This window comes from Halomonas maura, assembly GCF_030409305.1.
GTDB classification, from domain to species: Bacteria; Pseudomonadota; Gammaproteobacteria; order Pseudomonadales; family Halomonadaceae; genus Halomonas; species Halomonas maura.
The window spans coordinates 322578-422355 of record NZ_JAUFPQ010000009.1 but is presented as its reverse complement, the minus strand read 5'-3'; the positions used below and the strand labels follow the sequence as shown (position 1 = coordinate 422355).

100 protein-coding genes and 1 tRNA gene (1 of these 101 running past the window's edge) are annotated in these 99778 nt (G+C 69.1%); 61 read left to right on the top strand and 40 right to left on the bottom strand.

Going from position 1 to position 99778, the window contains the following annotated elements:
• Positions 1 to 62: 62 nt before the first annotated feature.
• Positions 63 to 1481: a cardiolipin synthase gene (gene cls, locus QWY76_RS04045; RefSeq protein WP_290309900.1), complete on the top strand. Its 1419-nt coding sequence runs from the start codon at positions 63 to 65 to the stop codon at positions 1479 to 1481.
• Between the two features lie 94 nt (positions 1482 to 1575).
• Positions 1576 to 2493: a LysR substrate-binding domain-containing protein gene (locus QWY76_RS04040; protein ID WP_290309823.1), complete on the top strand. Its 918-nt coding sequence runs from the start codon at positions 1576 to 1578 to the stop codon at positions 2491 to 2493.
• A 217-nt stretch (positions 2494 to 2710) separates the two neighbouring features.
• Here the strand turns inward: QWY76_RS04040 and QWY76_RS04035 are convergent, their stop codons facing one another.
• Positions 2711 to 3805: a bifunctional nicotinamide-nucleotide adenylyltransferase/Nudix hydroxylase gene (locus QWY76_RS04035; RefSeq protein WP_290309822.1), complete on the bottom strand. Its 1095-nt coding sequence runs from the start codon at positions 3803 to 3805 to the stop codon at positions 2711 to 2713.
• Between the two features lie 199 nt (positions 3806 to 4004).
• Between QWY76_RS04035 and QWY76_RS04030 the strand changes: the two genes are divergently transcribed.
• Positions 4005 to 5111, top strand: a complete 1107-nt coding sequence (locus QWY76_RS04030; protein ID WP_353960387.1) for a YihY/virulence factor BrkB family protein — start codon at positions 4005 to 4007, stop codon at positions 5109 to 5111.
• Between the two features lie 18 nt (positions 5112 to 5129).
• Here QWY76_RS04030 and QWY76_RS04025 read toward each other — a convergent pair whose 3' ends face one another.
• Positions 5130 to 6170, bottom strand: coding sequence for a Glu/Leu/Phe/Val family dehydrogenase (locus QWY76_RS04025; protein WP_290309821.1), 1041 nt, complete (start codon positions 6168 to 6170; stop codon positions 5130 to 5132).
• Between the two features lie 408 nt (positions 6171 to 6578).
• Between QWY76_RS04025 and QWY76_RS04020 the strand changes: the two genes are divergently transcribed.
• On the top strand, positions 6579 to 6851 hold the full coding sequence (locus tag QWY76_RS04020; protein ID WP_290309820.1) for an acylphosphatase: 273 nt from the start codon (positions 6579 to 6581) through the stop codon (positions 6849 to 6851).
• A gap of 3 nt (positions 6852 to 6854) precedes the next feature.
• Here the strand turns inward: QWY76_RS04020 and QWY76_RS04015 are convergent, their stop codons facing one another.
• The 3 genes from QWY76_RS04015 to QWY76_RS04005 all read right to left on the bottom strand — a co-directional run bounded on the left by QWY76_RS04015 (position 6855) and on the right by QWY76_RS04005 (position 9891).
• Positions 6855 to 7796, bottom strand: coding sequence for a nucleoside hydrolase (locus QWY76_RS04015; RefSeq protein WP_290309819.1), 942 nt, complete (start codon positions 7794 to 7796; stop codon positions 6855 to 6857).
• Between the two features lie 21 nt (positions 7797 to 7817).
• Positions 7818 to 8726 (bottom strand): ribokinase, encoded by a 909-nt coding sequence (locus tag QWY76_RS04010; protein ID WP_290309818.1) that lies wholly within the window; start codon positions 8724 to 8726, stop codon positions 7818 to 7820.
• Positions 8727 to 8952: 226 nt separating this feature from the next.
• Positions 8953 to 9891, bottom strand: coding sequence for a D-2-hydroxyacid dehydrogenase (locus QWY76_RS04005; RefSeq protein WP_290309817.1), 939 nt, complete (start codon positions 9889 to 9891; stop codon positions 8953 to 8955).
• Between the two features lie 205 nt (positions 9892 to 10096).
• Between QWY76_RS04005 and QWY76_RS04000 the strand changes: the two genes are divergently transcribed.
• From QWY76_RS04000 to QWY76_RS03940, 13 genes are all read left to right on the top strand, one after another.
• On the top strand, positions 10097 to 10348 hold the full coding sequence (locus QWY76_RS04000; RefSeq protein WP_290309816.1) for an FmdB family zinc ribbon protein: 252 nt from the start codon (positions 10097 to 10099) through the stop codon (positions 10346 to 10348).
• 48 nt (positions 10349 to 10396) lie between these two features.
• Positions 10397 to 12178 (top strand): aspartate--tRNA ligase, encoded by a 1782-nt coding sequence (gene aspS, locus QWY76_RS03995; protein WP_290309815.1) that lies wholly within the window; start codon positions 10397 to 10399, stop codon positions 12176 to 12178.
• A 140-nt stretch (positions 12179 to 12318) separates the two neighbouring features.
• Positions 12319 to 13071 carry a YebC/PmpR family DNA-binding transcriptional regulator gene (locus tag QWY76_RS03990; RefSeq protein WP_290309814.1) on the top strand — a complete coding sequence of 251 codons (753 nt, stop codon included), beginning with the start codon at positions 12319 to 12321 and terminating at the stop codon, positions 13069 to 13071.
• Between the two features lie 233 nt (positions 13072 to 13304).
• Entirely contained in the window at positions 13305 to 13847 is a 543-nt protein-coding gene (gene ruvC, locus QWY76_RS03985; protein WP_290309813.1) for a crossover junction endodeoxyribonuclease RuvC, read from the top strand.
• Positions 13848 to 13980: 133 nt separating this feature from the next.
• Positions 13981 to 14595: a Holliday junction branch migration protein RuvA gene (gene ruvA / locus QWY76_RS03980; protein WP_290309812.1), complete on the top strand. Its 615-nt coding sequence runs from the start codon at positions 13981 to 13983 to the stop codon at positions 14593 to 14595.
• A 49-nt stretch (positions 14596 to 14644) separates the two neighbouring features.
• Positions 14645 to 15664 (top strand): Holliday junction branch migration DNA helicase RuvB, encoded by a 1020-nt coding sequence (gene ruvB / locus QWY76_RS03975; protein ID WP_290309811.1) that lies wholly within the window; start codon positions 14645 to 14647, stop codon positions 15662 to 15664.
• Positions 15665 to 15714: 50 nt separating this feature from the next.
• Positions 15715 to 16392: a protein TolQ gene (tolQ, locus tag QWY76_RS03970; RefSeq protein WP_183382504.1), complete on the top strand. Its 678-nt coding sequence runs from the start codon at positions 15715 to 15717 to the stop codon at positions 16390 to 16392.
• Between the two features lie 12 nt (positions 16393 to 16404).
• Complete coding sequence (gene tolR, locus QWY76_RS03965) at positions 16405 to 16845, top strand: protein TolR (protein WP_290309809.1); 441 nt, start codon at positions 16405 to 16407, stop codon at positions 16843 to 16845.
• 9 nt (positions 16846 to 16854) lie between these two features.
• A complete protein-coding gene (gene tolA / locus QWY76_RS03960) occupies positions 16855 to 18102 on the top strand; it encodes a cell envelope integrity protein TolA (RefSeq protein WP_290309808.1) in 1248 nt (415 codons plus the stop codon).
• A complete protein-coding gene (tolB, locus tag QWY76_RS03955; protein WP_290309807.1) occupies positions 18102 to 19391 on the top strand; it encodes a Tol-Pal system beta propeller repeat protein TolB in 1290 nt (429 codons plus the stop codon). Before tolA ends, tolB begins: the two co-directional genes overlap by 1 nt.
• Before the next feature lie 23 nt (positions 19392 to 19414).
• A complete protein-coding gene (pal, locus tag QWY76_RS03950) occupies positions 19415 to 19963 on the top strand; it encodes a peptidoglycan-associated lipoprotein Pal (RefSeq protein ID WP_290309806.1) in 549 nt (182 codons plus the stop codon).
• Positions 19964 to 20000: 37 nt separating this feature from the next.
• Positions 20001 to 20855: a tol-pal system protein YbgF gene (gene ybgF / locus QWY76_RS03945; RefSeq protein ID WP_290309805.1), complete on the top strand. Its 855-nt coding sequence runs from the start codon at positions 20001 to 20003 to the stop codon at positions 20853 to 20855.
• A gap of 10 nt (positions 20856 to 20865) precedes the next feature.
• Positions 20866 to 21627: a YciK family oxidoreductase gene (locus tag QWY76_RS03940; protein WP_290309804.1), complete on the top strand. Its 762-nt coding sequence runs from the start codon at positions 20866 to 20868 to the stop codon at positions 21625 to 21627.
• 54 nt (positions 21628 to 21681) lie between these two features.
• On the opposite strand, the gene QWY76_RS03935 is transcribed toward QWY76_RS03940, so the two are convergent.
• From QWY76_RS03935 to ubiG, 3 genes are all read right to left on the bottom strand, one after another.
• A complete protein-coding gene (locus QWY76_RS03935; RefSeq protein ID WP_290309803.1) occupies positions 21682 to 22539 on the bottom strand; it encodes a hypothetical protein in 858 nt (285 codons plus the stop codon).
• 138 nt (positions 22540 to 22677) lie between these two features.
• A complete protein-coding gene (locus QWY76_RS03930; protein WP_290309802.1) occupies positions 22678 to 23361 on the bottom strand; it encodes an HAD family hydrolase in 684 nt (227 codons plus the stop codon).
• Entirely contained in the window at positions 23358 to 24083 is a 726-nt protein-coding gene (ubiG, locus tag QWY76_RS03925; protein WP_290309801.1) for a bifunctional 2-polyprenyl-6-hydroxyphenol methylase/3-demethylubiquinol 3-O-methyltransferase UbiG, read from the bottom strand. Before ubiG ends, QWY76_RS03930 begins: the two co-directional genes overlap by 4 nt.
• A 148-nt stretch (positions 24084 to 24231) precedes the next feature.
• Between ubiG and galU the strand changes: the two genes are divergently transcribed.
• Positions 24232 to 25122 carry a UTP--glucose-1-phosphate uridylyltransferase GalU gene (galU, locus tag QWY76_RS03920; protein ID WP_290309800.1) on the top strand — a complete coding sequence of 297 codons (891 nt, stop codon included), beginning with the start codon at positions 24232 to 24234 and terminating at the stop codon, positions 25120 to 25122.
• A gap of 3 nt (positions 25123 to 25125) precedes the next feature.
• Positions 25126 to 26415, top strand: a complete 1290-nt coding sequence (locus tag QWY76_RS03915) for a UDP binding domain-containing protein (protein ID WP_290309799.1) — start codon at positions 25126 to 25128, stop codon at positions 26413 to 26415.
• 110 nt (positions 26416 to 26525) lie between these two features.
• Here QWY76_RS03915 and QWY76_RS03910 read toward each other — a convergent pair whose 3' ends face one another.
• Complete coding sequence (locus QWY76_RS03910) at positions 26526 to 27104, bottom strand: superoxide dismutase (protein WP_290309798.1); 579 nt, start codon at positions 27102 to 27104, stop codon at positions 26526 to 26528.
• 272 nt (positions 27105 to 27376) lie between these two features.
• Between QWY76_RS03910 and QWY76_RS03905 the strand changes: the two genes are divergently transcribed.
• From QWY76_RS03905 to msrA, 4 genes are read left to right on the top strand one after another with little or no spacing between them, the layout of a single operon-like run.
• Complete coding sequence (locus QWY76_RS03905; protein WP_290309797.1) at positions 27377 to 28231, top strand: hypothetical protein; 855 nt, start codon at positions 27377 to 27379, stop codon at positions 28229 to 28231.
• Positions 28232 to 28260: 29 nt separating this feature from the next.
• Positions 28261 to 30123, top strand: coding sequence for an autotransporter assembly complex protein TamA (gene tamA, locus QWY76_RS03900; RefSeq protein WP_290309796.1), 1863 nt, complete (start codon positions 28261 to 28263; stop codon positions 30121 to 30123).
• An 11-nt stretch (positions 30124 to 30134) separates the two neighbouring features.
• Positions 30135 to 34136: an autotransporter assembly complex protein TamB gene (gene tamB, locus QWY76_RS03895; RefSeq protein WP_290309795.1), complete on the top strand. Its 4002-nt coding sequence runs from the start codon at positions 30135 to 30137 to the stop codon at positions 34134 to 34136.
• Positions 34137 to 34154: 18 nt separating this feature from the next.
• The gene (msrA, locus tag QWY76_RS03890) at positions 34155 to 34769 is read left to right on the top strand and encodes a peptide-methionine (S)-S-oxide reductase MsrA (RefSeq protein WP_290309794.1); all 615 of its coding nucleotides are present in this window, start codon (positions 34155 to 34157) and stop codon (positions 34767 to 34769) included.
• On the opposite strand, the gene QWY76_RS03885 is transcribed toward msrA, so the two are convergent.
• The 10 genes from QWY76_RS03885 to can all read right to left on the bottom strand — a co-directional run bounded on the left by QWY76_RS03885 (position 34750) and on the right by can (position 45325).
• Positions 34750 to 35529 carry a Crp/Fnr family transcriptional regulator gene (locus QWY76_RS03885; RefSeq protein WP_290309793.1) on the bottom strand — a complete coding sequence of 260 codons (780 nt, stop codon included), beginning with the start codon at positions 35527 to 35529 and terminating at the stop codon, positions 34750 to 34752. The two genes, msrA and QWY76_RS03885, sit on opposite strands and share 20 nt — an antisense overlap.
• A gap of 184 nt (positions 35530 to 35713) precedes the next feature.
• On the bottom strand, positions 35714 to 36268 hold the full coding sequence (locus tag QWY76_RS03880; RefSeq protein WP_290309792.1) for a hypothetical protein: 555 nt from the start codon (positions 36266 to 36268) through the stop codon (positions 35714 to 35716).
• 235 nt (positions 36269 to 36503) lie between these two features.
• Positions 36504 to 37541 carry a hydrolase gene (locus tag QWY76_RS03875; protein WP_290309791.1) on the bottom strand — a complete coding sequence of 346 codons (1038 nt, stop codon included), beginning with the start codon at positions 37539 to 37541 and terminating at the stop codon, positions 36504 to 36506.
• Complete coding sequence (locus tag QWY76_RS03870) at positions 37538 to 38479, bottom strand: LysR family transcriptional regulator (protein ID WP_290309790.1); 942 nt, start codon at positions 38477 to 38479, stop codon at positions 37538 to 37540. The genes QWY76_RS03875 and QWY76_RS03870 overlap by 4 nt, the downstream gene beginning before the upstream one ends.
• A gap of 149 nt (positions 38480 to 38628) precedes the next feature.
• A complete protein-coding gene (locus QWY76_RS03865) occupies positions 38629 to 39675 on the bottom strand; it encodes an ABC transporter ATP-binding protein (RefSeq protein WP_290309789.1) in 1047 nt (348 codons plus the stop codon).
• A complete protein-coding gene (locus QWY76_RS03860; RefSeq protein WP_290309788.1) occupies positions 39675 to 40694 on the bottom strand; it encodes an ABC transporter ATP-binding protein in 1020 nt (339 codons plus the stop codon). Before QWY76_RS03860 ends, QWY76_RS03865 begins: the two co-directional genes overlap by 1 nt.
• A gap of 106 nt (positions 40695 to 40800) precedes the next feature.
• Complete coding sequence (locus tag QWY76_RS03855) at positions 40801 to 41757, bottom strand: ABC transporter permease (protein ID WP_290309787.1); 957 nt, start codon at positions 41755 to 41757, stop codon at positions 40801 to 40803.
• Positions 41754 to 42800, bottom strand: a complete 1047-nt coding sequence (locus QWY76_RS03850) for an ABC transporter permease (RefSeq protein WP_290309786.1) — start codon at positions 42798 to 42800, stop codon at positions 41754 to 41756. Before QWY76_RS03850 ends, QWY76_RS03855 begins: the two co-directional genes overlap by 4 nt.
• 97 nt (positions 42801 to 42897) lie before the next feature.
• Positions 42898 to 44475 (bottom strand): ABC transporter substrate-binding protein, encoded by a 1578-nt coding sequence (locus tag QWY76_RS03845; RefSeq protein ID WP_290309785.1) that lies wholly within the window; start codon positions 44473 to 44475, stop codon positions 42898 to 42900.
• Between the two features lie 196 nt (positions 44476 to 44671).
• Positions 44672 to 45325 carry a carbonate dehydratase gene (gene can, locus QWY76_RS03840; protein WP_290309784.1) on the bottom strand — a complete coding sequence of 218 codons (654 nt, stop codon included), beginning with the start codon at positions 45323 to 45325 and terminating at the stop codon, positions 44672 to 44674.
• A 149-nt stretch (positions 45326 to 45474) separates the two neighbouring features.
• Between can and gorA the strand changes: the two genes are divergently transcribed.
• The 4 genes from gorA (at position 45475) to QWY76_RS03820 (ending at position 49540) form a co-directional block, all read left to right on the top strand.
• Positions 45475 to 46836, top strand: coding sequence for a glutathione-disulfide reductase (gene gorA / locus QWY76_RS03835; protein ID WP_290309783.1), 1362 nt, complete (start codon positions 45475 to 45477; stop codon positions 46834 to 46836).
• A 258-nt stretch (positions 46837 to 47094) separates the two neighbouring features.
• Positions 47095 to 47673, top strand: a complete 579-nt coding sequence (gene ectA, locus QWY76_RS03830) for a diaminobutyrate acetyltransferase (RefSeq protein WP_290309782.1) — start codon at positions 47095 to 47097, stop codon at positions 47671 to 47673.
• An 81-nt stretch (positions 47674 to 47754) separates the two neighbouring features.
• Complete coding sequence (ectB, locus tag QWY76_RS03825; protein ID WP_290309781.1) at positions 47755 to 49020, top strand: diaminobutyrate--2-oxoglutarate transaminase; 1266 nt, start codon at positions 47755 to 47757, stop codon at positions 49018 to 49020.
• Between the two features lie 106 nt (positions 49021 to 49126).
• Positions 49127 to 49540, top strand: coding sequence for an ectoine synthase (locus QWY76_RS03820; RefSeq protein ID WP_290309780.1), 414 nt, complete (start codon positions 49127 to 49129; stop codon positions 49538 to 49540).
• A gap of 69 nt (positions 49541 to 49609) precedes the next feature.
• Here QWY76_RS03820 and QWY76_RS03815 read toward each other — a convergent pair whose 3' ends face one another.
• Positions 49610 to 50728: a tyrosine-type recombinase/integrase gene (locus QWY76_RS03815; RefSeq protein WP_290309779.1), complete on the bottom strand. Its 1119-nt coding sequence runs from the start codon at positions 50726 to 50728 to the stop codon at positions 49610 to 49612.
• Positions 50729 to 51355: 627 nt separating this feature from the next.
• The gene (locus tag QWY76_RS03810; RefSeq protein ID WP_290309778.1) at positions 51356 to 51907 is read right to left on the bottom strand and encodes a DUF3833 domain-containing protein; all 552 of its coding nucleotides are present in this window, start codon (positions 51905 to 51907) and stop codon (positions 51356 to 51358) included.
• 395 nt (positions 51908 to 52302) lie between these two features.
• Between QWY76_RS03810 and QWY76_RS03805 the strand changes: the two genes are divergently transcribed.
• From QWY76_RS03805 to QWY76_RS03765, 9 genes are all read left to right on the top strand, one after another.
• The gene (locus tag QWY76_RS03805; protein WP_435388941.1) at positions 52303 to 53091 is read left to right on the top strand and encodes an ATP-dependent zinc protease family protein; all 789 of its coding nucleotides are present in this window, start codon (positions 52303 to 52305) and stop codon (positions 53089 to 53091) included.
• Between the two features lie 17 nt (positions 53092 to 53108).
• On the top strand, positions 53109 to 54620 hold the full coding sequence (locus QWY76_RS03800) for an inactive transglutaminase family protein (RefSeq protein ID WP_290309776.1): 1512 nt from the start codon (positions 53109 to 53111) through the stop codon (positions 54618 to 54620).
• Between the two features lie 4 nt (positions 54621 to 54624).
• The gene (locus tag QWY76_RS03795; RefSeq protein WP_290309775.1) at positions 54625 to 55614 is read left to right on the top strand and encodes an alpha-L-glutamate ligase-like protein; all 990 of its coding nucleotides are present in this window, start codon (positions 54625 to 54627) and stop codon (positions 55612 to 55614) included.
• Positions 55615 to 55778: 164 nt separating this feature from the next.
• On the top strand, positions 55779 to 56348 hold the full coding sequence (locus QWY76_RS03790) for a hypothetical protein (RefSeq protein WP_290309774.1): 570 nt from the start codon (positions 55779 to 55781) through the stop codon (positions 56346 to 56348).
• Positions 56349 to 56427: 79 nt separating this feature from the next.
• Complete coding sequence (locus tag QWY76_RS03785; RefSeq protein WP_290309773.1) at positions 56428 to 56880, top strand: Fur family transcriptional regulator; 453 nt, start codon at positions 56428 to 56430, stop codon at positions 56878 to 56880.
• 20 nt (positions 56881 to 56900) lie between these two features.
• Positions 56901 to 57350 carry a phosphoribosyl-AMP cyclohydrolase gene (hisI, locus tag QWY76_RS03780; protein WP_290309772.1) on the top strand — a complete coding sequence of 150 codons (450 nt, stop codon included), beginning with the start codon at positions 56901 to 56903 and terminating at the stop codon, positions 57348 to 57350.
• Positions 57351 to 57354: 4 nt separating this feature from the next.
• The gene (gene yidD, locus QWY76_RS03775; protein WP_290309771.1) at positions 57355 to 57675 is read left to right on the top strand and encodes a membrane protein insertion efficiency factor YidD; all 321 of its coding nucleotides are present in this window, start codon (positions 57355 to 57357) and stop codon (positions 57673 to 57675) included.
• 87 nt (positions 57676 to 57762) lie between these two features.
• Entirely contained in the window at positions 57763 to 58347 is a 585-nt protein-coding gene (locus tag QWY76_RS03770; protein WP_290309770.1) for a DJ-1/PfpI family protein, read from the top strand.
• 93 nt (positions 58348 to 58440) lie between these two features.
• Complete coding sequence (locus tag QWY76_RS03765; RefSeq protein ID WP_290309769.1) at positions 58441 to 58842, top strand: ribbon-helix-helix domain-containing protein; 402 nt, start codon at positions 58441 to 58443, stop codon at positions 58840 to 58842.
• On the opposite strand, the gene QWY76_RS03760 is transcribed toward QWY76_RS03765, so the two are convergent.
• Positions 58806 to 59237, bottom strand: coding sequence for a SufE family protein (locus QWY76_RS03760; RefSeq protein ID WP_290309768.1), 432 nt, complete (start codon positions 59235 to 59237; stop codon positions 58806 to 58808). The two genes, QWY76_RS03765 and QWY76_RS03760, sit on opposite strands and share 37 nt — an antisense overlap.
• 27 nt (positions 59238 to 59264) lie before the next feature.
• Positions 59265 to 60476 carry a tyrosine-type recombinase/integrase gene (locus QWY76_RS03755; RefSeq protein ID WP_290309767.1) on the bottom strand — a complete coding sequence of 404 codons (1212 nt, stop codon included), beginning with the start codon at positions 60474 to 60476 and terminating at the stop codon, positions 59265 to 59267.
• 226 nt (positions 60477 to 60702) lie between these two features.
• Between QWY76_RS03755 and QWY76_RS03750 the strand changes: the two genes are divergently transcribed.
• Positions 60703 to 61761: a DNA-binding protein gene (locus tag QWY76_RS03750; RefSeq protein ID WP_290309766.1), complete on the top strand. Its 1059-nt coding sequence runs from the start codon at positions 60703 to 60705 to the stop codon at positions 61759 to 61761.
• Positions 61762 to 61776: 15 nt separating this feature from the next.
• Here the strand turns inward: QWY76_RS03750 and nfuA are convergent, their stop codons facing one another.
• Positions 61777 to 62367: a Fe-S biogenesis protein NfuA gene (gene nfuA / locus QWY76_RS03745; protein ID WP_290309765.1), complete on the bottom strand. Its 591-nt coding sequence runs from the start codon at positions 62365 to 62367 to the stop codon at positions 61777 to 61779.
• Between the two features lie 306 nt (positions 62368 to 62673).
• Between nfuA and metH the strand changes: the two genes are divergently transcribed.
• The 4 genes from metH to QWY76_RS03725 all read left to right on the top strand — a co-directional run bounded on the left by metH (position 62674) and on the right by QWY76_RS03725 (position 70109).
• Positions 62674 to 66375: a methionine synthase gene (gene metH / locus QWY76_RS03740; protein WP_290309764.1), complete on the top strand. Its 3702-nt coding sequence runs from the start codon at positions 62674 to 62676 to the stop codon at positions 66373 to 66375.
• Between the two features lie 63 nt (positions 66376 to 66438).
• Positions 66439 to 67767: an MATE family efflux transporter gene (locus tag QWY76_RS03735; RefSeq protein WP_290309763.1), complete on the top strand. Its 1329-nt coding sequence runs from the start codon at positions 66439 to 66441 to the stop codon at positions 67765 to 67767.
• A 163-nt stretch (positions 67768 to 67930) separates the two neighbouring features.
• Positions 67931 to 69583 carry a nitrite/sulfite reductase gene (locus QWY76_RS03730; protein WP_290309762.1) on the top strand — a complete coding sequence of 551 codons (1653 nt, stop codon included), beginning with the start codon at positions 67931 to 67933 and terminating at the stop codon, positions 69581 to 69583.
• Entirely contained in the window at positions 69576 to 70109 is a 534-nt protein-coding gene (locus QWY76_RS03725) for a DUF934 domain-containing protein (protein ID WP_290309761.1), read from the top strand. The genes QWY76_RS03730 and QWY76_RS03725 overlap by 8 nt, the downstream gene beginning before the upstream one ends.
• 69 nt (positions 70110 to 70178) lie before the next feature.
• Here QWY76_RS03725 and smrA read toward each other — a convergent pair whose 3' ends face one another.
• Positions 70179 to 70772, bottom strand: a complete 594-nt coding sequence (gene smrA, locus QWY76_RS03720; protein ID WP_290309760.1) for a DNA endonuclease SmrA — start codon at positions 70770 to 70772, stop codon at positions 70179 to 70181.
• Positions 70773 to 70881: 109 nt separating this feature from the next.
• Here smrA and QWY76_RS03715 point away from each other — a divergent pair, with 109 nt between their 5' ends.
• The 6 genes from QWY76_RS03715 to pdxH all read left to right on the top strand — a co-directional run bounded on the left by QWY76_RS03715 (position 70882) and on the right by pdxH (position 74224).
• Positions 70882 to 71307, top strand: coding sequence for a gamma-glutamylcyclotransferase family protein (locus tag QWY76_RS03715; protein WP_290309759.1), 426 nt, complete (start codon positions 70882 to 70884; stop codon positions 71305 to 71307).
• A gap of 111 nt (positions 71308 to 71418) precedes the next feature.
• Positions 71419 to 71880: an MgtC/SapB family protein gene (locus QWY76_RS03710; protein ID WP_290309758.1), complete on the top strand. Its 462-nt coding sequence runs from the start codon at positions 71419 to 71421 to the stop codon at positions 71878 to 71880.
• A 90-nt stretch (positions 71881 to 71970) separates the two neighbouring features.
• Complete coding sequence (arsC, locus tag QWY76_RS03705) at positions 71971 to 72312, top strand: arsenate reductase (glutaredoxin) (RefSeq protein ID WP_290309757.1); 342 nt, start codon at positions 71971 to 71973, stop codon at positions 72310 to 72312.
• A 28-nt stretch (positions 72313 to 72340) separates the two neighbouring features.
• Entirely contained in the window at positions 72341 to 72964 is a 624-nt protein-coding gene (gene wrbA / locus QWY76_RS03700; RefSeq protein ID WP_290309756.1) for an NAD(P)H:quinone oxidoreductase, read from the top strand.
• Positions 72961 to 73350, top strand: coding sequence for a DUF2069 domain-containing protein (locus QWY76_RS03695; RefSeq protein WP_290309755.1), 390 nt, complete (start codon positions 72961 to 72963; stop codon positions 73348 to 73350). Before wrbA ends, QWY76_RS03695 begins: the two co-directional genes overlap by 4 nt.
• A 232-nt stretch (positions 73351 to 73582) precedes the next feature.
• On the top strand, positions 73583 to 74224 hold the full coding sequence (gene pdxH, locus QWY76_RS03690; protein ID WP_290309754.1) for a pyridoxamine 5'-phosphate oxidase: 642 nt from the start codon (positions 73583 to 73585) through the stop codon (positions 74222 to 74224).
• A 34-nt stretch (positions 74225 to 74258) separates the two neighbouring features.
• Here pdxH and QWY76_RS03685 read toward each other — a convergent pair whose 3' ends face one another.
• Entirely contained in the window at positions 74259 to 77006 is a 2748-nt protein-coding gene (locus QWY76_RS03685; RefSeq protein WP_290309753.1) for a bifunctional acetate--CoA ligase family protein/GNAT family N-acetyltransferase, read from the bottom strand.
• A gap of 106 nt (positions 77007 to 77112) precedes the next feature.
• Between QWY76_RS03685 and QWY76_RS03680 the strand changes: the two genes are divergently transcribed.
• On the top strand, positions 77113 to 78045 hold the full coding sequence (locus QWY76_RS03680) for a histone deacetylase family protein (RefSeq protein WP_290309752.1): 933 nt from the start codon (positions 77113 to 77115) through the stop codon (positions 78043 to 78045).
• A gap of 158 nt (positions 78046 to 78203) precedes the next feature.
• Positions 78204 to 78836: a helix-turn-helix domain-containing protein gene (locus QWY76_RS03675; RefSeq protein ID WP_290309751.1), complete on the top strand. Its 633-nt coding sequence runs from the start codon at positions 78204 to 78206 to the stop codon at positions 78834 to 78836.
• 9 nt (positions 78837 to 78845) lie between these two features.
• On the opposite strand, the gene QWY76_RS03670 is transcribed toward QWY76_RS03675, so the two are convergent.
• Positions 78846 to 79697, bottom strand: coding sequence for a formate dehydrogenase accessory sulfurtransferase FdhD (locus QWY76_RS03670; RefSeq protein WP_290309750.1), 852 nt, complete (start codon positions 79695 to 79697; stop codon positions 78846 to 78848).
• Positions 79698 to 79787: 90 nt separating this feature from the next.
• On the opposite strand from QWY76_RS03670, the gene QWY76_RS03665 reads away from it, so the two are divergent.
• The 11 genes from QWY76_RS03665 to QWY76_RS03615 all read left to right on the top strand — a co-directional run bounded on the left by QWY76_RS03665 (position 79788) and on the right by QWY76_RS03615 (position 90789).
• Positions 79788 to 80216 carry a DUF3305 domain-containing protein gene (locus tag QWY76_RS03665; protein ID WP_290309749.1) on the top strand — a complete coding sequence of 143 codons (429 nt, stop codon included), beginning with the start codon at positions 79788 to 79790 and terminating at the stop codon, positions 80214 to 80216.
• Complete coding sequence (locus QWY76_RS03660; RefSeq protein WP_290309748.1) at positions 80213 to 80830, top strand: DUF3306 domain-containing protein; 618 nt, start codon at positions 80213 to 80215, stop codon at positions 80828 to 80830. The genes QWY76_RS03665 and QWY76_RS03660 overlap by 4 nt, the downstream gene beginning before the upstream one ends.
• Positions 80831 to 81085: 255 nt before the next feature.
• Positions 81086 to 82804 (top strand): 4Fe-4S dicluster domain-containing protein, encoded by a 1719-nt coding sequence (locus tag QWY76_RS03655; protein ID WP_290309747.1) that lies wholly within the window; start codon positions 81086 to 81088, stop codon positions 82802 to 82804.
• Positions 82805 to 82806: 2 nt separating this feature from the next.
• Entirely contained in the window at positions 82807 to 83436 is a 630-nt protein-coding gene (locus QWY76_RS03650) for a TorD/DmsD family molecular chaperone (protein ID WP_290309746.1), read from the top strand.
• A gap of 14 nt (positions 83437 to 83450) precedes the next feature.
• The gene (locus QWY76_RS03645) at positions 83451 to 83657 is read left to right on the top strand and encodes a twin-arginine translocation signal domain-containing protein (protein WP_290309745.1); all 207 of its coding nucleotides are present in this window, start codon (positions 83451 to 83453) and stop codon (positions 83655 to 83657) included.
• A 27-nt stretch (positions 83658 to 83684) separates the two neighbouring features.
• Positions 83685 to 86540 (top strand): molybdopterin-dependent oxidoreductase, encoded by a 2856-nt coding sequence (locus tag QWY76_RS03640; protein WP_290309744.1) that lies wholly within the window; start codon positions 83685 to 83687, stop codon positions 86538 to 86540.
• A gap of 19 nt (positions 86541 to 86559) precedes the next feature.
• Positions 86560 to 87174 (top strand): formate dehydrogenase FDH3 subunit beta, encoded by a 615-nt coding sequence (gene fdh3B / locus QWY76_RS03635; protein ID WP_183382346.1) that lies wholly within the window; start codon positions 86560 to 86562, stop codon positions 87172 to 87174.
• 11 nt (positions 87175 to 87185) lie between these two features.
• Entirely contained in the window at positions 87186 to 88256 is a 1071-nt protein-coding gene (locus QWY76_RS03630; protein ID WP_290309743.1) for a formate dehydrogenase subunit gamma, read from the top strand.
• Between the two features lie 99 nt (positions 88257 to 88355).
• Entirely contained in the window at positions 88356 to 88676 is a 321-nt protein-coding gene (locus QWY76_RS03625; RefSeq protein WP_290309742.1) for a DUF1244 domain-containing protein, read from the top strand.
• Positions 88673 to 89194 carry a molybdenum cofactor biosynthesis protein B gene (gene moaB / locus QWY76_RS03620; protein WP_290309741.1) on the top strand — a complete coding sequence of 174 codons (522 nt, stop codon included), beginning with the start codon at positions 88673 to 88675 and terminating at the stop codon, positions 89192 to 89194. Before QWY76_RS03625 ends, moaB begins: the two co-directional genes overlap by 4 nt.
• A 368-nt stretch (positions 89195 to 89562) precedes the next feature.
• A complete protein-coding gene (locus QWY76_RS03615; RefSeq protein ID WP_290309740.1) occupies positions 89563 to 90789 on the top strand; it encodes a molybdopterin molybdotransferase MoeA in 1227 nt (408 codons plus the stop codon).
• Here QWY76_RS03615 and QWY76_RS03610 read toward each other — a convergent pair.
• The 7 genes from QWY76_RS03610 to QWY76_RS03580 all read right to left on the bottom strand — a co-directional run bounded on the left by QWY76_RS03610 (position 90776) and on the right by QWY76_RS03580 (position 94093).
• Positions 90776 to 91360, bottom strand: a complete 585-nt coding sequence (locus QWY76_RS03610) for an acyl carrier protein phosphodiesterase (RefSeq protein ID WP_290309739.1) — start codon at positions 91358 to 91360, stop codon at positions 90776 to 90778. The two genes, QWY76_RS03615 and QWY76_RS03610, sit on opposite strands and share 14 nt — an antisense overlap.
• A 1-nt stretch (position 91361) precedes the next feature.
• Entirely contained in the window at positions 91362 to 91715 is a 354-nt protein-coding gene (locus QWY76_RS03605) for a TusE/DsrC/DsvC family sulfur relay protein (RefSeq protein ID WP_290309738.1), read from the bottom strand.
• Positions 91715 to 92005 carry a sulfurtransferase complex subunit TusB gene (tusB, locus tag QWY76_RS03600; RefSeq protein WP_290309737.1) on the bottom strand — a complete coding sequence of 97 codons (291 nt, stop codon included), beginning with the start codon at positions 92003 to 92005 and terminating at the stop codon, positions 91715 to 91717. Before tusB ends, QWY76_RS03605 begins: the two co-directional genes overlap by 1 nt.
• Positions 92006 to 92025: 20 nt before the next feature.
• Positions 92026 to 92403, bottom strand: a complete 378-nt coding sequence (gene tusC, locus QWY76_RS03595; RefSeq protein ID WP_290309736.1) for a sulfurtransferase complex subunit TusC — start codon at positions 92401 to 92403, stop codon at positions 92026 to 92028.
• A 23-nt stretch (positions 92404 to 92426) separates the two neighbouring features.
• Entirely contained in the window at positions 92427 to 92819 is a 393-nt protein-coding gene (gene tusD, locus QWY76_RS03590; protein WP_290309735.1) for a sulfurtransferase complex subunit TusD, read from the bottom strand.
• 75 nt (positions 92820 to 92894) lie between these two features.
• Positions 92895 to 93563 carry a Bax inhibitor-1/YccA family protein gene (locus QWY76_RS03585; protein ID WP_290309734.1) on the bottom strand — a complete coding sequence of 223 codons (669 nt, stop codon included), beginning with the start codon at positions 93561 to 93563 and terminating at the stop codon, positions 92895 to 92897.
• An 86-nt stretch (positions 93564 to 93649) separates the two neighbouring features.
• Positions 93650 to 94093, bottom strand: coding sequence for an NUDIX hydrolase (locus QWY76_RS03580; RefSeq protein ID WP_290309733.1), 444 nt, complete (start codon positions 94091 to 94093; stop codon positions 93650 to 93652).
• 112 nt (positions 94094 to 94205) lie between these two features.
• On the opposite strand from QWY76_RS03580, the gene QWY76_RS03575 reads away from it, so the two are divergent.
• A tRNA-Ser gene (locus QWY76_RS03575) sits at positions 94206 to 94295 on the top strand.
• A 371-nt stretch (positions 94296 to 94666) separates the two neighbouring features.
• Here QWY76_RS03575 and QWY76_RS03570 read toward each other — a convergent pair.
• The 6 genes from QWY76_RS03570 to QWY76_RS03545 form a co-directional block, all read right to left on the bottom strand.
• On the bottom strand, positions 94667 to 95968 hold the full coding sequence (locus QWY76_RS03570) for a DUF4236 domain-containing protein (protein WP_290309732.1): 1302 nt from the start codon (positions 95966 to 95968) through the stop codon (positions 94667 to 94669).
• 274 nt (positions 95969 to 96242) lie between these two features.
• Positions 96243 to 96473, bottom strand: a complete 231-nt coding sequence (locus QWY76_RS03565; RefSeq protein ID WP_290309731.1) for a hypothetical protein — start codon at positions 96471 to 96473, stop codon at positions 96243 to 96245.
• A 470-nt stretch (positions 96474 to 96943) separates the two neighbouring features.
• Complete coding sequence (locus QWY76_RS03560) at positions 96944 to 97264, bottom strand: hypothetical protein (RefSeq protein WP_290309730.1); 321 nt, start codon at positions 97262 to 97264, stop codon at positions 96944 to 96946.
• The gene (locus QWY76_RS03555; protein ID WP_290309729.1) at positions 97261 to 97902 is read right to left on the bottom strand and encodes a metallophosphoesterase; all 642 of its coding nucleotides are present in this window, start codon (positions 97900 to 97902) and stop codon (positions 97261 to 97263) included. Before QWY76_RS03555 ends, QWY76_RS03560 begins: the two co-directional genes overlap by 4 nt.
• A gap of 144 nt (positions 97903 to 98046) precedes the next feature.
• Complete coding sequence (locus tag QWY76_RS03550) at positions 98047 to 98334, bottom strand: hypothetical protein (protein WP_290309728.1); 288 nt, start codon at positions 98332 to 98334, stop codon at positions 98047 to 98049.
• 94 nt (positions 98335 to 98428) lie between these two features.
• Positions 98429 to 99778, bottom strand: partial view of a potassium/proton antiporter gene (locus tag QWY76_RS03545; protein ID WP_290309727.1) — the 3' portion only. It continues 357 nt past the right edge of the window; only the last 1350 of its 1707 coding nucleotides appear in the window; its start codon lies off the right edge, out of view — the gene reads right to left on this strand; its stop codon occupies positions 98429 to 98431.

Sequence of the window (99778 nt, the reverse complement as noted above, 5' to 3'; positions counted from 1 at the left end):
GGGTATGCTGGTGGCGGCGCCGTCCGGCGCCGCGGCATCCTCCCACGGAACGGGGACTGACCATGGCCTCCTGGCTGTTCGGCGTACTGATCCTGCTGATTCATGTGCTCGGTGCCCTCTCGGCGGTACAGGCGCTGATGTCCAGCCGTACCTCCCAGGGCGCCATCGCCTGGATCATCTCGCTGATCACCTTGCCCTACCTGGCGGTGCCGGCCTACTGGGTGTTCGGTCGTCCGCGCTTCTATGGCTATGCGTCGGCCCGGGGCGAGCGGGACACCGTGCTCCGGCGCGTGCTGGCCCGCTATCGCGAGCGGGTCTCGCCCTATCTGGCCGGTGCCCGGGACGCCGACGTGCTGGCGGTGGAGAAGCTGGCGATGATGCCGTTGACCAGCGGCAACCGCAGCGAGCTGCTGGTGGACGGGGAGGCGACCTTCGACAGCCTGTTCGCCGGCATCGAGGCGGCGCGTGACTACATCCTGATCCAGTTCTTCATCGTCCGCGACGACGCCCTGGGCCTCGAACTCAAGCACCGCCTGCAGCGCGCCGCCGAGAAGGGCATCCGGGTCTGCTTCCTGTACGACGAGATCGGCTGCCACAAGCTGCCCGAGCGCTACCTGCGCGACCTGAGCGAGGCCGGCGTGGAGGTCAGCGCCTTCCACTCCTCCCGCGGGCTGCGCCATCGCTTCCAGCTCAACTTCCGCAACCACCGCAAGATCCTGGTGGTCGACGGTGGCCAGGGCTGGGTCGGCGGCTTCAATGTCGGGGTCGAATACCTGGGGCAGGATCCCCGGCATGGCCACTGGCGCGATACCCACCTCAAGCTGACCGGCCCCAGCGTGCTCGGCCTGCAGGAGGCCTTCTGGGAGGACTGGCACTGGGCGACGGGCGAGGTGATCCGCCTCAACTGGACGCCGCAGGTGACCTGCGAGGAATGCCAGAACGTGGTGATCGTGCCCTCGGGGCCCGCCGACCCCCAGGAGACCGCCAGCCTGCTGGTGCAACATGCCGTTCACTGCGCCCGGGAGCGGTTCTGGGTCACCAGCCCCTATTTCGTGCCCGATCGCAGCGTCCAGGACGCCCTGCGCCTGGCGGCCATGCGGGGGGTGGACGTGCGCATCATGATGCCGGAGCGCCCTGATCACCTGCTGGTGTTCCTCTCGGCCTTCTCGTTCCTGCCCGACATGCTGCGCGCCGGGGTCAAGGTCTACCGCTACCAGCCGGGCTTCCTGCACCAGAAGGTGATGCTGATCGATGGCGAGGCGGCCAGCGTCGGCACCGTCAATCTCGACAACCGCTCCTTTCGCCTGAACTTCGAGATCACCGCCTTCGTGCCCGACCGCGGCTTCGCCGCCGAGGTGGCGGCGATGCTCGAGCGGGACTTCGCCGACTGTCGCCGGGTCAGCCTGGAGGAGATCACCTCGCGTCCGCTGTGGCGCAAGCTGGTGTCCCGCGCGGCCTACCTGTTCGCGCCCGTGCAGTGACGCGGCTTGGGTCCGCTCGCGGGCTGGGGTACATTAGCAGCCCTCGGCTGGCTCCGGCGTGGGGCCGCTCTTGCATCAGCGATCGGGAGTCGTGGTGAACCTCGAGACCAAGTGGCTGGAAGACTTCGTTGCCCTGGCCAACACGCGCAGTTTCTCCGCCTCGGCGCGCCAGCGTCATGTCACCCAGCCGGCCTTCAGTCGGCGCATTCGTTCCCTGGAGCAGGCGGTGGGGGTGACCCTGGTCGACCGTTCCACCACGCCGGTCGACCTGACCCCGGAGGGGCAGCTGTTCCTGGTCACCGCCCGCAGCATGGTCGAGCAGCTCAACGAGAGTCTCGGCCACCTGCGTGGCCTGACCATCGCCAACGAGGCGCTCGACATCGTCGCCGCCCATTCCCTGGCGCTGAGCTTCTATCCCAAGTGGATCTCGCGGTTGCAGAAGGGGGTGGGCGAGCTGCCGACGCGACTGGTGGCGATGAACGTCGGTGATGCCATCCATGTGCTGCGCGAGGGCAACTGCGACCTGATGCTCGCCTACTATGACCCCTACGCCAGCATGCAGCTCGACGCCGAGGTGTTCCCGTCCTTCTCCATCGGCCAGGTGCAGATGCTCCCGGTCTCCCTGCCCGATGCCCGGGGCCGGCCGCGGTTCCCCCTCGAGGGCAGCGAGTCGGTGCCCTATCTCTCCTATACCCAGGGAGCCTTCCTGGGTCGCAGCGTGCGCATGCTGCTCAAGAACGACCCGCTGCGCCTGCGCCTGCGTACCGTCTACGAGACCGCCATGGCCGAGGGCCTCAAGGGCATGGTGCTGCAAGGCATGGGCATGGCGTGGATCCCCGATTTCTGTATCCGCGAGGAACTCAAGGACGGCCGCCTGGTGCGGGCCGGCGACGAGAGTCTCGACGTGCCCCTGGAGATCCGGCTGTATCGCTGCTCGCTGGTCCACAAGCCCGGGGTCGAGAAGCTCTGGCGGCAGATGATGAAGTTGCCGCGGGATTTCCTCCAGGCCTGAAAAAGGTGTGATTTCCTACTGCGCTCGATAGCTCGGCCACCGGCGCTGCTCGCTATCCTCATGTAGCAGGCTACACTGCGGTAGCTGCGCTGCGGCGGTGACCGACCTAGTCTTCGCTCGCTACGGAAATCCCTACCTTTTTAGGAGATTAAGCATCGATCCTGGCGTCTTGGACTCGACTGTTCCTGTCAGGGCTCGCTGAAGGAGCCGCTCGGCATCAGGGTTCGCTGAAGTCGGCGGGCAGGCCCAGGAAGTTCTGGATGATGAAGAAGTGGTCCTCGAAGAGTCCGTCCGGCTCCAGATCGGCCAGGGGCACCCAGCGGGCATGGTCACCGCCCTTCACCGGCTTGAGACGCGGCAGCTGCTGCTCGGGGCGCAGGGCGAAGTAGAAGGCCTCGGCCAGGGTCCGACCGCGCCAGCTGCGGTGGGGCTCGTCGAACAGCCGCTGGCCCCTCAGCGAGCCCTTGAGCACGGGTTCAGGCACCTTGAGCCGGACCCGTTCGCGCAGTTCCCTCAGGCAGGCATCCAGCAGGCGTTCATGGGGATTGATGAAGCCGCCGGGCAGGGCATGGAGGCCCTTGCCCGGCGCCGCCGTGCGCTTGACCAGCAGGACGTGTCCCGACTGCACCACCACCGCGTTCACGGTCACGAAGATCGGCGGGTAGGGCGCCTGGTACCAGGCGTCGCGATACTGGTCCAGCAGCTGCTGTTCCTCGACCAGCTGCTGATAGGGCTCCGTGGCGAAGAACGCCCGGATCTTCTCCACGACTCCCGGGGGCAGGTCATGGGAGGCGCCGGTGCTGGCGTAGTCCGCCGCGGCCGCCGGGGAGCGGAACAGTCGCTCGCGGATCTGGCTGGCCGAGATGCCCTCGACCATCGGCACGCTGACCGATTCCCATTGGGGGAACAGCGACAGGTAGTAGCTCGACTGGCCGCGACTGGCCCCGATCAGCCCGATCCGTGGCAGGCGGGCCTGGCTCGGCGCGGCGATATCGCGCACCTTGCGCTGCACGTCGCGCACCCAGACGTCGTTGTTGTACAGGGCATCCAGCAGCGGCACGATCTCGAGGCGGGCATTGTCCTCCTCGTCGAAGGCGGTGCGCAGCATCCGGCGCCGCTCGTCGAAGCGCCAGGGGTTGCGCAGCGAGCGGGCCTGCCAGGCGGAGCCGACCAGCACGATGACCTGGCGCGCGCGCTTGAGGGCCTCGTGGATGACCGCCAGATGACCGAGATGGGGGGGCTGAAAGCGGCCGATGAAGACCAGACAGTCGAAGTCGTGGGGGGGGCTGTCGGCGTCCGGTCTCGGACTCATGGGTTCGCTCCGCGCGGTAAAACGCCCATTATGGTGACCCGCTCGAGGCCGTGCAATTGCCGCGACCTGCACGGCAGGGGTGTCGCAGACAGCGGCATCCTCGGCGTCCTGCTCGTGTCCGGCAGCGATGGCCCCGACCTGCATGGCCGGCGCGGCTTCGGTATGCTGGTAGACAGGCAAGGGACTGTGAGGCAAGCACATGATCAAGCAGAGCGTGTTGTTCTGGTGGGGCGTGGTGCATGACGCCGTGAAGCTGTGGCTGGAGCGCAACGCCTTCAGCTTTGCCGGCTCGCTGGCCTTCTACACCCTCTTCTCGCTGGCCCCCACGGTGATCATCGCGGTCGCCGTGATCGGGGTGGTGCTCGGCGAGGAGGCCGCCCAGGGACAGATCGTCGCCCAGCTGCAGGGCACCATGGGCCCAGCCGCCGCCGCGGCGATACAGGACGCCGTGGCCCAGTCGCGGATCCAGCAGTCGGGGCTCTGGCCGACCCTGCTCGGCGTCGGGGCGCTGCTGGTCGGGGCGACCACCGTCTTCGGCCAGATGCAGTACTCGCTGAACACCCTGTGGGGGGTGACCGCGCGTCCCAGCTCCAACAGCCTGCTGCTCTTCCTCAAGAACCGCATCCTCTCGCTGGCCGTGGTGCTGGCCATCGGCTTCATCCTGCTGGTCTCGCTGTTGCTGGGGGTGGCCGTCAATGCCGTGCTCAATGCCGCCAACGACCTGCTGCCCGTTCTCGGCGCCCTGGCCGCCGGCCTGGAGTTCCTGGTTTCCCTGGCCGTGGTGGCGGCGTTGTTCGCCACCATCTTCAAGGTCTTGCCGGACGTGGTGCTGAGCTGGCGGGACGTGATGGTCGGGGCGGTGGTCACCGCGCTGCTGTTCGCCATCGGCCGGTCGGCCATCGCCGCCTATCTGGCCTACACCGCCACGGCGTCCACCTACGGCGCCGCCGGCTCCGTGGTGGTCGTGCTGCTGTGGGTCTATTACTCCTCGCTGATCCTGCTGTTCGGGGCGGCCTTCACCAAGTGCCACCTGCTGGCTCGGGGCCGCGAGATCATCCCGCGCAATACCGCGGTACGGGTCAGGCACGAGCTGCTCGACGAGCCCGCGCCACGGCGCTCCTCCCGCCGGCGCGGCCTGCCCCTGAAGAGGCGCCGTGGCGGCGACGCCGCGAGTGAGGGAGAGACGTCGCACGAGGCGTCGACGGCGGAGAGGGGCCAGGACCACGAGGAGCCGCCGGCCCAGGGCCGCGGCGAGGCGGCGGCAGGGGAGGTCACCCCACCCTCGCGGACGGGGCGCCGGGACTGACGCCCGGCCCCTCGGGCGTCAACCGGCGCCGAAACGTTCCCGGGCGAGGTCGTCGGCCACCCGGGCGGGGCTCAGGCCCTCGCGCTCGGCGCGCCGGAAGATCTCGTCGAGGGTGGCTCCGATGCCCTCGATATGGGTCATCACCGCCTCGCGGCGATAGTCCTCGCGACGCTGCCAGGCGATCTCGATCACCCCGCCGGCGTTGGCGACGTAGTCCGGCGTGTAGAGGATGCCGCGTTCGGTCAGCAGGCGTGCCACGTCCGGCTGGGCCAGCTGGTTGTTGGCCGCGCCGCAGACCACCCGGGCCTTGAGTCGCTCGACCACGGCCGGGGTGAGGGCGGCGCCCATGGCACAGGGGGCGAAGACATCCACCTCGGCATCGGCGATGCTCTCGGGGGCGCAGACCTCGGCATCCAGCTCATTGGCGAGGCGCCTCAGCGCATCGCGGTCGACATCGGTCAGCACCAGCTGTGCGCCGGCCTCGTGGAGCTGGCGGGCCAGGTGAGCGCCGACATGCCCTACTCCCTGGATGGCCACCCGCAGCTCGCCGAGGTCGTCGCGGTCCAGGCCATGGCGCACGGCGCTCTTCAGCGCGCAGAACACCCCGTGGGCGGTGAAGGGCGAGGGGTCGCCGGAGCGGCCGTCGTGGCCGAGGCCGCCCACATGGGCGGTGCTTTCGGCGATGACACGCATGTCGGCCTCGCTGGAGCCGGAATCCTCGGCGGTGATGTAGTGGCCGGACAGCGAGTCGATCAGCCGTCCCATGGCGCGCAGCAGGTCGGGGCTCTTGTCGCGACGCGGGTCGGCGATGATCACCGCCTTGCCGCCGCCGAGGGGCAGGTCGGCCAGGGCCGACTTGTAGGTCATGCCCCGGGACAGGCGCAGCACATCGGTCAGGGCGTCCGCCTCGCTGGCGTAGGGATAGATGCGCAAACCGCCCAGGGCGGGTCCGCGGTGGGTGTCGTGAATGGCGATGATGGCGCGCAATCCGCTCGCCGCATCGCTGCCGAAGACGACCTGCTGATGGTGATCGAACTCGGGGTGGTCGAAGACCGGCATGACGTGGCTCCCTGGTGAGGAAGGTTGTTGTGGGAAGGTCCGCCGCGGGGTGGGCGGCGAATCCTGGCGTCGCCCCGGCTTTTGGCCGAGCGATCGTCTGTATGTCAGCCTAAAGACTAGTGCATCGCCTGGCCCCGGGGAAGCCTCGCGCCTTGGTGGCGAGCGGCCGGGATGCTGGTCGCCTGTCGGACTCAACGCCGATCTGCTACGAAATTCGGGCTTACGGCCACTTTCATTCGATCCGAGTCGTGAAATGGCACGCTATTCGCCTTGTCGGATCGAATGAACCTGTCTCGACATCCGTCTGTCTCGCGACGATCGGTCAAATCCGACAGACTGCTAGAAAGAGAAGCATGCTTCCGCTCTCTCGCGGGCCGCGGGTCCGCGCATCGACAAGGAGGACGCCGAATGGACAGCTGCTGTGTGAAGGCCCTGGTGACCGGCAAGGTGCAGGGGGTCTGGTACCGTCGCGCCACTCAGGAGCAGGCCCTCAAGGCCGGGATCACCGGGCATGCCAGGAACCTGCCGGATGGCCGTGTCGAGGTGCTGCTGTGCGGGCGCCGTGAGGCGGTTCGCGATCTCAGCGAGTGGCTGTGGAAGGGGCCGCCGGGGGCCCGGGTCACCCACGTGGAGCTCGAGGTGGTCGAGCAGCATGACCCGGATTGCTTCACGACATCCTGAGGGTCACGCCAGGGTCTCGGTGATCCACTCCACCACGGCCGCGCCGTCCACGCCCAGGCAGACGTTCGCCAGCGGCGTGCGCGACCAGCGGGGCTCGATATAGCCGCGGTTTTCCGGGGCGAAGATGGTCTGGCCCTCGGCGTCGCCCTGGGTGGCCACGGTCAAGTGGCCGCGGGCGGTGGTGAACAGCTCCGGTCGGATCTGCCAGGCCAGGGCGCAGCTGTCATGGGGGCAGCAGCCGTCGATGCCGAGCATGGCCTGGTAGAAATCGCGGTAGAAGCCGTAGCTGCCGGCCAGCACCTCGCCCAGCTTGCCCTGACCGGCGGCGATGCGCGCCATGTGCGCCGGACCGAGCACGCAGCGGTGGGTCACGTCCAGGCCCACCAGGGTGAGCGGCCAGCCTGCGGTGAGTACCCGCGCGGCGGCATGGGGGTCGTTGAAGATATTGGCCTCGGCCACCGGGGTCACGTTGCCGCCTTCTCGTATCGAGCCGCCCATCACCACCACCTGCCTGACCTTGTCGATCAGGGTCGGGTCGAGTTGCAGGGCCGTGGCCAGGTTGCCGAGCGGCCCGACCGCCACCAGGCTGACCTCGCCGGGGCGGGCATTGACCGTATCGATGATGAAGCGTGCCGCGCTGCGCGGGTCGGCGCGGCCCTGCACCTCGGGCAGCGCGATGTCGCCCAGGCCGTTGGCGCCATGGATATGCGCCGGAGCCGGGTGGCGGGGCTTGACCAGCGGGGCGGCGGCCCCCTGGGCCACGGGCACCTCACCACCGGCCAGCTCGGCGAGCAGCAGGGCGTTGTGGGTGGCGGTGGTCACATCGACATTGCCGAAGGTGGTGGTCATGCCCAGCAGCTCGATGGCGGGGTGGCGCAGGGCGATGGCGATGGCCTGGGCGTCATCGACGCCGGGGTCGGTATCGAAGATGATCGGGTGTGTCATGGGGCTCCTCGTCGATGACGATCAGGGGGCGTCGAGACCGTGGCGCAGGGCCTGCTCCACCTCGCTGGCGTCGGGAATGCTCTCGGTGGCGCCGAGGCGCTGGACGCCCAGTGCCGCCGCCGTGGCGGCACGCTCGAGGCAGGCCCTCGGCGGCAGGTCGGCCTGGACCGCGGCCAGGTAGTAGCCGATGAAGGTATCGCCGGCGGCGGTGGTGTCCCGGGCGACGACCGGCAGTGCCGGCTGGAAATGGCGCTGGTCGCCGTGCTGGTACCAGGCACCGTCGCCGCCCAGGGTCAGCACCGTCTCGGTGGCGGGAAGCCGGCGGGCCAGGGCCTCCAGCAGGGCCTCCGCGTGGGCGCCGGCGGCGAGGCCGGTGAGGGTCTCGGCCTCGCCGCGGTTGACGAACAGCAGCCGGCAGGCTTCCAGGGGCAGGTCGGCGACCGCCTCGGTCATGGGGGCCGGGTTGAAGGCGATCTTCACCCCCCGTGCCTGGGCCTGGGCGAACACCCGGGGCAGGGCATTGCACTCGTTCTGGGTCAGTAGCCAGTCGCCGGGGGCGATCTCGGCGATCCGCGCATCCAGCTCGGCCGTCGTGAAGCCATGGTTGGCCCCGGGGAAGAGCAGGATGGCATTCTCGCCCTGGTCATCCACCTGGATGATGGCGTGCCCACTGGGCTCGTCGACCAGCGCAACGCTGTCGACGGCCACGCCGCTGCGCTCCATGAGATCCCGTGCCCAGGCGTCCTGCCGGCCGAGCCGCCCCCAGTGGCGGACCCGGCCGCCGGCCCGGGCCATGGCCAGCGACTGGTTGGCGCCCTTGCCCCCCAGGCCGACGCGGTAGTCGTGGCTGGCAAGGGTCTCGCCGGGCCTGACCAGGTGGGGGACGCGATAGACGTGGTCGAGATTGATCGACCCGAGGTTATGCAGCATGCCGTGGTCCGGTGAGCTGAAACAGGGGTGCTCGCCAGAAGTATCCAGACCCGGCCCCGGGGGTGCAAGCAGGCCGTGAGAGAAGACAGGGTTTATACCGTTATCTTTGCTGCGGACTTCCCGCATCCGGCCCGAGCCATCGCCGAGTGAATCATGCCCGCTGAGCCGAGCCCCAGCCAGCGGCCGTGCCACGGATCAACGGGGCGGACAGGGCACTCGCCCACCCTCAGCCGCGTGCCAGGAAGGCGGCGAGGTTGTCCGCGGTCAGTGCCACGATGCGCTGGCGAGCCTCGGGGCTGATCCAGGCGTTGTGCGGGGTAACGATCAGGTTGAGCGGCTCGTCGAGGGCCGAGAGCAGCGGATGGCCCTCCCGGGGCGGTTCCTGGGGCAGCACATCGACCCCGAGGCCGCCGAGGCGCCCCTGGCGGAGGGCGGCCAGGGCGGCGAGCTCGTCGATGATGCCGCCGCGGGCGCAGTTGAGCAGCAAGGCCTCGGGCTTGAGGCTCGCCAGCAGGGCCTCGTCCACCAGGTGGTGGGTCGCCTCGGTGAGCGGGCAGTGCAGGCTGAGGGCATCGGCCTCGGGGGCGAGGCTGGCCAGGGAGGGCCGGGAGTCGCCGCCGGCGTCGCCGGGACGGGCGGCGAAGCTGACGCGCATCCCGAAGGCCTCGGCCAGCTCGCCGACCCGCGTCCCCAGTTCGCCCTGGCCGACGATCACCAGATGCTTGCCCGCCAGTTGCAGGGTGGGGTGATCCAGCAGGCAGAAGAAGGGGCTCGCGTTCCAGCGCCCCTGGCTCACGTCGCGCTGGTAGCGGGGCAGCCGGGCGGCCAGGGCCAGCAGCAGCATCAGGGTGTGCTGGGCGACGCTGGCGGTGCCATAGGCGGTGACATTGCGCACCGCGATCCCGCGCCGCTCGGCACCCGCCATGTCGATGTTGTTGGTACCGGTGGCCAGCACGCAGATCAGCCGCAACGCCGGCAGGCGGTCGAGGGTAGCGTCGTCGAGCACCACCTTGTTGACGATCGCGACCTCGGCGCCTGCCAGCCGCGATGTCACCTCACCGGGGGCGGTGTGGTCGTGGACATCGAGCCTGTCCAGCTGCGCCTCGATCGGGGTGAGGTCGATCTCCTGACCCAGGCTGGCGGCGTCGAGAATCACGGCATGCATGGCGGTTTCCTTGTGTGCGGGACGGCGACGGATGCGTGGCCCCGGGGCTGGGCCTCGGGCGGCACGACAGGCTATAATATGCGGCTTTCGAGGCAGGCTTGGAGTTTGCGCAGGCTGCCCATATATCGCAGAACGTCATTCGCGACCGAGCCATGTTGCGTCGTCGCGTCGCCCACCGGGACGTCGTTTCAGGGAGAACCAAACCATGCCCATCTACGAATATGAGTGCAAGGCCTGCGGCCATCGACTGGAGAAGCTGCAGAAGCTCAGCGCCGCGCCGCTGACCGACTGCCCCGCCTGCGACCAGGCCGAGCTCGGACGCCTGGTGTCGGCCGCCGGCTTCCGGCTGGCCGGCGGCGGCTGGTACGAGACCGACTTCAAGTCAGGGGGCAAGAAGAACCTGGCCGGCGACAGCCAGGGGGCTGGGACATCCTCCGACGGCGGCGCCGCGGCCTGAGCCGTCACCACTCGCGCCTTTTCATCACGCAACGAAACAGGATACGACATGCGCAGCCATTATTGCGGCCAGCTGAACGAGACCATGGTGGATCAGACGGTCACCCTGTGCGGCTGGGTACATCGCCGCCGTGACCATGGCGGGGTCATCTTCCTTGACATGCGCGACCGCGATGGCATCGCCCAGGTCGTGGTCGACCCCGATACCGCCGAGGCCTTCGCCACTGCCGACCGCGCCCGCAGCGAGTACGTGCTGCGCATCCAGGGCCGCGTGCGGCTGCGCCCCGAGGGCACCCAGAACCCCAACATGCCCACCGGGCTGATCGAGGTGCTGGCCAAGGACGTCGAGGTCCTCAACACCGCGGCCACGCCGCCCTTCCAGCTCGACGAGCATGGCAAGGTCGGCGAGGAGGTGCGCCTCAAGCACCGCTACATCGACCTGCGCCGCCCGGAGATGATCGACAAGCTGCGGCTGCGCTCGCGGATCTCCCACAGCGTGCGGGCCTATCTCGAGGGCCAGGGCTTCCTGGACATCGAGACCCCGATCCTGACCCGCGCCACCCCCGAGGGCGCCCGGGACTACCTGGTGCCGAGCCGCACCCATGCCGGCAGCTTCTTCGCCCTGCCGCAGTCGCCCCAGCTGTTCAAGCAGCTGTTGATGGTGTCCGGCTTCGACCGCTACTACCAGATCGCCAAGTGCTTCCGCGACGAGGACCTGCGCGCCGATCGCCAGCCGGAATTCACCCAGATCGACCTCGAGGCCTCCTTCGTCGAGGAGGAGGACATCATGGCGATCACCGAGGGCATGATCCGCCAGCTGTTCCAGGAAGTGCTGCAGGTCGAGCTGCCCGAGTTCTCGCGCATGCCCTATGCCGAGGCCATGAGCCGCTTCGGCTCCGACAAGCCGGACCTGCGCATCCCGCTGGAGCTCACCGACGTCGACGACCTGATGAAGGACGTGGACTTCAAGGTGTTCTCCGGGCCGGCCAACGCCGACGACGGCCGCGTCGCGGCGCTCAAGGTCAAGGGTGGTGCCTCGCTGTCGCGCAAGGAGATCGACGCCTACACCAGGTTCGTCGGCATCTACGGGGCCCGCGGCCTGGCCTGGATCAAGGTCAACGAGCGTGCCAAGGGCCTCGAGGGGCTGCAGTCGCCGATCGTCAAGTTCATGGAGGGCGTGGTCGAGCAACTGCTGGACCGGCTCGGCGCCGAGGATGGCGACATCATCTTCTTCGGCGCCGACAAGGCGCGCATCGTCAACGAGGCGCTGGGCGCGCTGCGTGTCCGGCTCGGCGAGGATCTCGACCTCTATACCTGCGAGTGGTCGCCGCTGTGGGTGGTCGACTTCCCGATGTTCGAGGACGACGGCAGTGCCCGCCTGCAGGCCCTGCACCATCCCTTCACGGCACCGTCCTGTGACGTCGAGACCCTCAAGAACCACCCGGCCGGGGCCCTGTCCCGGGCCTATGACATGGTGCTCAACGGCACCGAGCTGGGCGGCGGCTCGATCCGTATCCACGACCAGGCCATGCAGCAGACGGTGCTCGAGGTGCTGGGCATCGACCAGCAGGAGGCGCGCGAGAAGTTCGGCTTCCTGCTCGACGCCCTGCAGTATGGCGCGCCGCCCCATGGCGGCCTGGCCTTCGGCCTCGACCGCCTGGTCATGCTGATGAGCGGGGCGCGTACCATTCGCGAGGTGATCGCCTTTCCCAAGACCCAGAGCGCGGCCTGCCTGATGACCGACGCCCCGGGCGAGGTCAGTGCCGAGCAGCTCAAGGAGCTCAATATCCGGCTGCGCCAGAAGGCCAAGGCGGAAGGCGCCGGCGAGTAAGGCGCGCTCCGGCAACCCTCCACCGGCGCCCCAGGGCGCCGGTGTCATTTGGGCGCGCCCCATCCAGCAACGGGGATGCCCTGGCCCTGCGCGATATGCCGGGCGCGGCTGGCCAGCGGGGATCGCCGAGGAGACGTGACATGGCAGGCCACAGCAAGTGGGCCAACATCAAGCATCGCAAGGCCGCCCAGGACGCCAAGCGGGGCAAGATCTTCACCAAGCTGATCCGTGAGCTGACCGTGGCCGCCCGGCAAGGCGGCGGCGAGCCCGACGACAATCCGCGCCTGCGCGCCGCCATCGACAAGGCGCTGGCCAGCAACATGACCAAGGACACCATCCAGCGGGCCGTGGACCGTGGCGCCGGCAACGGCGACGGCGACGACATGGAGGAGGTCGTCTATGAGGGCTATGGTCCCGAGGGGGTGGCGATGCTGGTGGAGGCGATGACCGATAACCGCAATCGCACTGTCTCCGCCGTGCGACATGCCTTCGGCAAGCACGGCGGCAACCTGGGCACCGCCGGGTCGGTGGCCTTCATGTTCCACAAGCAGGGGCGCCTGATCCTGCCGCAGGGAATCAGCGAGGAGGCCGCCATGGAGGCGACCCTGGCCGCCGAGCCCGAGGATATCGAGGCCCTGGGCGACGGTCGCCTGGAGGTGGTCACCAGCCCCCAGGCCTTCGGCGCGGTGAAGGACGCCCTGGTCGCGGCGGGCATCGAGCCGGACGCCAGCGACGTCGGCCTATACCCCGACAACCATGCCCCCATCGACGACATCGAGCTCGGCCGACGCATCCTCAAGCTGGTGGACATGCTCGAGGAGCTGGACGATGTGCAGAATGTTTACACCAATGCGGACTTCTCGGATGCCATCATGGATGAGCTCAAGGAGTGAGCCTGTCCACCCATGCGCGATCTGACCAGCCGCCGATGACATCATGGAAGGACTCGAGGAATGGGCGTGTCCCCCAATGCACGATTTGACCAGCCGCCGATGACATCATGGCGGGGCTCGAGGGGCGAGCCTGTCCCCCCAGGCACGCTCGACCGGCCACGAATGGGATCGTCGACGCACTGCGGCGGTGAACGGAGCCGGCCGGGCGCCCCGTGCCGGACGGAGGAGGGCCGGTGCTGATCCTGGGCATCGATCCCGGCTCGCGGATCACCGGTTACGGGGTGCTGGATGCCAGCGCCTCCAGCCCGCGCTATGTGGCCAGTGGCTGCATCCGCACCCGGGGCGACGATCTGGCTCAGCGCCTGGCCCAGGTCTATGCCGGCATCAGCGAGGTGATCGGGCTGCATGGCCCCGGGGAGTTCGCCATCGAGCAGGTGTTCATGTCGAAGAACGCCGATTCGGCGCTCAAGCTCGGCCAGGCCCGGGGCACCGCCATCGTCTGCGCCGCCAACCATGGCCTGCCGGTGAGCGAGTACGGTCCGCGCCAGATCAAGCAGGCGGTCACCGGGGGTGGGGCGGCGGACAAGGCCCAGGTCCAGCATATGGTCACCGCCATCCTCGGGCTGTCGGGCACGCCCCAGGCCGATGCGGCCGATGCCCTGGCAATCGCCCTGACCCACGCCCATGCGCGGCAGGGCCTGATCACCCAGGGCAGCTTCGGCGGCGGCAAGCGGTCACGCAAGGGCAATGCCTGGCGGGACTACCGGCCCTCCTGAATGTCGCGGAACGGCGACGGTTGGCTGTTATCGAACGCCGTTTGCCTGGACTGGCATGGCGCCAAGGGGACCAGTATAGTGAGCGCGATGCGCCCCGCCGCGCTGGATTCTTGACCAAGGACTGTGACATACCATGATCGGACGCCTGCGTGGCACCCTGCTGGAGAAACAGCCACCCTGGCTGGTGGTGGACGTGGCCGGCATCGGCTATGAGCTCGAGGCGTCGATGACGACCCTGGTGGCCTTGCCGGGTCTCGGCGAGCAGGTCGCGTTGTACACCCACCTGACGGTGCGCGATGACGCCCATCTGCTCTACGGCTTCGCCCGGGAGCAGGAGCGGGCCCTGTTCCGGGCCCTGATCAAGGTCAATGGCATCGGGCCCAGGCTGGCCCTGGCGATCCTCTCGGGCATGGATGAGGAAGCCTTCATCCGCTGCGTGATGGACGACGACGTCAAGGCGCTGACCCGCCTGCCCGGCGTCGGCAAGAAGACCGCCGAGCGGCTGATCGTGGAGATGCGCGATCGCTTTCCCCACTGGGAAGGAGGCGCCGAGCTTACCGCCGCCGAGGTCGGCTCCACGCCGTCGCCGGCGACCGGTCGCCAGGATCCGCTGGCCGATGCCGAGGCGGCGCTGGTCAGCCTGGGCTACAAGCCCGCCGAGGCCACGCGGATGCTGGTCGGCCTCGGCGAAGAGGGCAGTACCGAGGCGATGATCAAGGCGGCGCTGGCTCGTCGCATGGCGGGCTAGGCCATGCCCCGGCCATCCATCCCATCCCGGCTCCCAGCGGAGGACCAGCATGCTGGAAACTGACCGCTTGATCGCTGCCGACACCCGCGAGGGCGAGGGCAGCCTCGACCACGCCATCCGACCCAAGCATCTCCACGATTACATCGGGCAGCCCCGGGTGCGCGAGCAGCTGGATATCTTCATCAGCGCCGCCCGCGGCCGCGAGGAGAGCCTCGACCACACCCTGGTCTTCGGCCCGCCGGGCCTGGGCAAGACCACGCTCGCCAACATCATCGCCACCGAGATGGGGGTGGGGCTCAAGTCCACCTCCGGTCCGGTGCTCGAGCGCGCCGGCGATCTCGCCGCCATGCTCACCAACCTGGCGCCCGGTGACGTGCTGTTCATCGACGAGATCCACCGCCTGTCGGCGGTGATCGAGGAGATCCTCTATCCCGCCATGGAGGACTTCCAGCTCGATATCGTGATCGGCGAGGGACCGGCGGCCCGCTCCATCAAGCTCGACCTGCCGCCCTTCACGCTGGTCGGCGCCACCACCCGGGCCGGCCTGCTGACCTCGCCGCTGCGGGATCGCTTCGGTATCGTCCAGCGCCTGGAATTCTACAGCATCGAGGAACTCACCGAGATCGTCGCCCGCTCGGCCCGGCTGCTCGGCGTGGAGAGCGATACGGCCGGCGCCCGCGAGGTGGCGCGGCGCTCCCGGGGCACGCCGCGGATCGCCAACCGCCTGCTGCGCCGGGTGCGCGACTTCGCCGAGGTGCGCGGCGGCGGGCGCGTCGACGCCGAGATCGCCGACCAGGCGCTCAACATGCTCCACGTGGACCACCATGGCCTGGACCACATGGATCGTCGCCTGCTGCTGGCGATGATCGAGAAGTTCGATGGCGGGCCGGTGGGGGTCGACTCCCTGGCCGCCGCCATCGGCGAGGAGCGCGATACCATCGAGGACGTCATCGAGCCCTACCTGATCCAGCAGGGCCTGATGATGCGCACCGCCCGCGGGCGGGTGGTGACCCGGCAGGCCTGGCAGCACTTCGGCCTGGCCCCGGACGACCGGGCCCCGAGCCCCTGACGACTCACCCAGTCACGATCGACGAGACGAGGAATCCCGTGAACGACGCCATGTCCATTCCCCACCTGATCATCAACGCCAGCGGCGTGGTCCAGGCGGTGATGCTGCTGCTGCTGCTGGGTTCGCTGCTCTCCTGGGTAGTGATCTTCCAGCGCACCTTCGTGATGCGCCGCGCCCGCAATGCCCATCGCCGTTTCGAGGACCGCTTCTGGTCCGGGGTCGACCTCAACGAGCTCTACCGCGAGACGCCCTCCGAGCAGGAAACCCTCGGCGCCGAACACATCTTCCGCGCCGGTTTCCGCGAATTCAATCGCCTGCTGCCCAAGACCCGCAGTCCCCAGGCGATCCTCGACGGCGTCCAGCGCAGCATGCGCGTCGCCTGGTCCCGGGAGGAGGACCGACTCAACCTGCACCTGGTGTTCCTGGCCACGGTCGCCTCGTCGAGCCCCTATATCGGGCTGTTCGGCACCGTCTGGGGGATCATGGGCTCCTTCCAGTCCCTCTCCATGGCCCAGCAGGCGACGCTGGCCACCGTCGCGCCCTGGATCGCCGAGGCGCTGATTGCCACCGCCATGGGCCTGTTCGCCGCGATTCCCGCGGTGATCTTCTACAACCGGCTCTCCGCCGAGTCCTCGCGACTGCTGGGCAAGTACGAGGACTTCGCCGAGGAGTTCCATTCCATCCTGCACCGCAACCTGCAGGGGCGCGGCGACGCCGCCGCCGGCTGAGGGAGACACGCCATGCACGGACCCTTCCATCGCATGGGTCGGCGCAAGCCGATGAACGAGATCAACGTGGTGCCGTTCATCGACGTCATGCTGGTGCTGCTGGTGATCTTCATGATCACCGCGCCGATGCTGACCCAGGGCGTCCAGGTCGACCTGCCCCAGGTCACGTCCGAGCCCATCGAGGAGACCGAGGAGCGCGACCCGATCGTCGTCTCGGTGGATCGCGAGGGGCAGCTGTTCATCACCCTGGGCAGCGACACCACCGAGGTGACGCTGGACGAGTTGAGCCAGCGGGTGATCATCCTGCTCGAGCGCCATCCTGGCACACCGGTGCTGGTCGAGGGGGACCGCAACGTCTCCTACGGCCAGGTGGTCACCCTGATGAGTACCCTGCAGACGGCCGGCGTCGCCAACGTCGGGCTGATCTCGGAACCGCCCCCCGGGGACGCCTGAGGAGAGCCCATGGCCAGACACCAACGACGCGTGGGCTATGGTCTGCCGCTGTTGCTCGCCATTGCCCTGCATCTCGGGATCCTGGTGATCAGCGTGATCCGCTTTCCCGCGGCCGAGCAGGAACCGCCGAACCGGTCCATCGTCCAGGCCACCCTGGTCAGCACCGAGACCGCCACCGACCGGGCGCAGCGCGCCGAGGAGGCCAAGTCCGCGGCCCAGGCGGCCAAGCAGGCCGAGGAAGAAGCGGCGCGCCAGCAGGCCGAGGAGGAGGCCAGACAGGCCGAGCGGGAGCGCCAGGCTCAGCAGGCCGAAAAGCAGGCTGCCGAAGCCGAGGCGAGGGAAGCGGCGCGGCAGGTGGCCGAGCAGGCCTCCGAAGAGGCGGAGCGGCGTGCCGCCGAGGCCGAGCGCGAGGCCGAACGCCAGCGCCAGGCCGAGGAGGAGGCCCGTCGCCAGCGCGAAGCCGAGGAGCAGCGCCAGCGCGAGGCCGAGGAGCAGCGCCAGCGCGAGGCCGAGGTGCAACGCCAGCGCGAGGCCGAGGAGCAGCGCCAGCGCGAGGCCGAGGAGCAGCGCCAGCGCGAGGCCGAGGAGCAGCGCCAGCGCGAGGCCGAGGAGCAACGCCAGCGCGAGGCCGAGGAGCAACGCCAGCGCGAGGCCGAGGAGCAGCGCCAGCGCGAGGCCGAGGAGCAGCGCCAGCGCGAGGCCGAGGAGCAGCGCCAGCGCGAGGCCGAGGCGGAACGTCAGCGCCAGGCCGAGGAGCAGCGCCAGCGCGAGGCCGAGGCGGAACGTCAGCGCCAGGCCGAGGAGCAGCGCCGGCGCGAGGCCGAGGCGGAACGTCAGCGCCAGGCCGAGGAGCAGCGCCGCCGGGAAGAAGCCGCGAGCCGCGCGGCGGAGGCGGCCCAGCAGGGACTGGACCAGGCCATCGCCGGTGAATCGGAGAGCGTGGCCAACAGCGCCCAGGCCGAGGAGGCCGCCAACGGCTTCATCAACCTGGTGCGTCAGGCGGTCGAGCAGGCCTGGGCGATTCCGCCCAACGTGACCGGCAATGCCACCGCCGAGATCCGGGTGCGGCTGGGGCCCTCCGGGGAGCTGTTCGCCGCCAGCATCGGCCGCAGTAGCGGCGACAGCGCCTTCGACCGCTCGGCGCTCCAGGCGGTCAGGGCCGCGGCGCCCTTCGCCGAACTGCGTGAGCTACCTTCATCGGTGCAGCGTCAGTACCGAGAATTCAATCTCAGATTCAAACCGGGGGATATCCGCTGATGAGAGCCTTGATGACTACCTGGTTGGCGGCCGCGCTGCTGTTCTGTGCGCCGCTCGTCCAGGCCGAACTGACCATCGACATTACCCGCGGCAACGAGCAGGCCACGCCCATCGCGGTGGTGCCCTTCGCCGCCGAGGGTGGCCAGTTGCCCGTCGACCTGGCCCAGGTCGTCGCCGACGACCTGGAGCGCAGTGGCTACTTCGCCCCCCTCGAGCGGGAGGCCATGTTCGCCACCCCTTCGAGCGGCGATGAGGTCAAGTTCGGTGACTGGCAGGCCCTGGACACCCGCTATCTGGTGGTCGGGCGGGTCCGCCGCGAGGCCGGCCGGGTCGAGATCCGCTACGAGCTGATGGACGTCAGCGATGGCTCGCGACTGCTCGGTGAGGTGCTGACCGCCAACGACAGCCAGCTGCGTGCCGCGGCGCACCGCATCAGCGACAAGATCTTCGAGGAGATCACCGGCATTCGCGGTGCCTTCTCGACCCGCGTCGCCTATGTCACCTCCCAGGGCGTGGGGGATCAGACGTCCTACCAGCTGTTCGTCGCCGATGCCGACGGGCGCAACAGCAAGCAGGTGCTGAGCTCCGACGAGCCGATCATGTCGCCGGACTGGTCGCCGGACGGCCGCAAGCTGGCCTATGTCTCCTTCGAGTCCGGCCGACCGGCGATCTACGTGCAGGAAGTGGCCAGCGGCCGTCGGGCGCAGGTCACCTCCTTCGAGGGCCTCAACAGCGCGCCGGCCTGGTCGCCGGATGGGCGACGCCTGGCCATGGCGCTGTCCAAGGATGGTCAGCCGGACATCTATGTCATGGATATCGGGTCGCGCAACCTCGAGCGGGTCACCAGTGGCTCCAGCATCGAGACCGAGCCCGCCTGGGCGCCGGACGGGGGTAGCCTGATCTACACCTCGGATCGCAGCGGCGGCCCGCAGATCTATCGTCAGGCACTGGGCGGCGCCAGTCCCGAGCGACTGACCTTCACCGGCAACTACAATGCCCGTGGGCGCTTTTCACCGGACGGCGAGTCCATCTTCCTGATCCATCGCGGAGGCAACGGCTACCAGGTCGCTCGCCAGGATCTGGACAGCGGACGCCTCGTCGAACTGAGCGAGAGCGGCCAGTCGGAATCGCCCAGTGTCGCGCCCAATGGCACCATGGTAATCTTCGCCACCCAGCAGGGAGGCAACGGGGTGCTGGGGGCCGTGACCGCGGATGGGCGCGCGTCCTTCCGTCTGCCCGCGGCCCAGGGTGACGTGCGCGAGCCCGCCTGGTCGCCTTTCCTGAACTGATGTCTCACGCAAGGAGTCTTACGATGCAACTCAAGCCCTATGTCCGCTCTCTGTCCGTCGCCGTGTCGCTGGCCGTCATGGCAGGCTGTTCCAGCGGTGGCGGCACCCAGGAAGGATCCATGGATGGCATCGCGGGCGGCAATGGTGCCGGTGGCGCCGGGGGGGCCGGGGGTGCCGGCAGCAGCGGTCAGATGAGTGGCAGCGGTCTGGGCGAGGGCGCCGGCCAGATGGCCGGTGCGCGGATCCCCGAGGTGCGCACCATCTATTTCGCCTACGACAGCGATGCGATCCGCCCCGAGTTCCAGTCCGTGCTCGAGTCCCACGCCCGGTTCCTGCAGGGCAACCCGGATGCCAGCGTCGTGCTGCAGGGCCACACCGACGAGCGCGGCACCCGCGAGTACAACCTCGCGCTGGGCGAGCGTCGTGCCGGCGCCGTGGAACGCTTCCTGAGCGTCCAGGGCGTCTCGCCATCCCAGGTGGAAGTCGTCAGCTACGGCGAAGAGCGCCCGGCGGCCCGCGGCGGCAACGAGGAAGCCTATGCCCAGAACCGTCGGGTCGTCTTCGCCTACTGAGCCTGAGCCCGGCTTCAACCTCGACAGGGAGCAAGCGATGACACAGGGTCTGAAACGACTGTGCAAGGCGGGGGCCCTGGGGCTCCCGTTGGTCCTGACGGTGCCTGCGCTGGCCCAGCAGCCGGTAGTGGAGGATCTCTCCGGCGGCGCCTTTGGCGCCGGCGGCTCCGGCGGCGGCAGCTTCTACGAGCAGGCGACCACCCGCGAGGAGGCGGGGGGACGCCTGTTGCTGTTCAATGAGGTACAGCGCAACCAGGAAGAGCTCCGCCGATTGCGTGGCCAGGTGGAGGAGTTGCGCTACCAGCTCGAGCAGCTGCGCCGACAGACCCGCCAGCAGTACATGGACATCGAGGACCGCCTGGCCGCGGGCGGCAGTCGCGGCCCGCAAGACGCGTCTGGTGGCAGGGGTAGCCAGCAGGGACCCCAGGGCGCGGCCGGTGGCAGCGGGCGCCAGCAGGGCCCCCAGGACGCGGCCGGGGAGACCCGCCAGCGGGCCTCGACCGGTGGCGGCGATGCCGCGGCCCGGTCGGCCTACCAGGCCGCCTTCGCCAAGGTCCAGGCGCGGGAGTTCGCGGCGGCCACCCAGGCCTTCGAGGCCTTCGTCGCCGAGCATCCCGACAGCCAGCTGACCGGCAATGCCTACTACTGGCTGGGCGAGCTGCATTCCGCGGCCTCCGAGCTGGAGCCGGCCGAGGCGGCCTTCCGCCGCGTCCTCGAGGACTTTCCCGACAGCAGCAAGGTCCCGGACACCCTCTACAAGCTGGGTCTGCTGAAGGCGCGCCAGGGCGAACCGGATGCCAGCCGCGAACTGCTCGAGCGGGTGCGTGACCAGTACCCGGACAGCAGTGCCGCCAACCTCGCCGGCGACTTCCTGCGCCAGTCGGGCAACTAGAGGAGCCGTGATGCGCTGCAAGATCGACTATGTCCCGCCCGGCGACCTGCTCGCCGATCGGGTGATCCTGGTGACCGGGGCCGGCGATGGCATCGGGCGCGCCGCCGCCCTGAGCTTCGCCCGGCATGGCGCCACGGTGATCCTGCTGGGCCGAACCATCGCCAAGCTCGAGGCGGTCTACGATGAGATCGAGGCCGAGGGCCTGCCGCAGCCGGCGATCTTCCCCCTCAACTTCGAGGGCGCCAGCCTCAAGGACTTCCATGACATGGCCGAGACCCTGGACAAGGAGTTCGGCCGCCTGGACGGTATCCTGCACAACGCCGGCCTGCTGGGCCGCATCACTCCCTTCGAGCAGTACAATCCCGAGCTCTGGGAACAGGTGATGCAGGTCAACATCAACGGCCCGATCTGGATGACCCAGGCGCTGTTGCCGTTGCTGACCGCCTCCAGGGATGCTTCGGTGATCTTCACCTCGTCCTCGGTGGGCCGTCGCGGACGCGCCTACTGGGGGGCCTATGCGGTGTCGAAATTCGCCACCGAGGGCTTCGTCGAGGTGCTGGCCGAGGAGGTCGAACACCTGGGCAGCCTGCGGGTGAACAGCCTCAACCCCGGCGCCACTCGTACCGCCATGCGCAAGAGCGCCTATCCGGCGGAAGACCCGATGAGCCTGCGCGCCGCGGAGGACATCATGCCGACCTACCTGTGGCTGATGGGCCCCGACAGTCGCGGGCACAATGGCGAGCGGTTCGATGCCCAGCCAGCCAGCTCCTGACGGTCCTGCGCGTCGCGGTGCTTGCCTTCGCCGCTTGCCGCGCGGCACCCGCCATTACTCGGGATCGCTCCTGTCGGGATGGGCGGCGGGCAAGCCGTGATCAGGGGACGGGCGCCCACCCGCCCCTTGCTGATTGTCACGGCGCGCACAAGGTGCTTTATAGGCAAGCGGATCTCCCCTGGCGGCGCCGCACTTGAACTCGACCATGCCCGGCGGGGTATAGCAGGGTGTTATGCTGTCGCGGAGGGTGGAGACATCTTCGCTGCTGATCCAGCCCGCGCGACTATCGAGAAGGGCAGGATGGGCGACGAGGCGACCCTCGTATGTCCAGCAGCGCGCTGGCACTCGTGAGACCCGCCAGCGACGACCCTGCCAGAGCGCGGCGGAGCCCTGCTCGAGCCGCAACGCCTCGAGGGGAACCAGGGCCTGGAAGAGACGGCTGTTGAGCACCGGCCCGGTCTGACCGATGCGGATGCCGCTTCGATACACGCCCCTGGCCAGTGCCTCGATGACGGCCCTTCGTCTCTGCTCGCCATGCGGGGTACCGATACCACAGAGATGCAGGATGTCGTCATCGATCTGCTTGATGACCCAGACTCGGATCGGCGCCCTGCCCAGCCATCTCAACAGTGTCGATATCGGCCTCGGGCGGGAGGGCGGCGGGGCGCCGGCCCTGGCCTCTTCCGGTCGTGCGGCGTGCTGGCGGCCCGGCGCCGCCGAATGCGCGGGGCGCGGATCCTGCAGGGCGTCGCGACACCAGGCCTCCCCCACGGTCAGGGCCTCATCCCGCTGGACGCTGGCCCCGCAATCGATGCAGGCATAGCGATGGGGGCGCCTGGCGAGGCGTTTCCAGAGGGGCCGCCGCAATCTGACGACGCTGAAGCTCTGGCAGTGCGGGCAGCGCTTCCTCATCACGCCTACCTCGTGAACGCCCTGATCGCGGCCATGGTGCCAGCGGCGGACGCTTCCACGTCGCGGTGCAGGAAGCCCCCGCGGCTCGGCGAGACCCTGTCTTGTAGTGTTGCTCTCCTTCGGTCTGACCGCCAGGCGTCAGGGCGCTGGGGCGCCCCCGCGGTGCCCGAGCAGTGCCGCTACCAGCACCTCGGCCGTATCGAACCACAGGTCGGCCGGCCACTGCCGATAGTCGTCCTCTTCCTCGAGATAGCCATAGCCCACCGCCACGGCAGTCATGCCGGCGGCCCGGGCGGCCTGCATGTCACGCACGTGGTCGCCGATGTACCAGCAGGCCGAGGCCGCCACGGCGAGCCTTCGGGCGGCCTCGTGGAGCGGGGCCGGATCGGGCTTCTTGACCGGCAGGTCATCGGCGCAGAGCAGCGTTCCCGGGGCCAGGCCGAGCTCGCGAACCAGCGGGGCGGCGTAGGCCCGGGGCTTGTTGGTGACGATGCCCCAGGGGCGCCCGGCGCCGCTCCAGCCCGCCAGCAGGCGCTCCAGCGGAGGGAAGACGCGGCTGTCCACGGCCAGCGCCTCCCCATAGGCCGCCAGCAGGAAGTCGCGGGCCGCCTGGTGCTCGGGGTGGGCCTTGTCGAACCCGAGCGCCAGGGTCACCAGGGCGCTGCCGCCGTTGGAGACCTGGGCGCGGATCACCGGATAGGGCAGCGCCGACAGGCCGTGATGGGCGCGCAGGGCATTGGTGGCGCGGGCCAGGTCGGGCGCGGTATCCACCAGGGTGCCATCGAGGTCGAACAGCAGGGCCGAAGGGAGGGGCGGTGTCATGTCGTCTCCCGGCGACAGTGCATCAGGTAGTTGACCGAGACATCGGTCGCCGACAGGCGGTAGCGACGGCTCAGGGGCTGGTAGGTCAGGCCGTTCTGCTCGCACACCTCGAGCCCCGCCTCGCGGCACCAGGCGGCGAGCTCCGACGGGCGGATGAACTTGGCGTAGTCATGGGTGCCCCGCGGCAGCATGCGCAGCAGGTACTCGGCCCCCAGCACCGCCAGGGCGTAGGCCTTGGGATTGCGGTTCAGGGTCGAGAAGAACACCTGGCCGCCCGGCTTGACCAGGCGGGCACAGGCCCGCACCACGGAGGCCGGATCGGGGACATGCTCGAGCATTTCCAGGCAGGTCACCACCTCGAACTCGCCGGCATGGGCGTCGGCCATCTCCTCCACGCTGATGCACCGGTAGTCCACCGCCACGCCGGCCTCCGCGGCGTGCAGGCGGGCCACGGCCAGCGGGGCCTCGCCCAGGTCGATGCCGATGACCTCGGCGCCGCGATGGGCCATGGCCTCGGCGAGGATGCCCCCGCCACAGCCCACGTCGATCACCCGGCGTCCCGCCAGGCCCGAGCGCGCATCGATGAAGTCGAGGCGCAGGGGGTTGATGTCGTGCAGCGGCTTGAACTCGCCATGCATGTCCCACCAGCGGTCGGCCAGGGCCTCGAACTTGGCGATCTCCGCCTGGTCGACATTGCCCGGTTGCGACTGGCTTGCCGTCATCTATCGTCTCCGTAGGTGTCGCCGCTCTGCCACGGTGGCAGGGTCGGCCTCGTTCGGTATCATGTCTATTCTACGCATTCCCGGGAGCGCATTCCCATCGTCCTGGCCCCGGGACCCATTCGGCATTGAGATGACAGGGACCCGCACCATGATCCGCAAGGCAGTTCTGCCCGTCGCCGGCTTCGGAACTCGTTGCCTGCCCGCCTCGAAGGCGATTCCCAAGGAAATGATCACCATCGTCGACCGACCGGTGATCCAGTACGTGGTGCAGGAGGCCGTCGAGGCCGGTATCCGCGATATCGTGCTGGTGACGCATGGCAGCAAGAGCGCCATCGAGAACCATTTCGACAAGCATTTCGAGCTCGAGGCCAGCCTCGAGGCCAAGGGCAAGGAGGAGCTGCTCGAGGAGCTGCGCTCGATCGTCCCCGACGACGTCAATATCATCAGCCTGCGCCAGGCCGAGCCCCTGGGCCTCGGCCACGCGGTGCTCTGCGCCCGTCCGGTGATCGGCGACGATGAGCCCTTCGCGGTGCTGCTGCCCGACGTGCTGGTCGATGACACCGGCCTCGAGCGCAACGACCTGGCGGGCATGCTCGAGGCCTTCGAGCAGACCGGTCACAGCCAGCTGATGGTGGAGGAAGTGCCCCACGAGCTGGTCTACAAGTACGGCATCGTCGCTCCCCAGGGCGAGCCGCCTGCGCCGGGTGGAGGCTGCCCGCTGGCCGGCGTCGTCGAGAAGCCGGCGGTGGAAGAGTCGCCCTCCGACCTGGCGGTGATCGGGCGCTATGTGCTGCCGGGGCGGATCTTCCCGCTGCTCGCCGAGACCCCGCCCGGGGCCGGCAACGAGATCCAGCTGACCGATGCCATCGAGACCCTGCGTCGCGAAGAGGGCGTGGATGCCTGGCGCATGCGCGGCCGCACCTATGACTGCGGCCATCAGCTCGGCTACCTGGAGGCCATTCTCGCCTATGGTCGCCGTCACCCGCGTTACGGCCAGGGCTTTCGCGAGCTGCTGAGCCGCTACAGCCACGAGGACTGAGCCATGCGGGTACTGGTGCACGGCAGTGAACTCGCCGCGGCCACGGCGGCGGCGGCCCTGTCCTGGGTCGGACACAGCGTGGTCTGGCGGCCCCATGCCAGCGAAGGCTGGACCACCCTGACGGCGAGCGGCTGGCTGACCAGCGAGCCACAGCTCAAGGAGCGCCTCGAGGAGGCCATGACCACGGGCCACCTGCGCATCCTCGCGGCGGACGAGACCCCGGACGAGGGGGCCGCGTTCGACGTGCTGTGGCTGGCCCTGTCGCCCGAGCAGCGTGGCGATGCCGCCGAGGCGGTGGCGCAGGCGAGTGCCGCGCTGTCCCCCGAGGCGGTGCTGATCAACAACTCGACCTTTCCGGTCGGCGACACCGACCAGCTCGAAGCCGGCTTCGGCGGGCGCCATGCGGTGGCGCTGGCCGACCTGCTCGAGGAAGGTCGCGCCTGGGAGGCCTTCACCCGGCCGTCACGCTGGCTGCTGGGCTGCGATGACGATGCCGCCGAGCATCAGGTGCGCGAGCTGTTGCGCGCCTTCAATCGCCGCCGCGAGGTATTCCAGCGCATGCCGCGTCGGGCGGCGGAACTGACCAAGCTGGCCATCAACGGCATGCTGGCGACCCGCATCAGCTACATGAACGAGATCGCCGGCCTGGCCGACTCCCTCGGCGTGGATGTCGAGCATGTCCGCCAGGGGATGGGGGCCGATACCCGTATCGGCTACGAGTACCTGTACCCCGGCTGCGGCTTCGGCGGTCCGAACTTTTCCCGGGACCTGATGCGTCTGGCCGACGTGCAGTCGGCCAGCGGCCGGCATTCGGCGCTGCTCGACCAGGTGGTCGACATCAACGAGCACAAGAAGGAAACCCTGTTCCGCAAGCTCTGGGCGCATTACCACGGCCGACTGGAGGGGCGGGTGGTCGCGATCTGGGGGGCGGCCTTCAAGCCGGGCACGGCGCGCATCGACCATGCGCCGGTACTGACCCTGCTGCGGGCGCTCTGGGCCCAGGGGGTGCGGGTCCGGCTGCATGATCCGGCGGCCATCGGCGCCTTGCGCGAGCGCCTCGGCGAGCATCCGTTGCTCGAGCTGTTCGATGGCGATCCCTTCGAGGCCAGCGAAGGGGCCGACGCCCTGATGCTGGTGACCGAGTGGAAGGCCTACTGGAATCCCGACTGGCCACGCCTGGCGGGCCAGTTGACCGGCCGCCTGCTGCTGGACGGACGCAACATCTACGATCCGGCCCACGTGGCCTCCATGGGCCTGTGCTACCGCGGGATCGGCCGCCGCGCGGATCCCTGAGCCCGGGGCATCCTCGGGCACGACACCAACGCGACGGCCCCGCCATTTGGCGGGGCCGTCGCGTCATGCGCTTGCCTGGCGCCGTGCCCTGTCGGGCACGGCATCCCGGATCAGCTGAAGTTCTGGGCGACGAAGTCCCAGTTGATCAGGTTCCAGATGTTCTCCAGGTACTTCGGACGCGCGTTGCGGTAGTCGATGTAGTAGGCATGTTCCCACACGTCGATGGTCATCAGCGGCGTCTGGCCGTGGGCCACCGGGGTGTCGGCGTTGCTGGTGTTGACGATGTCGACGCCGCCGTCGGCGGTCTTGATCAGCCAGGTCCAGCCGGAGCCGAAGTTACCCGCGGCCTGGGCGTTGAAGGTCTCCTTGAACTTGTCGAAGGAGCCGAACTTGGCGTTGATGGCGTCGGCCAGGGCACCGCTCGGCTCACCGCCACCGTTGGGCGACAGGCAGTGCCAGTAGAAGGTGTGGTTCCAGACCTGGGCCGCCTGGTTGAACAGCCCGCCGGAAGAGGTCTTGATGATCTCCTCGAGGGACTTGCTGGCGTTCTCGGTGCCGTCGGTCAGCTCGTTGAGCTTGTTGACGTAGGCCTGGTGGTGCTTGCCGTAGTGGTACTCGAGGGTCTCGGCGGAGATGTGCGGTTCCAGCGCGTTCTTTTCATACGGCAGTGCGGGTAGTTCGAATGCCATTTCGGTTCTCCTCGTTGTCAGCGTTGCGGGTCGGCGACCCATGATGCGGTGTTGCACGACGGAGATTCAAGGTCTCGTCGGCCTTCGTTGGCCGTGCCCCGTTCGCTCCGTCGATAAAAAACCTTACACTATCAGCATGCTGTGCCAGTCTTCACGGCATCATATCACCCGGGTCCGGGGCCGCCAATTCCGATCGTTGCGCCCGGACTTGTGGTAGCGTCGACCCGATAGGCCGGCCGGAAGCCGTCACCGCACCGAGCAAGGAGAACGTCATGGCAGAGCGCCCGGAAGACAGCCGGTTCCCCCGACCGATCGTTCCGGACCCCGATGCCAGCCTGTCCGGCCACCGGCATCTCGCCTCGCCGCCTTCCCGCCTCTGGCCGCTGTGGCTGCTGATCCTGCTGCTGGTCCTGGCCCTGGCCGCCCTGGCCACGGCGGGCTGGATGGAGCGCCAGCGATTCGAGCAGCGCCTCGCCCGGCTGAGCGGCGAGGTCTCCAATGTGCATGCCCGCTTCGACGCCGAGGAGGGCCGGGGCGAGGCACTCGAGGCGATCCGCGAGCGCCTCGCCAGCCTGGAAGGCCTGGAGGCGCGTCTCGACGAGCGTCGCGAGACCGGCCTGGCGGCCTGGGAGGAGGAGCGCCTGACGCCGCTGGCCGAGGCGCAGTCGGATCTCGGGGCCCGCCTCGCCACCCTCGCGGAGGACGGCGAGGTGCGCGACAAGACCCTCGAGGCCGTGCGCACCTCCCTGGACGCCCTGGAGCGCGCCGGCCAGGAGGGCCGCGCGGCCCTGCGCGAGCGCCTGGCGACCCTCGCGGAGGGCCGCCAGGCGACCCAGTTGCGTCTGGCGAGCCTGGAAGGTGATCGCCGGGCGACCCAGTCGCGCCTGGCAGGGCTGCAGGCGCGACTCGAGCAGCATGCCGACCGCGCCGACGCTCGCCTCGACGACCTGGAGAAAGACATGACCGCCCTCGGCAACGAGCTTGAAGCCATGGCGGGGGCGGGTGAAGATGCCCGGGGGCGGGTGGCGTCGCTGGCGGCGCGCCTGGCCGACATACAGACCGAGCTACGCGATCTCCGCCAGTCCCAGCTGGCCCTGAATGCCCAGCTCGAAGCCCTCCGGGAGTGACAGGACGTCCGCCAGGAACCCATCGTCTTATGGAAAACTACCTAGTGACCCGCCTGGGTGTCGCGCTGCTGTGCCTCGGCATGGCCCCCGCCGCCCTGGCGATCGATGCCCGAGTCGAAGGGGTCGAGGAGGAGCTGGCCGAGAATGTCGAGGTCTACCTCGACGATCTGGACGCCAGCCAGTACCGCCCGGAACGGCTCGAGGCCGAGGTGCGCCGACTCAGCCAGGAGGCCCTGCGCGTCTACGGCTATTACTCCCCCCAGCTGCGGGTGCGCTTCGACGATGCCGAGGCCCCCACGGAGGTCACCGTCGACATCGACCCCGGGGCGCCCGTCAAGATCGAACGCCTGGCGTTTCGTCTGGAAGGGGAGGCGGCCGAGGACCGGCCCTTTCGCGAGGCCATCGAGGCCTACCCCCAGGCGGAAGGCGACGTGCTGCGCCATGCCCCCTTCGATGCACTGCGCAGTCGCCTGGCCAGGCTGGCCCTGGAGCGCGGCTATTTCGACTGGCGCTTCGACGAGCGACGCATGGAGATTCGCCCCTGGGCGAACAGCGCGCGCCTGTCGCTGACCCTGGACAGCGGCGCGCGTCACCGCTTCGGTGAGGTCAGCTTCAGCGGCCAGCACATCGAGGCGGACCGCCTGCAGAACCTGGTGCCGTTCGCCGAGGGCGCTCCCTACCTGGCCAGCGACGTCGCGACCCTCAACCAGCGGCTCGGCGAGACCGAATGGTTCGGTTCGGTCAGCGTGCGGCCGCGTCTGGATGCCGGCATCGAACGCCTGGCGCTGCCCGAGGCGCCGCTCGGTCTCTATCATGCCCTGGACGTCGAGGGCGAGGACCCGCTCCCGGCGCCCACGCCCGAGCCACGCCTGAGCCGCGCGGCGCTGGCCGCCGCCGGCCAGCTGCAGGGCCCCGCCGTGCCCGCGGTGCCCATCGATGTGGTCGTCACGCCGGCGGACCGCCACCAGTTCGAGGTCGGCGTGGGCTTTGCCACCGATGTGGGCCCCAGGACGCGCTTCGCCTGGGAGCAGCCCTGGGTCAACCGCTACGGGCACAGCCTCGACCACGACCTGTTTATTTCTGCTCCCGAGCAGCAGTTCACCGGCACCTACCGCATGCCGCTGGAGGATCCACTGCGCGACAGCTATCAGCTGCAGTACGGGCTGCGCAACAAGGATAGCGAGGATACCCGCGCCCTCGAGGCCAGCGTCGAATTCGGGCGTCGCTGGAAGTTCGACAACGACTGGGAACAGCTGATCTACCTGCGCAGCACCTACGAGGACTTCACCCAGGCCGGCGTGTCGAACCAGGTGGTGCTGCTCTATCCGGGGGTGCGCTGGAGCCGCACGCGATCGCGCAATCCGACCTTTCCCACCTGGGGGGACCGTCAGCAGCTGACGCTCCAGTACTCCAGCGAAATGTGGGGGTCGTCCGCCGAGTTCCTGCGGCTCAACGGCGACAGCCAGTGGATCCGCATGCTCGGGGATGCCAACCGCTTCATCGGGCGGGTCGGGGTGGGGGCGATCGCCACCGACGACTTCGCTGACATCCCGCCCTCGCTGCGTTTCTTCACCGGTGGCGACAACAGCGTCCGCGGCTATGCCTACGAGAGCCTGTCGCCCGAGGACGAGGACGGCGAGTTGATCGGTGGCGAACAGCGCTTCGTCGCCAGCCTCGAGGCCCAGCGCCGGCTGACCGGCAAGTGGTGGCTGGCCAGCTTCGTGGACGTCGGCGATGCCTTCACCGAGTGGTGGCCCGCCGAGCTCAACACCGGTGCGGGGCTCGGCGTGCGCTGGATCTCGCCCGTGGGCCCCATCCGGCTGGATATCGCCCACCCCTTCGACGCCGAGGATGCCTTCCGCATCCACTTCGCCATTGGCCCGGAATTCTGAGAGGCCGTATCGTGAGACTCCGTCATTTGTCCTGGGCCCTGGCCCGCCTGTTGATCCTCCTGCCGCTGTGGTGCCTCGGCCTGGTCATGCTCCTGCTGGGGCTGGCCTTGTCGCCCTGGGGCACGGGCCTGCTGCTGAACCAGGGGGAGCGCCTCGGGCTTCTGGAGGTCGGCCGGGTCGAGGGGGCGCCGCTGGACACGCTGCTCATCGACGACCTGCGCCTCTCGGCGGGGCCCGCCCGGGTCGCCGTGGCTCGCCTGGAGCTGGCCTGGGCCGAGGATTGCCTGCTCGACGGCCGGCTGTGTCTGGATCGGCTGGTGGTGGAGGGGGCACGCCTGCGGCTCGCCGAAGGCGACGCCGCCCCGGAGGCGGCGCCCCCCGAGGAGACCGAGCAGGCCCCGCCCGGGACGATCCCGCTGCCGTTTCCCATCGAGCTGCGCGAGCTGGCCCTGCGCGACGTGGAGGTGACCCTCGCCGACGGCACCCAGGTGCGCTGGGCGAGTTTCACCACCGGCGCCGTGGCCGAGGCGGGCACGCTGCGACTCGATCCCACGCGGCTCGTCGGCGCCCGCCTGCGGCTGCCGCTGTCGCCCGGTCAGCGGCTCGCCCTCGGCGAGGCGGCGAAGGCGGCGCCGCGGCTCACGGCGGCGGCCATCGACGCCGCCATCGCCGTGCGCTCGCCGCTGCCGGCCCAGGCCGCGGCGGTGGTCGAGGCCCGGGACACGACGCCGCCCGAGGAGCGGCCGCGCCTGGCGCTGCCCGAGATCACCCTGCCGCTGGCGGTGGAAGTCCCCCGTCTGACGGTCGAGGATGCCGCCTTGGAGGGGGCCATGGCCTATGTGATCGATCGTCTCGACCTGAGCGTGACGGCCCGTGATCAGCGGATCACCATCGATCCCCTGGCCGTGGCCAGCCGGGAGGCCGATGCCGAACTGATGGCCCGGATCACCCTGAGCGGGGACTACCCGATGCAGGCGCGGCTGGCGGCCGACTTCTACCTGCCGGAACGCTTGCCGGCCCTGGCGGGGCAGCGCCTCGAGCTGGCCGTGGCGGGTAGCCTGGCCGACCTGGAGGTCGACCTCACGGCCAGCGGACCGGTCGAGGCGCAGTTATCGGCGCGCCTCGATGCCCTGGACCCGACCCTGCCCTTCACGGCCAGCCTGCAGAGCCCCGCGCTGCAATGGCCACTGCCCGGCGCGCAACCGCCCGGCGAGCCGACCGAGGAGGGAGACAGCAGCGCGCCGAGCGAGCCCTGGCGCATCGAGGACCTGTCGCTGTCCGCCGAGGGTCAACTGACCGACTACCGGACCCGGCTGGCCCTGACCGCCGAGGGCCCGTCGCTGCCGCGCAGCGAGCTGAGCCTGACGGGGAGCGGCAATCTCGAGCACTTCGCCTGGCAGCCGCTGCGGCTGGCCACCGGTGAGGGCATCGTCAGCAGCCAGGGGCGCATCGACTGGTCCGAGGCGCTGTCCGTCTCGGCCCGGCTGGGCCTCGAGAATGTCGATCCCGAGCCCTTCGTCGAGGGCCTGTCCGGACGCCTGGACGGCGAGGCCGAACTGGCCTTCAGCCAGACCGCCGATGGCTGGCGACTCGGCGTGCCCTCGCTGGCCCTCGACGGCGTACTGGCCGAACAACCGCTGGCCCTGCAGGCCCGATTCTCCGGTGACAGCGGCATGCGCTGGTGGATCGACCGCCTGACCCTGCGCCAGGGCGACAATCGCCTCACCGCCGACGGGGAGGTGGCGCCCGAGCGCCTGGCCCTCGACGCGGACCTCGACCTGCCCCGGCTGGACACCCTGTACCCGTCCCTGGCCGGCGCCCTGTCCGGGCGCCTCCAGGCCGCGGGGAGCCTGGAGGCGCCCCGGCTCGAGCTGGCCCTGGAGGGCGAGAGCCTGGCGCTGGGCGAGAATCGCCTGGCTCGCCTGTCGCTGGCCGGCGAGGTGGCCGGCCGCGAGGATTCGACCCTGGACCTGGCCCTGACCGCCAGCGAGGTGGTCGCCGGGGGCCAACGCCTGAACGACATCGGCCTCAACCTGGACGGCCGACTGTCGTCGCATCGCCTGACCCTGGAGGTCGACGGGGATGCCGAGGGCCCGCTGTCCCGCCTGGCCCTGGCCCTCGAGGGCGGCCTCGGCGCCGACCGCCAGCGCTATCGCGGGCGACTGAGCCCGCTCGAGGCGGTGACCGCCTTCGGCAGCCTGAACCTGGAGGAGGCACTGGCCTTCGACGCCGACCTGGCGCGGGGGGCGGCGACCGTCGAGCCCTTCTGTCTGGTCCGGGTCGAGGGTGGGGCCCTGTGCCTCGAGGAGAGGCTGTCGGCCTCCGCCGAGCAGGGCCGTGCCGTCCTGGCGATCCGCGATCTGCCGATGGACCTGATCGCCGCGGCCCTCCCGGCCGGATGGGCCATCGAGGGCAATAACGCCGGGGATCTCGTCGCCAGCTGGTCCCAGGGCGCCGCCCAATGGCGTCTCGATGCCGACCTGCAGAGTCGCGCCGTCATCGAGGGGCAGGACGCCTATGGCCAGCCCTGGTCGGTGCCGGGTACCGCGCTGGAGTTCGACCTCGAGGCCAACCAGGCCCGTGCCGACCTGGCGCTGGCCCTGACACTGGGGCAGAGCGGCGCGCTGCGCCTCGACCTCGGGGTGGACGACCCCCTCGGCGCCGGAGCCCTCGACGGCCGCCTGCGGGTGGAGGACCTGCGCCTGAGCCCCTATCGACCGCTGGTCGCCGATCTCGAGACCCTCGAGGGCGGGCTGGACGGCGAAGTGGCCATCGCCGGCACCCGGACCACGCCGCGGCTCGATGGCCAGCTGGAACTGGCGGGACTGCGCGCCGCCGGCCTCGGCCTGCCGGTCGTGGTGAGCGATGGCCGCGTCACCCTGGCACTGGCCGGTGAGCGCGCCGATATCGACGGCTTTCTGGCCACCGAGGAGGGCCGCCTGCTGATCACCGGCGACGCCCGCTGGCCCTCACCGGAGGCCTGGCGAGCCGCCATCGACCTGCAGGCCCGCGACGAGCCGCTGCTGGCGTCATTGCCCGGATTCGGCCGCCTGCGCCTGGCGCCGGACCTGTCGATCCTCGCGACGCCGGAACGCCTGCAGGTGCGCGGGGACGTGCAGGTTCCCTGGGCGCGGCTGGAAGTCGGCCAGGTCCCGGCGTCGGCCGTCTCGCCGAGTCCCGATGAAGTGATCCTCACGCGGGAGGAGGCTCGCCAGGTGGACCAGGCCACCGAGCAGGGTACCCCCGGCGCGTCCACCGCCGAGGCCATGCAGCGTGCCGGCATGGCGCTCGACATTCGCGTCGGCCTGCAGCTGGGCCCCGACATGCGCCTCACGGCCTATGGCCTGGAGACCGATCTGGCCGGCGGGCTGGAGGTTCGCCAGTCCAACGGGCCGCTGCAGCTGTTCGGCGACGTCAACCTGGAGGATGGCCGTTTCCGCGCCTTCGGGCAGGACCTGATCATCCGCGAGGGGATCCTCTACTTCAGCGGTCCGCCGGGGGAGCCGCTGCTCAACTTCGAGGCCATCCGCAATCCCGCCAGCACCGAGGACGACGTCATCGCCGGGCTGCGTGTCACCGGCCCGGCGTCCAGCCCGAGCCTGGAGGTCTTCTCGGAACCGGCGATGGACGAGTCCCGGGCGCTGTCCTACGTGCTGCGCGGGCGAGCCCCGGATGACACCGGCGGTGCCGACGGCGCCCTCACCTCGGCGCTGATCGGGGTGACCCTGGGCAAGGCCGGCGGCGCCGTGGGGGCCATCGGCGAGGCCTTCGGCATCCAGGACCTGAGCCTGGATTCCGCCGGCACGGGAGAGGAGAGTCAGGTGGTGGTCACCGGGAACCTGACCGACCGTCTGAGCGTCGGCTATGGTGTCGGGGTCTTCTCGCCCATCGCCGAGCTGACCCTGCGTTACAAGCTGTGGCGGGACCTCTACGTCGAGGCGGTGTCCGGCGCCGCCCAGGCCGTGGACCTGATCTACACCTTCAGCCTGCCCGGCGATCCCCCCACGCCATGACCAGCAGAGGAGCACGCCATGCCGACACACGTCGATGCTACCCCCGAGGGCCGCGATACGCCCATGACCATCGATGGCCAGCATGCCGTCAGCGGGCAGGCCATGACCCCGCCCTGGCCCGAGGGCATGGAGGAGATCGTGCTGGGCCTGGGCTGCTTCTGGGGCGCCGAGCGATTGTTCTGGCGGTTGCCGGGCGTCCACGTCACCGCGGTGGGCTATGCCGGGGGCGTGACCCCGAACCCCACCTATCGCGAGACCTGTACCGGGCGCACCGGCCACGCCGAGGTCGTGCGGGTGGTGTTCGATCCCCGGCGGATCGATCTCACGACCCTGCTGCGGCACTTCTGGGAGGCCCATGACCCCACCCAGGGCCATCGCCAGGGCAACGACATCGGCCCCCAGTACCGCTCGATCATCCTCACCACCGGCGAGACCCAACGGCAGGTCGCCGAATGCAGCCGCGCGGCCTACGCCGAGGCCCTGCGCACGGCCGGGCGTGGCGAGGTGACCACCGAGATCGCCCCGCTGGAGACCTTCTACTATGCCGAGGACTATCACCAGCAATACCTGGAGAAGAATCCCGGTGGCTATTGCGGGCTGAAGGGCACCGGCGTCAGCTGTCCGATGACATGAGGCGATCCGGCCCGCCGCTGTCTCGGAGACACGCCAGCCGCTCGCGCAGGCCATCCATCTCGTCGCTCAGGTAGCCGGCATCGAACGCCGCTTCCTCGAGCAGCCGGCGCCGATCATGGACCTCCACGCGGGTCCGGTGCTTCTTGAGCAGGCGATCCCGCTCCAGACCTGACAGGGTGCGATTGATGTGGACCGGCGACAGGCCCAGGATCTCCCCCAGCAGGCGCTGGGTGATGGGAAACGTGAAGCTCTCCAGTGTCACCGACTGGAGCCTGGCGAGTCGGGTGAAGGTCTCGAGGATGAAGTGCAGGACCTGCGAGCGGGCGCTGTGATGCAGCGTCACCAGCATGCGCTCGGTCAGGCTCGCCTCCTGGCGGCCGATGACGGCGAAGAGGGCGATCGCCAGGGACGGCGAGGCCGCCACGATGTCGACGATCTGCTCATGGGGGAAGGGGATGAGGGTGCCGGCGGTGATCATGCGGGCCTCGCTGACGTGCCGGCGAAAGGTGAACTCCCGGATGCCGATGATATCCCCCGGCAGCAGCACCTCGATCACCTGCCGCTCGTCATCGACGGTCCGCCGGATGGTGCAGGCCCAGCCGTCCTGCAGGATATACAGCGACCCGATCCTGTCGTGGGGCATCCATAGCCGTTGCTGTCGGGCGGCGGGCCGGGCGTGTGACTCGAGGTTGGCCAGGTAACGCTGATCCGAAGCCGAAAGCTCGACATAGCGAGCCATGGCCGAGGCGAGCAGGCTCATGCCGCTGGCCCGGGAGCGCGCTGCAGCGTGGTGAGGAGGAGGCGCCTCGCCGCGTGGCGGTAAGCGAAGATGGTCATGGCCCTCGTTGGGGGCGCCCCGCTGGTGCCAGCCGGGGCGGTGCGGATTGGCCCTGTGACTTCACTCTAGTCGCAGGCCCGACATCCCACCATGCGGCGCGGACCGGCTAGCGGGCGGCGTCTGGCGGGGCCGGGCGCGCCGCGCCCTTGCTGGCGAGACGGCGACGTCGCCGGGGAGCGGCGCCGCGTGGGCCGAGGCCGCGGGCGACGCGCGGCAAGACCGGCAGCTGATCCTGGGTTTCCTCGAGGATCGTGCACTGGGCCCGGGCCTGCTCGACGAAGGCGTCCAGCAGGCCATCCAGCCCGGCGATGCCACTGTACGTCCTCAGGCATTTGTAGAAGCGGAAAGAACGGTGTTCCTCGAGCAACGCCCGCTTCAGTTCCTGAGCCGCCAGCGCATCATCGAAGATGAAGAAGTGCGGCTGACTCCGGCGATCCTGCCAGGGGACCAGCGCCGGATCCCGCAAGCAGGGCGTGTCGGCGTTCAGGGGAGCGGCGACCTCGATCAGCGCCTGGACCCGTTGGCGGCTCTCGCCGGCCAGGGCCTGCATGAGCTGGCTGATGCCGAGGTGAAAGGTCAGGAAGCGCAGGGAAAGCAATCGGTAACGATGATACTCGTGCTGCTCATGGTCATTGGCCAGGGCCAGGAGGTCTTCCGGCATGGCAAGGGTCGTAGGCTCGAGGCCAGGATGGCGTTCGGTTCCGTTCGTTGTGTTCACGATGTGTCCCACCGTCTTGTTGTCATGGCTGCCCCTCGGCGGACCGGCTCGGTATGCCTTGGGACACGCCTCAGCCTAGGGAAGAACCCCGATCAGGTCTGCCAACATGGGTTAAGAACCCGACTTTTTTTACTTCTTTCCATCACGGGCTCGCGACGGTGCCTCGACGGTCGGACGCTCAGGCGCCGGAGGGATTCGCGTGACCGGGGCCCGGGGTAGTCCGACCGCACCGTCCGGTCGCCTGCCAGTCGTCCAGCTGGCGGGCGACCCGCCGCGTCAACCAGCTGGCCAGGCGGCCGTGGCGCCATTCCACGAATCCCACATGGCCACCCTGCCGGGCGGTCTCCAGACGAATGCCGGGGCCGAGGTCCAGCTCGTCATACAGGGGCCGCGGCATGAAGGGGTCGTCGTCGGCATGCACGATCAGCGTCGGCAGGCGAATGCCGCCGAGGCGGGGACCGGCGGAGGCCCGGCGGTAGTAGTCGGCCGCGTCGGCGAAGCCGTGCAGCGGCGCGGTCACGGCGTCGTCGTAGCCGCGCAGGGTGGTGAGCCGCGCCAGCTGGGCGGGAGACAGCGAGAGGGGCAGCGTGCCGGCGTCGAGACGCGGCGCGACCTTGGCCTTGAGGGCCCGCAGCAGGTGGCGCTGGTAGAGCCGGGCGACGCCGCGCTCCAGGGTGTCCGCGCAGCCGGCCAGGTCCAGGGGCGGGGCGATGGCGATGGCCCCGGCGAGGCCGAGCGCGTCGTCGGGGTTCTCGGCGAGCAGCTTGAGCAGCATATTGGCGCCCAGCGACACCCCGCAGGCCACCCGGGGCACCCCAGGATAGCGCCGTGCCAGCCGGCTCAGCAGCCAATGGGCATCGGTGGTATCGCCACTGTGGTAGGCCCGGGGCAGCCGGTTGGGATGCGCCCCGCAGCCCCGGAAATGCATCAGCACGGCGCGCCAGCCCCGGTGCCGGGCCGCCGCAAGCAGCTGGCGGGCATACGGCGAGCGCCGCGAGCCCTCGAGCCCGTGGAACAGCACGAACAGCGGCGCGGGCTCGCCGGGGGGCGGGGCGGCCCAGGCCAGCTCGACGAAGTCGCCGTCGGGCAGCTCGAGGATCTCCTCGCGCAGCTGCAGAGCGGGCCCGGGTAGCAGGCGCGGCAGCAGCGTCTGCACATGGCGATTGGCGAGCCCCGGGGCGGGACGAAAGCGCGCCCGGTGACGCCCCGGCGTCATCGGGGTTTCGCGCCGCGGGAAGACGGCGTCGTGTCCGGGGCCTCGAGGGCCTGCCAGAGGGCGGCCACCGCGCGGTGGGGGGTGGCACGATGGCGGTAGAGGCGGATCTCCAACGGCACCTCCCAGCGGGGGCCTCCGGCCGCCACCAGCTCGCCGCCGGCCAGGGCGTCCTGGACCGAGCGCTGCGGCAGCCAGCCCAGCCCGTAGCCCAGCCCGACCAGCTCGCGGATGTTGCTGCTCTGGATGCTCTCGTTGAGCACGCTGAAGGTCGGTGTGTCCGCCTGGCGCTGGAGGTGGCTGCGGATGACGGTATCGATCAGTCCCCGGGGATGGTAGGCGATCAGGGGGACCGGCCGTCGCCCGGCGTCCTCCAGGGAGAAGCGCGGACGCCCGCCGGCGTCCGGCAGGGACACCGGCAGCAGGCGTTCCTGCCCCAGGACCCGGTGCTCCAGGCCTTCGGTAGCCAAGGCCAGCGGGCAGGGAATGGCCGGCCAGTAGCAGAGCGCCAGGTCGCACTCGTCGCGGGCCAGCGCCTGGAAGTAGTCCTCGGCGAGCCAGCCGGTGGCCCGCAGGTAGGGGGTCAGCGGCGGGGGGGAGGTCCAGCGGGCCAGCCATGCCGGCAGGAAGTGGGCGAGCAGGCTCTGGGGCGCCGCCAGGCGGATGCGACTGGCACTGGCCTCGGCCAGCTGGCCCAGCCGCTCGCGGGTGGTGGCGACGCGTCGGGTCACCTCCTGGCACAAGGCGAGGAACTCCTCCCCGCCGGGGGTCAGGGAGAGGGGCAGGGTCTGACGATTGACCAGCACGGTGCCCATTTCCTCCTCGAGCAGCTTGATGCGTCGGGAGAAGGTCGGCTGGGTGACGTTCTGCTCCTCCGCCGCTCGCGAGAAGTGCCGGGTACGGGCCAGGGCGATGAAGTCGTCCAGCCAGCGTAGTTCCATATCAACCCTCGCTCCGACGGCCGGCCGACGGGGTAACATCGGCCGGACGTCGCGGTGTGGCGCTTGCCAGCGCCGCATGAACCGACAGGCGGCCGGATCACGCCCGCCTGTCGGTAGTTCAACGCGCGTAGTATGCCAGATCCCGCGGCTCAGCCGATGCGACCTTCCTCCACCCCATGGCAGGCGACTCGGCCGCCCTCGTCGGTGGCGATCAGCGCGGGCACCTCGCTGCGGCAACGCGCATCGGCGTGGGGGCAGCGGCCATGAAAGACACATCCGGAAGGCAGGTCGACCGGCGTGGGCACCTCGCCCGCGAGGCGCAGGTGCTGGGGACGCTCGTCCTCGAGCCGCGGTATCGCCGACATCAGGGCCTGGGTGTAGGGATGCCGGGGGGTGGCGAACAGCGTGGCGGTGGGCGCCACCTCGCAGACCCGCCCCAGATACATCACCGCCACCCGGGTACCGAAGTGCTCGACCACCGCCAGATCGTGGGTGATGAACAGGTAGGTGAGGTGGCGCTCACGCTGGGCCTCCATCAGCAGGTTGAGCACCTGGGCCTGGATGGAGACGTCCAGCGCCGAGATCGGCTCGTCGGCGACGATGAACTCCGGGTCCACCGCCAGCGCCCGGGCGATGGCGATGCGTTGGCGCTGCCCGCCGGAGAACTCGTGGCCGTAGCGAGCGCCCCAGTCCGGGGCGATGCCCACCGAGGCCATCACCTCGGCGACCTGGTCCTTGACCCGCTGCGGCGACCACTCCGGATGGTGAAGCCGGATCGGCTCCTCCAGGGTCTGCTGGATGGTCATGCGCGGGTTCAGCGAGGCATAGGGGTTCTGGAAGATCATCTGCATGCGCCGGCGATAGGGCATCAGCGCCTTGGTGGTGCGATCGTCGATGCGCTCGCCGTCGTAGTGGATCTCGCCGCCGCTGGGCGTGATCAGGCCCATCACCGTGCGGGCGACGGTGGACTTGCCGCAGCCGGATTCCCCCACCACGCACAGCGCCTCGCCGCGCTGGATGTCCAGGTCGACGCCGTTGATGGCGTGCACGTATTGCTGTTCGCGAACCAGCTTGCCGCCCTTGAACTTGAGCTGTTCCAGGAAGTCACCGGAGAGCGAGAAGCGCTTCTCCAGGCCGCGCAGGGACAGCAGCGGGCCGGCCGTCTCCGGCGCGGCGGATGTCGTGGTCGAACTCATCAGACTTGCTCCTCGGCCGGAAGGCGTTCGTGTTCGATCATCTCGGCGACCATGTGGCAGGCCGCCTGGCAGTTGCCGGAGGTCACGAAGCCGGGCACCCGATCGACACAGGCCTGGCGCGTCGAGCCGTCGGCGCGCGTCACGAAGCCGCAGCGCGGGTGGAAGGCACAGCCGCTCGGCAGGTTGTCCAGTGACGGCATGCTGCCGGGGATCTGATTGAGCCGCGAGCCGGGCGTGGCCATCTGCGGCAGGGCGTTGATCAGCCCCTGGGTGTAGGGATGCTGGGGATCGTTGATGATCTCCCGGGTCGGGCCCTGCTCGATGACCCGGCCGGCGTACATCACCAGCATGCGCTGGGTGACCTGGCTGACCACGCCGAGGTCGTGGGTGATCAGCACCAGGCCCACGTTGTGCTCCTCGCAGAGCTCGAGCAACAGCGCCATGATCTCGGCCTGGATGGTCACGTCGAGCGCCGTGGTGGGCTCGTCGGCGATGATGATGTCCGGGTCGAGCAGCAACGCGATGGCGATGATCACCCGCTGACGCATGCCCCCGGACAGCTCATGGGGGTACTGGTCGAGGCGCGCCGACGGGGAGGGGATCTGCACCTGCTCCAGCCGGCGCAGCGAGATCGCCCGGGCGTCGCGGGTCGAGATGCGCCGGTGGGCCTTGAGGCATTCGACCATCTGCTCGCCGATGGTCAGCACCGGATTGAGGGTCATCATCGGGTCCTGGAAGATCAGCGAGATGCGATGGCCGCGGATGCGGCGCAGGGCCCGGTCGCGCATGCCGATGAGTTCCTGGCCGTCGAAGCGGATGCTGCCGCCGGCGATGTAGCCCGGCCTGGCGATCAGGTTGAGCAGGCTGAAGGCCGCCACCGACTTGCCGGCGCCGGACTCGCCGACGATCCCCAGGCGCTCGCCACGATCCAGGCTGAAGCAGACGTCGCGCAGTGCCTGGACGTCGCCACGGCGCAGGGCGAAGCGCACGTCGAGGTTGTTGACTTCGAGAAGTGACATGAAAACTCCTTGGCCTCAGCCCTTGTGCCGCACGAAGAGCCGCGGGTTGAGCACGTCGTGCCGGCGCCCTTGTGGCCGATAAACGTTATCGAGACGATGCATGGAATCAGCCCTTGTAGAGACGCGGGTTGAGCACGTCGCGCAACCAGTCGCCGAGCAGGTTGATCACCAGCACCAGCACCACCAGCACCAGGCCGGGGATCAGGGTGATCCACCAGGAGCCGGACTGGATGTAGTCGAAGCCGGACTTGATCAGCGAGCCCAGCGACGGCTGGGTCTCGGGCATGCCGAGGCCGAGGAAGGACAGCGCCGCCTCGGAGATGATGGCGTTGGCCACCTGGACGGTGGAGATGACGAAGATCGGCGACAGGGTGTTGGGCAGGATGTGGCGGAACATGATGCGCCGGCTGGAGAGGCCCATCACCCGGGCGGCGTCGACGTATTCCTTGCCCTTCTCGGCGAGCACCGAGGCGCGCACGGTGCGCGCGTACTGGGGCCACTCGGCCAGGCCGATGATCAGCACCAGCAGCGGCACGGCATAGGCGCTGTAGGTGGCGCCGCCGAAGATCGCCTTGAACAGGGCGCCGACCACGATCGCCACCATCAGGGTGGAGAACGACAGCTGGATGTCGGCCAGGCGCATCAGGAAGGCGTCGACCCGCCCGCCCAGGTAGCCGGCCAGCAGGCCGAAGCAGACGCCGAGGGCGGCCTGCATGGCCACCGCGCCGAAGCCGATGATCAGCGACACCCGGGCCCCGTAGAGGATGGTCGAGAGCAGGTCGCGGCCCTGGGCGTCGGTGCCCATCAGGTAGGCCGGATCGCTGCCGTCGATCCACAAGGGCGGCAGCTCCGAGGCCAGGATATCGATCTGGGCCAGGTCGTAGGGGTTCATCGGCGCCAGCCAGGGCGCCAGCACGGCGGCGGCCACCAGCACGATGAACACCAGCAGGCTGAGCTGGGCGATCGGGTCGCGCAGGAAGCTGTAGAGCAGGTAGGAGTCGCGCAGGCGCTCCCGGCGGCTCGTCGTGGGGGAGCGCTCGAGAGGGGAGGTCGGGATGGTCATGCGGGCTTTCCTGTCAGCTTGACGGTGGGGTTCACCAGGCCGTAGATCAGGTCGACCAGGGTGTTGGTGATCACGAAGATCAGCCCCACGATCATCAGGTAGGTGACGATCAGCGGAATGTCGGAACGCTCGATGGCGTCGAGGAACATCAGGCCCATGCCCGGCCACTGGAACACCGTCTCGGTGAGGATGGTGTAGGCCACCAGGGTGCCGATCTGCACCCCGCCGACGGTGATCACCGGCAGCATGGTGTTCTTCAGCGCATGCAGGAAGTAGATGCGCCGCGGCGAGAGTCCCTTGGCCCGGGCGAACTTGACGTAGTCGGACTGCAGCACCTCGAGCATCTCGGCGCGGATCAGGCGGATGAACAGCGGCAGCATGATCGAGGCCAGCGAGATGGCCGGCAGGACCAGGTAGGTCAGCCCCTCGAGGGAGGCGAAGTTGGTCTCCCAGGTGCCGAAGACGGGCACCGGGTTGCCGCGGCCATAGGCCGGCATGCCGCCGTCGGTGGTCAGCAGGTCATTGAGCCAGGCGCCCCAGCCGGTGTCGCCGGGAAAGGGGCTCCAGGACACGCCGATGGCGAACAGCTGGATCAGCACGATGGCGGTCAGGAACACCGGGATCGAGATGCCGATGATCGACACGCCCATGAAGAGGCGTGACAGCCAGGCGCGTGGCTTGATGGCGCTGTAGACCCCGATCGGGATCGACAGGGCGATGATCAGCAAGGTCGAGGCGGCCACCAGCTCCAGCGTCGCCGGCAGGTGGCGCAGGATGACCTCGGTGGTCGGCTCGTTGAAGACGTAGGAATAGCCGAAGTCGAACTGCACCGCGTTGGCGGCGAAGCGCAGGTACTGGACCGCGAAGGGGTCGTTGAGGCCGAGTTCCTCGCGCAGGGCCTCGCGCTCGCTCTCCGGCACGGACTGGCCGACCATCTGCTGGATGGGGTCGCCCAGGTTGTCCTGGATGGCGAAGGCGATCACGCTGATGACGAACATCACCAGCAGCGCATGGAAGAGGCGCTTGATCAGAAAGGCGATCATGGGGGGCGTCCCGTGGGCAATACGGGGTGACACGCGCCAGGGAGCGTGTCACCGGGTCAGGGTTTCGGGCTTGCCGGCCCGGGTGGGCCGGCGTGGCTTACTCTTCCGCGATGACCAGGTCCCCGAGGTAGGGGAAGTTCATCACGTTGAGGACCGGCGCGATGTCGGCGTTGTCGGTGGCGGCCCAGGCCAGGTCCTGCCAGTGCAGCGGGATGAAGGCCGCGTCGTCATACAGCGCCTGCTCGACCTGCTGGAGCATCTCGGCGCGCTTGGCGAGGTCGACCTCCAGGTTGGCCTCGGCGACCAGCTGGTCGAGCTCCGGATTGCAGTAGTTGCCGGCGTTGTACTGGCCGGCGCCGCTGTCGGCATCCGGGCAGGCAGTGAGGTACTCGTGGAAGTTCGCCGAGTCCTCGGTGTCGGCGTGCCAGCCGATCATCATCATGTCGGCGGCGCGGTCGTCGTATTCGCCCCAGTACTGGGCCTTGGGCAGGGTCTTGAGATCCACGCTGACGTTGATGCGCGCCAGCATGGCGGCCACCGCCTGGGCGATCTTGGCATCGTTCACGTAGCGGTTGTTGGGCGCCATCATGGTGATCTCGAAGCCGTCCTCATAGCCGGCCTCGGCCATCAGCTGCTTGGCCTTCTCCAGGTCATGGCGCGGCGCGAGGCTGTCGACATGGCCGGCATAGCCCTGTGGCGAGAACTGGGCCGCCGGGGTGGCGAAGCCCTTCATCAGCCGGTCGGCGATGCCTTGCTGGTTGATGGCATAGGCGAAGGCCTGGCGTACCCGCGGGTCCTGGAAGGCCTCGACCCGCTCCTGGTTCATGTGGAAGAGGATGATCCGGGTGCCGGACATGGTGACCAGCTTGGCGTCCTCGTCGGCGCGGATGCGCGCCAGGTCATTGGGCGGCACCGGGGCGATGAAGTCGACATCGCCGGAGAGCAGCGCGGCCACGCGGGTAGCGTTCTCGCTGATCGGCGTCATGACGATCCTGTCGACGTTGCCCGGCGAACTCTCGTCCCAGTACGCGTCGTTGCGCTCGAAGGCGATGCGCACGCCCTGCCGGCGATCGGTGACCTCGTAGGGACCGGTGCCGGAGAGGTGGCGCGAGGCGTAGGAGTTGCCGTTCTTGACGATCTCGTCCTTGGGATCGCCGTCGGCGTCGTTGCCGGAATAGAACGCGCTGTCCATCGGAAAGATGTAGGTGGCGAGGTTCGGCAGCAGCGGATAGGGCTTGGCGGTGGTGAATTCCACCGTGTGCGCATCGACGGCGGTGACCTCGGCGATCGGCTCGAAGATCGCCTTGAAGTCGGGGCTGCGCTTCAAGCGCTCGACGGTCCACACCACGTCCTCGGCGGTGAAGGCATTGCCGCTGTGGAACTCGACGCCTTCGCGCAGGGTCATGCGCATGGTGGTGGGGTCGACCTGCTCCCAGTCGGTGGCCAGGCGCGGCTCGAACTCGAGGTCCCGGGTCCAGCGCACCAGCGGGTCGAAGGTCATGTGGGAGAGCTGCAGGATGCCGCCGGACAGCTGTTCGTGGATATCGAGCGAGACCGGGTCGGCGTCGTAGGCCATGCGCAGGGTGGTCTCGGCCTGGGCGGCGGCCGGGCTCAGGGCAGCCGTGGTCATGGCGGCGCCGATGACGCTGGCCAGCAGAGTCTTGTTGAGTGTCATGTGTCGTTCCGTGCCGGATGGATTGTTGTTGGAGGCGCCTCGGCGGGCGAGGCGCAGAAGCAAACGACCGTTTCGGTACGTCCCTCAACATAGGAGGCCGGCGGGGGGAAGACAATCGAAATGGTGACTTGGCTCATGCGCCCGACGCATAACGGGGTCGGGCGCCGGTGCCGTGGACTCGGTGGTTGCGGCGGGCTCAGTCGCTGTCGGCGGACATGACACGATCGATCCGATACAGGGTGGAGACCTGGTCCAGGCCGGTGACGCTGCACTCCAGGTCGGTGATCCGGCCGTCGCTCAGGCCGTAGACCCAGCCGTGCACGGCGAGCGCCTGGCCGCGCTGCCAGGCGCGCTGGATGATCTTGGTGCGGCACAGGTTGTTGACCTGGGCCTGGACGTTGAGCTCGCACATGCGGTCGACCTGCTGCTCCAGCGGCAGATGCTCGAGGGTCGGGCGATGCAGGCTGTAGAGCTCGCGTACCGAGTGCAGCCAGTAGTCGACGATACCGCACTCGCCGCCGGTGACCGCGGCCTTGACGCCGCCGCAGCCGTAGTGGCCGACGATCATGATGTGCTTGACCTTGAGCACGTCCACGGCGAACTGCACCACCGACAGGGCGTTCATGTCGTTGTGATGGAGCAGGTTGGCCACGTTGCGGTGGACGAACACCTCGCCCGGCGGCAGGTCGATGATCTGGTTGGCCGGCACCCGGCTGTCCGAGCAGCCGATCCACAGGTAATCGGGATTCTGCTGCTGGGAGAGGCGGGCGAAGAAGTCGGGATCCTGGCGGCTCACGCTCTCCGCCCAGTCGCGGTTGCGCTCGAGCAGCTGCTTCATCTCGGTTTTCATGGTGGGGTCTCTTATGAACAGGCCATCTGACCGATAGCATTTTTTATTACCGGCATAGCGCCGGTCAATGGCCTCGGGCCTCCCTGGCGCTGCCGGTGGCTGGTATGATCGCTGCCACTTCACGCTCACCCACTTCTCAGGAGATTCCTGTGTCCGAGTACGATTACGACCTCTTCGTCATCGGGGCGGGGTCCGGCGGCGTGCGCGCCGCCCGCACCGCCGCCGCCACCGGGGCCCGGGTCGCCGTGGCCGAGGACCGCTACCTGGGCGGCACCTGCGTCAACGTGGGCTGTGTGCCCAAGAAGCTGTACTCCTATGCGGCGCACTTCCACGAGGCGTTCGAGGACGCCGGCGGCTTCGGCTGGCAACTGCCCGGCGCGCCGGCCTTCGACTGGCCGACCCTGCGTGACAACAAGATCGGCGAGATCAAGCGCCTCAACGGCATCTACGGCCGGCTGCTGGACAACGCCGGAGTGCGCCTGATCAATGGCCGCGCGACGGTGCTCGATCCCCACCACGTCGCGGTGGCCGGGGAGACCATCAGCGCCGAGAAGATCCTCGTCGCCGTGGGCGGTTGGCCCTGGGTGCCGGACTTCCCCGGCAAGGAGCTGACCGTCAACTCCAACCAGGTCTTCGACCTCGATACCTTCCCCGAGCGTTTCCTGGTGCTGGGCGGTGGCTATATCGCCGTTGAGTTCGCCAGCATCTTCAACGGCCTGGGCAGCGAGTCCCACCTGGTCTATCGCGGCGAGCTGTTCCTGCGCGGCTTCGACCGGGAGGTGCGCGAGTTCACCCGCGACGAGATGGCCAAGAAGGGCGTCGACCTGCACTTCGAGGCCAACATCGAGGCCATCGAGAAGGTCGACGGCGGCCTGAAGGTGATCCTGACCAACGGCGAGACCCTGGAGGTGGATGCCGTCCTCGCCGCGACCGGTCGGCGTCCCCACCTGGAGGGGCTGGGCCTCGACCAGTTCGACCTGGCCACCAACGCCGATGGCAGCCTGCGGGTCAACGAGCGCTTCGAGACATCGGTGCCCTCGATCCTGGCGCTGGGCGATGTCATCGGCGGTCCCGAGCTGACGCCGGTGGCCCTGGCCGAGGCCATGCAACTGGTGGAGCACCACTACGGCGAGACCACGCCGGCCCCCCTGGACTACGCGCGGATCGCCACGGCGGTGTTCTGTCATCCCAATATCGGCACCGTGGGCCTGTCGGAAGGGGAGGCCCGCGAGCAGTGCGGCGAGATCCGGGTCTACACGGCGGACTTCCGGCCGATGAAGCACACCCTGTCCGGGAGCAGCGAGCGCTGCCTGATGAAGCTGATCGTCGATGACGCCAGCGACGTGGTGGTGGGCGCCCACATGGTCGGCGAGGAGGCCGGCGAGGTGATCCAGGGCATCGCCATCGCCGTGCGTGCCGGGCTGACCAAGGCCCAGTTCGATCAGACCGTCGGCATCCATCCCACCGGGGCCGAGGAGTTCGTGACCATGCGCAGTCCCACGCGGCGCTGAACGGTCCCCGACCGGCGAGGCTGTCATCTCCTCGTCACGCCAGCGGGCCACCCTCACGAGGGTGGCCCGCTGGCGTTTGGGGCCGGGGCATGCCGTTCGCCGGGTGGACTAGACTGGGAGAAGGCCGTGCCTTCCGGGGAGCCCAGGGCATACTATAATTTCGTATTATGGTTTGTCGGCAGCAGGATAACCTGCTTTTTGAAAAGGAGGTAAGCGGCTGCTATGATGCCCCTCAAATTCGCTACAGCGAACACCCTAATGAACGCAACTACCGAGCCCTTCATTCCCTCCGCCGACCTGGCCAGGCCCAGCGTGGCCGATGCCGTGGTCGGCCACCAGGCCACCCCGCTGTTCATCCGCAAGCCCAGCCCCGACGATGGCTGGGGGATCTACGAACTGGTCAAGTCCTGCCCGCCGCTGGATGTCAATTCCGCCTATGCCTACCTGCTGCTGGCGACCCAGTTCCGCGACAGCTGCGCCGTGGCCACCAACGAGGAGGGCGAGATCGTCGGCTTCGTCTCCGGCTACGTGAAGAGCAACGCCCCGGACACCTACTTCCTGTGGCAGGTCGCCGTCGGCGAGAAGGCCCGCGGCACCGGCCTGGCCCGGCGCCTGGTCGAGGCGGTGATGAGCCGTCCGGAGATGGACGAGGTCCACCACCTCGAGACCACCATCACCCCCGACAACCAGGCCTCCTGGGGGCTCTTCCGGCGCCTCGCCGACCGCTGGCAGGCACCGCTCAACAGCCGCGAGTACTTCTCCACCGACCAGCTCGGCGGCGAGCACGACCCCGAGAATCTCGTCCGTATCGGTCCCTTCCAGACCGACCAGATCTGACACCCGATGTGGCAGCGCCGGCCCGACGCGGACCGGCACGGCACCCCTTTATCCGCCGATTCTTACCGACAGGAGGTCGCAATGCAGACCCAGACCCTCGAACGCATGGAATCCGATGTACGGACCTATTCCCGCTCCTTTCCCGTGGTCTTCACCAAGGCGCAGAATGCTCGCCTGACCGACGAGGACGGCCGCGAGTACATCGATTTCCTGGCCGGCGCCGGGACCCTCAACTACGGCCACAACAACCCGCACATCAAGCAGGCGCTGGTCGACTACCTGGCCTCCGACGGCATCGTCCACGGGCTGGACTTCTGGACCGCCGCCAAGCGTGACTACCTCGAGACCCTGGAAGAGCTGATCCTCAAGCCGCGGGGCCTGGAGTACAAGGTCCACTTCCCGGGACCGACCGGCACCAACGCCGTCGAGGCGGCGATTCGCCTGGCCCGCGTGGCCAAGGGCCGTCACAACATCGTGACCTTCACCAACGGCTTCCACGGCGTGACCATGGGGGCGCTGGCCACCACCGGCAACCGCAAGTTCCGCGAGGCCACCGGCGGCATCCCGACCCAGGGCGCCGCCTTCCTGCCGTTCGACGGCTACCTGGGCGAGGGCACCGACACCCTCGACTACTTCGAGAAGCTGCTCGGCGACAAGTCCGGCGGCCTCGATGTGCCGGCCGCGGTCATCGTCGAGACGGTGCAGGGCGAGGGCGGCATCAACGTCTCCGGCCTGGAGTGGCTCAAGCGCCTGGAGGGCATCTGCCGTTCCCACGACATCCTGCTGATCGTCGATGACATCCAGGCCGGTTGTGGCCGTACCGGCAAGTTCTTCAGCTTCGAGCACGCCGGCGTCACCCCGGACATCGTTACCAACTCCAAGTCGCTGTCCGGCTTCGGACTGCCCTTTGCCCACGTGCTGATGCGCCCCGAACTCGACAAGTGGAAGCCCGGCCAGTACAACGGCACCTTCCGCGGCTTCAACCTGGCCTTCACCACCGCCGCGGCCACCCTGCGCCAGTACTGGAGCGACGACAGCTTCGAGCGCGATGTCCAGCGCAAGGGGCGCGTGGTCGCCGATCGCTTCCAGAAGCTCGCCGCCTGGCTCACCGAGCAGGGCATCGAGGCCTCCGAGCGGGGGCGCGGCCTGATGCGCGGCATCGACGTGGGTTCCGGCGACATCGCCGACAAGATCACCGCCAAGGCCTTCGAGAACGGCCTGGTCATCGAGACCAGCGGCCAGGACGGGGGAGTGGTCAAGTGCCTGTGCCCGCTGACCATCACCGACGAGGATCTCCTCGAGGGGCTCGACATCCTGGAGGCCAGCGCCAAGCAGGCCCTCAGCTGATATGCTGATTGGTCACCGGGTCGGCCGCGCCGGCCCGGCGGCCCGCTCACCGGTCGTCCACGGCGGCACCGTGGCCGACCCGCCATAACACAACTGGAGAGCCTCCATGATCGTTCGCAATCTCGAGGAAGCACGCCAAGGGGACCGCCTGGTCAGGGCCGAGAACGGCAACTGGGACAGCACGCGCCTGTCGCTGGCCGACGACGGCGGCAACTGCTCCTTTCATATCACGCGGATCTACGAGGGCACCGAGACCCATATCCACTACAAGCACCACTTCGAGGCGGTGTTCTGCATGGAAGGGGAAGGCGAGGTCGAGACCCTGGCCGACGGCAAGATCTGGCCGATCAAGCCGGGTGACATCTACATTCTCGACCAGCACGACGAGCACCTGCTGCGGGCCAGCAAGACCATGCACCTGGCCTGCGTGTTCACGCCCGGCCTGACCGGCAAGGAAGTGCATCGTGAGGACGGCTCCTACGCGCCGGCCAACGAGCCGGACGACGAGACGCCGCTCTAAGCCACCAGGCGGTGTGATCCAAGGCCCCGGGCTACTGGCCCGGGGCCTTGTCGTGTCCGGACGGGGCGGCTAGAACAGGCCCTTGGCCAGCTCGGCGGCCTTGTGGCGGTAGGCGTCCTTCTCGTCCCGCACGTAGGCCTCGGTGGTCGCCGAGTTGGCATGGCCGAGCAGCACCTGCAGCTCGCGTATCGACATGCCCTGTTCGTGCATGAAGGTGGCGAAGCTGCGACGCAGGTCATGCGGCGTGACCGCTTCGCCCAGCAGCTCGGCACAGCGCCGTCTCGCCTTGCCCAGCACGTAGTTGATCACGCCCAGCGTCAGGCCGTTCTCGCCGATGACAGGGGTCGCGCGGTTGTTCCAGTAGGGGCAGAAGAGGGCGCCGCTGTCATAGCCGCGCTCGGTCTCCAGGTAATCGAGCAGCGCCCGCCAGACCGGCTCCGGCGGCACCACCAGGCGCTCCTTGTTGCCCTTCCCGTGAATATGGATCTCCTGGGTCCGGAAATCGATATCCCGGGGCACCCGTATCCGGGTGACTTCCTCCCGGCGAATGCCCAGGGAGGCCATGAAGGTGATGATCAGCGCATTGCGCCTGGCGGTCGGGGTACCATCGGAGGCCGCCGCCCGGATCAGGCCACGCAGCGTCGCGATATCGTGGGCACGGCCCTTGGGCTTCCTGGGATTGCTGGCCGGCCGGATCGCCCGAATCCTCTCGAAGGTGTCGGGCGACATGACCTCCATCGCCCAGGATTCCTTCGCGGTGCCTTTCAAGGCGGCCAGGTAGGCGTTGCGGGTGCTCGCCTTGTAGCCCGCATCCCGCAGGTGAGCGAGGATGAAGTGGACCACCGGTGCCCGCAGGTCGTGCCAGACGAGATGTTCGTAGTCCTCGGCGCCGAACAGGCGAGCCATGTGGTTGAGCAGGTAGAGCTTGCCACGGGCACCGGACGGGGAGTTCTGCGTCTGCAAATGGACGTGGGCGGGATTCTCGAGCCGGGGAATGGGCGCGTGGCTGACACGCATCACGGGACGCGAGGCATCGATGGCGCCGGGGCGATCCCGGTGGCCGGCAGGCAGGTGCGGGCGGTGACGCGGCGTGGGCTTGCGACCGTCGGCCGGCCCGGCGGCGTCCGGAGGGGGGGCCGGGGCGAGACGCCCGTCGCTGTCGCGATCGTCCTGATGGAACCCGCTCATGGTGTCGGTCCTTGTCATTCGCTGTGGCAGGAACGCCTGGGCGTGCATGGCCCACCGAGACGCCTAACATGATCATTTTACGGATTTTTTCGTCCGGCGCGATGATCCGGTGGTGGCGCCGCACCGCAGGCAACCCGACAGGCATGGCGAGGCAGTGGATGGCCCTGTGAATGAGTCAATTTGATCATAACGTCAATTATGTTCAATTTGATTCACGATCAGGACCACCCCGGCCCACGCCATATCCACCGGCCCGATGACCCGCTTTGCGTACCGCAGCTGCCGAGCGTCGCGGGCAACGCCGGCACCCGTCGTCACGCGAGGATGGCGTGAGTCATCGCGCCCCTTGCCCGGGCACGCGCACCCGTCGATGTCTTGGGGCGTAGTCCCGAGCGAAACCGCCTTGCTGGCCGCGGCAATGCCGGCCAGGGTGGTCCATTGCCGGGAGGGCCGCCGGCACGGGGGGCAGGTTCCCGGGCCGGCGACTCTCGCGAATTGCGTGGCGAGGAGGGCGTTCGCGCCCGGGTCGCTGGCAGGGGCCTGGCATCGCCGCCTTGCCGGCGGCCGATTCGCGCATCTCGTCCAGGGAGCACGACCGCTGCCCGAGGCTCTCGCGGCCCGTCGGGCTCAGCGATCCATCGTGCCGAACACGATGGTGATCTCCGCCAGGGTCACGCCGAACTTCTTCATGGCCGTTCGGTTGATCAGTCGCCCATCGGGCTGCAGGTACATCCAGTCATCCATGGTGAAGGTGATGTCCCGATCCTCCACGTGGACCTGCAGCGGGTAACGCATATGAAAGACATGGCCGGCTTGCCGGGCCTCGACGATGCCCTCGACATCATCGGCGCGGCCGCGCCAGCGGTTCTCGCCGGCACGCTCGAAGCGCCAGACCCGACGATCGGCCTCGCCATCCGCATAGGCGAAGCGCTCGTCCAGGATCAGGGTATCGCCGTCGAGTCGGCCATCGATGGTGACGGTGAAGCGTCGCTGCACCTCACCCTTGTAATCCTGGACCATGCCCCAGGCCCGGGTCTCGCCAGCGAAGTAAGCGGCGATATCGAGCCGGGGAGTGGTGCCGGCGTAGTGCTCGACATCCACGCTGCGGCAACCGATCACGAGCGACAGGACGGCCAGCGGGGCGAGCCATGTCCAGGGTCGGCGCCTATTCTTGTACATTTTCTGTTTCTCGTGACGGACATGTCCAAACATCCTAGCCCAGTTGCCCGGACGCCACCATGCGATACGCCAACCCGTGCCGAGGCGACTGAGGTATAGTGGCCGGCAGCGCCATGCGCCGTGACTTCGTAGAATATATATTATGTTAAATCAGTGGTGGGCCCATGCCCACCTGTCGCCATTGGCCCCTCACTCGCCTTGGGCCCGGGGCTTGCATGACAGCTCACCGTGGACAGTCGCGGCCCGCCTCCTTATCATCGCCGCATTCGTTTATTCGCTCGAACGTCCCGGCGTTCGATTCCTCGGTCTGCACAAAGGACGCTTCCGACATGCCGTTACGCCCCCCGTTGATGTTGTCTCTTCTCGGACTGACGTGGCTTGGGGGATGTGCGCTCGTGCCTGCGGATCGCCCCGAACCCCCCGAGCCCCTGACCCCGCCGGCCTTCGAGGCGCGCATCGACCGCCTCGAGGAGACCCTGTCGGCACGCTGCGATGCCCGGGAGATGCTCGCCCAGCATCGCCAGCAGCAGCAGCGGCTGACCAGCGATGTCCGCGAAGTGGGCAGCCTGCTGCGCGGCCTGAGCGGAGATGTCGCGGGCCTGAGCGCCGACGCCGCCGACTCGCCGTCGGTCGCCGACTGCCCGGCCGGCGATGAGCGCCTGGCCAACAAGACACTGCTGGGTCGCACCGAATGGATCGGCCTCCCCGGCGTCGGCACCTACCTCGAGGCGCGCATCGATTCCGGCGCCAACACCTCGTCGCTGTCTGCCGCCGAGATCACCCCCTTCGAGCGTGACGGCGAGGACTGGGTCCGCTTCAAGCTGGGCCTGAACGACGAGGATGGTGTGGTCGACGCCGTGCGCGATGACTGGATCGAGGCCCCGGTGGAACGCCGCGTGCGGGTCGTCCAGGCCAACGGCGAGCAGTCACGCCCGGTCATCAGCCTGCTGATGACCCTGGGATCGATCCGCGAGACCGTCGAGTTCACCCTGACCGATCGCATTCCCCTCGACTATCCCGTGTTGCTGGGCCGTCGCTTCCTGATGGACATCGCCGTGGTCGACGTGGCCCAGGAGCATGTCCACGAGCGCCCCAGCTTTCCCGACAATGGCCCGGCAACGGACGACGGCGCCAACGCACCCGACGGTGATGCCGAGCAGGACTCCGGCTCCGCCTCCCCCTGATCCCCAAGGAAGATGTAATGTCCCGACTGCCCTTCTACCTGGTCGTCGCCCTCCTGATCGTCATCGGTATCGGCATGAGCGTGCATCGCCACGTCGAATTCGAAGTGCCCTGGACGCCTGGTGAACAGCGCCAGGTGTGGGAGATCGAGGCCCAGGTCAACTTCCGCGCCGACGGCGGCCCCGCCAAGGTGGAGATGGCCCTGCCCTCCACCCAGGATGGCTATCGCGTGCTCACCGAGCATACCGCCTCGCCGGGTTACGGGCTGACCTTCCTCGAGGAGAACGGCAGCCGTCGCGCCCAGTGGTCGATCCGTGAGGCGCGCGGTAGCCAGCAGCTCTACTACAGCGCCCAGTTGCTGGTCGCCCCCCAGGCACGGGATGCCGACCGGCCGACGCCGGAGCCCCTGCCGGCGGTGGTCTGGGAGCGTCCCTATGACACCGCGGCCAGCGAGGTCATCGAACGCGCCTGGTCGCGCAGCTCCGACCCGCTCACCTTCGCCCGGGAACTGATCGGCGATTTCACCGACGAGCGCCAGAGCGAGAACACCCGCCTGCTGCTGACCCAGTTCGATCGCGTGCCGCTGCTGGTGCGGTTGCTCAATCAGGCCGGCGTGGCGGCCCGAGAGGTCAACGGACTGATGCTCGATCACGGTCGCCGCCGCCAGAGCCTGACGTCCTGGATCCAGGTCTATGACGACGACCGGCGGGCGCTGTTCAACCCCGTCGACGGTAGCCAGGGCCGGCCGGACAACCTGCTGCTGTGGGAGGCCTCGGGCCAGTCGGTACTGGAGGTCCAGGGGGGCTCCAACTCGCGGGTGACCTTCTCCATGCTGTCCCGCAACCAGCCCGCCGCGGCGGCCGTGCGCAACCAGCTGGCCAGGGGCTCGGACACGCTGCTGAACTTCTCGATCCATAGCCTGCCCCTGGAAGAACAGGCGCTGTTCCAGACGATCCTGCTGCTGCCGATCGGCGCCCTGGTGGTGGTCCTGCTGCGCGTCCTGGTGGGCATCAAGACCTCGGGCACCTTCATGCCGGTGCTGATCGCCCTGGCCTTCATCCAGACCACCCTGGTGACCGGGCTGATCGGCTTCCTGCTGGTCGTCGCGGTGGGGCTGGTGATCCGCAACTACCTGTCCTACCTGAACCTGTTGCTGGTGGCGCGAGTCACGGCGGTGATCATCACGGTCATCGCCATCATCTCGCTGTTCTCGGTGCTGTCCTACCGCTTCGGGCTGAATGCGGGGCTGCAGATCACCTTCTTCCCGATGATCATCCTGTCCTGGACGATCGAGCGCATGTCGATCCTCTGGGAGGAGGAAGGCCCCAAGGAGGTGCTGATCCAGGGCGGCGGCAGCATGCTCACCGCGGTGCTGGCCTACCTGGCCATGAACAACCCCTGGATTCGGCATATCACCTTCAACTTCCTGGGGGTACAGCTGATCCTGATGGCGTTGATCCTGCTGCTGGGCAACTACACCGGCTATCGACTGCTCGAGCTGCGCCGCTTCAAGCCGGTGACGGAGGACTGACGCCATGTGGACCTCTCCCGGCCGCCTGAAGGCCAAGGGCATCATCGGCATGAACCGCCGCAACATCCGCTATATCGGTCGCTACAACGACCGGCGCCTGTACCCACTGGTCGACGACAAGCTGCAGACCAAGCTGCTGGCCCAGCAGCATGCGATCACCACGCCGGCGCTGATCGGCACGGTGACCACTCAGTTCGGCGTCAAGCATATCCGCGAGATGCTCAGCGGACACGCCGGCTTCGTGATCAAGCCGGCCAAGGGCAGCGGCGGCAAGGGGATCCTGGTCGTCGAGCGGGTCGACGGCGGCGATTACATCAAGCCCAGCGGCACGCGACTGTCCCTCGAGGACGTGGAGCGGCATGCCTCCAACATCCTGTCCGGCCTGTACTCCCTGGGCGGCTCGCCGGACGTGGCGCTGATCGAGTCGCTGATCAACTTCGACGAGACCTTCGGCGAGTACACCTACGAGGGGGTGCCCGACATCCGGGTCATCGTCTTCAAGGGCTACCCGGTGATGGCCATGATGCGGCTGTCCACCGCCGCCTCGGACGGCAAGGCCAACCTCCACCAGGGGGCGGTGGGCGTGGGGATCGACATCGCCACCGGCACCGCCATCCGCGGGGTCCAGTTCGACCGGGCGCGTCATGACCATCCGGACACCGGCCACGAGCTGGCCAGCCTGTGCATCCCGGGCTGGCAGCCCCTGCTGCTGCTCGCGGCGGGCTGTTACGAGATGACCTCGCTGGGCTACCTGGGCACCGACATGGTGCTGGATCGTGACCATGGCCCCATGCTGCTCGAGCTCAATGCGCGCCCCGGCCTGGCGATCCAGATGGCCAACGGCGAGGGGCTTCGTCCGCGGCTCGACCTGATCGAGCGGCAGCCCGAGGGCATCGGCATCGAGGAACGGGTCGCCTTCGCCCAGCGCCACTTCGCCCGCCGCAGCGAACTCGCCAGCACCGAGGCTCCGCCGGTGGCCGTCACCAGCGCCTGAGCGGAACGCCGCGTGGATCGCCAGCCTCTTCATACCCAAGCATGAAATTGAAGCCTCATCCGGCTGTCGCGGGGTAAACCTGACCTCGGTCAAGGTGCCCCGCTCCCCAGCCCTCTACCCTTGCCTCCCATAATAATCACGTCGCAGCCACGGGAGGCCGCCTCATGTCACCCCCCCATCCCCGCGAATTCCCCGCCGTCCTGCTGCCCGGCGAGCTCCTGGCCCTGGCCGGCGATCACGAATGCCAGGAGATGGGCCACTATCGCTGCCTGGCCTTCCGCTTCCTGCCCTTCGGTCGGGGTATCAGCCGCCTGATGGCGACCCTGGGCATCGAGTGCGAACGGCGCCTGACGGAAATCCTCCGCTCCGCCCGTGAGCTTGCCCCGCCAGCCTCGCGTGCCGTGCCCCCGACGGCGCCTGGCAGGCAGGCAGCTGCGGCCTCCGGGCTGATCGCCGGTCGCGGCCAGGCGCTCCGCGCGCTGAAGCTGGCCGAGGCCCGAGCCGAGCACGCGGTGCGGGTGGCGACGCATCTCGAGGAGGTCAATGCCACCCCCTTCCTGCAGCCACTGCTGCTCGGCATGCTCGCCCAGAAGCAGGCCGAGCGGCATATCCTCGCGGAGCTGGTGGTGGCATATGACGGAGAGCATGCCGAGGATGCCCGGCTGGCCGCTCACGACTGGCCGCGGGGCTGGCTGGCGGGGGCCAGGCGACTGCCCGGCCTGTCCTCCGGCTGAGGGCAACGGCGCGGTGGCTGGCTCCCTCGGGGCGTGGCGCGTAGAATGTGGCCTTCATCCCAAGACCCGCATGGCCAGCATGACCGATTCCCGCGCCCTGATGCACCAGGCCGAGCGACAGTGCCGTCGCCGCGGCGTGCGCTTCACCCCCATCCGCCAGCGGGTGCTGCAGATGATCGCGGACACCCGCGGCGGCCTCAAGGCCTACGACCTGCTGGACCGCCTGGCCACGGAACATGCCGCGGCACGGCCGCCGACGGTGTATCGCGCCCTGGAGTTCCTGATCGACCAGGGCCTGGTTCACCGCATCGAGTCGCTCAACGCCTATGTCGCCTGCCCCTGTCCCGAGCATGCTCACGGCTTCCAGTTGCTGATCTGCCGCGACTGCGGCCGCGTCGAGGAGCTGCACCTGGATGACATCAACGAGCAGTTGGGCGCGCGGGCCCGGGAGCTGGGCTTCGCCGTCCAGCGCCAGACCATCGAGCTGCTCGGCCAGTGCGATACCTGCCGCTCGGCCGCCGAGGCCCTCTGACCGTGATTGCCGGAGACCGCATGTCCGATACCTTCAAGGCGCTGGAAGGCGCCGCCCGTGACAGCCGCCAGCCGCTGCCCGAGATCCTCGCCGCCATCCGCTTCAATGCCGAGGGGCTGATCCCGGCCATCGCCCAGCAGCATGACAGCGGCGAGGTGCTGATGATGGCCTGGATGAACCGCGAGGCCCTGGAGGAGACCCTGCGCAGCGGTCGGGTCTGCTACTGGTCGCGCTCGCGTGGCAAGTTGTGGCGCAAGGGGGAGTCGTCCGGCCAGCAGCAGCTGCTGCGGGCCGCGGCCCTGGATTGCGATGGCGATACCCTGCTGCTGCAGGTCGACCAGACGGGGCCGGCCTGCCACAGCGGCCGACGCAGCTGCTTCTACGTGGCCCTCGAGGGCGACCAGGCGCGGGTGACCAGCGACCCGCTGGTCGACCCCGTCACCCTCTACGGCGCCGGGACGCCGCGCTGAGCCCATGACGGCACGGCACGACCGCGGCGCGAGGCGCTGGCTCGGCCGGGCGCTGATCGGCCTGGTCCGGGGCTATCAGCTGGTGCTGAGCCCGCTGCTCGGCCCGCGCTGCCGCTACTGGCCGAGCTGTTCGCACTACGCCATGGAGGCCATCCGGGTGCACGGCCCGGGCCGTGGCGGCTGGCTGGCGCTGCGTCGGCTGCTGCGCTGCCACCCGGGCTGCCCCGGGGGAATCGACCCCGTCCCGGGCGGGCCCAGCGAGGCGCTGTGCCATGACGACCCCGAGCTCGACGAGCACTTCCGCTGCCGGGGCGAACGGACCTAGCCCCGGGTGTAGTAGCGGGCTACCACCCGCCCCGCGAGCGCCCGTGCCAGACTGACCTCTCCGCGCAATGCCAAGAGGAGAACCGCCATGTCCGGCAAGCGAATCCTGATGCTCTGCGGCGATTTCGCCGAGGACTACGAGACCATGGTCCCCTTCCAGGCCCTCCAGGCCGTGGGACACAGCGTCGATGCGGTCTGCCCCGACAAGCGCCCCGGCGATACCGTGGCCACGGCGATCCACGACTTCGAGGGCGACCAGACCTACACCGAGAAACCGGGCCATCGCTTCGCCCTGAATGCCAGCTTCGCGGAGGTCGACCCGGCCACCTACGATGGCCTGGTGATTCCCGGCGGGCGAGCGCCGGAGTATCTGCGGCTCGATGGCCGGGTGATCGAGATCGTGCGCCACTTCTTCACGGCGGACAAGCCGGTGGCGGCCGTCTGCCATGGCGCCCAGCTGCTCGCCGCCGCCCGGGTGCTCGAGGGACGCCGCTGCTCCGCCTATCCGGCCTGTCGCCCCGAGGTGGAACTCGCGGGGGGCCACTATGCCGATATCGCCGTGGACGCTGCAGTGACCGACGGCAACCTGGTCACCGCGCCGGCCTGGCCGGCCCATCCCGCCTGGCTCGCCCAGTTCCTCGAGCGGCTCGGCACCCGCATCGACCACGCCTGAGGCCCGGCTTGCCGATCCCCCTGCCAGGCGGCATGCTGTCGCCTGGCACCTCGTGCGGTGCGCCAGAACCATGCCGCCAAGGAGATCGGGATCATGTGCAAGCTATTCACCGGCGCCGACCCCGCCCTGTGGGAGTCGCAGACCCGCTCCATGCGCCTCGACGGGGTGAGCACCAGCGTGCGCCTCGAGGGGTTCTTCTGGGGCGTGCTCGAGGAGATCGGCCGGCGCGACGACCTGGGGCTGAGCCAGCTGCTCACCCGGCTGTCCCGGGAATGGATCGAGTCGGGGCGCGACGTCGATAACTTCGCCTCCTTCCTGCGCGTCTGCTGCGGGCGCTACTACGCCCTGCAGCTCGCCGGGGAGGTGCCGACGCGCCACGATGCGCCCATCGCCGACCTGGATGCCGAGGCCATCCTGGCCCGGGAGCACCGGCGTCGCCACGCCGCGACCGGGGCCCGTCAGGCCGAGGCCGCTTCCTGCCCGGCCACGCGGTAGATCCGCTCCAGCATGGCGTTCAGGCCGTTGCTGCGGGTCGGCGACAGGTGCTTGTCGAGGCCCAGGTCGGTGAGGAAGTGCGGGCTGGTGGCACGGATGTCCTCGGGGCGCCGGTCGTTGTAGATGCGCATCAGCACGGCGATCAGCCCCGAGACGATGGCCGCATCGGAGATCGCCTGGAAGTGCAGGCGCTCGCCCTCCCGCGCGTGGCGCATCCAGACATTGGACTGGCAGCCCTGGATCTTCAGCTCCGCGACCTTCCACTCGTCGGGAAAGGCCGGCAGCTGCTTGCCCATGTCGATGATGTACTGGTAGCGATCCATCCAGTTGTCGAACATCTCGAACTCGTCCAGCAGTTCCTGCTGGGCCTGTTCGGCGGTGGTCTCTGTGCTCATGGGAACTCCTCGATGTGATGGTCGCGATTATAACGTCCGGGGGCCGGCCTCGTCCGCCCCCTCGCCAGCTTGCTCGGCTGAGCCGCCGTCCGACAGCCCGTGGCGGGACTGCTGGCGATGCCACTCCGCGTCCTCGGCATGCAGGTAGCGGGCCGTGGTGTCGAGCCGGGAATGGCGCGCCGTCTCGGCCAGGTAGCGCAGCTCGACCCCGGCCTGGGCCTGGTGGGTCAGGGCCGTGTGGCGAAGCCAGTGGGGCGTGGCCCGGCGCAGTTGGGCCACCTCCCGCGTCGCCGCCTCGCCGAGCTCGCTCGCCAGGGCCCCTGCCGCCTCGTCGAAGACGCCGCGCATCAGCCGGTACAGCCGGTTCTCGCCCAGGCCGCGGCGACCGTCCAGCCCCCGCAGCAGCGGCGTCGCCTCGTCCGGGCCGGGCTCGGGGACGAGGCCGAGGTGGCCTCGCCAGTCGCCCAGCAGGCGCATCATGTCCGGCGGTACCGGGATGCGCGCCGCCTTGCCGCCCTTCCCCACCACGTCCCACCACCAGCGCCCCTCGCGCCGCTGGAAGTCGCTCATGCGGGCCGCCGCCATCTCCGAGATGCGCGGGGCCAGCAGGTAGGCGAAGCCGAACACCAGCCGGCGGCGCGCGCACTCGAAGTGGCGTCGTGGCGAGGCGCCTTGCGGTGGCTGGCGGGTCAGCCACCCCCACAGCCAGTCCCACAGGGGGCGTTCCAGGTAGCGCTCGATCCGTGACTGGCGATTGTCCAGGCGACGCCGCTTGTCGCGCATCAGCCGGAAGGGGTTGTGGGCGATCCAGCCCGCCTCGGCCAGCCAGGCGAACAGCCCCTGCAGGATGACCAGGCTCTGGCGACGGCTGGCGGGTGACAGCGGGCCGCGGAACGGACGCCAGCGAGGGTCGCGACGCGGCCGCGTCGCCCCCACCCAGCGTTCCCGGGGCTGCGGGTCGCCGAGGAAGGCCTCGAAGGCGTCGAGGTGGTCGCGGCGCAGCTCGGCGAGCCCCAGGTCCTGGGTCGCCAGCCACAGCAGCAGCCGCTCGGCCTCGCGACGATAGGCGCGCCGGGTATTGGGGCTGGCCCGGTACTCGGCGAGCCACAACCCCACCGCCTCGATATCGTCGCCGGCCGCGATATGGCTGGCGCCCTGGGCGCGTGGCGTGAGCGGCCCGGCAGGCGCCATCTCGTACAGCCCGCGCACCACCTCCTGCCCCATGACGGTCTCCGACATCCCTCTCCCTTCCCTGTGCCATACCGCGTATGACGGCTGGGTGCAGTGTCCCCGTGGTGACCCAGAAAATCAAGATAAGCCGCGTAATCTTGCTTTTTCCGCCAATAAAATAATGTAAATTACGTAGTACGTAATATGTAATTCTCTTCATTTTCCCACCCCGCCGGGGTATGCTGCGCGCATCGGCATCGCCCAAGGGCGGCGAAAGGGCAGCAAGGAGAACGGCATGGCACGCAGCGGGGTGCAGTACGAGGATGTGCAGCGGGCGATCGACACCCTGATGGCCAGGGGCGAGGCGCCCAGCGTGCAGAAGATCCGCGAGGCGCTGGGCACCGGCAGCTTCACCACCATCAGCGAGCACCTGAGGGAATGGCGCAAGCGTCGCGAGGAGAACCGTGACGTGCCCCCGCCACGGGGCATGCCGGCCGCCCTGCAGGAGCTTGCCGAGACGCTCTGGCAACAGGCCCAGGAAGCGGCCAACGAGGCCCTCGCCCACTATCGGCGCGAGGCCGACGACAAGGTGGCCGAGGCCCTGCAGAGTGTCGCCGCCGCCGAGCGCCGCGCCGAGGATGCCGAGCAGCGCGAGACCGCCCTCTCCGCGCATCTGACGCGCACCGAGCAGCGGCTTACCGAGCAGACCGCCGAGTTGGCGCGCCTGCAGGCCGACCACGCCGCCCTGCAGGCCGCCGAGGCCCGCCAGCGCGAGATCCGCGGCCGCCTCGAGACACGACTGGACCAATTGCAGGGCGAACTCGAGCGCCAGGCGCAGGCCCATCGCCGGGCGCTGGACGACCAGGAGGCGACCCAGCAGCAGCGCCTGGCTCAGGAAGAGCAGCGCCACGAGGCCGCCGAGGCCCGCCTGATGGGCCTGGTCGACGAGGCTCGGCAGGAACGGCAGGCCGCCGAGAAGGCCCATGCGTCGCGTGTCGAGCGCCTGGAGAAACGCCTCGAGGCGGCGCAGGCGGAGCAGCAGTCGCTGCGCGAGGCGCTACAGACGGAAGAGAAACGGCGACGCGGCGAGGAGTCGGCGCGCCGCGAGGCCGAGACCGTCCGCACCAGCCTGGATCAGGAACGGGTCCGTCTCGAGGCCCGGCTGGAGGACAGTCAGGCGGCCCTGGCCTCGCGCCAGTCGCGCGTGGAGGGACTGGAGAAACAGCTCGAGGATCGCCTCTGGTCGTCGCTGGAGACGATCCGCGAGAGCCGCGAGCGGCTGAGCGACACGCCCGGAAACGGCGCGGGCCCCGACGATGCGGGGCCCGAGAAGGAAGGCGCTGCCGAGACCTGAGGCAGTGCTGGCTGGCTAGCGGTAATAGGCGTTGCTGGTGTCGGTATGGTCGGTGACGTCGCGGATGCCGGCCAGCTCCGGGATGCGTTCCATCAGGGTCTTCTCGACGCCTTCCTTGAGGGTCAGGTCCACCGCGGCGCAGCCCTGGCAGCCGCCGCCGAAGGCCAGCACGGCCACCTGTTCCTCGGTGAGCTCGACCAGCTTGATCTCGCCGCCGTGGGCCGCCAGCCCCGGGTTGATCTCGCTGTAGAGCACGTAGTTGACGCGGTCGGCCAGCGGGCTGTCGGCATTGACCTTGGGCATCTTGGCGTTGGGCGCCTTGATGGTCAGCTGGCCGCCCATGCGGTCGGCATTGAAATCGACCACCGCCTCCTCGAGGAACGGCAGGCTGTGCTTGTCCAGGTAGACCGCGATCTTGTCGAGCTCGAGGCGCTCGTCGCTGGGCTCCTCCTCGCCGGGCCGGCAGTAGGCCAGGCAGGTCTCGGCATAGGGCGTGCCGGGCTGGGTGATGAAGATGCGCACGGCGATGCCCTCGACGTTCTGCTTGGCCAGCAGTTCGGCGAGGTAGTCCTGGGCACTGTCGGTAATCTGGATGCTGTCGCTCATGATGCTCTCGCTGTTCGCGCCGGGCCGCCGCGGTGCCGACCGCCGCGGCCAAAGGCCGCAATGAGGTGATGGGCCCATGGTAAGCGAGAGGCCAGCGCGAGACAATCCCGAGTGATTTGCTGGGTTTTACCGCCCGCCCCGTTACAGCCCCCTGCCGCCGCACGCCGGCTTTTGCTACCATAGCGGCTTGCTCGGACGGGGCCCAAGCCCCGCCGACTCTCGACGGCCGCCTCATATGACAAGACGCCTCAGGCGCCGCGCCGTCGATGCGCCCCGACGCCTTCACGCTGGAGATTGACCCGACCCATGGCTGCCGTCCCGACTCCCCTGACCACCACGCTTACCGAACGCCTCGGCCAGCATATCCTGATGCTGGACGGAGGCATGGGCACCATGCTGCAGAACGCGGCACTGTCCGAGGAGGAGTTTCGCGGCGAGCGCTTTGCGGACTGGCCCAGCGATCTCAAGGGCAACAACGACCTGCTGGCGCTGACCTGCCCGGACCTGGTGGCGCGCATCCATCGGGACTATCTGCTGGCCGGGGCCGACATCGTCGAGACCAATACCTTCAACAGCACGCGACTGTCCCAGGCCGACTACGGCATGGAGGCGCTGGTCCCCGAGCTCAACCGCGAATCGGCGCGGCTGGCGCGCGCGGCCTGCGACGCCGTGGCCGAGGAGACCGGCGTGCCCCGCTACGTCGCCGGGGTGCTGGGGCCGACCTCGCGCACGGCCTCGCTGTCCCCGGACGTCAACGACCCCGCCAAGCGCAACGTCACCTTCGACGAACTGCGCGACAACTACCGCGAGGCCGCCGAGGCGCTGATCGAGGGCGGCAGCGACCTGATCCTGATCGAGACGATCTTCGACACCCTGAACGCCAAGGCCGCGATCTACGCCCTCGAGGAGCTCTTCGAGGCCCGCGGCGAACGGCTGCCGGTGATGATCTCCGGGACCATCACCGACGCCTCGGGACGCACCCTGTCCGGCCAGACCACCGAGGCCTTCTGGAACTCGGTGCGCCATGCCCGGCCGCTGTCGGTGGGCCTGAACTGTGCCCTGGGCGCCGAGGAGCTGCGGCCCTACGTCGAGGAGCTGGCCAAGAAGGCGGACACCTTCGTCTCGGCCCACCCCAATGCCGGCCTGCCCAACGAGTTCGGCGAATACGACCAGACCCCCGAGGAGATGGCGGCCATCGTCGCCGAGTTCGCGCAGAGCGGCCTGGTCAATATCATCGGCGGGTGTTGCGGCTCGACGCCCGAGCATATCGCCGCCATCCACCGGGCGATCCGCGAGCTCGCCCCGCGGCCGCTGCCGCAGCGGCCCCTGGCCTGCCGCCTGTCGGGCCTCGAGCCGTTCAACATCGAGCACGACTCGCTGTTCGTCAACGTCGGCGAGCGCACCAACGTCACCGGCTCGGCCCGCTTCAAGCGGCTGATCAAGGAAGAGGACTTCACCACCGCCCTCGAGGTGGCCCTCGAGCAGGTGGAGAACGGCGCCCAGGTCATCGACATCAACATGGACGAGGGCATGCTCGAGTCCGAGGAGGCCATGGTGCGCTTCCTCAACCTGATCGCCGGGGAACCGGACATCGCCCGGGTGCCGATCATGGTCGACTCCTCCAAGTGGGAGATCATCGAGGCCGGCCTCAAGTGCATCCAGGGCAAGGCGGTGGTCAACTCCATCTCGCTGAAGGAAGGCGAGGACGCCTTCCGCGAGCAGGCCACCAAGTGCCGGCGCTACGGCGCCGCGGTGGTGGTGATGGCCTTCGACGAGCAGGGCCAGGCCGATACCTTCGCGCGCAAGACCGAGATCTGCCAGCGCGCCTATCGGCTGATGGTGGACGAGATCGGCTTCCCCCCGGAAGACATCATCTTCGACCCCAACATCTTCGCCATCGCCACCGGCATCGAGGAACACGACAACTACGCCGTCGACTTCATCGAGGCCACCCGCTGGATCCGCGAGCACCTGCCCCACGCCATGGTCTCCGGCGGGGTGTCCAACGTCTCCTTCTCGTTCCGCGGCAACAACCCGGTGCGCGAGGCCATCCACTCGGTGTTCCTCTACCATGCCATCCGCGCCGGCCTGACCATGGGCATCGTCAACGCCGGCCAGCTGGCGGTCTATGACGACCTGCCCGAGGCGCTGCGCGAGGCCGTCGAGGACGTGGTGCTCAACCGCCGCGGCGACAGCACCGAGCGGCTGCTGGAGATCGCCGACGAGTACAAGGGCGATGGCAGCGGCGGCGCCAGGAAGGAGGACCTCGAGTGGCGCAGCTGGGAGGTCGAGAAGCGCATCGAGCATGCCCTGGTCAAGGGCATCACCGCCTATATCGAGGACGACACCGAACTGGCCCGCCAGCGGGCCACGCGCCCCATCGAGGTGATCGAGGGCCCGCTGATGGACGGCATGAACGTGGTCGGCGACCTGTTCGGCGCCGGCAAGATGTTCCTGCCCCAGGTGGTCAAGTCGGCGCGGGTCATGAAGCAGGCGGTGGCCTACCTGATCCCCTACATCGAGGCGGAGAAGAGCGAGGACACCCAGGCCAAGGGCAAGATCGTCATGGCCACCGTCAAGGGCGACGTCCACGACATCGGCAAGAACATCGTCGGCGTGGTCCTGCAGTGCAACAACTACGAGGTGATCGACCTCGGCGTGATGGTGCCGGCCGAGAAGATCCTGCAGACCGCCCGCGACCAGAACGCCGACATCATCGGCCTGTCGGGGCTGATCACCCCCTCGCTGGACGAGATGGTGCATGTCGCCAAGGAGATGCAGCGCCAGGGCTTCACGCTGCCGCTGCTGATCGGCGGGGCGACCACCTCCAAGGCCCACACCGCGGTCAAGATCGAGCCGGGCTACGAGCACCCGGTGATCTATGTCACCGATGCCTCGCGGGCCGTGGGGGTGGCGGGCAAGCTGCTCTCGCCGGGGCTCAAGGAGGCCTACGTGGCCGAGATTCGCGCCGAGTACCAGACCGTCCGCGAGCGCAACGCCAGGCGTCGCCCCAAGGCCGCGGAGATCGGCTATGCCGAGGCGCGTCGCCACAAGCCGGCCATCGACTGGAAGGCCTATACCCCGCCGCGGCCGGCCCTCGAGGGCCTCGAGGTCTTCGATGACTACGACCTGACCCGGGTGGTCGAGCGCATCGACTGGACGCCCTTCTTCATGAGCTGGCAGCTGGCCGGCAAGTACCCCAGTATCCTCGACGACGACAAGGTCGGCGAGGCGGCGCGTAGCCTGTTCGCCGACGCCCAGGCGATGCTGGCGCGGATGATCGACGAGCGCCTGATCCAGGCCCGCGGCGTGATCGGCCTGTGGCCCGCCAACAGCGTCGATGACGACGTCATCGAGGTCTATGCCGACGAGTCCCGTGTCGAGGTGGTCGAGCGGCTGCACCATATCCGCCAGCAGACCACCAGGAACCGCGAGGGGGTCTGCTACAGCCTGGCCGACTTCGTCGCGCCCAAGGCCAGCGGCAAGCCCGACTGGATCGGCGGCTTCGCGGTGACCACCGGGCACGGCGTCGAGGAACTCGCCAACCGCTACAAGGCCGCCGGCGACGACTACAACGCCATCATGGTCCAGGCGCTGGCCGACCGGCTCGCCGAGGCCTTCGCCGAGCACATGCACGAGCGGGTCCGCAAGGAGTTCTGGGGCTACGTGCCCGACGAGACGCTCGACAACGAGGCGCTGATCGCCGAGAAGTACCAGGGGATCCGCCCCGCGCCGGGCTATCCGGCCTGTCCGGACCATACCGAGAAGGCCGCCCTCTTCCGTCTGCTCGACGCCGAGACCCACGCCGGCCTCGAGCTCACCGAGAGCTTCGCCATGTGGCCCGCCGCGGCGGTCTCCGGCTGGTACTTCGCCCACCCCCAGTCGAAGTACTTCTCCACCGGCAGGATCACCCGCGACCAGGTCGAGGTGCTGGCCAGCCGCAAGGGCATGTCGCTCGCCGACCTGGAACGCTGGCTGGCGCCGGTGCTGTCCTACGACCCCAGCTGATGGTGCGGCGTGACGCGACGGCCCCCCTGCGGGGGGGCGGCCCCGGTTGCGACGGACGCTGCCATGCTGCCTGAGTCCCCCCGTCGCCGGACCATCCTGCGCCTCGCCCTGCCGATCATCGGCGGCATGCTCAGCCAGAGCCTGCTCAACCTGATCGACGCGGCGCTGGTGGGCTCGCTGGGCGAGGTGCCCCTGGCCGGCGTGGGCATCGGCGGCTACGCGATCTTCCTGATCACCGCCGTGGTGTTCGGCCTGTCGTCCGGCGTCCAGGCCCAGACCGCGCGTCGCCACGGCGAGGGGGACTGGGGGCGGCGCGCCCAGGCCCTCAACGCCGGGCTCGCGATCGCCCTGGCCGTCGCCCTGCCCCTGACCCTGCTGTGCCTTTGGCAGGCGCCGCGGCTGCTGGCGCTGATCAACCAGGACCCGCTGGTGAATGCCGAGGCCGTCGCCTACTTTCGCTGGCGCGTGGTGTCGCTGGTGCCGGTGGCGATGATCTTCTGCTTCCGCGGCTACTGGAACGGCATCCAGCAGACCGGCGTGTACCTGCGCATCATCCTGGTCATGCACCTGGTCAACGTGGTGGCCAGCGTGCTGCTGATCTTCGGCTGGCTGGGCCTCCCCGCCATGGGCGCCGCCGGCGCCGGGGCCGGCACCAGCCTCTCGCTGTATGCGGGACTCGCCATCTGGGCGGCGCTGAGCCTTCGCCGTGCCACCGCTAGCGGCTTCCTGGCGGGGCGGCCCTACCCCCGGACCCTGGTCACCACCCTGCGCCTGGCCGCGCCCCACTCGTTCCAGCAGATCTGGTTCGCGGCGGGCTATGCCGTGCTGTTCTGGATCCTCGGGCAGGTCGGTACCGCCAGTGTGGCGGTCGGCCATGTGCTGGTGAATCTATCGCTGCTGCTGATCCTGCCCGGGGTGGGACTGGGCATGGCGGCGATGAGCCTGGTCGGCGAGTCGCTGGGGCGCCAGGACCCTCGCGCTGCCCACCGCTGGGGCTGGGACGTGGTGCGCCTGGCCTGGTTGTGTCTGGCGCTGATCGCCCTGCCGATGGTCCTGTTCCCCGAGGCGGTGCTCGCGCTGTTTCTCCACGAGCCGGCCCTCAGCGCCATGGGGCGGGTGCCGCTGCAGCTCACCGCCGTGATGATCGTGCTCGATGCCGCGGCCCTGGTGTTCGCCCAGGCCTTGCTCGGGGCCGGCGCGAATCGTACGGTAATGACCACCACCCTGACCCTGCAGTGGCTGGTGTTCCTGCCGCTGGCCTGGTGGGTGGGCGTTCAGCTGGGCTACGGCCTGGTGGGCATCTGGTGGGTCCAGCTCGGCTATCGCTGCCTGAACTCCGCCTGGTTCGTGATGATCTGGCAGCGACGCCGTTGGCTGAGGCTCGCGATATGATGGCGGGAGCCGGCGGCAGGCGACGATCGGGTCGCCCCGTCAGGTGCCGCGGCTCATTCCATTTCGAATATAAAGTATGAAGATTTATTCTTTTATAGAATAACCCCGACCCATTAAGGTGGGCGTCAAGCTCCGCCACTTCCAAGTTGCAGGTAAGCGCTGAATGTACCGTTACGACACCCATGATCAGACCCTGGTCGACGAGCGCGTCGCCCAGTTCCGCGACCAGATGCGTCGCTACCTCGAGGGCAAGATCAGCGACGAGGAGTTTCTGCCGCTTCGCGTGCAGAACGGTCTCTATATCCAGCGCTATGCGCCGATGCTGCGCATCGCCATCCCCTACGGGATGCTGGCCTCCTACCAGCTGCGCAAGCTGGGCGAGATCGCGGCGCGCTATGATCGGGGCTACGGCCATTTCACCACCCGCACCAACCTCCAGCTGAACTGGCCGAAGCTCGAGGACGTGCCGGACATGCTGGCGGAACTCGCCAGCGTGCAGATGCACGCCATCCAGACCAGCGGCAACGACATCCGCAATACCACCACCGACCAGTTCTCCGGCGTCGCCGCCGACGAGGACGTCGATCCGCGCGCCTGGTGCGAGCTGATCCGCCAGTGGTCGACCTTCCACCCCGAGTTCGCCTATCTGCCGCGCAAGTTCAAGATCGCCGTGACCGGGGCCGAGGAGGATCGCGCCGCCATACTGGTCCACGACGTGGGCCTGCGGCTGTGGCGTGACGACGCCGGCGAGGTGCGCGTGAAGGTCCTGGCCGGTGGCGGCCTGGGTCGCACGCCGATGATCGGCGACGTGGTCCGCGAGGACCTGCCCTGGCAGCACCTGCTGACCTACCTGGAAGCGATCCTGCGGGTCTACAACCAGTTCGGCCGCCGCGACAACAAGTTCAAGGCACGCATCAAGATCCTGGTCAAGGCGCTGGGCATCGAGGAATTCCGTCGCCGCGTCGAGGCGGAATGGGCGCACCTCAAGGATGGCTCCCAGACTCTCAACGAGGAGGCCGTGGCGGCGGTGGCCGAGCATTTCGTCGACCCCGAGCGTCGCGAGGTGAGCGAGGAATCCGTCGAGGCCTACGAGCGCCTGCGCGCCGAGAACCGCGCCTTCGCCCGCTTCGTCACCAACAACGTCACCGACCACAAGGTCCCCGGCTACAAGGCCGTGACCCTGTCGCTGAAGCGCCGCGAGCACTCGCCGGGCGATGTCACCTCCGAGCAGATGACCGCGATCGCCGACCTGGCCGACGAGTTCGGCTACGGCGAGCTGCGGGTCACCCACGAGCAGAACCTGGTGCTGACCGACGTCCCGGTGGATCGCCTCGAGGCCCTCTGGCAGCGCCTCGAGGCCCTCGGCATGGCCAACCCCACCGTGGGCACCCTCGCCGACCTGATCTGCTGCCCCGGCGGTGACTATTGCGGCCTGGCCAACGCCAAGTCGATCCCGGTCGCCCACGCCATCCAGGAACGCTTCGAGGATCTCGACTTCCTCTATGACCTGGGCCCGCTGGAGCTCAACATCTCCGGCTGCATGAACGCCTGCGGCCACCACCATGTCGGTCACATCGGCATCCTCGGCGTCGACAAGAAGGGCGAGGAGTACTACCAGATCTCGCTGGGTGGCAGCCAGGGCAACGGCGCCTCCCTGGGCAAGATCCTCGGCCCGTCCTTCTACCGCGAGGATGTGCCCAGCGTGATCGACAAGCTGCTGCAGGTCTACGTCGGCGAGCGCACCGCCGACGAGACCTTCCTCGACACCTATCGCCGCATCGGCCTCAAACCCTTCAAGGAGCGTGTCTATGCCTGAGCAGACCTCCAGCCGTCCCCTGATCGTCGAGCGTCGTGTGGTGAGTGACGAGTGGGTTCTCTGCGAGTCCGCCGAGGCGTGCCCCGAGGGCCAGCCCGCCATCGTGCCGCTGGAGGCCTGGCAGGCCTCCCAGCAGGGCCCGGACATCGCGCCCTGGCTGGCCAGCGACACCGAGATGACTGCGGCGCTGGCCGAGGAGCTCGAGGCCGCCCCACTGGTCGCCATCGACTTCCCCAGGTTCACCGACGGCCGTGGCTACAGCATCGCCCGGCTGCTGAGGGAGCGCCATGGCTACACGGGTCAGATCCGCGCCGTGGGGGATGTGCTGATCGACCAGCTGTTCTACATGTCGCGCTGCGGCTTCGACGCCTTCTCGCTGCGCGAGGACCAGGAGGTCGAGGTGGCCCTGAAGGCCCTGGATACCTTCAGCCTGAGCTACCAGCCCGGCGTCGACGATCCGGAACCGCTGTTCCGTCGGCGCCAGCGTAAGCCGGGAAAGACTGAGGCGGATCGGGCCATGGCCTGATCCGCAGTCCCCGCACCACCGATGACGACGCCGGCCACGAGGGCCGGCGTCGTCGTTGTCACGCCCGCCTCAGCCGCGCCGCTTCTGCTGTCGCTCGCGGTTGGCGGCCCGGGCGCGCTCGCTCTTGCGCAGCATCACCCAGGTGGCCCCCAGGCCACCGTCGGCCTGGCCCGCCGAGGCGAAGGCCTGTACCTCGTCGAAGGTCGGCAGCCACTTGGCCAGGTAGGAGCGCAGCACATTGGGCGGGCTGTCGATCTCGCGCCCCCGCCCGTGGATGATCAGCACCGAGCGCAGGTCATGCTCCCAGGCCTCGCGCAGGAACGCCGGCAACGCCCGGCGGCATTCCTCGAGGGGGCGACGGAGCAGGTGGAGGCTGGCCTGTACCGGATAGCCGCCATGGCGCAGGCGGTCCATCACCCCCTGCTGGATGCCGTCGCGGCGGAAGGCCAGCGGATCGAAGGGCGGCACCAGGTCGACGAAGTCGTCGGAGAGCATGTCGCACCCCTCGTCGCCGCCGGCGGCACTCTCGCGACGGGCGAGTTGCGCCTCGCTCGGGCCGGCATGACGCCGGCCGGCATCGGCCCGGTCCGTGCCGCGACGCAGCGGTCGCACTTCCCCGACGAGGGCCCGAAAGTCCAGGTCGTCATGGCGGGACTGGGTCATGGGACACCTCCGTCGCAGATGATCTGGTTGCCATCCTAGCAAAGCGCGCCGGGGGGCTTAAGTCCCGGCCCCCGGCATGTCAGGATGGCCCGACTGCCCGGATCCCATCATGAGTTCCCCCATGCCGCGCCGCTTGATCGCCGTTTGCCTGATTGCCTCGCCGGTCGCCCTCGCCGGCTGGCTGTGGCTGACCCTGCTCAGCCCCTGGACCTATGAGCGTCCCGAGCACCTGGCGCCGGTGTCCCCGGGGGTACACCAGCTGTTCGTCTACGGCACCCTGCGCCATGCGCCGATCCGCTGGCTGGTCTATGGCCGCGTCGGTGACCCCGAGCCGATCAGCCTCGCCGGCTATCGCCGCGAGGGGCTGGACCTGGTCCCCGCCGACGGCGCCAGCGTCGAGGGCCTGCTGCTGCGAGTGAATGCCGAGGAGCTCAGGCGCCTCGACCGCTACGAGCGATTGGGCATCCGCTATCGACGGGTGCGCGTTCGACTCGCCGATGGACGCGACGTCTGGACCTATCGACGCCTCGATTGAGCTGGTGAGAGGTCGGCTGGCGATGGCTGGTATGCACGATAACGGTATAATTATTTCACGACCTGCCTCAGGCACTATCTTGATCTGTAAAGCGCCGCCAAGGAGCGCCCCATGGATGCCGAAATCGGCCTGCTGGACATGCTGACCCGCCTCTCCGTCGCGGCGGGCCTGGCCATGGTGCTGGGCCTCGAGCGGGAGCTGCGCGGCAAGCCGGCGGGGCTGCGTTCGCACATGCTGGTCGCCCTGGGGGCCGCCGCCTTCCTGATCGTCGGCCTGCAGATCCTGTTCGCCACCGCCGAGGGGGATCCCTCGGCACGTATCGACCCGACCCGGATCATCGAGGGCGTGATCGGCGGTATCGGCTTCCTCGGTGCCGGCAGCATCATCCGCAGCGGCTCCAGTGTCCACGGGATCACCACGGGGGCCTCGATCTGGCTGGCCGGCGCCATCGGCATCGCCGCCGGGGTCAACAACTTCGCCCTGGCGGCCATGGTCACCGGGCTGGCCCTGGTGATCATGTCGCTCCTCGGGGCCATCGAACGTACCCTTCCCCATCGCCGGCGAGACGACTGACAACCGCCCCCACCCCCGGTTGTGGCGGCGCTCGAGCACGGCCTACAATGAGCCGCGTTCATCACGACCCGACCACAAGGACCCTGCGTCATGATCACCCTCCTGCATAATCCGCGCTGCTCCAAGTCACGCCAGGCCCTGGCCCTGCTGGAAGAGCGCGGCGTCGATGTCCAGGTCCGTCGCTACCTCGACGACCCCCTCGACGAGAAGGAGCTGCGCTCCCTGATGGCGCGGCTGGATGCCGACGGTCAGGCCCTGGTGCGCACCAACGAGGCCGAGTGGAAGGCCCTCGGCGCCGATCCCCGGGATCCGGATCAGGTCGTGCAGGCCATCGTCGCCCACCCGCGGGTGATGCAGCGGCCGATTGCCGACGACGGGAGCCGTGCCGTGATCGGACGCCCTCCGGAAGACGTCCTCGCCCTGCTCGACTGATCCGTCCTCTCCCGTACCAGGAAGCCCCATGTCCGTGCCCTTGCCCTATGTCCTGATCCTCTATTACTCGCGGCATGGCGCCACCCGCGCCATGGCCGAGCGCCTGGCCGCCGGCGTCGAGTCCTGCCGCGGCATCGAGGCGCGGCTGCGTACCGTGCCCCCGGTCTCCCCCACCTGCGAGGCCGTCGACCCCGAGATCCCCGCCGAGGGAGCGGTCTACGCCAGCCTCGACGACCTGCGTCACTGTGCGGCGCTGGCCCTGGGCAGCCCGACGCGATTCGGCAACATGGCCGCGCCGCTCAAGCACTTCGTCGACTCCACCAGCGAGCTCTGGCTGGGCGGCACCCTGGTGGACAAGCCGGCCACCGCCTTCACCTCCACCTCGAGTCTTCACGGCGGCCAGGAGACCACCCTGATCTCCATGCTGCTGCCGCTGCTGCACCACGGCATGGTCTATGCCGGACTGCCGTACAGCGAGATCGAGCTGATGGAGACCCGCGCCGGCGGTACCCCCTACGGGGCCAGCCACGTGGCCGGCAAGCGCAGCGATCGCCCGCTGGACGATCAGGAGCGTCAGCTCGCCTTCGCCCAGGGCAAGCGCCTCGCGCGGCTCGCCCTGGCCCTCGCCCACCGGCCCGGAGAGCGCTCATGAGACAGTGGCTGGAAGATCTCGAGGCCCGTCGCGGCCTCGATCACCTCACGGCCGGGTCCCGCAAGCTGGTGGTGGTCAGCTATGCGCTGCTGCTGATGATGATGGTCTACCGTGGCCTGGCCGTGGACAGTGACGGCAGCTCCGTCGGCCCCCTGGTGGCCTTCGTCCTGCCCCTGCTGCTGTTCCTGCCGTCGATCCTGGCGCGTCGCGCCCGGGGGCATGCCTGGCTGGCCTTCGTCAGCCTGCTCTACTTCACCCAGGGCGTGATGGTCGCCACCCTGCCCGGTCAGGCGCCCCGCGGCATCCTCGAGTCGCTGGTGTCCCTGGCCCTGTTCACCGGCTGCATGGGCTATGCCCGCTTCCGCAGCCGCCAGCTGCGGCAGTGAGCCATCATGGGGCCGCCGAAATGGCCCCGGACGTCTTCACCGTCAGTGCCATTTCGGCGGCCCCCGGCGGCGGGGGCACGAGACATATCAGGCTTGTCTCGCCGACCCGCCGGGCGACCGGCAGGGCCGGACACCATAAGCTTAGCGATAAATATCCCCTGGCCGACCCGTAGCGGGTGTTGAGGTCGACCCGACAAGCGGCGACCATGAGAGTGAATTCGAGGAGAACGCCATGACACGCGATATCGCCGATATCCGGCGCGACTATGAAGGCGGGCGCCTGGAGGAATCCCGGATGCCCGACCGGCCCACCGAGCTGTTCCGAGAGTGGCTGGCCCTGGCCCTGGAGGCCGAGGGCGACGATGGCAATGCCATGACGCTGGCCACCGTGGACAGCCAGGGACTGCCCCATGCCCGGGTGGTGCTGCTCAAGGGGACCGACGAGCGAGGCCTGGTCTTCTATTCCAACTACCACAGCCACAAGGGCAGCGAACTGGCCAACGTGCCCCATGCCGCCCTGGTCTTCTGGTGGCCATCACTGTCCCGGCAGGTGCGCGTCGAGGGCGCGGTGGAACTGGTCAGCGAGGCGGAGTCCAACGACTATTTCGCCAGCCGGCCGCGCGCCAGCCAGCTGGGTGCCTGGGTCGCCACCCAGAGCGTGGTGATTCCCGACCGGACCTGGCTGGAGGAACGCGAGCAGCGCTTCGAGCAGGCCTACGAGGGTCAGACGATCCCCCGCCCCATCCACTGGGGGGGCTACCGGGTGGTGCCGGAGATGATCGAGTTCTGGCAGGGACAGCCCAGCCGCCTCCACGACCGCATCCGCTACGAGCGCCGCGACGGCCACTGGCAGCGTTTCCGCCTGGCGCCCTGAACGGCGAGCGCCCTCGCCTCCTCGGCGGGGGCCATCAATCCGGCTGGCTCTCCAGCCGGTGGCGCTGCCAGTCGCTCTGCGGCTCGTTGAGGCGCAGCACGGCATCGATCACCTGCTCCTCCATGTTGTAGCGCTGGGTGAAGCCGAGGTGCTTCATCAGCGAGCGCATCGGGTGGTTGTCGACCATGATCTTGCCGATCATCTCCAGGGTGCCGACGCTCCGACAGTAGCGGATCATCTTTTCCATCAGCAGGCTGCCGATGCCCAGCCCCTGCAGGTCGTCGCGAATGATGATCGAGAACTCGGTGCGGATGTTGTCCGCATCGTTCCACACGCGCACCACCCCCAGCATCTGCTTGCCGCCGTCCTCCAGCGGGTGTTCGGCGATGAAGGCCATCTGGCGGTCATAGTTGATGTGCGACAGCATCGACAGGTCGCGCTGGGTCAGGTCGGCCTTGTGGTGGAAGTAGCGGAAGCGGATGCTCTCCTCGGAGAGCCGGGTATGGAAGCGGGTGATCAGCGGCGCATCCTCGGCGCGGATGGGACGCACCTCCACGTCCCAGCCGTTGTTGAGGGTCACCCATTCGCGCAGTTCCTCGGGATAGGGCATGATCGCGAAGCGCGCGGGCCGGCCCAGGTCCATGGCGAAGTCCACCGCCACCAGGCCATCGCGATTGAGCAACAGCGGGTTGAGCTCCAGGCCGCGCAGTTCGATCAGGTCGCTGGCCATCTGCGACAGGGTGACCAGCAGCTTGCCGATGCGCTCGAGGTCCCGCTCGGGATCGCGGGAATGCTCGCGGATCAGCCGGGCGGCATGGGTGCGGCCGACCAGGTCGGCCGCCAGGCTGATATTGAGCGGCGGCAAGGCGACCTGGCGATCGGCCAGGATATTGACCTTGTAGCCGCCGATGCCGAACACGATGAGCGGGCCGAAGACCGGGTCCCGGGTGATGCCGGCACTCAACTGCATGGAGTGCTTGCCCCGCTGCATCGGCTGCAGGCAGTACTCCCGCACGCGAAACTCGGGAAACTTCTCCGCGACCTTGTCGCCCAGCCGGGTGACGCCCTCGGCCACCTGCGCCGGCGTGGTCAGATCCTGGAGCAGGCCGGCCGAGATCTTGTGCGGATGCTGGCGGTAGCGAAACGGCCGGCAGTTGCCGTCATGGACCACCTTCAGGGCCATCGCCCCCTCGAGAGTCGTCGCCGCCTCGGCGGCCTCCGCCGGCGTGCCGACATAGTGACGCGGGGCCACCGGGATGCCATAGGCCTCGAGCACCCGGGCGGTCTCGGAATGCAGCAGGCATTCCCGTTGCCGGGCGCGAACCTCGTCGAGCAGGGTCCGGCAGCGACGGCGGATCTCCGCCGTGGTGGCGAACGGCAGGCTCGGCGGCGTCTGCTGCAGCAGGGCCTGGACCCGCTGGTAGTCGACCATATGCATGAACGCCCTGACCGCCTTCTCGGGCGAGGTATAGGTCGGGATGCCGGCGAGATTGCACTCGTGGCGCGCCGGCAACGCCTCCTCGAGCCCCATCCAGCTGGTCAGCAGGTTACGGCGAAAGCGCTTGCGCGCGGCGATGATCGCCTGGGCGGTAGCCCGGGAGGGCGCCAGGCGGGTCGGCGCATGCACCACCAGCACCGCATTCACGCCCGGATCGGCGGCCACCAGCGCCAGCGCCTCGACGAAGCGCTCCGGCGTGGCGTTGCCTCCCAGGTCCACTGGGTTTTCCCCGGGCTTGCTGATGTCCACGTCGTCGCGGCGCAGCGCCCGACGGGTCGCCTCGCTGAAGCCGGCCAGCCGGCCCCCGGCACCGATCAGCTTGTCGATGGCCAGCATGGCCGGCCCCAGGCCGTTGGCGACCACCGCCAGGCGATCGCCACGCAGCGGCTTCATGCGCGACAGCGTCTCGAGGGCGTCGAACAGCTCATCGGAGTCATCGACCCGCACCACCCCGGCCCGGGCGAAGGCGGCATCGAAGACCTGGTCGCGGTTGGCGATGCCCGGGGTCGGCGGCAGGCCGGAGATATCCGACTCGGCGGTGCGCCCGCTCTTGATGGCCAGGACCAGCCGATGGCGCGAGGCATCGCGCAGCGCGGTCATGAAATGCTGGGCGTCGAGGATCCGCTCGAGATGCAGCAGGATGGCCTGGGTCGGCGCGAACTGGTTGATGTAGTCGATCAGATCGGGCAACAGCACATCGACGCTGTCGCCCACCGTCAGCAGGTGCGAGAAGCCGATGCCGCGGCCGGCGGCCCAGTCGATCATGGCGTTGCCGAGCATGCCGGACTGCCCCAGGTAGGCCACGCGGCCCTTCTTCACGGGCTGGCTGGCATAGGAGGCATTGAGCCGGCGCCCCGGCACGATCAACCCCATGCACTCCGGGCCCAGCACGCGGATTCCCGACGCCCGGGCCGCCGCCAGCATCCGCCCGCGGATCGAGCCCTCGTCGCCACGCTCGTCGTCCAGGTGGGCGCCGCCCGACAGCACCAGAGCGGCACGCACGCCGAAACGACCGAGCTGGTCGATCAGTCGCGGGACCGTCTCCACCGGCGAGCAGATCACCGCCAGGTCGGGCACCTCCGGTAGCCGGGAGACCCGCGTGACACAGGGTTCGCCGAAGACCCGCTCATAGCCCTTGGGGTTGACGGCCCAGAGCGTGCCGGGAAAGTCCCCTTCGCGGAGGTTGCGCATCACCAGTCCGCCCATGGATTGCGGCTTCTCGGAGGCACCGATCACCGCGATGGTGCGCGGCTCGAAGAAGTGGTGCAGGAAGCGGGTACTCATGGGCTCCTCCATCGGATGCGGGCAGTCCCCTGTGTACGACTTATTGACACTGTCCTGCAAGGCCCCGCCACGCCTAAGGTGATCGTCATCGACCCGGAGCGCGTGCATGATAACGGCCTACCTCTCCCATCCCGATTGTCAGCGGCACCATATGGGGCCCGAACACCCGGAAAGCCCGCTGCGCCTCGAGGCGATCCGCGCGCGGCTGATGCTCAGCGGCATCCTCCAGCAGACCATGCAGTCGGACGCCCGGGAAGCCACCGAGGAGCAGCTGGCCCGGGTCCATCCCCTGCGTCACCTGCGGGCCCTGGACAAGTGCCTCCCCGAGCACGGCATCGTGGCCCTGGACGGCGATACGCTGATGAATCCCGATACCCTGCTGGCGGCCCGGCTGGCCGCCGGCGCGGTGGTGCGGGGCGTCGACCTGGTGTTCCGCCAGCAGGCCGACAACGTCTTCTGTGCCGTGCGCCCGCCCGGCCATCACGCCGAGGCCACCGACGCCATGGGCTTCTGCTTCTACAACAACGTGGCGGTGGGCGCCGCCCACGCCAGGGCCAAGTACGGCGTGCGACGGGTGGCGATCCTCGACTTCGATGTCCACCAGTGCAACGGCACCATCGACATCTTCCAGGACGACCCGGAGGTGCTGGTCTGCACCAGCTTCCAGTATCCCTTCTATCCCTGGCGCTACCTGCGCAGCGAGTCCCGGAACGTGATCAACACGCCGCTGGACGCCGGCACCGACGGGCCGACCTTCCGCCGCGCCATCGAGGACGACTGGCTGCCGGCCCTGCATGCCTTCAAGCCCGAGCTCGTACTGGTCTCGGCGGGCTTCGATGCGCATCGCGAGGATCCCCTGGCCGAGCTGTGCCTCGAGGACGAGGACTATCACTGGGTCACCCGGCTGGCCATGGAGATCGCCGCCCTCTATGCGGACAACCGCCTGGTCTCGGTGCTCGAGGGGGGCTACGACCCGGACGCCCTGGGTCGCGGTGCGGAGGCCCACCTCAAGGCGCTGCTTGGCCTGCCGTTCGCCTGAGCGACGCCGCAGGTTTCCTCGGGGCGGGAAACATCCCGGGCAGCGTGCCCCACCGTCCGAGGCCGTCGTCATCGCCCTGACAGGCGTCGTTCCCGGGCCCGACGGTCGCCGGGGATATGGTATTCTGTAGGAAACCTGTTTCCGATAGTGAATGCCGCATGCCCGCCACCAACGATCAGGACGCCGCCCTACGCATCGCCTCGGGGCGCAAGCCCTTCGTCGAGCCCCAGCGACTCGGCGAACGCCTCCGCGAGATCCGCCTGGCCAACCAGTGGACCCTGGGCGACGTCAGCGAACGCACCGGCCTGGCGCGCTCCACCCTGTCCAAGATCGAGAACGACCAGATATCGCCGACCTTCAGTGCCGTGCAGAAGCTGATCAGCGGTCTCGATATCGACCTGCCGCAACTGCTCTCCCAGCCCAAGTCCAAGACGCGCACCATGGGCCGTCGTGACCTGACCCGCCGCGGCGAGGGCCAGTTGCACCCCACGCCCACCTACGAGCACGAGCTGCTCAGCTGCGAGCTGGCCCAGAAGCGCATGATCCCCTTCAAGACGATCGTGCGGGCACGACGCTTCGAGGATTTCTGCCAGTGGGTGCGCCACGACGGCGAGGAGTTCATGATGGTGCTCGAAGGCGAGATCCTGCTGTTCTCCGAGTTCTACGAACCGCTGCGCCTGGTCAAGGGCGACAGCATCTACTTCGACAGCGACATGGGGCACGCCCTGGTGTCGGTCAGCGAAGAGGACGCCGTGGTGCTGTCGGTCTGCACCCCCCGGGATGGCCGCTAGCGGCGACGCTCACGCCCGCCCCGGGCGGTCGCCGGGCCGCCGCGCGGGCATGGCATCCAGCTCCAGGCGCCCCTCGCCACCGATGGCCTGGAAGTGGCGGCCCTTGGCCCGCGCCACCAGCAGCACCCCGAACCGCTCGGCGAGCTCGACGCCCTTCTGGGTCACGCCGGAGCGTGACACCAGCACGCCGATGCCCATCTGGGCCACCTTGAGCACCATCTCCGAGGTCAGCCGGCCGGTGGTGTAGAAGATGTCCGGCGCCGCCTGCGCCTGCTCGCGGCCCAGCCACTGGCGCCCCGCCAGGGTATCCACGGCATTGTGCCGCCCCACGTCCTCGACGAAATCCAGCACCGCCGACTGGCGACACAGGGCGCAGCCGTGCACGGCACCCGCGCTGCGATAGGTCGCGTTGTAGGCGCCGAGGTTCTCCAGCAACCCATAGAGCACCGACTGGCGCAGCCGGGTGCGGGGCAACGGCGTCAACGAGGTGGCCTCCAGCAGGCGCCCGAAGACGGTGCCCTGGCCGCAGCCGGTGGTCACCGTGCGCTGACCGAGCCGCTCCTCCAGGTCCTCGGGCAGGCGGCGGGTCACCACGGCGGCGGCCTCCACCTCCCAGTCCACCTGCACCGCCTGAAGATCCTCGATGTTCCCCAGCAGGCCCTGGTTGCGCAGGTAGCCCACCACCAGCGCCTCGGGATCCGCCCCCAGGGTCATCAGGGTGACGATCTCGCGCTTGTTGAGGTAGACCGTCAGGGCCCGCTCCGCGGCGATCGCCTGTGGGCGGGCCTCGCCGAACTCGTCGACGACGGTGATCTCGAGCGTGGCCGGCAGCCGGGCGTGGCTCAGGTGGATGTCGTGCATGCGAGGGACTCCAGCGATGGCGTTGATGACGATGATGGCATTCCCCGCCCGCCGTGTCTTTACTGCAGGGAAACCCTCAGGAGTCACGGCATGAGCACCGGCACCACTCGACGACTCAGTGTTTCCCTGCGCGCCGACCGCGTCACCAGCAAGGGCTTCACCGCGACCCGCTGGCGAGTCGCCGATCTCGTGTCCGGGGATGGCGCCCCCCACCCCCTGGACCTGCAGCTCACCCGCACCGAGCGGGCCGCCTATCGCTTCAACCTGGCCTCGGACTCGCCGCGGTTGTTCGTCAACGCCGGCGATGCCGACGCCGAGCCAAGGCCCGCGTCGATCACCGCCAGCCAGGAGGTGGCCGCGGCCTGGCTGGACGGCGAGCAGCGCGTGCTGGAGGTCGCCATGCCCCTGGCGATCCAGGTCTGGCTCGAGGCCTACCTGGCCCGCCATGGCGAGGCGGCCGACGAGGGGCGCAAGAAGAAGCGCAAGGGCGCCGGCCGTGCCCGGGAGCACACCCCATGAGCCATTGGCAGCGTTGGTCCCGGCGCAAGCGGGGCGTCATCGGCGACGACGAGATCGACGACGCGGCGGCGCCCCCGGTGCGTGAGGGGCGCCTGGAAGCCGAGGCCGCCCCCGACACCGAGCCCGTCGCGGCCCCGCAGAGGCCGGCCAGCGACCCCGAGGCGCAGCTTCCCGACCCCGACAGCCTGCCGGCGGGCAGCGATATCACCGCCTTCATGGCGCCCGGGGTCAGCGCCGGCCTGCGCCGACGCGCCCTGAAGCGCCTCTTCGCCGCCGAGCATTACGGAATCCGCGATGGCCTCGATGACTATGACCAGGATTTCCGTCGCACCCTCACGCCACTGGCGGGCCAGGCCGCGCAACGCCTGCGCCGCTGGCTCGACGCCCCCGCCGACGAGCGTGATGACGGGACGGCCGGCGAGCCCCGCGAGGTCGCCAGCGATCCCGCCGCCTCCCCCGGGGACGACGCCGCCCGTGTCGAGACACGGGCGAACGACGGGAGCGGCCACCCGGTGGACGACGAGGCAACCACGTCGCCCTCGCCGGATGCCGGCGCCTCCCCCTTAGACCAAGGATCATTGGCGAGAACGGGAAAACCCAACAAGACTCGATGAATGAGCATTACATAATAAAAACGCGCATCTAAGCTTTGTCTGAAAAGTCGACGAGCGATGGCCAGGGCTAGGCCCGCTCCCGGCGGGCCAACGCATTTCCCACATCCATGTGGGTCACAAGGCAAAAATCGGAGAAAAGACGGAGTTTACGCGGTGTAAATGAGTACTTTAACCGGGCTCGCGCACGAGCCGATTTTTAACGCCGGATGGGCGAGCGCAGGCAGTTTTCAGACAAGGCGTAGACCGTGAGGCTACATGAACCAGCAAACCGACCTGCTGGCGGTGGACGAGGCGGACGAGCCCCGTAACCGCCGGGCACGCGAGCTTGCCCGCCGCCAACTCTCCTGGCCCGTCAACCTGGCCCCGGAGACCCTGAGCTATGTCAGCGAGGGCCATGCCCTGCTGCTCGGCAACGAACGCCACGTGCGGCGCGCCGCCAGGGCCCTCGCCGATACGGCGCTGGGCTCGCTTAGCCTGCTGTTCAGCGAGCCCCTCGCTCCCGGCGAGGACGGCGACGACGCTGCCCTGCTGGCGGCCACCGACCACCTCTCGCAGCACTCCCTCTGCCGGGACCAGCGCCACCAGCTACGCTTGACAGGCTATCTGGGAGGCTTCTGCGCGACGCTGGACACGCCCGGCGGCCCCCTGGACCTGGCCAGGCTGCTGGCCGGCCGCGCGCATTTCGACCTGGTCATCGACCTCGGCGAGGCGCCCTGCCTGGCGCTGGAACTCCCCCCGCCCGGCTACCTCGCCTTCCACTGGGAGGACGCGGCGCGCGACACGCGCCTGGCCGAGGCCGCCGAGCTGGTGGGCGAGTTCGACAAGCCCCGCTACGTCCAGGTGGATGCCCAGCGCTGTGCCCATGCCGCCAATGGCCAGCCGGGCTGTACGCGCTGTCTCGAGGTGTGTCCCGCCGATGCCATCGCCAGTCGCCGGGGCCGCATCGAGGCCTGGATCGAGATCGACCCCTACCGCTGCCACGGCGTGGGCAGCTGTGCCAGCGCCTGCCCCACCGGCGCCATCGGCTACCGCCAGCCCACCGCCTCGCGCCAGCTCGACACCCTGCTGGGCTGGCTGGCGGCCTACCGGGCGGCCGGGGGACGCACGCCCGTCGTGCGCTTCCTCGCGGACGGGACGCTGGTCGGGGAGGACAGCGCCGCGGGGCATGTGATCGACATCCCCCTCGAGGAGCTCGGCGCCGCCGGCCATGACCAATGGCTCGCCGCCCTGGCCGGCGGTGCCGCCGAGGTCCGCCTGCAGTACCACGCCGGCATGCCCGAGCGGCTGACGGCCTTCCTCGACGACCAACTGGCGCTGGCGCAGGGGCTGCTCTCGGCCCTGGGCCATGCCCCCGAGCGGCTGGTGTGCCTGGCCCCCGGCGACAGCGCCGGTCGCGATGCCCTTCCCGCCCTGGCCACGCTGACCACCACGCCCCTCGCGCTGACCGGCGACGACAAGCGAGCCCGCCTCGACCAGGCCCTCGACCGCCTCGCCGAACTCGGCTTCCCGGATGGCGCACGCCATGCCCTGCCGGCGGGCGCGCCCTATGGGTCGGTCGCGGTCAACGAGGCGACCTGCACCCTGTGCATGGCCTGCGTGGCGACCTGTCCCACGCCGGCCCTGGGGGCGGGACGAGACGCTCCGCGTCTCGACTTCCGCGAGGCCGACTGCGTGCAGTGCGGCCTGTGCGAGGCCGCCTGCCCGGAAGACGCCATCCGCCTGGAGCCGGGACTGCTGGCCGACCCGTCGCGCGGCGAGCGACGCGTGCTGCACGAGGACGCGCCCTTCGCCTGTCTGCATTGCGGCAAGCCCTTCGCCAGCGCCGGCACCATCGCCGCCATCCAGGCCAAGCTGGCCGATCATCCGCACTTCGCCGGCGAGGCCGCCCGGCGGCTGGAGATGTGCGAGGACTGTCGCGTTCGCGATGCCTGGCGGGCGCTGGCCCGCGACCCCGACGCGCAATCGAGGGTATGACCATGACCCGGGAACCACCAACGGCCGAGCCCCGCGACGAGACGCGGGCCCTGCGCGCCGATATCTACCGGCTGCTGGCCCGCCTGCTGCGGGCGCCGCCCGACGAGGCGCTGCTCGCCTGGCTGGCGACCCTGACCCCCGAAGGCGACGGCGAGCTGGCCCGGGCCTGGCAGGGCCTGGCCCAGGCCGCCGCGGCGGACGCGGCGGACGCCCTGGCGCGGGCCCATTTCCGCCACCTGGTCGGCGTCATCGAGGGCGACGTCACCCCCTATGCCTCCTGGTACCGCAACGGCGCCCTGATGGACGAGGCGCTGGTCGCCCTGCGCCGCGACCTGCGTCGTCTGGGCATCGCCCGCGCCGAGCACAGCCGCGACCCCGAGGATCACCTGGCGGCGGAGCTGGAGGCCATGGCACTGCTGGTGGAGACCGCCCCCCGGGAGGAGGCCGGCTTCTACCGCCGTCACCTGGCCCCCTGGGCGGCTCCCTGCCTGGCGGACCTGGCCGCCGTCGACACCCCCTTCTATGCCCGCCTCGGTGAGCTCGGCCGCGCCTTTCTCGCCGAGGAGGCGCGTCGCCTGGCAACGACCGGCAGCGAAGCCCCCGTGCGGTTCGTCACCCCGCCCGTGCCCTGAACGAGGAGACTCCCATGTCCACCGAACGCAATCCCCAGCGCCGCCGCTTCCTCAAGACCCTCGGCCTCGGCACCGTCGCGGCGGGGGCGGCCGCCGGCATCGGCCAGGTGCCCCTGGTGCAGGCCGAGACCACCGCGCAGGACGCCGCGCGGGACGAGACACCGCGGGGCTACCGCGAGACCGCGCATATCCGCGCCTACTACGCCACCCTGCGCGACTGAGTCCGCGCCCGCCAGGAGATCGATACCATGCGACTGACGCGAAGCTCATCCACTCCCCGGACCGGCGGGCTCGGCATCTCCCGGCGCCAGTTTCTCAAGCGCAGCGGTGCCACCACCGGCGGCCTGGCCGCCGCCGGCTTCATGGGCGCGCCGATGATGCGCCGGGTCGACGCCGCGGAGAAGACGCCGTATTCCGACGCTCCCATCGAGACCAAGCGCACCGTCTGTTCCCATTGCTCGGTGGGCTGCGGGGTCTACGCGGAGGTACAGGAAGGGGTCTGGACCGGCCAGGAGCCGGCCTTCGACCATCCGATCAACCGCGGGGCCCACTGCGCCAAGGGCGCGTCGCTGCGCCAGCACGGCCATTCCACCCGGCGGCTGAAGTACCCCATGAAGCTGGTCGACGGCGAATGGCAGCGGCTGGACTGGGACCAGGCCATCGAGGAGATCGGCAACAAGGTGCTCGCGCTCACCGAGCAGCACGGCCCGGACAGCGTCTACTGGCTGGGCTCGGCCAAGTTCAACAACGAGCAGGCCTACCTGCTGCGCAAGTTCGCCGCCCTGGCGGGCACCAACAACACCGACCACCAGGCCCGTATCTGCCACTCCACCACGGTGGCCGGGGTCGCCAACACCTGGGGCTACGGGGCGATGACCAACTCGCTCAACGACATCCAGCACAGCCGGGCGATCATGTTCATCGGCTCCAACCCCTGCGAGGCCCACCCCGTGGCCATGCAGCACATCCTGCTGGCCAAGGAGCGCAACCAGGCCGAGATCATCGTGGTCGACCCCCGCTTCACCCGCACCGCCGCCAAGGCCGACCACTATGTGCGGCTGCGCCCCGGCAGCGACGTGGCCTTCATCTGGGGGCTGTTGTGGCACATCTTCGAGAACGGCTGGGAGGATCGCGAGTACATCGCCCAGCGGGTCTACGGCATGGACGATGTGCGCAGCGAGGTGGCGGCCTTCCCGCCGGAGGTGGTGGAGAACATCACCGGCGTACCCGAGGCGACCATGCGCGACACGGCCCGTCGCCTGGCCGAGAACCGCCCCGGCTGCATCGTCTGGTGCATGGGCGGCACCCAGCACACCACCGGCAACAACAACACCCGGGCCTACTGCATCCTGGAGCTCGCCCTGGGCAACATCGGCACCTCCGGCGGCGGCGCCAACATCTTCCGCGGCCACGACAACGTCCAGGGCGCCACCGACCTGGGGCTGATGTCGCACTCGCTGCCCGGCTACTATGGCCTCTCCGAGGGCGCCTGGCGGCACTGGGCCAGGGTCTGGGACCTCGACTACGACTGGCTCGTCGGGCGCTTCGACCCCGCCGAGTACGCCGACGGCAAGCCGATGAACGCCAGCGGCATCACCGTGTCCCGCTGGGTCGACGGAGTCCTCGAGGAGGAGGACGCCATCGCCCAGCGCACCCGCCTCAAGGCGATGTTCTACTGGGGGCACGCGGTCAACTCCCAGACCCGCGGCACCGAGATGCGCCGCGCGATGCAGCAGCTGGAGATGATGGTCATCGTCGACCCCTATCCCACCGTGGCCGCGGTCATGCACGATCGCCGCGACGGCGTCTACCTGCTGCCCGCCTGCACCCAGTTCGAGACCACCGGCAGCGTCACGGCCACCAACCGCTCCCTCCAGTGGCGCGACCGGGTCATCGAGCCGCTGTTCGAGTCCAAGCCCGACCACGAGATCATGTACCTGCTGGCTCGCAAGCTGGGCTTCGCCGAGCAGCTGTTCAAGCACATCCGCGTCGAGGGCAGCGAGCCGCTGATCGAGGACATCACCCGGGAGTTCAACCGCGGCATGTGGACCGTGGGCTACACCGGCCAGAGCCCGGAGCGTCTCAAGGCCCACCAGCAGAACTGGCATACCTTCGACTTCGAGACCCTGCAGGCCCAGGGCGGGCCCGCCGACGGCGACTACTACGGCCTGCCCTGGCCCTGCTGGGGCAGCGCCGAGATGGGCCACCCCGGCACCCCGATCCTCTACGACACCAGCAAGAAGGTGTCCGAGGGCGGCCTGACCTTCCGGGCCCGCTTCGGCATCGAACGCGATGGCGTGTCCCTGCTCGCCGACGGCTCCTTCAGTCGCCACTCGGAACTGGACGACGGCTACCCGGAGTTCACCGACGCCATGCTCAAGGACCTGGGCTGGTGGGGCGATCTCACCCCACAGGAGCAGCAGGCCGCCGAGGGCCAGAACTGGAAGACCGACCTGTCCGGCGGCATCCAGCGGGTGGCCATCGCCCACGAGTGTGCCCCCTTCGGCAACGCCAAGGCCCGCTGCAATGTCTGGACCTTCCCGGACCCGATCCCCAAGCATCGCGAGCCGCTCTATACCAGCCGCCGCGACCTGGTGAGCGACTACCCCACCTGGGACGACGTGGCCTCCCATTACCGGTTGCCGACCCTCTACCGGTCCATCCAGCAGAAGGACGTGACCGGTACCTACCCGATCATCCTCACCTCCGGCCGGCTGGTGGAGTACGAGGGCGGCGGCGAGGAGACGCGTTCCATGTCCTGGCTCGCCGAGCTGCAGCAGCAGATGTTCGTCGAGATCAATCCGGCACTGGCCAACGACCTCGGCGTCGCCGATGGCGAGATGGTCTGGGTCGAGGGCGCCGAGGGGGGGCGCGTGCGGGTACAGGCCCTGGTCACCCCGCGGGTCGCCCGCGAGGTGGTGTTCATGCCCTTCCACTTCGGCGGCCTGTTCCAGGGCGAGGATCTCCACGACCGCTACCCCGAGGGGTCGGCCCCCTATGTACTGGGCGAGGCCGCGAACACGGCCACCACCTACGGCTACGACTCGGTGACCCAGATGCAGGAAACCAAGTGCACGCTCTGTCGCATCGAGAAGGCCGGCTGACGGCCCACGGGAGGACATCATGGCCACGATGAAATTCATGTGTGACGCCGAGCGCTGCATCGAGTGCAACGGCTGCGTCACCGCCTGCAAGAACGCCAACGAGGTGGAATGGGGCATCCAGCGGCGCCGCGTGGTGACCCTGGACGACGGCGAGCCCAGCGAGGTATCGATCTCGGTGGCCTGCATGCACTGCGACGATGCCCCCTGCATCGCCGTCTGCCCCACCGAGACCCTCTACCAGCGCGACGACGGCATCGTGCTCCACGACAAGGACCTGTGCATCGGCTGTGGCTACTGCCTCTACGCCTGCCCCTTCGGGGCGCCGCAGTTCCCGCAGCAGAGCGCCTTCGGCGAGCGTGGCAAGATGGACAAGTGCACCTTCTGCGCCGGGGGCCCGGCCGACAGCAAGGAGGAGGAATACGCCAAGTACGGCGCCAACCGCATCGATGAGGGCAAGCTGCCGTTGTGTGCCGAGATGTGCTCCACCAAGGCGCTGCTCGCCGGTGACGCCCAGGAGATCGCGGATATCTTCCGCCAGCGGGTGGTCCGCCGCGGTCATGAGGATGGCGGCTGGTCCGGCAACCCCCGGGCCGAGGCCGATTCGCTGGCCCATGACGCCACCCGGCAGGGCTAAGGAGGCAGACCATGAGCATCGCGATGCGAGACCCCTGGCGGCTCGTGCTGTCGGCCCTGCTGGTGGCGCTGCTGCTGGCCGCCCCGGGCCTGGGCCGGCAGGCCCTGGCCCAGGCGACCACGCCCGGCGCGGCGAATCCCGGCCAGGAAGCCGCCTTCGCCGTGCCCGCGGTGGACGCCGACACCTGGCGGCAGATCCGCGCTGGCGAGACCGACGCCAACTTCCGCGACAGCCGGGCAGACAGCACCTACAACCTGATCAATGCCAGTGGCGAGACCTGGCGGCAGATCCGCGACCGCTGGGTCTCGCCCTTCGGCGCCATCGCCATCCTCGGCATGCTGGCCATGATCCTGGTGTTCTATCTCGTCGTCGGCCGCCAGCGGCTCGACGAGCCCCGCACCGGGCGCAAGCTGCTGCGCTGGCCGGTACTGGACCGCGCCCTGCACTGGAGCGTGGCCAGCCTGTTCCTGCTGCTCGGCCTGACCGGCCTGTTGCTGCTCTACGGCAAGGCCCTGCTGCGCCCGCTGTTCGGCGACGGCGCCTGGGCCGGCCTGATGATCGGCACCAAGACCCTGCACAACTACCTGGGCCCGCTGTTCGCCATCCTGCTGCTGCTGGTGCTGGCCCGCTTCCTGCGCCACAACCTGCCCAGGCGCCACGACCTGGCCTGGCTGCGCCAGGGTGGGGGCATGGTCGGCAAGGGGCATCCGGATGCCGGCTTCGCCAACGCCGGCGAGAAGCTCTGGTACTGGCTGCTGGCCAGCGTCGGCCTGGTGGTCGTGATCAGCGGCCTGGTGCTGGACTTCCCCAACGTCGGCCAGGCCCGCGACACCATGCAGTGGGCCAACGTCATCCATGCCCTCGGCGCGCTGGGCCTGACCGCCGTGGCACTGGGCCATATCTATATCGGCACCCTCGGCACGGAGGGCGCCCTGGAGGGCATGACCCACGGCTACGTGGACGAGAGCTGGGCCAGGCAGCATCACAACCTGTGGTACGAGGAGGTCAAGGGCAAGACCGACCAGGCCGCCCCGGAGGAGGCAAAGGACCCATCGTCAGCGGCCTCCCGTCCCCCCGGCTGATCGCCTCGCGCCCTGTCACGACACCGCCCACGGGCGGTGTCTTTTGTTAAGCTGGGGTATCGCCCCCCAGGGGCCCGACACCAGCATGGAGCCAACGCGATGCAACACCTTGACGACAGCACCCGCACCGAACTCGAGGCCGCCGCCTTCCGCCGTCTGCTGCGCCACCTGGACGAGCACAAGGAGGTGCAGAACATCGAGCTGATGATCCTCGCCGACTTCTGCCGCAACTGCCTGTCCAAGTGGCTGGTGGCCGCCGCCGAGGAGCGCGGCGCGACGCTGGACTACGAGGCCGCCCGGGAATACGTCTACGGCATGCCCTACGGCGAGTGGAAGACCCTCTACCAGGCCGAGGCCACGCCGGAACAGCAGGCCGCCTTCGAGGCCCGCCAGGCCGCCAAGCAGGAAAACGGACAATGAGCGAGGCGATGATCCCCCTCTCGGTGGCGGTGCTCACCGTCTCGGATACCCGCACCGAGGACACCGACCGCAGCGGCCAGGCGCTGGTGGCGCGGCTCACCGCCGCCGGCCATCGCCTGGCCGACAAGCGCATCGTCGCCGATGACGTCTACCGCATCCGCGCGGTGGTCGCGGCCTGGATCGCCGACCCCGACATCCAGGTCGTCCTCACCACCGGGGGAACCGGCTTTACCGGGCGCGATTCCACCCCCGAGGCCGTCTCGGTCCTGCTGGACAAGCGCATCGAGGGTTTCGGCGAACTCTTCCGCCAGCTGTCCTGGCACGAGGTGGGCAGTTCCACCGTGCAGAGCCGCTGCCTGGGCGGCCTGGCCAACGCCACCGTGGTGTTCTGCCTGCCCGGCTCCACCGGGGCCTGCCGCACCGGCTGGGACGGGATCCTCGCCGAACAGCTCGACAGTCGCCACAAGCCGTGTAACTTCGCGAATCTGGTGATCCCCGAACGAGGCCAGCATGGCTGACAACCACGAGACGGCCGACGGTCGGCACAAGCCATGTAACTCTCTACACCTTCCGGCCAACCTGGTGATCCCCGAAAGAGGCCAACATGGCTGACAACCCCGAGACGGCCGACGGCCGGCACAAGCCGTGCAACTCTCTACACCTTCCGGCCAACCTGGTGATCCCCGAGCGAGGCCAACATGGCTGATAACCACGAGACGGTCGACGGTCGGCACAAGCCGTGCAACTCTCTACACCTTCCGGCCAACCTGGCGATTCCCGAGCGAGGCCAACATGGCTGACAACCCCGAGACGGCCGACGGCCGGCACAAGCCGTGCAACTCTCTACACCTTCCGGCCAACCTGGTGATTCCCGAGCGAGGCCAACATGGCTGATAACCACGGCGACTTGCAGCCCGTCGAGGCGGCCCTCGTCGCCCTGCTCGACGGGGTGACCGCGCTGCCCGACGAGACCATCGCCGGCGAGGCGGCGGCGGGCCGGGTGCTGGCCGGGGACGTGATGGCCCGCCTCGACGTGCCGCCCTTCGACAACAGCGCCATGGATGGCTATGCCCTGGATCACCGTGACGCCGGGCAGTGGCTGCCGATCGTCCAGCGCATCGCCGCCGGCACGCCCGCCGCCCCGCTGGCGCCCGGCGGCTGCGCGCGAATCTTCACCGGTGGCGAGGTGCCCGCCGGGGCCGACTGCGTGGTGATGCAGGAGCGTGTCGAGGTCGAGGGCGAGCGGGCCTGGATCCCCGCCGCCATCCCCGCCGGCGACAACCTGCGCCGACGCGGCCGCGACGTGGCCGCCGGCGACCGCCTGCTGGCGGCCGGTACCCGCCTCGATGCCGCCGCCCTGGGGCATCTCGCCGGCCAGGGGATCACCCGGGTCGCGGTCCGCCGCCGTCCGCGCATCGCCCTGCTCTCCACCGGCGACGAGATCGTCGACCCCGGTCGCCCGCTGGGCCCCGGGCAGATCTACAATTCCAATCGGCCCATGTTGCGCACGCTGCTGACCCGCTTCGGGGCCGAGGTGGTGCGCGTCGAGACGGTGCCGGACGATGTTGAAGGCACCCGCCGGGTGCTGCAGGAGGCCGCCGAGAGCGCCGATGTGGTGGTCACCACCGGCGGGGTCAGCGTCGGCGAGGAGGATCACGTCAAGGCCGCCCTGGAGGCCCTGGGTCGGCTCGACATGTGGCGGCTGGCGATCCGCCCCGGCAAGCCGCTGGCCCTGGGGCGCCTGCCCCGCCGAGCGGCACAGGGTGGCGAGGCTCGCTTCGTCGGGCTGCCCGGCAACCCGGTCTCCGGCTTCGTCGGCGCCTGGCTGTTCCTGCGGCCGCTGATCGGGGCGCTGCTCGCCTGCCCGGCCCTGGCGACGCTGCCCCGGCTGGTCGCGAGCGCCGACTTCGAGACCCGCACCGGGCCGCGTCAGCATTATATGCGCGTGATCCTGGACTTCACCGCCGAGGGCATCGTGGCCCGGGCCTTCCGGGACCAGAACTCCGGGGTGCTGTCGTCCTGCGTCGGCGCCGATGCCCTGGCGGTCATCCCGCCGGAGACCACCGTCTCGCCGGGGACGGACGTCGACTGCCTGTGGCTCAGGGTCGATTGAGGGACTGGCCCGGGGGGACCCCCAGGGCCTGGTCCACGTCGTCCCAGAGACGGCAGAAGGTCAGCTCCAGCCGGTCGTAGTCACGTTCCAGCCAGGGCAGCAGGTCGGCCAGGCGATTCGGGCCGGAGAGTCGTCGGCCGATGCCTTCCACGGCGCGGCAGGTGAAGCGGAAGTCGGCATAGCCCCGCAGCCAGTCCTGGCGCACCAGCACCGGCATCATCGCCGCCAGCCGGTCGGGGGCCGGGCGCGCTGCCAGCAGCCGGTAACAGCGCTGGACGAGGGCATCCCGCTCATGGCGCGGCAAGCGATTGGCCAGGAAATGGTCCCACAGCAGGTCGAGGGCGATGCCGGCATAGCGTCGCCGACCGTCCGGGGCCAGGGTTCTCGCCTGCCGCACCGCGGGGTGGGCATCGACGAAGGCATCGACCCGCCGGTGGTGGCGGATGCCCGCGGCCACCGCCTCCCGCCAGTCGCCGAGGTCGCCCCCCTTGACGCCGTCGGCGACGAGGTTGCCATACAGGAAGTCGTCACTGCCTCCCCGGGCCAGCCAGCCATGCGCCAGAAAGTTCATGTCACAGGCAGTGGGTGGGTTTCGGCAGGCCCGCCAGCCGGGCCGCGACCTTGGCCGGACTGCCGGGGAAGAGCCGCATCAGGTGGATCGAGCGCCCCTTGTCCGGCCCCAGCGCCAGGCCCACCGCCTTGACCAGCGGACGCATGGCGGGCGCCATCTCGTAGCGCGCATAGAAGTCGCGCAACACCCGCAGCACTTCCCAGTGGTCTTCCATGAGGCGGATGCCCTCCTCGTCCGCCAGTGCCTGGGCCACGCCGGGTGACCATTGGTCGAGATCGACCAGGTAGCCCTCCGGGTCGAGGCCGATCGCCTGGTCCTCGACGGTTAGATAACGGTATATCTCCGTGGTTGCCATCAGTACCAGCTCACCGTCTGATCGGCTTCCTCGGTCAATTGCACGAAGCCATCCACGTCCACCACCTGTACCGAGGCGTCGCAGCGGCCGACCAGGCCACGCGCCTCCAGGTCCTCGCGCAGGGCGTAGAGGCGCCCCGGGATGTCCTCGTAGTAGCGGATCAGTTGTGGCAGCGCGCCCTGCACGCCGTCCTCGATCAACAGCAGGCGATCGTCCGGCGCCATGGCCGTCACCGCCTGGGCATACACCTGGCTGCTGGCCGGCGAGCGATTCACGATATGCAGTTTCATCCTCGAACTCCTCGAGCCGGCTAGAAGGTGAGTACCAGCGGATGGGCCGCCACCGCCCGTTCGATGCTCTCGGCGACCAGCGGACGGCTGGGCAGCATCAGGTCGCCCTCCGCGAGACCCAGGCTCGCCAGTGCCTCGGCCTCGACCCACAGGGTCTCGATATCATACATCGCCAGCATCTCGAGTGTCGGCGCGGTGCCCTTCTGGCCCAGCGGGCCCGCCTGCTGTCCGCTCACCAGGGCGCTCACCCCCTCGCCCATGAACAGCAGCGAGACCCGGCGGCCGAAGGCGGCGGCCACCAGGGCCGCATCCAGCCCCTCCCGCAGCCAGCTGGTGCCATGCGGGCCGTGACGGAGGATCACCAGCAGCTCGCCGGTCTCGAGGTCGCTGTCGCTCATCATCGCTTCTCTCTCGTTCATGCTCAGGGCCCGAAGGTCACCAGCCGATCGCTGCGCAGCCCGAGATCGACCAGCTGGCCGAGGCCGGTCAGCTCGAAGGGCGCCTCGACACTGTGGCCCGTCTTGCCATGGCGGCTCGCCTCGCGCGCGTCGAGCAGCCCCCGGCGCAGGGCCGCCGCGATGCATACCTGCAATGGCACGGCGTGCTCGACGCCGAGCGACGCCCAGGCGTCCACCAGATGGGGCTCGTCCTGGGGCGGCGAGGCCAGCCGCGCGGCATTGTGCACGCCGTCATGATAGAAGAACACCGCCTCGAGGCGGTGCCCCCGCGCCAGCACGGCGCGGGCGAAGCGCAGCGCGGAATGGCTGGCCTGATGGCTGTAGGGGGCACCCATCAGCAGGATCGCATATCGCATGGAAGGCCTCGTCGTAAACGTGCTGGCCCCGCCGTAGCGGGGCCAGCCATGCGCGTGCCTGGAAAACCGCGACGGTCAGTCCTGGCTCATGATCCCCAGCAGGGAAAGCAGGCTGACGAAGAGGTTGTAGATCGACACATAGAGGGTGATGGTGGCGAGAATGTAGTTGGTCTCGCCGGCCCGATGCACGATCTCGCTGGTCTGGTAGAGGATGGCCGCGGAGGCGAAGAGCACGAAACCGGCGGAGACCATCAGCGAGAGGGTGGGGATCTGGAAGATCAGCGCGGCGACCATGGCGAGGATCAGCACGATGGCACCCGCCATCAGGAAGTTGGCGAGGAAGCTGAAGTCCTTGCGGGTCACCAGGGCGACGGCCGAGAGGCCGAAGAAGGTCAGGCCGGTCAGGCCCAGGGCGGTCATGATCAGCTGGGCGCCGTTGGGCAGCGTCAGGTAGGCGCTGAGGATCGGCCCCAGGGTGAAGCCCATGAAGCCGGTGAAGGCGAAGGTCGCCAGCAGGCCGGCCGCGGAATTGGCGGTCTTGTGGACCAGGAACATCAGGCCGTAGGCACCGATGAAGAACACCAGGATATTCATCTGCTGAATGCCCAGGGCCATGGCGCCGCCCGCCGTGATGGCGGAGAACAGCAGCGTCAGCGCCAGCAGACCGTAGGTGTTTCGCAACACCTTGTTGGTGCTGACGGCCTGCGTCTGCTGACTCGTCACTCGCGTGTCTTGGTAAGCCATTGATCCAGTGCTCCCTATTGATGGACCCTTCTCACGACACAGGATGCCGCCTGCCGGTTGCCGACGCAAGCACACCTTGTCGGGTTTCAACGACAATTCTGCGCCGGCCGCCCCGCCAGCAGCCGCCGGGCAATCTCGGCCGCGGCATCGCAGACCGTGTCGCCCGCGGCTTCGATGCCGGCGATATCCATCCAGCATAGCGCCTCGGCATCGTCGCCGGCCACTGCCTCACCGCCCCGCCAGTCGACTCGCAGCACGACGATGACGAAGTGGGCGCGGAGTGCTCCCTGGCGGTCCCGGTCGACCACCTCCACTGCCGTCTCCACCTCACCCACCCGCCCCTCGAGGCCGGTCTCCTCGCGCAACTCGCGCCTCACCGCCTGGTGCAACGACTCGCCGGGCTCGACCTTGCCCCCCGGCAGGGCCAGGCAGCCGGCGTTGGGGGGATGGGCGCGCCGAACAAGCAGGATCCGGGCATCGCGCACCATCGCCGCCGCCACCGCCACCCTTGGCCACCGCTCCCCTGTCATGCCCCACCTCGGCGCCAGCGGCCACCCGACCCGGTGGTATCGGGATAACACCTTGATCGCACGACGGTCTTGACCTCCACGGAAAAACTGGTAGGATGCATCGCCGTGAGCCGGAGGGATGGCAGAGCGGTTGAATGCACCGGTCTTGAAAACCGGCGAAGGTGAGAGCCTTCCCAGGGTTCGAATCCCTGTCCCTCCGCCACTTCCTATTCAGAATCAGGCGCCTACGGGCGCCTTTTTCGTTTCCCCCGCCTATTCGCCGAGCGGAAAAAACGGCAGCTATCGGACCGGTCACCACCGCTTGAAGGGCAGCCTCCATCCCACTGGGTCAGAGCGTGTCATCGAGGGCAGCTCCGCTGCTCCTGCCTGATACAACCTAGCATAAGCAGCACGGCACCTGCCTGGCCAGCTAGCCGCCATGACCGCCTCGTTGGCGGCGGGAGCCGTCGGGACCCGCCTGCCGGCCAGCGAGACACCCTGCCCCTGCTCCATGGCGCGAGCGCCAGCCGCGGCGTCATCCCCGCGGTCGACGCCGCTGGCAGTGGTGGCGTCGTCCGGATCCGACATCGGATATCAGGTGTCCTGGCGGTGGCTCCCCGGCTGTGCAGCCCCGAGCGACGCCGCCTGCTCGAGCTCTGCTGGGGTGAACGGGGTGATGGGCTTGAAGATGCCGGTCCTGGTCAACTTGCGCCTGAGCGCGAAGGCCTCGAGCACCTGGACGGGGTCGAGCCGATCCAGAGCGGCGAAGTCGATCATCTTCCACGCCGGCTTGGGCACCAGAACGCTGTACAGGTAGGTCTCCTCGTGGTTACCCGTCACCTGATCGAGGGCATCGGTATAGGCGGATAACATGGCCACCTTCACGCTGGGCAGCCGGTGGAAGACTTCGCCGAGTACACGCATGGCCACCCCATGGGCATGGTCCCGGTAGAGTTGGCGCCGGCGCGTGGCGGGTAATGCCTTGCGGCTGACCTTGAGCTGGCCCGCCGGCATCGACCATTCGCTGCCGGGGAACGCGTCCTCCTGCGGCAGCTCGATGTCGATCGCCACCGTGGCGGCGTTACTGCCCAGGTCGAAGCTGATGGCGGTCTCGCGGGGCCAGGGGATCTCACCGAGATAGTCCTCGAGGACCTCTGCCATGGCGTCGATGTCATGGCGCACCCAGTCGGTGTCGCGCTTCTGGCGGCGCAGCTCATGTTGCTCGAAGACGTGCCTGTCACCGCGCCAGTTGTCCATCGCCTCCCGGTAGCGCGTGTCGCGGGCCTGGTTCTCGGCGTCGATGGCACGGCCGGCCGGTGGCCAGAGCAATCGGGCGAAGGCCGACTTTCTCAACGGCGGCTCCGGCTGCGGTTCGGGGGTGCGAAAGGTGCGGCGCTGGAAGCGGGGCTGGTCCAGGGGGGGAGGTGTCTCCAGGTGAATCCGGCCCAGCCGATCGAGTTCCGCATTCAAGCGTTCACACTCCGCCTGGACCAGTTCACGCAGGCTATCCCCCATGTAACGTTTCAGTACCCGGAACTCCGCGTCATCGAAGCGCTCTCCGGCGCCATCCCTGATGTCGATCTGGCCACTGTCGTCGACCTCGACGACGACCGGGATCTCCCCGCCATCCTTGAGCGCCTCCTCCAGGCGCTTGGCTGGGCTCGACTCGCTCCCGGAGGATCGACGCGAGTCCGTGTGCCTTGGTCCCGACGGGCCGTCCAGCCGAGAGCGATAGGACAATCCGGTACCGGGGATGCCGACCTTGGCGTGTACCCCTCGCTTGCTGATGGTGACCCTCGCCCCGCGAGGGCCGACCGACGCCCCGATGCCGGACTTGCCGAGGTTGAGACGCAGGCCAGGCGCCACCTTGATACGTTTCCTGAAACGGAGTGCCATGTCTGTTACGCCTCCCTGCGATGCCAGCCATGCCGCCTAAAACCCGGTCACGACCTTCGTCCTTGGCTATGTACAGCCGCGTGTCGGCTCGCTTGAACAAGCGCGAAAAGGGCTCCCCCATGGCGAGCGCCGCCGCGACACGCCGCCCCACATCGCCCGGAGCCAGGCGATCGCACGCTACCAGGACCCGCACCGGGCCGCGTCGCCCGCCGGCGGGCTAGCGCGATCCCGGCCGTGACAGGGCCCGCACCGGGCCGCGTCGCCCGCCGGCAGGCTAGCGCGATCCCGGCCGTGACAGGGCCCGCTGCCCCTTGCCGCTGAGCCAGACCAGCGCGATCAGGAACAGGCCCGCCACGACCAGCGGGGCGAAGAAGTCCCCGAGGCCTTGCGCGGTCTCCCCGTGGACCATGATCATGCCCGCCGCCAGGCCGATGAAGGCAAGGAAGCTCACCCAGGTGAGCGCCTTGAGGGCATACCGGCCGAAGGTCCGAAAGGTCATTGTCATATCAACGCTCCCGCTCTCCCGCATGGACGAGCCTGCCACCGGCCAGTGGCCAGTACGCCGGCCCATTGTTTCCCATGGTGCTCTGCTTGTCGGTTTCCTCGATGTAGCGTGGTCGATGGGCCGGCATCATGCCAGGCCAGCCGCTCACGCCCAGGCAACCGACGACGGCGACGGTTCGAGATGGCGGTCAGGCTGTCCGGGGTGGCCAGGGCCTCGACCCTCCGCTGAGCGGACTCCCGGGATGGCGCCTGATAGTAGACCGCTGCCCAGAAGGCCACCATCGCCCCAGGCTAGCGATCGGGGCAGCATCCGAGGCGGGGGCCGGCCAGTCATCACGCCAGCCGACGGTCATCGACAGGATGACCATGAAGAACACCCGGTAGACCGGCGCGCCCTCGTGCGTCCCGAGCAGGAAGACGTCGAAGATGGCGAAGAAGCCGCCCACGCCGCCGCGAGGCATCGGCCTTCACCTACCTGTGGAAGAGGGCCGAGAGGCCAGCGCAGGAGAGCACCGTCAACCCGGCCGAGCGCTCGAGGTTGCCGTTGACCCGCATCTCGACCAGCGCCAGCACGACGATGACGAACAGGCTCGACTCGACCACCGCCAGGTGAAAGGCGCCGAAGCAGAAGACATTGACCCGGGCATACCGATCGCCACGGTGCCCACCGACACCCCGGGGCGATTGCCAAGGCGACAAGGAGGCATCGACCCGCGCGCGGCGGCCTGTACCGTCAAGATCCAATGCAATGGCCGGCGAGGAGGCCTCGAGCGCCTGCCCTGCCGGGGTCATCCCAGCAGGTCCCGCGCCTCGACCAGGGTCAGGCGGCCGGTCAGGAAGGCACCGGTATCGAGGTAGTGGACATTGCCGAGCACCCTGGGCGCCTCCACGATGGTGTGACCGACGACCACGGCATCGATGCCGGTCACCGGGGTGGTGTCGCCCTGCCGGATTCGCTCTCGCCCCCATACCAGCGCATGACGGTCGCACTCCTCGATGCGCGCCCAGTCCGCCGGCGGCTCGGCGTGCACCAGGCCGATACGCCGCTCCCCCACCCTCACCTCACGGGCAAAGGGCAGATGGCGCAGGGCCTCCTGCAGGACCCGCCTGACCTCATCGAGCGACGCCTCCAGGGCCCAGCCACCCCCGTTGATCCGCCACAGGGGCATGGCGGCGTCATCGACGCACAGGGCCTCATGCGCCATCACCTCGTGATTGCCACGCACGCCATGGAACCAGGGCCGACGGGCCAGCCGCAGGCAGGCCAGCGAGGCCGGCCCCCGGTCGATCAGGTCACCCACCGAGAACAGGCGATCCACACGCTCGTCGAAATCGACCCGTCTCAGCCGCGCCCACAGCAGGTCATACTCGCCGTGCAGGTCGCCGACGAAGAAATCGCGTCCCCGGCGGTTCATCTCATGGCGAATCATGCCTCTCTCCCGGGTATGCCGACGCTGGGTCGGCCAGCCAGCGGCAGGCGCGGAACGAGGAGCAGCCACCGCCGACCGATGTGCCGAAGGCACCGCCATCCATCGAGGGAGACGGCGCGTCGAGACAACGCCTGACGCTCCCGGCTAGGCGGGAGGCAAGCTGCCGCCGCCAGGCGAGCCAAGCGGCGTGCGCCCCTCGCTGGCCACTCGCGACGCTGCTACCAGGGAATCTGGCTCGCTGGCCGAGGCCGGGAGTTCGGCGACCACCACCGAGTAGGCATGGTCGTGAACGGCCACCAGCGGGATGGCACGCAGCACGCGTACCGACCGGTTGCCGACGCGCAGGACGTCACCGGGTTGCGGAGGCCGGTCGACCGCCAGGGAAACGAGCAGGTCACTGCCCGGCACATAGCTGACCACAAGGACGTTCATGGGGACGGTCTCCGAGGCTGCCACTCGCCACAGTCTCGACCATCCCTCCCGCGCTGTCACGGCGCCCGTCGCTCCCCGACCCGACAGGCTGCTACTAGTAGAGGCGCAGCCCCACCCGGGTCACCCGGTTGCCATCCATCTCGCTGACCACCCAGTGGATGCCATGCCAGTCCACGTCATCGCCCACCACCGGGTGGCCGCCGACCCGCAGCGAGATGAAATCGGCCAGCGTCATGTCCTGCTCGCCGGGGCTGAGCGTAAGCCCGTAGGCATCGGCCACGTCGCCCATGCGCGCCGCCCCGTCGAAGGTGAAGGTGCCGAAGAAGGCCCGCTCGCGCTTGAGCGTGGCATCGCCGTTGAACAGCCGGTTGAGGGCCGGCAGGTCGTCGGTGCGGCCGATCACGCAGAGCACATCGCCCCGGCACAGTCGGGTGCTGCCCTTGGGATGCAGCATCACGCCCTCGCGGAACAGCGAGGCGATCAGCGCCCCCGAGGGGAAGCGCAGCAGGCGAATCGGCACGTCCTCGAGATCGGCGTTCTCGACCAGGTAGACGAACATCTCGAAGTCGTTGTCCGCCTGGATCCCCAGGGGCCCGCGCCGGTTGGGCGTCACCGTGGGCGGCAGCTGGACCTTCAGGCGCCGGGCGACCCAGGGCAGCGTGCCGCCCTGGATCAGCAGCGACAGCAGCACCACCGCGAAGGCGACGTTGAAGTACAGCGAGGCGTTCTCCACCCCACCGATCACCGGAAAGATCGCCAGCACGATGGGCACCGCGCCGCGCAACCCCACCCAGGCGATGAAGCCGACCTCCCGCCAGCGGAAGCGGAAGAACGGCTTGATCGCCACCAGCACGGCCAGGGGGCGCGCCACGAAGATCAGCGCCAGGGCCACCGCGGTGGCCGGCAGGGCATACGCCAGCATCTCGCTGGGGGTCACCAGCAGGCCCAGCACCAGGAACAGGCCGATCTGGCTCAACCAGGCCAGGCCGTCATGGACCGGCAGGATGAAGTTGAGATGATGCCCGGGCCGGTTGCCGATCATCAGCCCCGTCAGGTAGATGGCCAGGAAGCCACTGCCCCCCAGGGCACTGGTCAGGCCGAAGACGCAGAACCCCAGGGCCAGGGCCAGCAGCGAGTAGAGGCCCGGCGCCAGGTCCAGCCAACTGATCAGCCGCGCGATCAGCCAGCCCGCCCCCACGCCGATGACGATCCCCAGGCCGAACTGGCGCAGGAAGAAGAGTGCGGTCTCCAGCACCCCGCCGATGTCCCCGACCAGCACCTCCACCAGCATCAGCGTCAGGAAGATCGCCATGGGATCGTTGGTCCCCGACTCGATCTCCAGCGTCGCCCCCACCCGCTCGTTGAGGTTGATGCCGCGGCCGCCGAGCATCGAGAAGACCGCGGCGGCATCGGTGGAGCCGACGATCGCGCCGACCAGCAGTCC

What these genes read in the sequence shown, in the direction of transcription:
- QWY76_RS04035 (WP_290309822.1), bottom strand. Translation starts at nt 3,805, where the DNA reads ATGAGTCCGAGACCGGACGCCGACAGCCCCCCCCACGACTTCGACTGT.
- QWY76_RS03915 (WP_290309799.1), top strand. Translation starts at nt 25,126, where the DNA reads ATGCGGGTACTGGTGCACGGCAGTGAACTCGCCGCGGCCACGGCGGCG.
- nfuA (WP_290309765.1), bottom strand. Translation starts at nt 62,367, where the DNA reads ATGAGCGACAGCATCCAGATTACCGACAGTGCCCAGGACTACCTCGCC.
- QWY76_RS03715 (WP_290309759.1), top strand. Translation starts at nt 70,882, where the DNA reads ATGAGTTCCCCCATGCCGCGCCGCTTGATCGCCGTTTGCCTGATTGCC.
- QWY76_RS03670 (WP_290309750.1), bottom strand. Translation starts at nt 79,697, where the DNA reads ATGCACGACATCCACCTGAGCCACGCCCGGCTGCCGGCCACGCTCGAG.
- QWY76_RS03800 (WP_290309776.1), top strand. Translation starts at nt 53,109, where the DNA reads ATGTCCCGACTGCCCTTCTACCTGGTCGTCGCCCTCCTGATCGTCATC.
- tusC (WP_290309736.1), bottom strand. Translation starts at nt 92,403, where the DNA reads ATGAGCGACAGCGACCTCGAGACCGGCGAGCTGCTGGTGATCCTCCGT.
- QWY76_RS03845 (WP_290309785.1), bottom strand. Translation starts at nt 44,475, where the DNA reads ATGACACTCAACAAGACTCTGCTGGCCAGCGTCATCGGCGCCGCCATG.
- QWY76_RS03735 (WP_290309763.1), top strand. Translation starts at nt 66,439, where the DNA reads ATGCTGCCTGAGTCCCCCCGTCGCCGGACCATCCTGCGCCTCGCCCTG.
- QWY76_RS03750 (WP_290309766.1), top strand. Translation starts at nt 60,703, where the DNA reads ATGGCACGCAGCGGGGTGCAGTACGAGGATGTGCAGCGGGCGATCGAC.
- wrbA (WP_290309756.1), top strand. Translation starts at nt 72,341, where the DNA reads ATGTCCGTGCCCTTGCCCTATGTCCTGATCCTCTATTACTCGCGGCAT.
- QWY76_RS04015 (WP_290309819.1), bottom strand. Translation starts at nt 7,796, where the DNA reads ATGACACACCCGATCATCTTCGATACCGACCCCGGCGTCGATGACGCC.
- QWY76_RS03555 (WP_290309729.1), bottom strand. Translation starts at nt 97,902, where the DNA reads ATGATTCGCCATGAGATGAACCGCCGGGGACGCGATTTCTTCGTCGGC.
- arsC (WP_290309757.1), top strand. Translation starts at nt 71,971, where the DNA reads ATGATCACCCTCCTGCATAATCCGCGCTGCTCCAAGTCACGCCAGGCC.
- QWY76_RS03685 (WP_290309753.1), bottom strand. Translation starts at nt 77,006, where the DNA reads ATGAGTACCCGCTTCCTGCACCACTTCTTCGAGCCGCGCACCATCGCG.
- QWY76_RS03910 (WP_290309798.1), bottom strand. Translation starts at nt 27,104, where the DNA reads ATGGCATTCGAACTACCCGCACTGCCGTATGAAAAGAACGCGCTGGAA.
- QWY76_RS03695 (WP_290309755.1), top strand. Translation starts at nt 72,961, where the DNA reads ATGAGACAGTGGCTGGAAGATCTCGAGGCCCGTCGCGGCCTCGATCAC.
- QWY76_RS03790 (WP_290309774.1), top strand. Translation starts at nt 55,779, where the DNA reads ATGTCACCCCCCCATCCCCGCGAATTCCCCGCCGTCCTGCTGCCCGGC.
- QWY76_RS03630 (WP_290309743.1), top strand. Translation starts at nt 87,186, where the DNA reads ATGAGCATCGCGATGCGAGACCCCTGGCGGCTCGTGCTGTCGGCCCTG.
- QWY76_RS03655 (WP_290309747.1), top strand. Translation starts at nt 81,086, where the DNA reads ATGAACCAGCAAACCGACCTGCTGGCGGTGGACGAGGCGGACGAGCCC.
- ruvB (WP_290309811.1), top strand. Translation starts at nt 14,645, where the DNA reads ATGCTGGAAACTGACCGCTTGATCGCTGCCGACACCCGCGAGGGCGAG.
- tamA (WP_290309796.1), top strand. Translation starts at nt 28,261, where the DNA reads ATGGAAAACTACCTAGTGACCCGCCTGGGTGTCGCGCTGCTGTGCCTC.
- QWY76_RS03850 (WP_290309786.1), bottom strand. Translation starts at nt 42,800, where the DNA reads ATGATCGCCTTTCTGATCAAGCGCCTCTTCCATGCGCTGCTGGTGATG.
- QWY76_RS03610 (WP_290309739.1), bottom strand. Translation starts at nt 91,360, where the DNA reads ATGAACTTTCTGGCGCATGGCTGGCTGGCCCGGGGAGGCAGTGACGAC.
- tolQ (WP_183382504.1), top strand. Translation starts at nt 15,715, where the DNA reads ATGTCCATTCCCCACCTGATCATCAACGCCAGCGGCGTGGTCCAGGCG.
- yidD (WP_290309771.1), top strand. Translation starts at nt 57,355, where the DNA reads ATGACGGCACGGCACGACCGCGGCGCGAGGCGCTGGCTCGGCCGGGCG.
- tolA (WP_290309808.1), top strand. Translation starts at nt 16,855, where the DNA reads ATGGCCAGACACCAACGACGCGTGGGCTATGGTCTGCCGCTGTTGCTC.
- QWY76_RS03815 (WP_290309779.1), bottom strand. Translation starts at nt 50,728, where the DNA reads ATGAGCGGGTTCCATCAGGACGATCGCGACAGCGACGGGCGTCTCGCC.
- QWY76_RS04025 (WP_290309821.1), bottom strand. Translation starts at nt 6,170, where the DNA reads ATGCCGGTCTTCGACCACCCCGAGTTCGATCACCATCAGCAGGTCGTC.
- ectA (WP_290309782.1), top strand. Translation starts at nt 47,095, where the DNA reads ATGAACGCAACTACCGAGCCCTTCATTCCCTCCGCCGACCTGGCCAGG.
- QWY76_RS04030 (WP_353960387.1), top strand. Translation starts at nt 4,005, where the DNA reads ATGATCAAGCAGAGCGTGTTGTTCTGGTGGGGCGTGGTGCATGACGCC.
- ectB (WP_290309781.1), top strand. Translation starts at nt 47,755, where the DNA reads ATGCAGACCCAGACCCTCGAACGCATGGAATCCGATGTACGGACCTAT.
- tolR (WP_290309809.1), top strand. Translation starts at nt 16,405, where the DNA reads ATGCACGGACCCTTCCATCGCATGGGTCGGCGCAAGCCGATGAACGAG.
- QWY76_RS03935 (WP_290309803.1), bottom strand. Translation starts at nt 22,539, where the DNA reads ATGAGGAAGCGCTGCCCGCACTGCCAGAGCTTCAGCGTCGTCAGATTG.
- QWY76_RS03875 (WP_290309791.1), bottom strand. Translation starts at nt 37,541, where the DNA reads ATGACGCCGGGGCGTCACCGGGCGCGCTTTCGTCCCGCCCCGGGGCTC.
- fdh3B (WP_183382346.1), top strand. Translation starts at nt 86,560, where the DNA reads ATGGCCACGATGAAATTCATGTGTGACGCCGAGCGCTGCATCGAGTGC.
- QWY76_RS04005 (WP_290309817.1), bottom strand. Translation starts at nt 9,891, where the DNA reads ATGCATGCCGTGATTCTCGACGCCGCCAGCCTGGGTCAGGAGATCGAC.
- QWY76_RS03880 (WP_290309792.1), bottom strand. Translation starts at nt 36,268, where the DNA reads ATGCCGGAAGACCTCCTGGCCCTGGCCAATGACCATGAGCAGCACGAG.
- hisI (WP_290309772.1), top strand. Translation starts at nt 56,901, where the DNA reads ATGTCCGATACCTTCAAGGCGCTGGAAGGCGCCGCCCGTGACAGCCGC.
- moaB (WP_290309741.1), top strand. Translation starts at nt 88,673, where the DNA reads ATGAGCGAGGCGATGATCCCCCTCTCGGTGGCGGTGCTCACCGTCTCG.
- QWY76_RS03550 (WP_290309728.1), bottom strand. Translation starts at nt 98,334, where the DNA reads ATGAACGTCCTTGTGGTCAGCTATGTGCCGGGCAGTGACCTGCTCGTT.
- pal (WP_290309806.1), top strand. Translation starts at nt 19,415, where the DNA reads ATGCAACTCAAGCCCTATGTCCGCTCTCTGTCCGTCGCCGTGTCGCTG.
- ubiG (WP_290309801.1), bottom strand. Translation starts at nt 24,083, where the DNA reads ATGACGGCAAGCCAGTCGCAACCGGGCAATGTCGACCAGGCGGAGATC.
- QWY76_RS03725 (WP_290309761.1), top strand. Translation starts at nt 69,576, where the DNA reads ATGCCTGAGCAGACCTCCAGCCGTCCCCTGATCGTCGAGCGTCGTGTG.
- QWY76_RS03990 (WP_290309814.1), top strand. Translation starts at nt 12,319, where the DNA reads ATGGCAGGCCACAGCAAGTGGGCCAACATCAAGCATCGCAAGGCCGCC.
- QWY76_RS03665 (WP_290309749.1), top strand. Translation starts at nt 79,788, where the DNA reads ATGAGCACCGGCACCACTCGACGACTCAGTGTTTCCCTGCGCGCCGAC.
- QWY76_RS03870 (WP_290309790.1), bottom strand. Translation starts at nt 38,479, where the DNA reads ATGGAACTACGCTGGCTGGACGACTTCATCGCCCTGGCCCGTACCCGG.
- QWY76_RS03560 (WP_290309730.1), bottom strand. Translation starts at nt 97,264, where the DNA reads ATGACCCCGGCAGGGCAGGCGCTCGAGGCCTCCTCGCCGGCCATTGCA.
- QWY76_RS03565 (WP_290309731.1), bottom strand. Translation starts at nt 96,473, where the DNA reads ATGACAATGACCTTTCGGACCTTCGGCCGGTATGCCCTCAAGGCGCTC.
- QWY76_RS04020 (WP_290309820.1), top strand. Translation starts at nt 6,579, where the DNA reads ATGGACAGCTGCTGTGTGAAGGCCCTGGTGACCGGCAAGGTGCAGGGG.
- metH (WP_290309764.1), top strand. Translation starts at nt 62,674, where the DNA reads ATGGCTGCCGTCCCGACTCCCCTGACCACCACGCTTACCGAACGCCTC.
- QWY76_RS03865 (WP_290309789.1), bottom strand. Translation starts at nt 39,675, where the DNA reads ATGAGTTCGACCACGACATCCGCCGCGCCGGAGACGGCCGGCCCGCTG.
- QWY76_RS03795 (WP_290309775.1), top strand. Translation starts at nt 54,625, where the DNA reads ATGTGGACCTCTCCCGGCCGCCTGAAGGCCAAGGGCATCATCGGCATG.
- QWY76_RS03755 (WP_290309767.1), bottom strand. Translation starts at nt 60,476, where the DNA reads ATGTCGGAGACCGTCATGGGGCAGGAGGTGGTGCGCGGGCTGTACGAG.
- QWY76_RS03570 (WP_290309732.1), bottom strand. Translation starts at nt 95,968, where the DNA reads ATGGCACTCCGTTTCAGGAAACGTATCAAGGTGGCGCCTGGCCTGCGT.
- QWY76_RS03615 (WP_290309740.1), top strand. Translation starts at nt 89,563, where the DNA reads ATGGCTGATAACCACGGCGACTTGCAGCCCGTCGAGGCGGCCCTCGTC.
- pdxH (WP_290309754.1), top strand. Translation starts at nt 73,583, where the DNA reads ATGACACGCGATATCGCCGATATCCGGCGCGACTATGAAGGCGGGCGC.
- QWY76_RS03585 (WP_290309734.1), bottom strand. Translation starts at nt 93,563, where the DNA reads ATGGCTTACCAAGACACGCGAGTGACGAGTCAGCAGACGCAGGCCGTC.
- QWY76_RS03645 (WP_290309745.1), top strand. Translation starts at nt 83,451, where the DNA reads ATGTCCACCGAACGCAATCCCCAGCGCCGCCGCTTCCTCAAGACCCTC.
- QWY76_RS03605 (WP_290309738.1), bottom strand. Translation starts at nt 91,715, where the DNA reads ATGGCAACCACGGAGATATACCGTTATCTAACCGTCGAGGACCAGGCG.
- QWY76_RS03625 (WP_290309742.1), top strand. Translation starts at nt 88,356, where the DNA reads ATGCAACACCTTGACGACAGCACCCGCACCGAACTCGAGGCCGCCGCC.
- QWY76_RS03885 (WP_290309793.1), bottom strand. Translation starts at nt 35,529, where the DNA reads ATGAGCCTGCTCGCCTCGGCCATGGCTCGCTATGTCGAGCTTTCGGCT.
- QWY76_RS03580 (WP_290309733.1), bottom strand. Translation starts at nt 94,093, where the DNA reads ATGACAGGGGAGCGGTGGCCAAGGGTGGCGGTGGCGGCGGCGATGGTG.
- QWY76_RS03940 (WP_290309804.1), top strand. Translation starts at nt 20,866, where the DNA reads ATGCGCTGCAAGATCGACTATGTCCCGCCCGGCGACCTGCTCGCCGAT.
- QWY76_RS03675 (WP_290309751.1), top strand. Translation starts at nt 78,204, where the DNA reads ATGCCCGCCACCAACGATCAGGACGCCGCCCTACGCATCGCCTCGGGG.
- QWY76_RS04010 (WP_290309818.1), bottom strand. Translation starts at nt 8,726, where the DNA reads ATGCTGCATAACCTCGGGTCGATCAATCTCGACCACGTCTATCGCGTC.
- msrA (WP_290309794.1), top strand. Translation starts at nt 34,155, where the DNA reads ATGCCGACACACGTCGATGCTACCCCCGAGGGCCGCGATACGCCCATG.
- QWY76_RS03680 (WP_290309752.1), top strand. Translation starts at nt 77,113, where the DNA reads ATGATAACGGCCTACCTCTCCCATCCCGATTGTCAGCGGCACCATATG.
- QWY76_RS03640 (WP_290309744.1), top strand. Translation starts at nt 83,685, where the DNA reads ATGCGACTGACGCGAAGCTCATCCACTCCCCGGACCGGCGGGCTCGGC.
- aspS (WP_290309815.1), top strand. Translation starts at nt 10,397, where the DNA reads ATGCGCAGCCATTATTGCGGCCAGCTGAACGAGACCATGGTGGATCAG.
- ruvA (WP_290309812.1), top strand. Translation starts at nt 13,981, where the DNA reads ATGATCGGACGCCTGCGTGGCACCCTGCTGGAGAAACAGCCACCCTGG.
- QWY76_RS03760 (WP_290309768.1), bottom strand. Translation starts at nt 59,237, where the DNA reads ATGAGCACAGAGACCACCGCCGAACAGGCCCAGCAGGAACTGCTGGAC.
- ybgF (WP_290309805.1), top strand. Translation starts at nt 20,001, where the DNA reads ATGACACAGGGTCTGAAACGACTGTGCAAGGCGGGGGCCCTGGGGCTC.
- QWY76_RS04000 (WP_290309816.1), top strand. Translation starts at nt 10,097, where the DNA reads ATGCCCATCTACGAATATGAGTGCAAGGCCTGCGGCCATCGACTGGAG.
- QWY76_RS03770 (WP_290309770.1), top strand. Translation starts at nt 57,763, where the DNA reads ATGTCCGGCAAGCGAATCCTGATGCTCTGCGGCGATTTCGCCGAGGAC.
- galU (WP_290309800.1), top strand. Translation starts at nt 24,232, where the DNA reads ATGATCCGCAAGGCAGTTCTGCCCGTCGCCGGCTTCGGAACTCGTTGC.
- QWY76_RS03650 (WP_290309746.1), top strand. Translation starts at nt 82,807, where the DNA reads ATGACCCGGGAACCACCAACGGCCGAGCCCCGCGACGAGACGCGGGCC.
- QWY76_RS03930 (WP_290309802.1), bottom strand. Translation starts at nt 23,361, where the DNA reads ATGACACCGCCCCTCCCTTCGGCCCTGCTGTTCGACCTCGATGGCACC.
- QWY76_RS03810 (WP_290309778.1), bottom strand. Translation starts at nt 51,907, where the DNA reads ATGTACAAGAATAGGCGCCGACCCTGGACATGGCTCGCCCCGCTGGCC.
- QWY76_RS03710 (WP_290309758.1), top strand. Translation starts at nt 71,419, where the DNA reads ATGGATGCCGAAATCGGCCTGCTGGACATGCTGACCCGCCTCTCCGTC.
- tolB (WP_290309807.1), top strand. Translation starts at nt 18,102, where the DNA reads ATGAGAGCCTTGATGACTACCTGGTTGGCGGCCGCGCTGCTGTTCTGT.
- QWY76_RS03785 (WP_290309773.1), top strand. Translation starts at nt 56,428, where the DNA reads ATGACCGATTCCCGCGCCCTGATGCACCAGGCCGAGCGACAGTGCCGT.
- smrA (WP_290309760.1), bottom strand. Translation starts at nt 70,772, where the DNA reads ATGACCCAGTCCCGCCATGACGACCTGGACTTTCGGGCCCTCGTCGGG.
- QWY76_RS03860 (WP_290309788.1), bottom strand. Translation starts at nt 40,694, where the DNA reads ATGTCACTTCTCGAAGTCAACAACCTCGACGTGCGCTTCGCCCTGCGC.
- QWY76_RS03820 (WP_290309780.1), top strand. Translation starts at nt 49,127, where the DNA reads ATGATCGTTCGCAATCTCGAGGAAGCACGCCAAGGGGACCGCCTGGTC.
- QWY76_RS03905 (WP_290309797.1), top strand. Translation starts at nt 27,377, where the DNA reads ATGGCAGAGCGCCCGGAAGACAGCCGGTTCCCCCGACCGATCGTTCCG.
- tusB (WP_290309737.1), bottom strand. Translation starts at nt 92,005, where the DNA reads ATGAAACTGCATATCGTGAATCGCTCGCCGGCCAGCAGCCAGGTGTAT.
- QWY76_RS03660 (WP_290309748.1), top strand. Translation starts at nt 80,213, where the DNA reads ATGAGCCATTGGCAGCGTTGGTCCCGGCGCAAGCGGGGCGTCATCGGC.
- can (WP_290309784.1), bottom strand. Translation starts at nt 45,325, where the DNA reads ATGAAAACCGAGATGAAGCAGCTGCTCGAGCGCAACCGCGACTGGGCG.
- QWY76_RS03855 (WP_290309787.1), bottom strand. Translation starts at nt 41,757, where the DNA reads ATGACCATCCCGACCTCCCCTCTCGAGCGCTCCCCCACGACGAGCCGC.
- cls (WP_290309900.1), top strand. Translation starts at nt 63, where the DNA reads ATGGCCTCCTGGCTGTTCGGCGTACTGATCCTGCTGATTCATGTGCTC.
- QWY76_RS03730 (WP_290309762.1), top strand. Translation starts at nt 67,931, where the DNA reads ATGTACCGTTACGACACCCATGATCAGACCCTGGTCGACGAGCGCGTC.
- tusD (WP_290309735.1), bottom strand. Translation starts at nt 92,819, where the DNA reads ATGCGATATGCGATCCTGCTGATGGGTGCCCCCTACAGCCATCAGGCC.
- QWY76_RS03765 (WP_290309769.1), top strand. Translation starts at nt 58,441, where the DNA reads ATGTGCAAGCTATTCACCGGCGCCGACCCCGCCCTGTGGGAGTCGCAG.